This is a genomic window from Petralouisia muris, assembly GCF_004793545.1.
Classification (GTDB): Bacteria; Bacillota; Clostridia; order Lachnospirales; family Lachnospiraceae; genus Petralouisia; species Petralouisia muris.
In genome coordinates, this window is sequence record NZ_SRYA01000018.1 from 1 (window position 1) to 91743 (window position 91743).

The 91743-nt window shown below is 44.6% G+C and carries 104 protein-coding genes, 1 tRNA gene, 1 other RNA gene and 1 pseudogene; 83 read left to right on the plus strand and 24 right to left on the minus strand.

Features of this window, described 5'->3' with window-relative positions; translation table 11 throughout:
* Window positions 1–235 precede the first annotated feature (235 nt).
* From E5329_RS10320 to rsmA, 17 genes are all read left to right on the plus strand, one after another.
* The gene (locus E5329_RS10320) at window positions 236–2587 is read left to right on the plus strand and encodes a glycoside hydrolase family 3 N-terminal domain-containing protein (protein WP_275443188.1); all 2352 of its coding nucleotides are present in this window, start codon (window positions 236–238) and stop codon (window positions 2585–2587) included.
* Window positions 2588–2651: 64 nt separating this feature from the next.
* Window positions 2652–4196 carry an MFS transporter gene (locus E5329_RS10325; protein ID WP_135989469.1) on the plus strand — a complete coding sequence of 515 codons (1545 nt, stop codon included), beginning with the start codon at window positions 2652–2654 and terminating at the stop codon, window positions 4194–4196.
* Window positions 4197–4219: 23 nt separating this feature from the next.
* The gene (locus E5329_RS10330; RefSeq protein WP_135989470.1) at window positions 4220–5548 is read left to right on the plus strand and encodes a patatin-like phospholipase family protein; all 1329 of its coding nucleotides are present in this window, start codon (window positions 4220–4222) and stop codon (window positions 5546–5548) included.
* 135 nt (window positions 5549–5683) lie between these two features.
* Window positions 5684–6388 (plus strand): hypothetical protein, encoded by a 705-nt coding sequence (locus tag E5329_RS10335; RefSeq protein ID WP_275443168.1) that lies wholly within the window; start codon window positions 5684–5686, stop codon window positions 6386–6388.
* 271 nt (window positions 6389–6659) lie between these two features.
* Complete coding sequence (locus E5329_RS10340; protein ID WP_135989471.1) at window positions 6660–7838, plus strand: class I SAM-dependent methyltransferase; 1179 nt, start codon at window positions 6660–6662, stop codon at window positions 7836–7838.
* On the plus strand, window positions 7831–10359 hold the full coding sequence (locus tag E5329_RS10345; protein WP_135989472.1) for a hypothetical protein: 2529 nt from the start codon (window positions 7831–7833) through the stop codon (window positions 10357–10359). Before E5329_RS10340 ends, E5329_RS10345 begins: the two co-directional genes overlap by 8 nt.
* 38 nt (window positions 10360–10397) lie before the next feature.
* Window positions 10398–10751 carry a hypothetical protein gene (locus E5329_RS10350; RefSeq protein WP_135989473.1) on the plus strand — a complete coding sequence of 118 codons (354 nt, stop codon included), beginning with the start codon at window positions 10398–10400 and terminating at the stop codon, window positions 10749–10751.
* Between the two features lie 4 nt (window positions 10752–10755).
* Window positions 10756–12102 (plus strand): MATE family efflux transporter, encoded by a 1347-nt coding sequence (locus E5329_RS10355; protein ID WP_135989474.1) that lies wholly within the window; start codon window positions 10756–10758, stop codon window positions 12100–12102.
* A gap of 64 nt (window positions 12103–12166) precedes the next feature.
* Entirely contained in the window at window positions 12167–14131 is a 1965-nt protein-coding gene (gene metG, locus E5329_RS10360; RefSeq protein ID WP_135989475.1) for a methionine--tRNA ligase, read from the plus strand.
* Between the two features lie 101 nt (window positions 14132–14232).
* Window positions 14233–15858, plus strand: coding sequence for a GGDEF domain-containing protein (locus E5329_RS10365; protein WP_135989476.1), 1626 nt, complete (start codon window positions 14233–14235; stop codon window positions 15856–15858).
* Window positions 15855–16631, plus strand: coding sequence for a TatD family hydrolase (locus tag E5329_RS10370; RefSeq protein WP_135989477.1), 777 nt, complete (start codon window positions 15855–15857; stop codon window positions 16629–16631). The genes E5329_RS10365 and E5329_RS10370 overlap by 4 nt, the downstream gene beginning before the upstream one ends.
* 162 nt (window positions 16632–16793) lie before the next feature.
* Entirely contained in the window at window positions 16794–17669 is an 876-nt protein-coding gene (locus E5329_RS10375; protein ID WP_135989478.1) for an ABC transporter ATP-binding protein, read from the plus strand.
* Between the two features lie 31 nt (window positions 17670–17700).
* Complete coding sequence (locus tag E5329_RS10380) at window positions 17701–18549, plus strand: hypothetical protein (RefSeq protein WP_135989479.1); 849 nt, start codon at window positions 17701–17703, stop codon at window positions 18547–18549.
* Window positions 18550–18561: 12 nt separating this feature from the next.
* A complete protein-coding gene (locus E5329_RS10385) occupies window positions 18562–18936 on the plus strand; it encodes a GntR family transcriptional regulator (protein WP_135989480.1) in 375 nt (124 codons plus the stop codon).
* Between the two features lie 35 nt (window positions 18937–18971).
* Window positions 18972–19892: an ABC transporter ATP-binding protein gene (locus E5329_RS10390; RefSeq protein WP_135989481.1), complete on the plus strand. Its 921-nt coding sequence runs from the start codon at window positions 18972–18974 to the stop codon at window positions 19890–19892.
* A gap of 62 nt (window positions 19893–19954) precedes the next feature.
* Window positions 19955–20545, plus strand: a complete 591-nt coding sequence (locus tag E5329_RS10395) for a hypothetical protein (RefSeq protein ID WP_135989482.1) — start codon at window positions 19955–19957, stop codon at window positions 20543–20545.
* Between the two features lie 358 nt (window positions 20546–20903).
* A complete protein-coding gene (gene rsmA / locus E5329_RS10400) occupies window positions 20904–21797 on the plus strand; it encodes a 16S rRNA (adenine(1518)-N(6)/adenine(1519)-N(6))-dimethyltransferase RsmA (protein ID WP_135989483.1) in 894 nt (297 codons plus the stop codon).
* Between the two features lie 119 nt (window positions 21798–21916).
* On the opposite strand, the gene E5329_RS10405 is transcribed toward rsmA, so the two are convergent.
* The 3 genes from E5329_RS10405 to E5329_RS10415 form a co-directional block, all read right to left on the minus strand.
* Window positions 21917–22705: a TIGR03915 family putative DNA repair protein gene (locus E5329_RS10405; protein ID WP_135989484.1), complete on the minus strand. Its 789-nt coding sequence runs from the start codon at window positions 22703–22705 to the stop codon at window positions 21917–21919.
* 41 nt (window positions 22706–22746) lie between these two features.
* Window positions 22747–24099, minus strand: coding sequence for a putative DNA modification/repair radical SAM protein (locus E5329_RS10410; RefSeq protein ID WP_135989485.1), 1353 nt, complete (start codon window positions 24097–24099; stop codon window positions 22747–22749).
* 279 nt (window positions 24100–24378) lie between these two features.
* The gene (locus E5329_RS10415) at window positions 24379–24957 is read right to left on the minus strand and encodes a tyrosine-type recombinase/integrase (RefSeq protein WP_135989486.1); all 579 of its coding nucleotides are present in this window, start codon (window positions 24955–24957) and stop codon (window positions 24379–24381) included.
* A 139-nt stretch (window positions 24958–25096) separates the two neighbouring features.
* Here E5329_RS10415 and E5329_RS10420 point away from each other — a divergent pair, with 139 nt between their 5' ends.
* The 5 genes from E5329_RS10420 to E5329_RS10440 all read left to right on the plus strand — a co-directional run bounded on the left by E5329_RS10420 (window position 25097) and on the right by E5329_RS10440 (window position 29732).
* Complete coding sequence (locus E5329_RS10420) at window positions 25097–25393, plus strand: carbon storage regulator (RefSeq protein ID WP_135989487.1); 297 nt, start codon at window positions 25097–25099, stop codon at window positions 25391–25393.
* 134 nt (window positions 25394–25527) lie between these two features.
* Window positions 25528–27141, plus strand: a complete 1614-nt coding sequence (locus E5329_RS10425; protein ID WP_135989488.1) for a flagellin N-terminal helical domain-containing protein — start codon at window positions 25528–25530, stop codon at window positions 27139–27141.
* Window positions 27142–27363: 222 nt separating this feature from the next.
* Complete coding sequence (locus E5329_RS10430) at window positions 27364–28314, plus strand: SpoIID/LytB domain-containing protein (RefSeq protein WP_135989489.1); 951 nt, start codon at window positions 27364–27366, stop codon at window positions 28312–28314.
* Between the two features lie 101 nt (window positions 28315–28415).
* The gene (locus tag E5329_RS10435; protein WP_275443169.1) at window positions 28416–29210 is read left to right on the plus strand and encodes a M23 family metallopeptidase; all 795 of its coding nucleotides are present in this window, start codon (window positions 28416–28418) and stop codon (window positions 29208–29210) included.
* A 255-nt stretch (window positions 29211–29465) separates the two neighbouring features.
* Window positions 29466–29732, plus strand: coding sequence for a GIY-YIG nuclease family protein (locus E5329_RS10440; protein WP_135989490.1), 267 nt, complete (start codon window positions 29466–29468; stop codon window positions 29730–29732).
* An 82-nt stretch (window positions 29733–29814) separates the two neighbouring features.
* Here the strand turns inward: E5329_RS10440 and trhA are convergent, their stop codons facing one another.
* Window positions 29815–30480, minus strand: coding sequence for a PAQR family membrane homeostasis protein TrhA (trhA, locus tag E5329_RS10445; protein ID WP_135989491.1), 666 nt, complete (start codon window positions 30478–30480; stop codon window positions 29815–29817).
* Between the two features lie 278 nt (window positions 30481–30758).
* Between trhA and E5329_RS10450 the strand changes: the two genes are divergently transcribed.
* Window positions 30759–32351, plus strand: coding sequence for a DEAD/DEAH box helicase (locus tag E5329_RS10450; protein WP_135989492.1), 1593 nt, complete (start codon window positions 30759–30761; stop codon window positions 32349–32351).
* A gap of 279 nt (window positions 32352–32630) precedes the next feature.
* On the opposite strand, the gene E5329_RS10455 is transcribed toward E5329_RS10450, so the two are convergent.
* The 5 genes from E5329_RS10455 to tadA form a co-directional block, all read right to left on the minus strand.
* Entirely contained in the window at window positions 32631–33173 is a 543-nt protein-coding gene (locus E5329_RS10455) for an NADH peroxidase (protein WP_135989493.1), read from the minus strand.
* 107 nt (window positions 33174–33280) lie between these two features.
* Window positions 33281–33736 (minus strand): Fur family transcriptional regulator, encoded by a 456-nt coding sequence (locus E5329_RS10460; RefSeq protein WP_135989494.1) that lies wholly within the window; start codon window positions 33734–33736, stop codon window positions 33281–33283.
* Between the two features lie 105 nt (window positions 33737–33841).
* Window positions 33842–34291: a hypothetical protein gene (locus tag E5329_RS10465; RefSeq protein ID WP_135989495.1), complete on the minus strand. Its 450-nt coding sequence runs from the start codon at window positions 34289–34291 to the stop codon at window positions 33842–33844.
* Between the two features lie 41 nt (window positions 34292–34332).
* Window positions 34333–34594: signal recognition particle sRNA large type (gene ffs, locus E5329_RS10470), an RNA gene on the minus strand.
* Window positions 34595–34626: 32 nt separating this feature from the next.
* Window positions 34627–35115 (minus strand): tRNA adenosine(34) deaminase TadA, encoded by a 489-nt coding sequence (tadA, locus tag E5329_RS10475; protein ID WP_135989496.1) that lies wholly within the window; start codon window positions 35113–35115, stop codon window positions 34627–34629.
* A 65-nt stretch (window positions 35116–35180) separates the two neighbouring features.
* Between tadA and E5329_RS10480 the strand changes: the two genes are divergently transcribed.
* Window positions 35181–35777 (plus strand): GNAT family N-acetyltransferase, encoded by a 597-nt coding sequence (locus E5329_RS10480; RefSeq protein WP_168356579.1) that lies wholly within the window; start codon window positions 35181–35183, stop codon window positions 35775–35777.
* Here the strand turns inward: E5329_RS10480 and E5329_RS10485 are convergent.
* Together E5329_RS10485 and E5329_RS10490 are read right to left on the minus strand one after the other, a co-directional pair.
* Complete coding sequence (locus tag E5329_RS10485; protein WP_135989498.1) at window positions 35731–37032, minus strand: DUF6128 domain-containing protein; 1302 nt, start codon at window positions 37030–37032, stop codon at window positions 35731–35733. The two genes, E5329_RS10480 and E5329_RS10485, sit on opposite strands and share 47 nt — an antisense overlap.
* Window positions 37033–37097: 65 nt before the next feature.
* On the minus strand, window positions 37098–37736 hold the full coding sequence (locus E5329_RS10490) for a DUF5105 domain-containing protein (protein WP_135989499.1): 639 nt from the start codon (window positions 37734–37736) through the stop codon (window positions 37098–37100).
* 148 nt (window positions 37737–37884) lie between these two features.
* On the opposite strand from E5329_RS10490, the gene E5329_RS10495 reads away from it, so the two are divergent.
* Complete coding sequence (locus tag E5329_RS10495; protein WP_135989500.1) at window positions 37885–38808, plus strand: helix-turn-helix domain-containing protein; 924 nt, start codon at window positions 37885–37887, stop codon at window positions 38806–38808.
* 174 nt (window positions 38809–38982) lie between these two features.
* Here E5329_RS10495 and E5329_RS10500 read toward each other — a convergent pair.
* Window positions 38983–39071, minus strand: a tRNA-Ser gene (locus E5329_RS10500).
* 148 nt (window positions 39072–39219) lie between these two features.
* Here E5329_RS10500 and E5329_RS10505 point away from each other — a divergent pair.
* From E5329_RS10505 to infA, 36 genes are all read left to right on the plus strand, one after another.
* On the plus strand, window positions 39220–40293 hold the full coding sequence (locus tag E5329_RS10505; RefSeq protein ID WP_135989501.1) for a 6-phosphofructokinase: 1074 nt from the start codon (window positions 39220–39222) through the stop codon (window positions 40291–40293).
* Between the two features lie 2 nt (window positions 40294–40295).
* Window positions 40296–41879, plus strand: a complete 1584-nt coding sequence (dnaX, locus tag E5329_RS10510) for a DNA polymerase III subunit gamma/tau (RefSeq protein ID WP_135989502.1) — start codon at window positions 40296–40298, stop codon at window positions 41877–41879.
* 67 nt (window positions 41880–41946) lie between these two features.
* The gene (locus E5329_RS10515) at window positions 41947–42300 is read left to right on the plus strand and encodes a YbaB/EbfC family nucleoid-associated protein (RefSeq protein WP_135989503.1); all 354 of its coding nucleotides are present in this window, start codon (window positions 41947–41949) and stop codon (window positions 42298–42300) included.
* A gap of 15 nt (window positions 42301–42315) precedes the next feature.
* Window positions 42316–42912 (plus strand): recombination mediator RecR, encoded by a 597-nt coding sequence (gene recR / locus E5329_RS10520; protein WP_135989504.1) that lies wholly within the window; start codon window positions 42316–42318, stop codon window positions 42910–42912.
* Window positions 42913–43003: 91 nt separating this feature from the next.
* Window positions 43004–44749, plus strand: coding sequence for a LysM peptidoglycan-binding domain-containing protein (locus E5329_RS10525; protein WP_168356580.1), 1746 nt, complete (start codon window positions 43004–43006; stop codon window positions 44747–44749).
* Between the two features lie 150 nt (window positions 44750–44899).
* Window positions 44900–46102: a DUF5711 family protein gene (locus E5329_RS10530; RefSeq protein ID WP_135989506.1), complete on the plus strand. Its 1203-nt coding sequence runs from the start codon at window positions 44900–44902 to the stop codon at window positions 46100–46102.
* A 58-nt stretch (window positions 46103–46160) separates the two neighbouring features.
* On the plus strand, window positions 46161–46694 hold the full coding sequence (locus E5329_RS10535) for a CvpA family protein (RefSeq protein ID WP_135989507.1): 534 nt from the start codon (window positions 46161–46163) through the stop codon (window positions 46692–46694).
* A gap of 283 nt (window positions 46695–46977) precedes the next feature.
* Complete coding sequence (gene lgt, locus E5329_RS10540; protein WP_135989508.1) at window positions 46978–47751, plus strand: prolipoprotein diacylglyceryl transferase; 774 nt, start codon at window positions 46978–46980, stop codon at window positions 47749–47751.
* The gene (locus tag E5329_RS10545) at window positions 47736–49058 is read left to right on the plus strand and encodes an MATE family efflux transporter (protein ID WP_135989509.1); all 1323 of its coding nucleotides are present in this window, start codon (window positions 47736–47738) and stop codon (window positions 49056–49058) included. Before lgt ends, E5329_RS10545 begins: the two co-directional genes overlap by 16 nt.
* A gap of 78 nt (window positions 49059–49136) precedes the next feature.
* Complete coding sequence (locus E5329_RS10550) at window positions 49137–49811, plus strand: hypothetical protein (RefSeq protein ID WP_135989510.1); 675 nt, start codon at window positions 49137–49139, stop codon at window positions 49809–49811.
* A 295-nt stretch (window positions 49812–50106) separates the two neighbouring features.
* Window positions 50107–50424 carry a 30S ribosomal protein S10 gene (gene rpsJ / locus E5329_RS10555; protein ID WP_004607300.1) on the plus strand — a complete coding sequence of 106 codons (318 nt, stop codon included), beginning with the start codon at window positions 50107–50109 and terminating at the stop codon, window positions 50422–50424.
* Window positions 50425–50543: 119 nt separating this feature from the next.
* Window positions 50544–51221 (plus strand): 50S ribosomal protein L3, encoded by a 678-nt coding sequence (rplC, locus tag E5329_RS10560; RefSeq protein WP_135989511.1) that lies wholly within the window; start codon window positions 50544–50546, stop codon window positions 51219–51221.
* Window positions 51222–51239: 18 nt separating this feature from the next.
* Window positions 51240–51860 (plus strand): 50S ribosomal protein L4, encoded by a 621-nt coding sequence (rplD, locus tag E5329_RS10565; RefSeq protein WP_135989512.1) that lies wholly within the window; start codon window positions 51240–51242, stop codon window positions 51858–51860.
* A complete protein-coding gene (gene rplW, locus E5329_RS10570; protein WP_135989513.1) occupies window positions 51860–52159 on the plus strand; it encodes a 50S ribosomal protein L23 in 300 nt (99 codons plus the stop codon). The genes rplD and rplW overlap by 1 nt, the downstream gene beginning before the upstream one ends.
* Window positions 52160–52173: 14 nt before the next feature.
* Window positions 52174–53019: a 50S ribosomal protein L2 gene (gene rplB, locus E5329_RS10575; RefSeq protein WP_135989514.1), complete on the plus strand. Its 846-nt coding sequence runs from the start codon at window positions 52174–52176 to the stop codon at window positions 53017–53019.
* A 62-nt stretch (window positions 53020–53081) separates the two neighbouring features.
* A complete protein-coding gene (rpsS, locus tag E5329_RS10580) occupies window positions 53082–53363 on the plus strand; it encodes a 30S ribosomal protein S19 (RefSeq protein ID WP_016213333.1) in 282 nt (93 codons plus the stop codon).
* A 32-nt stretch (window positions 53364–53395) separates the two neighbouring features.
* Window positions 53396–53782, plus strand: a complete 387-nt coding sequence (gene rplV / locus E5329_RS10585; protein WP_135989515.1) for a 50S ribosomal protein L22 — start codon at window positions 53396–53398, stop codon at window positions 53780–53782.
* A gap of 10 nt (window positions 53783–53792) precedes the next feature.
* On the plus strand, window positions 53793–54449 hold the full coding sequence (gene rpsC / locus E5329_RS10590) for a 30S ribosomal protein S3 (protein ID WP_135989516.1): 657 nt from the start codon (window positions 53793–53795) through the stop codon (window positions 54447–54449).
* Entirely contained in the window at window positions 54449–54889 is a 441-nt protein-coding gene (gene rplP, locus E5329_RS10595; RefSeq protein ID WP_135989517.1) for a 50S ribosomal protein L16, read from the plus strand. The genes rpsC and rplP overlap by 1 nt, the downstream gene beginning before the upstream one ends.
* Entirely contained in the window at window positions 54876–55091 is a 216-nt protein-coding gene (gene rpmC / locus E5329_RS10600) for a 50S ribosomal protein L29 (protein WP_135989518.1), read from the plus strand. The genes rplP and rpmC overlap by 14 nt, the downstream gene beginning before the upstream one ends.
* Window positions 55092–55107: 16 nt before the next feature.
* Window positions 55108–55365, plus strand: coding sequence for a 30S ribosomal protein S17 (rpsQ, locus tag E5329_RS10605; RefSeq protein WP_135989519.1), 258 nt, complete (start codon window positions 55108–55110; stop codon window positions 55363–55365).
* 14 nt (window positions 55366–55379) lie between these two features.
* Entirely contained in the window at window positions 55380–55748 is a 369-nt protein-coding gene (gene rplN / locus E5329_RS10610) for a 50S ribosomal protein L14 (protein ID WP_135989520.1), read from the plus strand.
* 11 nt (window positions 55749–55759) lie between these two features.
* Window positions 55760–56071, plus strand: coding sequence for a 50S ribosomal protein L24 (rplX, locus tag E5329_RS10615; RefSeq protein WP_135989521.1), 312 nt, complete (start codon window positions 55760–55762; stop codon window positions 56069–56071).
* Window positions 56072–56094: 23 nt separating this feature from the next.
* Window positions 56095–56640, plus strand: a complete 546-nt coding sequence (rplE, locus tag E5329_RS10620; protein ID WP_135989522.1) for a 50S ribosomal protein L5 — start codon at window positions 56095–56097, stop codon at window positions 56638–56640.
* A 13-nt stretch (window positions 56641–56653) separates the two neighbouring features.
* Window positions 56654–56839 (plus strand): type Z 30S ribosomal protein S14, encoded by a 186-nt coding sequence (locus E5329_RS10625; protein WP_005424988.1) that lies wholly within the window; start codon window positions 56654–56656, stop codon window positions 56837–56839.
* A gap of 26 nt (window positions 56840–56865) precedes the next feature.
* The gene (rpsH, locus tag E5329_RS10630) at window positions 56866–57267 is read left to right on the plus strand and encodes a 30S ribosomal protein S8 (protein WP_135989523.1); all 402 of its coding nucleotides are present in this window, start codon (window positions 56866–56868) and stop codon (window positions 57265–57267) included.
* Between the two features lie 12 nt (window positions 57268–57279).
* Window positions 57280–57819, plus strand: coding sequence for a 50S ribosomal protein L6 (rplF, locus tag E5329_RS10635; RefSeq protein WP_135989524.1), 540 nt, complete (start codon window positions 57280–57282; stop codon window positions 57817–57819).
* Window positions 57820–57838: 19 nt separating this feature from the next.
* Window positions 57839–58207 (plus strand): 50S ribosomal protein L18, encoded by a 369-nt coding sequence (gene rplR, locus E5329_RS10640; RefSeq protein ID WP_135989525.1) that lies wholly within the window; start codon window positions 57839–57841, stop codon window positions 58205–58207.
* Window positions 58208–58224: 17 nt separating this feature from the next.
* The gene (gene rpsE, locus E5329_RS10645) at window positions 58225–58734 is read left to right on the plus strand and encodes a 30S ribosomal protein S5 (RefSeq protein WP_135989526.1); all 510 of its coding nucleotides are present in this window, start codon (window positions 58225–58227) and stop codon (window positions 58732–58734) included.
* 14 nt (window positions 58735–58748) lie between these two features.
* On the plus strand, window positions 58749–58931 hold the full coding sequence (gene rpmD, locus E5329_RS10650) for a 50S ribosomal protein L30 (protein ID WP_135989527.1): 183 nt from the start codon (window positions 58749–58751) through the stop codon (window positions 58929–58931).
* 23 nt (window positions 58932–58954) lie between these two features.
* A complete protein-coding gene (gene rplO / locus E5329_RS10655) occupies window positions 58955–59395 on the plus strand; it encodes a 50S ribosomal protein L15 (RefSeq protein WP_135989528.1) in 441 nt (146 codons plus the stop codon).
* Window positions 59395–60717: a preprotein translocase subunit SecY gene (gene secY / locus E5329_RS10660; protein WP_135989529.1), complete on the plus strand. Its 1323-nt coding sequence runs from the start codon at window positions 59395–59397 to the stop codon at window positions 60715–60717. Before rplO ends, secY begins: the two co-directional genes overlap by 1 nt.
* A gap of 189 nt (window positions 60718–60906) precedes the next feature.
* A complete protein-coding gene (locus tag E5329_RS10665) occupies window positions 60907–61551 on the plus strand; it encodes an adenylate kinase (RefSeq protein WP_135989530.1) in 645 nt (214 codons plus the stop codon).
* Window positions 61552–61554: 3 nt separating this feature from the next.
* The gene (gene map / locus E5329_RS10670; RefSeq protein WP_135989531.1) at window positions 61555–62328 is read left to right on the plus strand and encodes a type I methionyl aminopeptidase; all 774 of its coding nucleotides are present in this window, start codon (window positions 61555–61557) and stop codon (window positions 62326–62328) included.
* A gap of 122 nt (window positions 62329–62450) precedes the next feature.
* A complete protein-coding gene (locus tag E5329_RS10675) occupies window positions 62451–62723 on the plus strand; it encodes a KOW domain-containing RNA-binding protein (RefSeq protein WP_135989532.1) in 273 nt (90 codons plus the stop codon).
* Window positions 62724–62741: 18 nt separating this feature from the next.
* Window positions 62742–62960 carry a translation initiation factor IF-1 gene (gene infA, locus E5329_RS10680; RefSeq protein ID WP_016303566.1) on the plus strand — a complete coding sequence of 73 codons (219 nt, stop codon included), beginning with the start codon at window positions 62742–62744 and terminating at the stop codon, window positions 62958–62960.
* 137 nt (window positions 62961–63097) lie between these two features.
* Here the strand turns inward: infA and E5329_RS10685 are convergent, their stop codons facing one another.
* The 3 genes from E5329_RS10685 to E5329_RS31660 form a co-directional block, all read right to left on the minus strand.
* A complete protein-coding gene (locus E5329_RS10685; RefSeq protein WP_135989533.1) occupies window positions 63098–65317 on the minus strand; it encodes a polysaccharide deacetylase family protein in 2220 nt (739 codons plus the stop codon).
* 156 nt (window positions 65318–65473) lie between these two features.
* Complete coding sequence (locus tag E5329_RS31655; protein ID WP_330572089.1) at window positions 65474–65824, minus strand: tyrosine-type recombinase/integrase; 351 nt, start codon at window positions 65822–65824, stop codon at window positions 65474–65476.
* Window positions 65821–66054: a site-specific integrase gene (locus E5329_RS31660; RefSeq protein ID WP_330572090.1), complete on the minus strand. Its 234-nt coding sequence runs from the start codon at window positions 66052–66054 to the stop codon at window positions 65821–65823. Before E5329_RS31660 ends, E5329_RS31655 begins: the two co-directional genes overlap by 4 nt.
* Before the next feature lie 160 nt (window positions 66055–66214).
* Here E5329_RS31660 and E5329_RS10695 point away from each other — a divergent pair, with 160 nt between their 5' ends.
* From E5329_RS10695 to E5329_RS10715, 5 genes are all read left to right on the plus strand, one after another.
* Window positions 66215–68125 (plus strand): hypothetical protein, encoded by a 1911-nt coding sequence (locus tag E5329_RS10695; protein WP_135989534.1) that lies wholly within the window; start codon window positions 66215–66217, stop codon window positions 68123–68125.
* Window positions 68126–68153: 28 nt separating this feature from the next.
* Window positions 68154–69617, plus strand: coding sequence for an MBOAT family O-acyltransferase (locus E5329_RS10700; RefSeq protein ID WP_135989535.1), 1464 nt, complete (start codon window positions 68154–68156; stop codon window positions 69615–69617).
* Window positions 69618–69690: 73 nt separating this feature from the next.
* Entirely contained in the window at window positions 69691–71076 is a 1386-nt protein-coding gene (locus E5329_RS10705) for an alginate O-acetyltransferase AlgX-related protein (protein ID WP_168356581.1), read from the plus strand.
* A gap of 5 nt (window positions 71077–71081) precedes the next feature.
* Entirely contained in the window at window positions 71082–72032 is a 951-nt protein-coding gene (locus E5329_RS10710) for a ubiquitin-like domain-containing protein (protein WP_168356582.1), read from the plus strand.
* A gap of 364 nt (window positions 72033–72396) precedes the next feature.
* The gene (locus tag E5329_RS10715; protein ID WP_135989538.1) at window positions 72397–72744 is read left to right on the plus strand and encodes a hypothetical protein; all 348 of its coding nucleotides are present in this window, start codon (window positions 72397–72399) and stop codon (window positions 72742–72744) included.
* A gap of 357 nt (window positions 72745–73101) precedes the next feature.
* Here the strand turns inward: E5329_RS10715 and E5329_RS10720 are convergent, their stop codons facing one another.
* The 4 genes from E5329_RS10720 to E5329_RS10735 form a co-directional block, all read right to left on the minus strand.
* Window positions 73102–73488 carry a hypothetical protein gene (locus E5329_RS10720; protein ID WP_135989539.1) on the minus strand — a complete coding sequence of 129 codons (387 nt, stop codon included), beginning with the start codon at window positions 73486–73488 and terminating at the stop codon, window positions 73102–73104.
* Window positions 73489–74061: 573 nt separating this feature from the next.
* On the minus strand, window positions 74062–74517 hold the full coding sequence (locus tag E5329_RS10725; protein WP_135989540.1) for a hypothetical protein: 456 nt from the start codon (window positions 74515–74517) through the stop codon (window positions 74062–74064).
* Between the two features lie 145 nt (window positions 74518–74662).
* Window positions 74663–74983: a hypothetical protein gene (locus E5329_RS10730; protein ID WP_135989541.1), complete on the minus strand. Its 321-nt coding sequence runs from the start codon at window positions 74981–74983 to the stop codon at window positions 74663–74665.
* 152 nt (window positions 74984–75135) lie between these two features.
* Window positions 75136–75330, minus strand: coding sequence for a hypothetical protein (locus E5329_RS10735; protein ID WP_135989542.1), 195 nt, complete (start codon window positions 75328–75330; stop codon window positions 75136–75138).
* A 203-nt stretch (window positions 75331–75533) separates the two neighbouring features.
* On the opposite strand from E5329_RS10735, the gene rpmJ reads away from it, so the two are divergent.
* The 13 genes from rpmJ to E5329_RS10795 all read left to right on the plus strand — a co-directional run bounded on the left by rpmJ (window position 75534) and on the right by E5329_RS10795 (window position 83312).
* On the plus strand, window positions 75534–75647 hold the full coding sequence (rpmJ, locus tag E5329_RS10740) for a 50S ribosomal protein L36 (protein WP_073105013.1): 114 nt from the start codon (window positions 75534–75536) through the stop codon (window positions 75645–75647).
* A gap of 375 nt (window positions 75648–76022) precedes the next feature.
* Window positions 76023–76391, plus strand: coding sequence for a 30S ribosomal protein S13 (rpsM, locus tag E5329_RS10745; RefSeq protein WP_135989543.1), 369 nt, complete (start codon window positions 76023–76025; stop codon window positions 76389–76391).
* Window positions 76392–76517: 126 nt separating this feature from the next.
* Window positions 76518–76913, plus strand: a complete 396-nt coding sequence (gene rpsK / locus E5329_RS10750; RefSeq protein ID WP_135989544.1) for a 30S ribosomal protein S11 — start codon at window positions 76518–76520, stop codon at window positions 76911–76913.
* Window positions 76914–76932: 19 nt separating this feature from the next.
* Window positions 76933–77526 (plus strand): 30S ribosomal protein S4, encoded by a 594-nt coding sequence (rpsD, locus tag E5329_RS10755; RefSeq protein ID WP_135989545.1) that lies wholly within the window; start codon window positions 76933–76935, stop codon window positions 77524–77526.
* A 41-nt stretch (window positions 77527–77567) separates the two neighbouring features.
* The gene (locus tag E5329_RS10760) at window positions 77568–78527 is read left to right on the plus strand and encodes a DNA-directed RNA polymerase subunit alpha (protein WP_135989546.1); all 960 of its coding nucleotides are present in this window, start codon (window positions 77568–77570) and stop codon (window positions 78525–78527) included.
* Between the two features lie 141 nt (window positions 78528–78668).
* The gene (locus E5329_RS10765) at window positions 78669–79205 is read left to right on the plus strand and encodes a bL17 family ribosomal protein (RefSeq protein WP_135989547.1); all 537 of its coding nucleotides are present in this window, start codon (window positions 78669–78671) and stop codon (window positions 79203–79205) included.
* Window positions 79206–79397: 192 nt separating this feature from the next.
* Complete coding sequence (locus tag E5329_RS10770) at window positions 79398–80261, plus strand: hypothetical protein (protein WP_135989548.1); 864 nt, start codon at window positions 79398–79400, stop codon at window positions 80259–80261.
* An 89-nt stretch (window positions 80262–80350) separates the two neighbouring features.
* Complete coding sequence (locus E5329_RS10775; protein WP_135989549.1) at window positions 80351–81127, plus strand: IclR family transcriptional regulator; 777 nt, start codon at window positions 80351–80353, stop codon at window positions 81125–81127.
* 200 nt (window positions 81128–81327) lie between these two features.
* Window positions 81328–81570 carry a hypothetical protein gene (locus tag E5329_RS10780; protein WP_135989550.1) on the plus strand — a complete coding sequence of 81 codons (243 nt, stop codon included), beginning with the start codon at window positions 81328–81330 and terminating at the stop codon, window positions 81568–81570.
* 106 nt (window positions 81571–81676) lie between these two features.
* On the plus strand, window positions 81677–81922 hold the full coding sequence (locus E5329_RS10785) for a PfkB family carbohydrate kinase (protein ID WP_135989551.1): 246 nt from the start codon (window positions 81677–81679) through the stop codon (window positions 81920–81922).
* Window positions 81923–81928: 6 nt separating this feature from the next.
* Window positions 81929–82330, plus strand: a complete 402-nt coding sequence (locus tag E5329_RS30595) for a hypothetical protein (protein WP_275443184.1) — start codon at window positions 81929–81931, stop codon at window positions 82328–82330.
* The gene (locus E5329_RS10790; protein ID WP_275443185.1) at window positions 82330–83040 is read left to right on the plus strand and encodes a hypothetical protein; all 711 of its coding nucleotides are present in this window, start codon (window positions 82330–82332) and stop codon (window positions 83038–83040) included. The genes E5329_RS30595 and E5329_RS10790 overlap by 1 nt, the downstream gene beginning before the upstream one ends.
* Window positions 83037–83312, plus strand: a complete 276-nt coding sequence (locus tag E5329_RS10795; RefSeq protein WP_135989552.1) for a hypothetical protein — start codon at window positions 83037–83039, stop codon at window positions 83310–83312. Before E5329_RS10790 ends, E5329_RS10795 begins: the two co-directional genes overlap by 4 nt.
* Here E5329_RS10795 and E5329_RS10800 read toward each other — a convergent pair.
* Window positions 83294–83785: a helix-turn-helix transcriptional regulator gene (locus tag E5329_RS10800; protein WP_168356584.1), complete on the minus strand. Its 492-nt coding sequence runs from the start codon at window positions 83783–83785 to the stop codon at window positions 83294–83296. The genes E5329_RS10795 and E5329_RS10800 overlap by 19 nt on opposite strands.
* 60 nt (window positions 83786–83845) lie before the next feature.
* Between E5329_RS10800 and E5329_RS10805 the strand changes: the two genes are divergently transcribed.
* From E5329_RS10805 to E5329_RS32140, 4 genes and pseudogenes are all read left to right on the plus strand, one after another.
* Window positions 83846–84277, plus strand: coding sequence for an extracellular solute-binding protein (locus E5329_RS10805; RefSeq protein ID WP_275443186.1), 432 nt, complete (start codon window positions 83846–83848; stop codon window positions 84275–84277).
* Between the two features lie 257 nt (window positions 84278–84534).
* Window positions 84535–85134, plus strand: coding sequence for an MATE family efflux transporter (locus E5329_RS10810; RefSeq protein WP_275443189.1), 600 nt, complete (start codon window positions 84535–84537; stop codon window positions 85132–85134).
* A 143-nt stretch (window positions 85135–85277) separates the two neighbouring features.
* On the plus strand, window positions 85278–85871 hold the full coding sequence (locus E5329_RS10815; protein ID WP_135989556.1) for a BadF/BadG/BcrA/BcrD ATPase family protein: 594 nt from the start codon (window positions 85278–85280) through the stop codon (window positions 85869–85871).
* Window positions 85872–85974: 103 nt separating this feature from the next.
* Window positions 85975–86800 (plus strand): annotated as a pseudogene (locus E5329_RS32140) (class II fructose-bisphosphate aldolase).
* Between the two features lie 124 nt (window positions 86801–86924).
* Here the strand turns inward: E5329_RS32140 and E5329_RS10825 are convergent.
* The 4 genes from E5329_RS10825 to E5329_RS30600 all read right to left on the minus strand — a co-directional run.
* The gene (locus E5329_RS10825) at window positions 86925–88346 is read right to left on the minus strand and encodes a sensor histidine kinase (protein WP_135989557.1); all 1422 of its coding nucleotides are present in this window, start codon (window positions 88344–88346) and stop codon (window positions 86925–86927) included.
* Window positions 88343–89044 carry a response regulator transcription factor gene (locus E5329_RS10830; RefSeq protein WP_135989558.1) on the minus strand — a complete coding sequence of 234 codons (702 nt, stop codon included), beginning with the start codon at window positions 89042–89044 and terminating at the stop codon, window positions 88343–88345. The genes E5329_RS10825 and E5329_RS10830 overlap by 4 nt, the downstream gene beginning before the upstream one ends.
* A gap of 128 nt (window positions 89045–89172) precedes the next feature.
* Window positions 89173–91542 carry an endonuclease MutS2 gene (locus E5329_RS10835; protein WP_135989559.1) on the minus strand — a complete coding sequence of 790 codons (2370 nt, stop codon included), beginning with the start codon at window positions 91540–91542 and terminating at the stop codon, window positions 89173–89175.
* A gap of 18 nt (window positions 91543–91560) precedes the next feature.
* Window positions 91561–91743: hypothetical protein (locus E5329_RS30600; protein ID WP_275443187.1), on the minus strand; the 183-nt coding region annotated here is incomplete at its 5' end.

Here is a 91743-nt window from a genome sequence, read left to right on the forward strand (position 1 = left end):
TTGTTTTATCAGTGAAATTGGACAGTTACTTATAAAACAAAGGGCCGTTTTCGCTGGCATTATCAGCGAAAACGGCCGCACATTTCGGGGTATTTGTCAACCTGTTTTTTGAAAAAATAAGAATTATTTTTAGAGAGCAGGAAGTTATATAAAAGCGGAAATGTTACAAAATGAAGGTAAAAAATAGAGGTGAAAATGAGATTTCGGAAATTTCTGAAGCCTTATAAAACAAGGGATTCGAGTTTCCGAGAGTACACTAGATTATAAAGAGGTAAATTACCTTGCTCTGGATGAAAATGAAAAGGAAATGATGGAACATGTTTCTTCAATGAAAAAAAATGGAACCATCAAGAAGATTATTGTCCTGATCAATTCGGCAAATCCGCTGCAGGTGGATTTTCTGAAAGAGAATGACTATGATGTGGACGCCTGCCTGTGGATCGGCGATGTGGGAATTTCCGGAATTGATGCAGTGGGAGAAATTCTTGCCGGAATTGTGACTCCCTCCGGAAGGCTTGTGGATACTTACTGTTACAATAATTTTTCTGCTCCGTCAATGGCGAACTTCACTCCCATTGTCTATGAAGGTTATACAGAAGGGATAATTCCAGATAATGCAAAATCTTACATGACCTATCAGGAAGGGATTTATGTGGGATATAAGTATTATGAAACACGGTACGAAGATTATGTAACCGGAAACGGCAATGCCGGAGATTATGCTTATCAGGATACGGTAGCATATCCCTTTGGATACGGATTAAGCTATACGGATTTTGTTTACAGTGATATGGCTGTCACTTACAGCCAAGAAACAGATCAGTTTGAAGTGTCTGTAACAGTCACCAACGCTGGAGATACTTATTCCGGAAAAGAAACCGTTCAGATTTATGTCCAGTCTCCCTATACGGAATACGACAAAGCCAACGGCGTGGAGAAATCATCGGTTGCATTGTGCGGATTTGGAAAGACAGATGTGTTAGAGCCGGGCGCTTCTGAAACGCTTACGATTTATGTGGACCGCAGGGAATTTGCCTCCTATGACGCATACGGCGCAGGAACCTATATTTTAGACGATGGGGATTATTATCTGACAGCCGCCAAAAATGCACACAACGCCGTGAACAATATTCTTGCCGCAAGGGATTTTACGGCAGAAAATACAGACGGACGCATGGATGATGCGGGGGATAAAGCTTTGACTTATCAGTGGACCAATGATAAATTTGATACAGAAACCTATGCAGTCTCTGAAAACGGCACGGCAATTACCAATCAGCTCTCGGATTCTGATATTAATTTGAGCGAGGATTTAGACGGGGCCCAGGTAACCTATTTGTCCAGAAATGACTGGGAAGGCACCTTCCCCACAGAACCGCTGAAACTTGCTCTGACGGAAAAACTGACGGCAAAGCTGCAGGATGTCCAGTATGATCCGGCAGATTATGAGCCGGTGGATATGCCGACTCTGAATGCGAAAAATGGATTAAAGCTGTATGATATGATAGGTCTGGATTATGAAGATCCCAAGTGGGAAGCGCTGCTGGATCAGATGTCCTTTGATGAAATGGTTTCTCTAATCGGAGACTCCTTCCACTGGACTATGCCGGTGAAATCCATAGAGGCTCCGGCTACCCGTGATGAAAACGGGCCCCAGGGATTGACGGCATCCTTATTTAAAGCAGGAGATAATGAAGGAAAATCTTCGCTGACAGCAACTGCATTTACTTCAGAAGACGTAATGGCGGCTACATTTAATATGGAACTCATGTATGAAATCGGCAAGGTCATTGGAAATAACTGTCTGGCAGCAGATATTGCATGTCTCTACGGCCCGGGAAATAATATTCACAGAACCCCTTACGGCGGCCGGAATTTTGAATATTATTCGGAGGATGCATTCCTTTCCGGAGAAATGTCCAAGGAAGAAATACGTGCTATGGCAGATAAGGGTATTTTTGTGGTAATGAAGCATTTTGCTCTGAATGACTGCGAGCAGGATCGAATCGGCCTTGGAGTATGGCTGAATGAGCAGGCGGCAAGAGAAATTTATTTGAAAGCATTCCAGGCGCCGGTGGAAGAATCAGAAGCCGGACTGATGATCGCTTATACCAGATGGGGCGCAATCTGGTCTGGAGGAAACCGGGGGCTTATGAATCATATTCTCCGTGAGGAATGGGGAAAGAAGGGCCTGATTATTACAGATAATGTGCTGACTACTTATGTAAATGGAGTGGATGGCATGATGGCAGGCGGCATATCCACCTATGACGCTATGCTCCCCCATGTGACGAATCAGCTTCCGAAATACGAGAAAGATCCTGTTATCGTAACGGCTATGCGCAATGCATGCCACCAGAATCTGTATTCTATTGCCAATTCTGCAGGTATGAATGGAGTGGGGCCGGAAACAAAAGTGAAGATCAAGGATATTGCAATTGTCACTTCCTTCCGGACAGGAGCCATTGCCTTCAGTGTGCTGTTCCTCTGGTCGCTGGCGCTGTGGATTGGAAAGAAACGTGATTTTAAGCAGACGGAAGCATATAAAAAATATCAGGATTACAAGGCAAAGCATGCCGGAAAATAAACCTGGCAGGGCGAAACAGTATAAAAATGCTGTTTCGCCCAGGTGAAAGGAAAGGGTGGTTCCTATGAAACAAGAGTCTGGGACTTTGAATACAACAAACCGGGCAAAGCTGTATCAACTGGTGTTATTCCCCATGAATAACGGGGCAACCAATGTATATTATATTCTTACGATGAATTTTATCGCCTACTACGCCAACGGGGTTCTGGGTCTGCTCTTGATGTTTGCCACCACAATGGTAACAGTGATGCGTCTGTTTGACGCAGTGACAGATCCCATCATCGGAGCCCTGATTGACCGGACTTCTACAAAATTCGGAAAATTTCGCCCCTATATGGTGCTGGGAAACGGGATTATGATTCTCTCTTCCCTTCTGCTGTATTTCGGAACCCGGGTGATTTCGGCTGATATGGTGTGGCTGCGTTATGTGTGCTTCGTTCTTTTTTATGCATTATATGTGGTCGGCTACACGTTTCAGACTGCATGCACCCGTTCCGGACAGACTTGTCTGACCAACGATCCCAACCAGCGTCCGCTGTTTACGGTATTTAATACGGTGGCAAGCCTGATCGGCATGGGACTGGTGCAGTTTTTGGCGCCGGTGTTAAGCGAGAAGCTTGGAGGTTATAACAGCGCAGCATTTTTTAATTTTATGATTCCTCTGGCAATCGGAGTATCGGCTGCTCTGACTTTGCTTGCGGTTATCGGAATCTGGGAGAAAGACAGGCCGGAATTTTTCGGTGTGGGAGGAACGCAGGAGAAGGTGCAGTTAAAGGAATATGTGGCTATATTAAAGGCAAACAAAGAGCTGCAGCGGTTAATGGTAGCCGGCGCCGGATGTAAGCTGGCATTTTCTATTGCAACGAATATGACGGTTCTGTGTATGCTGTACGGGGCCATGATGGGCAATTATGGAGGGCTTTATCTGCCTATGATGATTGTAGGTTATGTTTTTTCAGCGCCTTTCTTCCTGCTTACCGTGCGGACCTCTCAGAAGCTGGGGCAAAAGGCATCGTTGGTGCGCTACACGAGGATCGCCCTGGTGATGTATGTGGGGGTTCTGGCATTGCTGCTCCTCTGGAAGCCGGGAGCAGAGGTTTTCCGTCTGAGCCTTATGCCGCTGAATATTTACACGGTGCTGTTTGTTCTCTTTTTCGGCGTCGGATATGGGGCGTATTATGCAACGGCAGATATGCCGATTCCCATGGTGGCCGACTGCTCTGATTATGAAACCTATCGTTCCGGCCGTTATATCCCAGGGATTATGGGAACGCTGTTTTCCCTGGTGGATAAGCTGGTAAGCTCCTTAGGTTCCACAATTGTCGGCATGGCTGTGGCGATGATTGGAATCAGCACCCTGCCGGACGGCAATACGCCGTATGCAGATGGAATGCATATAGTTGTTCTGGTTCTCTTCTGTGTAATCCCCATGCTGGCCTGGATTGCTACTTTAATTGCCATGAAGGGCTACACCCTCACCGGAGCGCGGATGAAAGAAATCCAGGCGGTCAATGCAGTGCGCAAGGATGCTATTGGGAAGGGAATGTCACTTTCTGAGGCAATGGAAAAATGGCAGACCATTGAGCAGGTTCCAAAGGAGTACCAGTAGATTTATCGATAGGAGGAAACTGGATGAAAAGAGCAATTGCGCTTTGCGGCGGAGGCACGAAGGGAGCCTATGAACTGGGTGTATGGAGAGCGTTACGGGAGCTTGGCATAGAATATCATATTGTGACAGGCACCTCAATTGGAGCTATTAACGGGGCATTGATGGCTTCCGGGGATTACGATAAGGCACGTGAACTGTGGAGGACGATTCGGTTAGAGGATGTAATGACAGAAGGATTGAATCTTACCACAACCATTGAGGGAATGTACAATCAGAGAGAGTCCATCCGGCCTTTTTTGAAAAAGTACGTGAAAAATAAAGGGGCGGATATCTCTCCGTTTATTGAATTTATTGACAGGATGGTGGATGAAGAGAAGGTGAGGGCCTCTCGAACGGATTACGGTCTGGTGACGGTTCAGGTGTCTTCCATGAAGGCTCTGGAGCTCCGGAAAAATGAGATTCCTCAGGGAAAATTAAAAGATTTTATCATGGCCTCCGCTTCTATTTTTCCTATTTTTCCCATGCATAAGATTGACGGAGAAACTTATCTGGACGGATGCTATTATGACAATCTTCCCATAGATCTGGCCTTGAAAATGGGAGCGGATGAGGTGATTGCTGTGGATTTACATACTTCTCCCAGCCATCCGGCCTATGTGGGCAAGCCTTATGTTACCTGCGTTATTCCAAGTCGTTCCCTGGGAACGATTCTGAACTTTGACAGAAAGGTGATTGAGGATAATATCCAGCTGGGATATTGGGATGCGCTGAAAGCCTTTGGAAAAATGGCGGGAAAGAATTATACATTTTATCCGGAGGAGCTGCTGGATTATCAGGAAGTGATCCAGGCGTTTGTCAGCAGGGTGGCCAGAACGGAATCCTATTTGACGGAAGGCATTTTCAATCGGTTCGTGAAGCCTTCAGACAGCAAAAAAATTTCCGGAAATATTGAAGAGCATATCAGGAAAAAGCCGGATGCTTATACAAAAGAAGATTATTTTCTCGGTGGAGCGGAAATCTGCGGAAAGATTTTCGGTCTTTCTGAGGAACATCCCTGGCATTTGCCGGAATTTATTGGGGAAATTTTTGGAAGGCTTGAGGGAAAGGAGCCTTATCCGGATATTTCCTTATTCCATGGAAGAAAGGGGCGGGAGCTTACATCCGCGCTGGCGGAGTTAAAGCAGCGGACAGGCAGTGATTCTGTGACGGCCTGCATGTATTATGGGTATCAGGCAGGGGAAATTGATCTCAAGGAGCAGCTGAATCTGCTGGCACGGCAGCCCTATGAATTGACAGCGGCATTGTTTTTGCTTACGGTGAAGGAAAGGGAATCTGGGAGCGGCATAGTCTGAACTGTTTAAAAGGTGTAGCATTACCAATGCAGGGGAAAAGAGAATGGGAACGGCATGGTCTGAACTGTTTAAAAGGTGTAGCATTACCGAAAACAGGGCATATAGTATAGGGAGAGAAAAAATGGGAGTAAAGCAGTGGATTATAAACAGGAAATGTTTTACCGGATGCCGGACCGGAATAGGAACAAAATGCCTTTTTATATGGCGTATCCCATGCAGAACGTATTTCTGGAAGAAATGGAATACGAGCGGGATATGCAGAAATTAAAAGACTTATATCCCAAAGAAGTGAAGTCCATTCAGGCATTGGTGGAAGAAGAATGCGATAAAATGGAATATGAAGGCAGCCTGATGTTTGATGAATATCCCGATAAACTGATGCTGAGACAGATTGTAAACCGTATTTATGACGGTGCAACCGGCGGACAGATGAATATTCAGAGTGTCCAGGGGTTTGAAGCAAGCCCCTATGAAGCAGAGCAGTATGAGCCAAAGCAGTATCAACCGGGGCAGTATGGACAGGAGCAGTATGAGGCTGGATATTCTGAAGAGACAGGAGAAATGGCGGAAGAGCTTCCGAAGGAAGAATCAGGTTTGAGTGCAGAAGAAATTCCATTGGCAGGAAATATGGTTGAACAGAGAAGGCCTCAGGGGCCAGGCTGGGGACCGCCTCCTCCCCCGAAGCCAGGTTGGGGGCCTCCTCCTCCAGGACCAGGTTGGGGGCCTCCTCCAGGAAGCCCCCCTCAGGGCAATGGGCTGCAGAATCTGATTGAGGTGCTTTTGTTTAATGAAATGTATCAGAGAAGATGCCGTCACAAACGCTGCCGCCGCTGGTGGTAACGCAAGATAAAGACTGCCCCAAAGGGGCAGATGTCTGAAGAAAAAGGAACTTCCTGCAAAGCTGGAAAGAAAAAGTTTTGCAGGGGGTTTTTGAATTTTGGATTAATCCGTGAAAGCAAGTGACTTCTTGAATATTTTGTGATAGAATGAGTGGGAAGTTATGTCTTAAGACATATGGAAACTCTAATCGGCATGCTCTGGTACAGTGATTTATTCTGTTGCCATACAGATGGAAAAGATATCCTGTGCCTAAGAAAAGAAAGGCCAGCCTATGAAGGATTTACATCAATTTTTAGATAAATATTTAAATGAGCAGCTTCAGCGCATGATAATCAGCAATCCAAGAAATGGGGAAATCGCCTCCAAAATCATCATACGTCCGGTATTGGTGAAAAGTGCTTTGTCTTTTCAGGCAAGCAAATATTTTGAGAAGAAAGTATTCCACAAAAATTACACAAAAGAAGAAGCGGCGGCAGAGATTGCCAACTGGATGGAAAAATACCGTCAGCTTGAGATTTCCTCCAACCAGGGACAGGCTGTGGTTCTTATCAGCAAGAGGGGCAGAGTTACTATGAAAGAAAAAGCCTGCGCTCCCAGTGTAAAAGACGTGGATTTATCCCATAATAGAAAGAAACGTTATATTTTAGATCCTTCTTTGCCAACGGGTTTTTTGATGGATCTGGGCGTTCAGTCCAGGGATGGGAAAATTATCAACGCGAAATATGACAAATTCCGTCAGATTAATCGGTTTCTGGAATTTATTGAGGATATTCTCCCAGAGCTTCCCAAAGACCGGGAAGTGACAATCTTAGATTTTGGATGCGGCAAATCGTACCTTACCTTTGCCATGTATCATTACCTGAAAGAGTTAAAAGGATATCAGGTGCATATCATTGGTCTGGATTTGAAAGAGGATGTGATCGCAGAATGCAGCAGGCTGGCGGAAAAATACGGATATGACAGACTTGAATTTTATGTAGGAGATATTGCCGGATATGAAGGGGTTCAGCAGGTGGATATGGTGGTGACCCTCCATGCCTGCGATACGGCTACGGACTATGCGCTGGATAAAGCAATCGGCTGGGGCGCAAAAGTAATTTTATCAGTGCCCTGCTGTCAGCATGAGCTGAATGGGCAGATAGAAAATGAACTGCTGTCGCCGGTGCTTGGATATGGATTGATTAAGGAACGGATGGCGGCTCTTTTGACGGATGCGCTGCGGGCGGGAATTCTGGAAAGCAGGGGATATCAGGTGCAGATACTGGAATTTATTGATATGGAGCATACGCCTAAGAATATATTGATCCGTGCAGTGAAAAAGGGCAGAGCGAAAGACAGCCGCAGAATTGAGCAGGTTATGGAATTTCTGCATGTAAGGCCCACGTTGGCTGCGCTGCAGGAAGAAAAGAAGGCGGGGGAATCTGGAAAGGAAGAGAGACAGAATGCGTAAAGGCGTAATAAAGGCAGTTGTGCTGCTGGCTGTTTTTTTGATTACAGTGGCAGCCACCGGACTGTTCAGTTATAAAAATAATACAGATATGACCTCGGAAATGGCTCCGGCTACCCTTCCGGTTGTGTATCTGCAGCAGGGAGACGCCAGAATCAACAGGCTGTATGGCTACACTTCGGAAATGGATGGAACAGGGATGCGTGACACCATTACTCCTCTGGAGAAAGATTTGTCCCTTCCGGTTGTGATAAAAACCTATGAAAATGAAATCGAAGAAGTGAACTATGAAGTGCGTACCATGGATATGGAACGGCTGATTGAAAATGGAAAAGAAGAGGATTTCTCAAAGACGAACGGCGAAGTGGAGTTTACCCTGCAATTTCAGAATATTCTGGAAGAAGAGACAGAATATGTATTGGTGCTTACCGTCCAATATTCTGGCAAGCAGGCTTATTATTATACGAGAATTGCAAGGGAAAGTAATTATTTTGTTGCAGAGTCTCTGGAATTTGTCAGTGATTTTCATGAACAGACCTTTGAGAAGGAGAATTCAGAAAGCCTTGCAACTTATCTGGAACCGGACAATATGAGTGATAACGCCACATTGCAGAAGGTAACCATCCATTCCAGTCTGCGGCAGGTGAACTGGGCAGATTTTGAGGGGGAACGTCTGGAAATGCCGGTGCCCTCGATTAAAGAAATGGGAGACTCCTACAATGCAATTGTGCTCCAGTATGTGCTGACCTCCGCCGGAGAAAACGGTGAGGTGGAATATTACAATGTGGAGGAATACTATCGCGTCCGCTACGATCAGGCAATCGGCCGTATGTATCTGTTAAATTATGAGCGGACCATGAATCAGATTTTCCGGGGAGAAAACGGGACAGTGACCAGAAACCGGCTGATGCTGGGGGTTCGTTCCTCAGATGTGGAATATACGGCAAATGAAAAAGGAAATATCATAGCATTTGTGCAGGAAGGAGAGCTGTGGAGCTATAACAGTGATAATAACCACCTTTCTCAGATATACAGTTTCCGCAGCCCCGAAGGAATATCCGACAGGGAGAATCATATGGGGCATCAGATTCAGATCATGAAAATAGATGAGCCGGGGAGCATGGACTTTGTGGTTTATGGTTACATGAATCGGGGGAATCATGAGGGGCAGACAGGAATCAATGTATTTCACTATGACAGTGTAGGAAATACCATTGAGGAAATATTGTTTATACCTTATGACAAGTCCAGTGAGATGCTGAAAGCGGAGTGGGGGAAGCTGTTTTATGTAAGTGATGGGAATGTCTTTTATCTTCTGGCAGAAGATGTGCTATATCGGATTGATTTGGATGTCAGAGAAACCCAGCGGGTGATTGAAGGGCTGAACCCGGGAAGATTTGCTGTATCAGAGGATGGAAGGTATATTGCGTGGCAGGAAGGAGAGGATGCAGACAGGGCAGAAGCATTGAAAATTATGGATCTGGAAGAGGAGGAGACCCGCACCATAAACGGCGGCGGAGATGAATTTTTAAGACCTATCGGGTTTGTGGAAAGCGATTTTGTCTATGGTTTGGCAAGGGCGGAAGATGTAATAACAGATGCGGCAGGAAATACCAGGTTCCCAATGTACAGAGTGACCATTGTAGACAAGGATTCTCAGGCGGTAAAGGACTACCAGAAAGAGGGTTTTTATGTGTCAAAGGCATATGTGGATCGGGATACGATTTTTCTGGATCGGGAAATCCGAACAGAAGCCGGTTATGAGAGCGTGGAGCAGGATACCATTAAGAACCAGCAGATAGAATCTTCCCGAAAAATAGCAATCGAGACTTCTCAGTCAGAGAAGAAGCAGAGTCAGGTTCAGATTGTTCTGGGAGACGGCAAAATGGAATCTGCAAAGCGGCTGCAGATAACTGTGCCCAAAGAAATCGCTTTAACAGAGAAACGAAATGTGAAATTGGATACAGGGAAAGGACATGAGAATTATTGTGTTTACAGCGGCGGAAGAATACTGCTGTCTACGTCGTCCCTGACTGAAGCTATTGTTCTGGCCGATCAGAATATGGGGGTTGTGATAGGGCAGGAACAAAAATACATCTGGCGCCGGGGCAGAAAGAGCGTTCAGCCCATGATTGGGGCAGGAGAAGTGGATATTGCAGGAGTAAGTGAAAGCTCGGCTTCGCGCTGCCTGACTTATCTGCTGCGGACAGAGGAAATCAATATTGACGTGGATGACCTGATTGCCCGGGGAGAGACGCCCAAACAGATTTTGACGGAAGCGTTAAATGGAAGAAAAGTAATGGATCTGACTGGCTGCAGTGTGGAGCAGGTATTATATTATATCAATCTGAATATGCCGGTATTTGCCATGGTAAATAATGAGGCTTTGCTGATTGTGGGATATGATGAACATAATATTCTGCTTTATCAGCCGGAACTGAATGTGGTGCGGAAAATGGGACGCCAGGACAGCAACGCCATGTTCGAAGAGGCGGGAAACATATTTTTAGGGTATATCGAATAAAGAATTATATGGAACAGCAATGAAAAAGGAGGATTCTTATGCATAGTGATGATATTAAAGCGCAATTAATCAGACAATTTCCGGCGGAGGTGGTGGAGCAGAAAGGTTCCATGAACCAGATGTATTATTCCTGTCCTACCTGCGGCAGGATGGTATCTTTGGGAATGGATAAGTGTGCAGGCTGTAACCAGATTTTAAGCTGGAAAAATATTAATCAGGAGTCTTCTCCCGATGGGAAAAAGAAAGCAATTCTGGAATTTGAAGTGTTAGGAGAGTTTACGATAGGGGATTGCCGGAAGTGCCCGATTTCCTACATAGCTGCTAACGGTTCTGAGAGCTCTTATGAATGTCCGCTGAAAATGAGAGGCTCCTGTAAGATTAAATTGGTGTAAAGGCATGCAGAACCATGAATCTACGCTGCTGACGGAGGGGAGTATCTGGAAAAAGATTATTGCCTTTGCCGTTCCGATTTTTCTGGGGAATTTGTTTCAGCAGTTATATAATACAGCCGATTCCCTGATCGTAGGAAATTTTGTGGGCAGTGACGCCCTTGCGGCAGTCAGCTCTTCCGGCAATCTGATTTTTCTGATGGTAGGATTTTTCAGCGGAATTGCCATGGGCGCCGGAGTTGTAATTGCCCGTTATTATGGAGCCAGAAGTAAGGAAGCGGTTTCCAGGGCGGTGCATACGCTGGTTGCTTTTGGACTTGCAGCGGGCGTGATTCTGACGCTGGCCGGAGTGTTGATTACGCCGCAGATATTGAGATGGATGGGAACGCCGGAAACGGTGTTCCCTAATTCTGTCTTGTATTTCAGGATTTACTTTGCAGGTTCCCTGGGATTTGTGATGTATAATGTGTTTGTAGGGATTCTTCAGTCCGTGGGTGACAGCAGACATCCGCTGATCTATCTGATTATTTCTTCTGTCACAAATGTAATATTGGACTTATTGTTCATTGCCGGGTTGGGAATGGGGGTAGGCGCAGCAGCTTTGGCAACTGCCATTTCACAGCTTGTCAGCGCTTTCTTATGTCTGGCGCGTCTGATGAAAACAGAAGAAGAATACCGGATCGAGCTGAGGAACATCCGGTTTGACCGCAGTATGATGCGCCAGATTATTTCCAACGGCCTGCCGGCGGGAGTGCAAAATTCCATCATTGCCCTGGCAAATGTGGTGGTTCAGTCCAATATCAATGTATTTGGCATGACAGCCGTAGCAGGCTGCGGAGCATATTCCAAAATTGAAGGCTTTGGTTTTCTGCCCATCACCTGTTTTACCCTTGCCATGACCACCTTTATCAGTCAGAATCTGGGAGCCAGAGAGTATGAAAGGGTGAAAAAAGGGGCCAGATTCGGGATTATCTGTTCCATTGTTACGGCGGAACTGGTAGGAATTTTTATTTATATTTTTATTCCGTCTCTGATCCGGGCTTTTGACACGAATCCGGAAGTGGTTCTGTACGGAACCACACAGGCAAGAACAGTGACGCTGTTTTATTTTCTGCTGGCGTTTTCCCATTGTCTGGCAGGAATTTTCCGGGGAGCCGGGAAGTCTATGGTGCCTATGGCAGTCATGCTGGTGTGCTGGTGCATGATCCGGATTAGCTATATTACGGTGGCGGTGAAGATTGTTCCCGTCATCGGCACGGTATTCTGGGCGTATCCGCTGACCTGGAGCCTCAGTTCCATTATTTTTTTCATATATTTTGTAAAAGCAGACTGGATGCATGGATTTGAACGGTAGAAGCTCATTTTTTTTGACTTTCCGGCTTTTCTATGGTAGTCTTTGTTAAAAGGAGGCATAGATTATGTGTACAAAATGCAGTAAAGGAAAATTTTATATGACAACAGCAATTGCCTATACCTCAGGAAAACCTCATATTGGAAATACCTATGAGATTGTATTGGCGGACAGCATTGCCCGATTTAAACGGCAGGAAGGATATGACGTCTATTTTCAGACCGGAACGGACGAGCATGGACAGAAGATTCAGATTAAAGCAGAAGAGGCGGGAATTACTCCCAAAGAATATGTGGACAAGGTTGCCGGGAAAGTGAAGGATATCTGGGATTTGATGAATTCTTCTTATGACAGCTTTGTGCGGACGACAGATAAAGATCATGAAGAACAGGTGGCAAAGATTTTTAAAAAGTTATACGATCAGGGGGATATTTACAAAGGGGCTTATGAAGGACTGTATTGTACGCCCTGTGAATCCTTCTGGACAGAATCTCAATTGGTGGACGGCAAATGTCCTGACTGCGGCGGAGAAGTTCAGCCGGCCAGGGAAGAGGCTTATTTCTTTAAAATGAGCAAATATGCAGAGCGGCTGATTGAGCATATCAACGCCCATCCGGATTTTATTCAGCCGGTATCCCGGAAAAATGAAATGATGAATAATTTTCTGCTGCCGGGGCTTCAGGATCTGTGTGTATCCAGAACCTCATTCAGTTGGGGAATTCCAGTGGATTTCGATCCGAAGCATGTGATATATGTATGGCTGGATGCTTTGAGCAACTATATTACCAAAATCGGGTACGACGCAGAAGGGAATTCCAGTGAATTATTCCAAAAGAACTGGCCGGCAGAATTGCATCTGATTGGAAAAGATATTATCCGGTTCCATACCATTTACTGGCCGATTTTTCTGATGGCTCTTGACCTGCCTTTGCCGAAACAGATTTTTGGACATCCCTGGCTGCTTCAGGGTGACGGCAAAATGAGCAAATCCAAGGGAAATGTGCTGTATGCAGACGAAATGACTGAGGTATTTGGGGTAGACGCCATACGCTATTTCCTGCTTCATGAAATGCCCTTCGAAAATGACGGCGTAATTTCCTGGGAGCTGGTAACAGAACGCCGCAATTCTGATTTGGCTAACACCCTTGGAAATTTGGTGAACCGTACCATTTCCATGAGCAATAAATATTTTGACGGCGTAGTAACCAATGAAAATGTGGCGGAAGATGTGGACGATGACTTAAAGCGTGTGGTGACAGGCACAGTAAAGACCGTATCCGCCAAAATGGATGAGTTTCGGGTAGCGGACGCCCTGACAGAGATCTTTAATCTGTTTAAACGCTGCAATAAATATATTGATGAGACAACGCCATGGATTCTGGCGAAGGAAGAGGCTTCTAAGCCCCGTCTTGCAACCGTTTTGTACAATCTGGTGGAAAGCATTGCTATAGGGGCCAGTCTGTTAAAGAGCTTTATGCCGAAAACTTCGGAGAAAATTCTGTCACAGCTGAATGCATTTGAGGTTCCGTTTGATGAACTGAACAGCTTTGGTCATTACGGAAGCGGGACGAAAGTAACTGCACAGCCGGAAATTCTCTTTGAGCGGATGAAATTAGAGGATGTATTTGCAAAAGTAGAAGAACTGCATCCGGAACCGGAGGAAGAAAATGAGCCGGTGGAAGCAGGGATTGATCTGGAACCGAAAGCAGAGATTGAATATGATGATTTTATGAAAATGCAGTTTCAGGTAGGGGAAATCATTGCCTGTGAAGCCGTTGCCAAATCCAAAAAGCTTCTTTGCTCCCAGGTACGGATTGGAAGCCAAATAAAACAGATTGTGTCGGGAATTCGGAAATACTACACGCCGGAAGAAATGGTAGGAAAAAAGGTGATGGTACTGGTAAATCTAAAACCTGCAAAGCTGGCGGGAGTATTGTCTGAAGGAATGCTCTTATGTGCAGAAGATGAAAACGGTGAACTGGCATTGGTGGCGCCGGAAAAGAATATGCCTTCCGGAGCGGAAATCTGCTGAAAATGTTTTCTGCTGGTCGTATTCCGCAGTTTAGAGGCCGTTTATGCTGAATATAGGGACAGAGGTTTTCGGGAAGAAGGATACAGGGATGGAGGAAAAGAATGGATTTTACAGGTTATGATGGAGAGATCCAGAAACTGGTAAATGAGATTATGGATTGCCGCAGCAAAAGAGATGGGACATATATGGAGAATTGCAGAAGGCTTATCAAGATAGGAAAAGAGAGAGAGGATTCCTATCTTCTGGGCTTTGCCTGTTATTATCTGGCAGAGGGGTATTTCCGTTTGAACGATCATCAGAATATGATTGCCAGCTTAACGGAAGGCATTGTAAACCAACGAGAAGCATCCCAATGGAGAATGCTGGTGAGATCCCATAATCTGATGGGAATTGACGCCGTAAACAGAGGAAATACAGCAGTAGCCCTGGATCAGTACATTACAGCTTTGGCTTATGGGAAAAAATACGATTATCCTTATGAAACAGCCCTTGTAAACAGTAATGTGGGGAGACTGTATATGGCTCTGGGTGAGTATGGCGCGGCGGTTCATTATCTGAAGAAAGCGGCAGATACATTTTGGGATTACAGAGAAGATTACTTTGGCATTGGAAACCTGACCATTGTATACGCTTCTTTAGGAAGATGCAGCCTGTTTCAGAATAATCTGAAACAGGCTATGGAATATGAAGAAAAAATCCGTCAGGCAGGCGCAGGGGAAGCTTCTGATTACTTTATGATTCAGGTACTTTTTGCCAGAATCCGTCAGGAGCAGGAGCGGCAGCAGGAAAGAGATCAGTATCTTGAAAACATTGCACGAAATCTGGAATCCTTTCAGACGTTTTTAGACAGCCGTGAAGAAGTTTTTGATTTTCTGGATTTCCTTTTGGAAATGGGAAAATACCAGGAACTGAAAAAAGTATTTCCGAAGCTGGAGCGCATGACAGAAGAATCTGGAATTACCAATTTAAAGATAGAGCTGCTGCGCCGTCAGGCAGAATATTATCAAGCAGTTCAGGAGAGGGCTCATTATCTGGAAGTCTGCGCGAAGCTTTATGAGGAAGGAAAATGCTTAAAAGAAGAAGGGGTGAGCGTGATTCACCGGGCAACCGAGCTTCGTTTCAGTCTGGAAAGGGCCAAGGAAAAAGAAAAAGAGCTGATAAAAGAGAAAAAAATTTTACAGGAACGTTCCGAGAAAGACGCCTTAACGGGATTGGCGAACCGGTATAAGCTGAATGATTTTGCCGGAAAGATTTTTGATCGGGCAAGAGACCGCGGGGACTTGCTTTCTATTGAGATTTTTGACGTGGATTTTTTTAAAGAATATAATGATACTTACGGGCATCAGGCAGGAGACGACTGCTTAAAGGAGGTTGGGAAAATCCTGAGTGAATTTATGCAGCGGGATGAAAATATTTTTTGCGCCCGGTACGGCGGAGATGAGTTTATCGTAATTTACTATGGGAAAACGGATGAAGAGATTTTAAAGCTGGCTCAGGAGCTCAGGAAGAGAGTTCTGGACTTGAAGCTGGAGAATAAAGGCTCTAAAGTTTCAGAATATGTGACAGTTACCCAGGGAATTCAAAACAGCATTCCCAAACATCAAAACCGTATGTGGGATTATCTTTACGGGGCGGATAAGGCCCTGTATCATGTGAAGAAGAAAAGGAAAAACAGTATCTGTCTGATACATAAAAATGAGGATAGTGCAGAAAGTGTGATATTATGATTTTTGAAAGCCATGCCCACTATGATGACAGAAGGTTTGACAGTGACAGAAAAGAACTGCTGTCCGCCATGCAGGAGCAGGGGATTGAGACGATTGTAAATGTGAGCTCTGATTTGGAGGGAGCAAAAAAAACCATTGCCCTGACAGAAGAGTATGATTTTATTTATGGCGCTGTAGGAATTCATCCCAGTGATATCTCTGATCTGAACGAGGAAGTCTATGAATGGCTGCAGGAAAAAAGCAGGCTGCCCAAAACAGTCGCCATAGGGGAAATCGGTCTGGATTATTACTGGGATAAAGACGAAGAAGTAAAGCGTAGCCAGCGTTACTGGTTTTGCAGACAAATGGAGCTTGCCAGGGAAGAAGGGCTTCCAGTGATTATTCATTCCAGGGATGCAGCAAAGGACACCCTGAAGCTGGTGCAGGGCATCCACGGTGATGAGATTCCGGGAGTGATTCATTGCTTTTCTTATTCCCTGGAAATGGCAGAGGAATATATTAAGATGGGATATTATATTGGAATCGGCGGCGTGGTGACCTTTAAAAATGCCAGGAAATTAAAAGAAGTGGCAGCGCAGATTCCTTTGGAGAGGATTTTGCTGGAAACAGATTGTCCCTATCTGGCGCCGGAGCCGGAACGTGGAAGGCGGAACACGTCTTTGAATCTGCCCTATGTGGCAAAGGAGATTGCAGAACTCAGGGGAATTACCCAGGAGGCGGTGGAAGAAGCTGCCAGAGAAAACGCCAGAAGGTTATTTCAAAAAATAAAATAATAGCTGTGCATGTATCTGGAAGGCGGTATTTCTGAAAAGTTATTTTCTGAAAAGTACTTGACAGACCTGTGTATATACTGTATATATTAATATATACAGTATATACACAGGTCTTTTGCGCGTAAAAGGAAAGTGAATAATGGAAAGGATGCGTGAAAACAGATGAAATGGAAACAGACGGAATCGGAGCAAATTCAGCCGTTGCTGCGGATAGAACATGCAGGAGCGGAACGGGGAAGTACATTTTGGCTGCGGGATGTAAATCTTGAGCTGGAGCCTGGAACCTTTATGGGAGTGATTGGAAGAAACGGGGCAGGCAAGACAACGCTGTTTCATATGCTGTGCGGACTTTCCCGTATCAGCCAGGGAGAGGTATGGCTGGAAGGGATCAGCATGAAAGAGGAACCCGGACGCTGCAGACAGAAGATGGGGCTCATTTTTGATGATGATTATTTTCGGCTGGATCTTTCTGTGAAATACGCAGCCAGAGTATATGGTAAATATTACGAAAATTATTCCCAAAATGATTTTTTATGCTGTTGCAGGAAATTTGAGGTGGATATTCGGCAAAATGTCAGAAAATTATCCAAAGGAAATTACATGAAATTCCAGCTTGCTTTTGCATTGGCGCATCACCCGCGGCTGATTCTAATGGATGAGCCGGAGGCAGGTCTGGATCCGGTGTTTCGCAGAGAATGGATGAATATGCTTTACGATATACTGGATGACGAGTGCAGCATTTTGTTTGCCACACATTTGACGGAAGAACTGGAGCAGTACGCAGATGCAGTAACTTTGCTGTCTCAGGGAAGACAGATATTTTCCCTTACCATGCCTCAGTTGGAGAAACAGTACCGGATTGTAAGAGGAAGCAAAGTCCAGATGGACTATCTGCAGAAGCGTCTGGTTGGCAGACGAAAAATGGAGCATTACGAGGAAGGATTGTTTCAGGAGGATGGCAGGGAATTGTGGGTGGAGGTCAGTGAGTCACGGCCCACATTGGCACAATTGATGGAGTATCTGGATGGAAAATTTTAAATAGGCGGAATGTGAAGGGACGGGGAAGAAAATGGAAGAGAACAGGGTAGAAAGAGAAGAAAAAATAGAAGAGAACAGGATAGAAGGAGAAGAAAAAACAGAAGAGAACAGGGGAGAAAGAGGAGAAAAAGCAGAAGAGAACAGGGTAGAAAGGGAAGAAAACAGAAGGGAAACAAAAGAAAACAGAATCGGAAAGGCCGGGAGCTTTTCAGAATTGAAAAATTTTACCCCGGGAAAATTTCTGAATACCGGACAGGAAATGCTGATAGAGCTGCGGGCGTCCTTTTATACGACCAGGGGAAAGCTTGGACTTTTGTTGTTTCTGATAGGAATCATCTGGGGTTTTGGTGAAGTTACCGGAGAGGAGCCGGAACCATTTGTCCTGGCTGCCGCCTTGATGTGGGTGGCAATGGGACTTGCGATGCTGGTGACTCTGGAAAATAACAAGCTTTTATATCTGCTTCCTGTCACAAGAAAAGAATTTGCCGCCATACAGATACGAAGGATGGCATGGATATTTTTGCTGATTTTGGGAGTGATCACGTTGTTTCTTGCCTGTATGAAGCAGAATCCCGATTTTTTTTGGAGGAATTTCTTTTTAAAAGCAATTCCTTTCAGCGGAGCCATGAGCATTTATGCCATTGCCGCCATTAAGCCGGTAAAAGAGAGCCAGCAGACAGGACACAAGATTTATCAGTTGTCCAATGCGGTCATTCTTCTGGTAGTGGTGGGCTGCTTATTGAATTTTATCGTGTTTTGGGATTCCTGGAATGTGTTAGACTGGATTCTTTCGGCGGCAGATTATGGGGTAAATATATTTACCTTAGGATATCTGTACTGGAAATTTGGGTGTGCAGATGTATATTATGACGAAATTTGAAAGAGGGCGCAGATGAAAATTTTGATTTCTAATACCAGCAATCTTGCCATATATGAGCAGATTATCCGGCAAATAAAGGATGCAGTGATAGCCAGGGAGATACAGGAGGGGGAAATGCTGCCTTCCATACGTTCTCTGGCGAAGGATCTGCAGATCAGCGTGATTACCACAAAACGGGCTTATGAAGAACTGGAGAAAGAAGGCCTGATTTATTCAGTAAAAGGCAAAGGATTCTACGTTACGAAGCAGAATATGAATATGCTAAAAGAAAAAAAGGTGCAGATGCTGGAGGAGGAACTGGGAAAGCTGGCAGCAGAGTGGAAAAAGGCAGGATTGACCAAAGCGGATATGACGGATTATATTGAGGTGCTGTTCGAAGAATTGTAGAAAGAACGATCCGAAAAGAAGGGAGGAAAGGAGTTATGAAACACGCTCAAAGCAGAACAGAGGTAGATGAGGAAATGAGAGCACATGGATTAAAAACGGAAGGGCTTTCAAAAAAATACCGGAATTTTCAGCTGAGTGATATTTCTCTGGAAGTCCCGGCAGGGAGTATTCTGGGGTTGTTAGGCAGAAACGGCGCAGGTAAAACGACTGCGATAAAACTGATATCAGGACATACCAAAAAAAGCGGAGGGAAGATATGGATTGCCCAAAAGGATATGGACAAGGAACCCATAGCCGCCAGAGAGCAGATTGGCCTGATATTGGATGAACCCATGTTTTTTGAAACAAAGAGTTTGTGGGAAAATGGAAAGGCTTTTGGCAGATTTTATTCCGGGTTTCAGGAAGCCTCTTTTCGGAACTGGCTTTCTGTATGCAAACTGAATCGGTCAGATTGGCTGGGAATGTTATCCAAAGGAGACCGGATGAAATTTCAATTCGCCTTTGCTGTATCACATCATCCCAGAGTGCTTTTATTGGATGAACCTACAGGAAATCTAGATCCTGTATTTCGGAAAGAATTTCTGAATATTTTGCAGGAGGTGGTGGAGGAAGAACAGATTGGCGTGTTGTTTTCCTCCCATCTTACATCGGATTTGGAACAGATTGCAGATGTGGTGGCTCTTTTGGAACAGGGAGAGCTGCTTTATGCAGAATCTATGGAAAAACTGAAATCCCGCTATTGTCTGCTGAAAGGGGATCCCCAGACAGGGAAAAAACTGAAAATAAGCGCAGAACCTGGAATTATTGGAATTCAGGTCAGCAGAGTGGGATTTGAGGCCATGGCGGATTTGGAGAATGTTTCAGAAAATCTGCAGAACATGATGGAAACAATCATGCAGGAGGAAATTGATTTGTCAAAGTGGATGTATTACATGACAAAAAGAGCGCGGAAATGAATAAATGAACCTTCAAAGGGGAGAAGATTATATGTATAGTTGGAGAAAGGACGGGAAACAGTATGTGGAAAACAATTATGCAGTTTGATCATCCGAGTGGTCTGGGAGGTATGGTACACTTTCCTTTTTCAAATGTCAAGCAGAGATTTACCGGAGAAGGCACTATGGGCGCCAGAGGGATGCTTCTGTTTCTGGGAAGCAGTATTTATTTTATTATGGCCCTTTGCGGAGACTATGAAGAACCGGTATATATGGCTGATCTGGCGGCAGCAGTCGTAATGTTTCTTATGTTTTTTACTATGGTACAGTTTACCAGAAGGGAGGGGGAATACTGGCGGCCAGTCTACCAAAAAATCAAATATTTTCCGGTGGACAGAAAAAAATACCTGCTGGCCAAGGCAGTGCCTGCCGGGGGCGTGATAGGGATGGCGCTGGGAGTTCAATGTATGGCGTATCTGTGCAGAATGCTTATGCACCAGGGGATTCCTGTTGAGGTTATTACGCTTATCACACTGGGCACGCTGATGAGCGGTATTTGGTATTTTCTTGCCTTTTTGCTCTTGCTGGTATTGGGAGAGAGGGCGTTGAACGTGTTCCCGCTTCCCTTTGGAGCTGGAATTATCATGGTACATCTGCTGTGCCGCATGTGGTAGATGATGACTGTTCGATGAATCATCACGAATTAGATTATCATGGTGCATCTGCTGTGCCGTGTATGACAGGCGGATCATTTGGGAAGCAGAGATGGAAAGAGCGGAAATTTCTGTGCCTGTCTGGAAAATAGATTGCTATCTCGCGAAAAACCATGTATAATCTGTTATACTCGAAAGCAAATGTTTTTGCCAAATGATTTGTGATACCAGTGAGAATCTGTTGGCAAATCATCTGGTTCACGGGTATAGAATATGTTTTAATTTGCATGTAACAGCGGATATGAAACTTCAGGCAGACTGTATTTTATATCCCATGAAACGATATACAATACAGAAAATGCGCAGGATGGAGGAGACTATGGCAGATTTAGGAAAACCGCAGAATACCATAGCAGTATTGCAGAAATATAATTTTAATTTTCAGAAGAAATTCGGACAGAATTTCCTCATCGACCCAAGGGTGCTGGAAAAGATTATCAGCGCCGCAGAGATTGCCAGAGAAGATTTTGTGCTGGAAATCGGGCCGGGAATCGGTACAATGACACAATATCTTTGTGAAAATGCCAGGGAAGTCACTGCAGTGGAAATTGACCGGAACTTAATTCCAATCCTGGAGGATACCCTGCAAGATTATGAGAATGTGGAAGTAATCAATGAAGATATTCTCAAAGTGGATATCAACCGTCTGGCTCAGGAAAAAAATAATGAGAATCCTATTAAAGTAGTGGCAAATCTGCCTTATTACATTACTACTCCAATTATTATGGGACTGTTTGAAAGTCATGTTCCGATTGACAGTATTACCATAATGGTTCAGAAGGAGGTGGCAGCGCGGATGCAGGCGGGACCGGGAAGTAAGGATTACGGCGCATTGTCTTTGGCGGTTCAGTATTATGCCAGACCGGAAATTATTGCCAATGTACCTCCCAACTGCTTTATGCCCAGACCTAAAGTAGGGAGTGCGGTGATTCGTTTGGTAAGGCATGGGCATGCAGCCGTACAGCCGGCAGATGAAAGACAGATGTTTCGCATCATTCGCGCCTCCTTTAACCAGAGGCGTAAGACACTGGTAAACGGATTAAAAAATTCACCGGAAATTTCAGCCTCAAAAGAACAGATTGCAGGCGCATTGGAGGAACTGGGATTAAATCCTGACGTACGGGGAGAGGCTTTAACTTTAGAACAGTTTGCAAAATTAAGCGATGTTCTTGGAACGCAGCAGTCCGGCTATTCCAGTGACTGTTATATATAGATGGCAATTAATATTGCCATCTGCGCCGAGCACGGCCGCTTGCGGCACCTACGTCTTCGTGTGAGTGCGCATCCCCTGGCGGGCTATATAGATGGCAATTTTAAATGCCAGTTATATAGCTATTTGGTAAATTCTATCACATCCTTCTGGAACCGTATCGGGATATTCTGGTTCTGAAGCTTGGGATTGATCCGGGCTTCAATGGCTATGCTGTCAAAGAACCTGCACCATAGCTTCTGATATTCTAATTCTTCTGGGGAAAAGCGGTTCAGCATTTCTTCATTCAGACTGCTGGCGTCTGTCAGAAAGAAGCCCTTTCCTTTGGGATGCAGGGCGGCCTGGCTGTGAGCTTTGTCATATATTATGAAGTTTTCCTGAGGAAGCCGATCGGCAAAGTGTTCCCCAAGGAAAGGAAGTACATAGTTCTTAGGATGGATTCTGGCAAAAAGCAGACCGTTTTCCAACTCCTGGAACCGCAGAAATCCAAGAAGGTGATGGGCTTCATTGCCGGTGCTCCGGGAAAGCTCAAATACCCGGTTGACAAAAGGATCTCCCAGATAATTCAGTACTTTGCTTCCGTCTTTCAGGGATAATGCCAGCACAATGGTATGGTAAAGAGCATCTGCCTTATCCATATATTTTTTTCGTTTGGATGATTCCTCCAGTGCAGATGCAGCCTGACACAATTCAGCATATGTTTCTTCTCCCAGGCGTTGAAGCAGTGTGCGGGCTACTTTTCCGCTCCTTTCATAATCCGTGGAGACGGTAATATATTCGTCAAATAAGGTGTAAGTGTCCGGCGGACAGACAGTAAGGCGGATATTCTTATGTCCGTATTTGCTGGCCCAGGCGTCGTATACTCCGGTAAAAATTCCGTCGATGCTGTTCTCACATACGAATACATACATGGCAATGCACCATTCCTTTCATTCTGTAGAATATGATTCTGTTAAACAGTGACAATCTGCTGGCCTGGCGGAAGAATCCGTGCATCCGTCAGTTGGAAATCCGATTGCATGTCTTTATCAAAAAAGCTGAGCTGTTGGTATCCGCCTTCCCGGATATCCCTTGGAAGCTGAGTCTTATCCCGCATTAAGTTCTGGCAGATATAATCTTCTTCCAGCTTGGTGCGATACATCATTTTGCCGGAGCAGGTAATGAAATACAGGGCGCGTTTCAGAACCACGCCGATTTTCTTGAGATCATCGAAGCTAAGCTGATTCCTTTTCCGGGCCTTCACAATGCGTTCAGCGGATTTGTAGCCGATACCGGGCACCCGCAGAAGTGTCTGATAGGAAGCCTGATTAATTTCCACAGGAAAATATTCCAGATGGCGCAATGCCCAGTCGCACTTGGGGTCCAGAAAGATATTAAAGTCCGGACGATCTTCTGACAGCAGTTCCGAAACCTGAAAATGGTAGTAGCGCAGCAGCCAGTCTGCCTGATACAGACGATGTTCCCGAAGCAGGGGCGGGCCTCCAGGCAGGGCAGGGAGCATAGAATTACCATTTACATTGACGAAAGCGGAATAGAAAACACGCTTAAGCTGGAACTTCTGGTAAAGCCCTTCTGCAACGCTCATAATTTGAAAATCATTCTCCGGAGTGGCTCCGATAATCATCTGAGTGGACTGGCCGGCAGGAACAAACGGAGGAGTTTCCCGATATATCATTAATTCCTGCTTATTGTCTGTGATTCGGTTCTGGATCTGGCGCATAGGCTTTAAAATGGTATTGCGTGACTTGCAGGGAGCAAGCCTGCGCAGTCCTTCAGCAGTAGGAAGCTCCAGATTAATACTCATACGATCCACAAGGAAGCCAGTCTTTTCAATCAGCAGGGGATCGGCGCCTGGAATAGACTTCACATGGATATATCCGCGAAAGTGGTGGATATTCCGAAGCTGATAGATGGTCTGATAAATCAAATCCATGGTATAGTTGGGGCTTATCATAATGCCGGAGCTTAAAAATAATCCTTCAATGTAATTCCGGCGGTAAAATTCCATGGTAAGGGTACAGATTTCTTCCGGAGTAAAAGCGGCGCGGACAACGTCTGTACCGCAATTATTCAGGCAGTAAGCGCAGTTAAAGATACATTCGTTGGTAAATAAGATCTTCAGAAGCGAGATGCATCTTCCATCAGCGGAAAAGCTGTGGCAGATGCCGGGAGCAACGGAATTCCCCATGCCCTTCCCAGTTCCCTTCCGATCTACGCCGCTGGAGGTGCAGGCAACGTCATACTTGGCGGCGTCTGAAAGGATGGTTAATTTGTCCAGTATATTCATGCTTGTCTGTAAATTCATAAGTACACGGCCCCTTTATTCACATATGCGAACTAATGTTCTGAAATAATCATAACACAGACTAAGGGAAAATGCAAGAGAAAAAAGAACATTTGTTTGAAAAATTATTTTGCTTTTCAGGAATTCGTATAATCATTGAATTTTAAGAAATACTTATTAAAAATGCAACCTTTTATTAACAAAGGTTGCATTTTTGTTACACTTTTTATATCGGCGCTGATTGTAAAGACTTTATAGCAAATTGAAAAAAATTTAAAGAACCTGAAAAAAGTTTGTAACTTACAGGACAATGCGGCAGAATACATCGTCTTTATCGTCTTGTTCAATACATAAATATTGTTTGGTAATCTGGTAGGAGGAATGGTTAAAAATATCCATAAGCAGTGCAGGAGGAGTACCATTCTTCCAGGCATGATAACCAAAGGTTTTTCGCAGGGAATGGCAGCTTACATGTTCCGGAAGGCAGGCGTAAGCTGCCGCTTTTTTGATGATCCGGTAGGCCTGGCACCGGCTGATATGGAAGGATTTATTTTTCTGGCTGGCAAAGAGGTAGGCGTCCTGCTGAGGAGTTTGTGCCCGGCGCAGCATTTCCAGGGTAGTTTTTACCGGTTTATTTAAGGCGATTATTGCATCTTTACCGGTTTTTTGCTCTGTCAGATACAGATGGGAACGATACTTTTTGTTTTTAAAGTCATATACCATATCCCAGGTAATATTTAGAATGTCTCCAATGCGCAGAGCAGTGTTAAGGCCAAGGATAATCATGGCGTAGTTGCGCAGATTCGGTTTTTCTGTAAGGTAATATTCCTTAAATTTGGTCAATTGGTTGGTTTTGCGAATTGGTTGTGTTTTGCTCATAGCAGATTTCCTCCTTAATTTTCAAGTGCACCTGGCAGTTTTAAAACCACTGAAAAATGTGCCGGGCTAATGCAACCTTTGTTAATAAAAGGTTGCATGCTCACATCAGGAAAATGAAAGAAAACAGGAGGTTATAAGGATGCTGAAACTAACTGTAAAACCAGGAGAATACGTACTGATTGGAGAAGATATCAAGATTGTATTTACCGGCGGAAGTTCTAATAATCTGAGGATTTTGGTAGATGCGCCCAGGAAGTATAACATTGCCAGAAGCGATGCGCTGGAGCGTTATGGAATGGCAGCGGAGCCTGGGAATGAGGTAAAGCATTACCGGGACAGAGAGCTTTCCCCGGAAGCAAAGGAAAAGATCAGACAGATTCTTATGGCGGAGCGCAGGCAGGCGAGAAAGATGCAGAACAACTCTCAGAATCCATAATTTTTTGTAATGGAACGCAGGCTGCAGAAAAAATGCTGAATCTTTAATGCTTTCGCTTCACAGGAAAAAACAGCATCAGGAAACGGGGCGCAAACGGATTTGCGCAGTACCATGAAAACAAGGAGGAAAACAATATGGTAGTACAACACAATTTACAGGCAATGAACGCCAACAGAATGTTAGGAATCACAACAGGGCAGCAGTCGAAATCTACGGAGAAATTATCATCCGGCTACAAGATTAATCGTGCAGCAGATGATGCAGCAGGTTTGACAATTTCTGAAAAGATGAGAAAACAGATCCGCGGCCTGGATCGGGCGTCTACGAATGCAGAAGATGGTATTTCCTGCGTGCAGACAGCAGAAGGCGCGCTGACAGAAGTGCATTCCATGCTGCAGCGTATGAATGAACTGGCAGTTCAGGCAGCCAACGGAACCATGTCTGAGGATGACAGACAGGCGGTTCAGGATGAAATTGATCAGCTTGTAACAGAGATAGACCGTGTTTCCGAAACGACAAAGTTCAATGAAATTTATCTGTTGAAAGGAAAAGAAGGAACAGAGAAAACAGAAACCATTGTAACCTATAAGTTTGAGCTTACCCAGGCTGCAAAAGATGCTCAGAAAGGTACATTGGGACTGACAACAGCAGGCCAGAATGCTTTGTTTGGCGCAGGCCAGACAACTGCAATAAGCGGAGCCACAGCAGCGGCAGGAGCTTCCATGGCATTGAATGCCACTGCGCTTGGTACGAATAAACTTTTTGTAAGTCCTACTGGCTCAGGTCAGACAGGTACAGACCATGTAGAGGTAACGGATGCAAATTTGGCAACATATTTTGACGTTGCAGATGACGGCACAGTTACAGCGAAAACAGGATTAACCTTTGTAACGGCAGGAAATATTACATTGGCAAATGCAGGCGGCGGAACGACTTCTAACGGTACGGATGTAGTAACGGGCACTCCTGCATCGGCGGCTACAACCAGCGACATTGAAAAATATGTAGAAGTGGCAGAAGACGGAAGCCTGAAATACAAGGATGGTCAGATGCTTTACAGCGTTGCAGCAGATGCAGCAGGTGAATACGGCGATCAGCTGGAAAATACCAAGATTGCAGAAGCAGATTTAAGCACATACATTGAATCAAGCGCAAATCCGCTGGTTGACAGCACCGGAGCCAAAATTGACGATGTTTCAGTGTATTTTGAAAATGGCGTTTATAAAGGCGGAATTTTCAGAAATGATACAAACGGAAACTCTGTTGAAATTGGTGCAGAACAGATCAAAGATTACATTGACGTAAAAGAAAACAAGGTGGAAATCAAGACAGCTGATGCTTTGGAATTTAATCTTCATGTAGGTTCAGAATCTGATACCAGCAATAAGATTAAAGTGGAAATCAAATCTATGTCTGCAGGCAATATCGGCGTTGCAAAATTAAAAGGAACCGGCCTTATGACGGAAGACGATGCTACCAACGCAATTGATACCATTGCGGATGCAATCTCCATGGTTTCAAAACAGCGTTCTGCATTAGGGGCTGTTCAGAACAGACTGGAGCATACCATTGCCAATCTGGATAATGTGGTTGAAAACACCACAGCAGCAGAATCCCGCATCCGTGACGTAGATATGGCAGAGGAGATGGTAGAATACTCCAAGAATAATATACTGGCACAGGCCGGACAGTCTATGCTGGCACAGGCAAATCAGTCTACGCAGGGAGTTCTTTCGTTATTGGGATAATAAAATAATAGTTTGATTGATTTCCCTTATAATTTATAATCAGAGAGCCGGAAAACTGCAGAAACTGCGGATTCCGGTTTTCTGGCATGTGTCTTTTATCATTCATTGACAGATAGAATAATTCAGAGTATATTATTTATAGGAAAGCATTCAAAGGATTTCTCATGAAAATCCGCATATTTCCCCCTTTTCAGGCATAAAGTCAGAGAAGGGGGTGTCTTTTTGAAAGAAAAAATTAAAACATGCCTGGCAGTCTGCATTCTTGTTCTCACCGTGCCCTATGTGGTAACTCTGGTGTTTCAGGGCGGGGAGACAAGCACAGGAACCGAGATAATCCAGGAAGCATTGAAAGAAGGTTCCGCTGAAAACGAGGAAAATTCCGGCAATAAAATAGCGGATACGGAGTTGGATACAGAAGACTATCTTACAGGCGTCTTGGCAAAAGAAATTCCGCTGAGTTATCAGAAAGAAGCAGTCAAAGCCCAGGCAGTGATTGCCAGAACTGCATTGATCCTTGCTCTGGAAACAGAAGATAAGAAGCTTCCCGAATCTATGTCCAGAGAGGAAATGCTGGAATTGTGGGGGCAGGAGGGCTTTGAGAAGAATTATCAGTTATTGGAAGAAGCAGTGGAGGCCACAGAAGGAGAAATTCTGCTCTATGACGGGAAACCCATTCAGGCGGCATTTCACGCTGTCAGTGCCGGGAAAACCAGAAATGCGAAAGAAGCCCTTCAGCGGGAGGATGAGCCGTATCTGGCCGGTGCGGACAGTGAAATGGACATCCCCTCCCCGGATTTTCTAAAAGTTGTTTTTATGGAAAAAGAGGAATTTCTGAATAAATTAAAAGAAATTTCTCCAGAATCGGACATTACGGAAGCAAATCTTCTGGAAACTGTGTCTGTTACGGAACGGGATTCTGCAGACTATGCGGTTCAGGTAAAAGTAGGAGAACAAACCGTGACGGGAGAGGAATTCCGGGACTGCCTGAATCTGAATTCTGCCTGTTTCTATTTCAAGGAAGTGGAAAATAAAATCCGTATTGTTACAAAGGGCCTGGGGCACGGGCTGGGGCTCAGCCAGTATGGAGCCAATGAATTAGCCGCCGGCGGAAAAAACTATAAAGAAATTCTTCAGTATTACTATAAAGATATTACCATTGAAAAAAATAAATAAAATGCAGTGAAAATCTTTGAATTTTATTTCAAACCTGAATAATCCTTGTTTTTCCGGCAAGAATAAGAAGGAAAAAACAAACAGAAATGGAAGGTGACAGGATGAGAAATAAAAAATTTGCGGTATTTTTCAATCGGAAGTCTTATATTGTGGCTGCTGTGATTATGGTAGTGGCAGCCTTTGGTATGCTTGGCCTGTATTATGCCGGACAGGAACGGGAACAGGAAGAGCAGATGGCAAAAGAGCGTCAGCAGCAGATTCAGCAGGCAAGAGAAGAAGACGCCGCACGGGAACAGGCGGCGCAGGAAAAGGCAAAAGCCCAGGCAGCAGCAGAGGCTAAGGCCCGAATTAAGGAACAGGAAAAAGAGGAAGAAGAAACGGAAGAAGTATCCGGCATTATTGAACCGGTGGTGGAAGATGATTTCATGGATGAGCCGGAAGTAGTGGCAGAAACCAGCGCTCCGGTGGAGCCGGAGCTCCATTTTGACGCAGCGGCAGATTTAAGCTGGCCTTTACAGGGAAATGTTATTTTAAACTACAACATGGACCAGACGGTATATTTTGCAACGCTGGATCAGTATAAATATAATCCGGCAGTGATTCTTCAGGCGGCTGTCAATACGCCGGTGAATGCAGTGGCTTCCGGAACAGTGGCTTCCGTCGAAACCAGTGAAGAAACCGGGCTTACTATGACCGTGGATATGGGAGATGGATACAGTGCGCGGTACGGACAGCTGAAAGAGGTTCCCAAAAACCAGGGTGAATATGTGGAAAGCGGAGAAATTATCGGCTATATCAGCGAGCCTACCAAATACTACTCGGTGGAGGGCTCAAACCTTTATTTTCAATTAATGAAGGACGACCAGCCAGTGAATCCAATGGAATATCTGGAGTAGCGGCAGACATGAGAGTCCCGGAAGTGCAAAGAACGCAGTTCCGGGACAATTATTTCGCAGAATATAAAACAGGCACAGACTTTTGCATTTTCCATAATATAGAGTATAAGTAATGTGAAAATTCGCAGCACTGTTTCTCCTACCAGTTTTGGAATGTTGTCAGCTTGTACCCTATTGGAAAAATACCAGTTTTACTGTGCTGCTTTTGCATACAGGAGACTGCTTGCAGTCTCTGTACATAACAGGGGGCGACAGATGAAAAAGAAACAGAATATTACCTACATCCTCCGATGCAGTGACGGAACACTGTACACAGGATGGACCAATAATTTGGACAAACGTCTGAAGGAGCACAATGCAGGCCGAGGAGCCAGGTATACTAAAGGACGCAGGCCGGTGAAGCTGGCGTATCAGGAAATTCACGATACCAAGCAGGAGGCTATGCGGCGGGAAGCCCAGATCAAAAAAATGACCCGAAAAGAAAAAGAGAAGCTAATTGGGGAATATCAAAATAGTTTCTAAACCGTTCTTTAAGAACAGAGAATCAGAAACCGCCTCAACAATAAGCTGCGCATATTTCCAGAGGCGGTTCCAGTATCAGATTTTACATAACGGGCATATTTGCCACAAAACAGTACATCATAATAAAATGGCATACGCTGCCGCCCATCACAAAGAGATGGAAGATTTCATGGGAACCGAAATTCTTATGTCTGGAATTGAATATCGGCAGTTTCAGCGCATAAATAACGCCGCCAACTGTATAGATAATGCCTCCGGCCAGAAGCCATCCGAAGGCCTGAGGCGAAAGGGAATTGATAATCTGCGTAAAAGCCAGAACGCATACCCAGCCCATGGCAATATATAATAAGGAAGAAAACCATTTCGGGCAGGTAATCCAGAAGGCTTTCACCAGAATTCCCGCAAGGGCGATGCCCCAAACCAGAGCCAGAAGACTGTAGCCAGTGCGTCCGCCCAAAACGATCACGCACACTGGCGTGTAAGTGCCGGCAATAAGCACAAAAATCATCATGTGGTCAAGCTTTCTTAAAATCCGGTTGGTCTGTTCGGATAAATCCAGAGCATGATAGGTGGCGCTTGCGCCGTAGAGCAGAATCATGCTGATAATAAAAACCGCCAGAGAAATAATGTGAATGTTATCCGGATTGGTAGAAGCGCGGATCAGCAGCGGCATAGCGGAAAAGAGTGCCATCAGCATTCCAATAAAATGCGTAATAGAGCTTCCGGGATCTTTTAATTTGAATTTCATGGTAATATCTCCTCCTTTGAGTCATTCTTTTCAGTAAGGGTTCTGATGCTCATCCGTTTTACATAGAGGATGAATCCAGCACTAGTAATAGTATATGTAAGAGTAATAAAAATATTAACACATAGTAATTAAAACTATATTAAATGTAATCAAATACTACACCCTGGATGTATAAATGTCAATAGAAATGCAGGAAGTTTTTTGAAAATCGTTTGACAACCCTGTATTTCTCTGTTATGATTAGCAACAGGTTTGCAACAGAAAGTGAAAGGAAATATATGGAAACAGTAAGATTTGATGAATTAGATTTATATCCCCAGATATTGCGGGCAATTCGGGAGATGGGCTTTGAAGAAGCTACTCCTATTCAGAGCAAGGCCATTCCTGTGGTTATGGAAGGGGTAGATGTGATTGGACAGGCACAGACAGGAACCGGGAAAACAGCAGCATTCGGAATCCCGTTGCTGATGAAGGTGGATCCCCATAACAAGAAGACCCAGGCCATTGTACTCTGTCCTACCAGAGAACTTGCCATCCAGGTGGCCGAAGAAGTCCGCTGCCTTGCCAAGTATATGCATGGAGTGAAGGTGCTCCCGGTATACGGCGGACAGGATATTGTGAAACAGATCCGTTCCTTAAAGGGCGGTGCGCAGATTATCATTGGCACGCCGGGACGTGTGATGGATCACTTAAGGAGAAAGACCATTAAGTGTGAAGAAGTAGAGACGATTGTATTGGATGAGGCTGACGAAATGCTGAATATGGGATTTCGGGAAGATATTGAGACAGTGCTGGAGTACATTCCCGAGGAGCGGCAGACGGTATTGTTTTCTGCCACCATGCCCAAGCCGATTCTGGAAATTACCAAGAAATATCAGAAAAACGCCGTCACCATTAAGGTTGTGAAAAAGGAACTGACTGTTCCCAACATCGAACAGTATTATTATGATGTAAAGCGCAAGGATAAGGTGGAAGTGTTAAGCCGTCTTCTGGATGTGTACGATCCCAGGCTTTCTTTGGTGTTCTGCAATACCAAGCGCATGGTGGATGAGCTTACCAATGCACTGCAGGGCAGGGGATATTTTGCCGAGGGGCTTCATGGAGATATGAAGCAGATGCAGCGTGACCGGGTGATGAACCATTTCCGTAATGGAAAAACAGAGATTCTGGTGGCAACTGATGTAGCGGCCCGGGGAATTGATGTGGATGACGTGGAAGCGGTATTTAACTTCGATCTTCCCCAGGATGACGAATATTATGTACACCGCATTGGAAGAACCGGAAGAGCCGGGAGAACCGGACGCTCCTTTACTTTTGTCAAAGGAAAAGAAGTATATAAATTAAAAGATATCCAACGCTACTGCAAGACCAAGATTCTTGCTCAGAAAATACCCAGCATGGAAGATGTGGTGCAGGTAAGGCTGGAGAAAATCATGGATCGCATTGGCACAACTATTGAGGAAGAAGATCTGAGTTCAATGGTAAATATGATTGAGAAACAGGTAAATGAATCCGACTATACCGCCATGGACATTGCAGCAGCATTCTTAAAGCTGGCGCTTTTGGGTGAAGAAGAAAATGCCCAGAAGAGCATGGAGAACTTTGAGTTTGGCGATACAGGCGCAGAGGAAGGTATGGTTCGTCTCTTTATCAATATCGGCAAAAAGCAGCATGTACGGCCAGGAGATATCTTAGGAGCCATAGCCGGAGAGTCCGGGATGTCAGGAGATCTGGTGGGCGCCATTGACATGTATGATAAATATACCTTTGTGGAGGTGCCGCGAGAATACGGCAAGGAAGTGCTGCGGGCTATGAGCCATTCCAAGATCAAAGGGAAAAGCATTAATATAGAGCCTGCAAATCAGAAATAAAGGCGGCTGTCGGGAAATGACAGATTTTCAGCAATATATCTTGTGATTCTTTCGATGTCTCAACCATATATTGTGTATATATTTCATTTCCCGACAGCCCTTTTTTCTTAGAATTAATAACGGAATCAAGATATGTTTGTTTTTGGCGTGCTGCGGTTCACGAGACGGAAAAGTTACACACGAAATTACACAACCACTTAGGCAAAAAATAAGGGTGCATGGACTTTCATCCACACACCCTGAAATTGCTATAAATACTGATTTTATGCTGTTTTCAGCCTATCCAAAGTATCTCTTCAACAGACCTGCAAATGCCTTGCCATGTCTTGCCTCATCCCTTGCCATCTCATGTACGGTATCGTGGATTGCATCCAGGTTTGCAGCTTTCGCACGCTTAGCCAGGTCAGTTTTGCCAGCAGTAGCGCCGTTTTCAGCTTCTACTCTCATTTCCAGATTCTTCTTGGTGCTGTCAGTTACAACTTCACCTAATAATTCAGCAAATTTAGCAGCATGCTCTGCTTCTTCGTAAGCAGCTTTCTCCCAGTATAATCCGATTTCCGGATAGCCTTCTCTGTGAGCAACTCTTGCCATAGCCAGATACATACCAACTTCAGAACATTCTCCGTTGAAATTAGCTCTTAAGTCCTCGATGATATCTTCCGGAACGCCCTGAGCAACGCCAACTACATGTTCAGCAGCCCATGACATTTCTCCAGACTGCTCGGTAAATTTGGAAGCAGGAGCGTTGCACTGTGGACATTTCTCCGGAGCTGCATCTCCTTCATAAACATAACCGCATACATTACATACAAATTTTTTCATAATAGTTTCTTCCTTTCTATGTGTTTTAATTTAAATAAGCTAAGTAAAAATAGTAATTGTTACTGAAATTAAGATAGCATATCTTAGAAAGCCTGTCAAGAGATATTTTATGATTTTTCTGTTTTGGCTTTATGTTCCAGGTTATCGGCAGTTTCTTCCTCCTGGGGATTTGCCTCTTTTGATTCTTTTCCCAGGCAGGCTTTGCAGGTTCCCAGAAAGTATGCAATATGCCCTTCTATCCGGCCGTCAAATTCATTGCCTGCCAGAATATTGATATGATTAATATTTTCCAGCATTAAATCCATAACGCTGCCGCATCCCCTGCATAGTACATGGTAATGGGGGGCGGTGTTCCAGTCAAAACGGTCTGGTCCGATACCGGTGGAAATTTTCTGGATTTCTCCAACCTCCGTCAACAGAGCCAGGTTACGGTATACGGTTCCAAGACTGATATTTGGAAACTCTTTTTTCACATTTGTATAAACCGTTTCGGCAGTCGGATGATCCTGGCGGCCGGAAAGAAATTCCCTGATACACTCCCGTTGGCGGCTGTATTTCATCAATGGTCTTTCCTCCTGTGAATAATGATAATTATTATTGATTTCATTATAAATATAATCCCCAGCCGCAAAAAAGTCAAGGGCTGGGGATTTGTTTCCAAATATTTACTATGAATTTTTCTCATTTTCGGATTCCTCAGAATCAGAACTGCTGGAAAAAATACGGTAGTTTTCTTTTCCGGAAGGCAGGCTGATATATTTCTTGATGGCAAACAGAATTCCGATGCTTATAATGGTAAGAAGGTTTTCAATGACTGTAGTGTGATCCAATATCATATGGCGGGCCACAAGGAAAATTAAAACCTCTAATACTGTATCTGGGCTGGGCTGACAGAGCATCTTCAAAAACTCAATCCCAATCAGGATATTGAATACATAACCTACAAAGGTGAGAAAAGCTTCTTTGGAAAATCTGTCATTCCAATAATCCAGAAAAGAACTGCCGAGAGAGCAGCAGGCAATCAGAATGGCGGCCAGAACAATAAGAGCCATCAGAAGTTCCAGAAAATCACAGGAATCAAATAGGATGTTCCTGGCTTTATGCAGTAACTTTTTCAATGGAAATCTCCTTAACTGTTGCTAATTACGGATATCAAAAACCGAGCGCTTTGCTTTGAATCCTGACCATGGGCGTTACTTTTACAGTTAGCTCGGCCCAGGCACCCTTACGGCACATGAAAGGTTCTGCTTAGTGCTGCTTTGTTCCCAACCTGACACGGTTCACAGAGTTCCATTGCGTAAGACCCAGACGTCATCACCACTTATAAAAGGCAGCCCCACAGGCAAAAACCCGGGGCAAAGCATCACTCCAACTATAGCGGATTGTTGGTACAGGGCACCGCTAACGCCCCAGCTGCTCGGAGACTTAAGTATATCCTTTTTCAGAGGAAAAGTCAACTGTTCCGGAGGTTTTTGTCCGATTTCTTTTTTTGTTCCCGCAGATTTTTGAAGAATTCGCTGAGCATAGTGGAGCATTCCTCTTCTAATACGCCGCTTTCCAGTTCCACCTGATGATTAAAGGCCGGGATCTGCAAAACGTTCAGCACGGAACCGGCGCATCCGGCTTTGGGATTTCTGCTTCCGATGACGACTTTATCCATCCGTGCCTGCACTATGGCGCCGGCGCACATTTGGCAGGGTTCTAAGGTCACATACATGGTGCAGCCCTCCAGCCGCCAGTCCCCCAGCTTTTTGCTGGCTTTTTTGATGGCGGAAAGTTCCGCATGGGCCAGGGTGTTTTTGTCAATGTTTCTTCGGTTATATCCCCGGGCAATGATTTTTCCTTCTGATACGATGACGCATCCGATGGGGACTTCCTGTATTTTTTCTGCTTTTTTCGCTTCCCGGATAGCGGCTTTCATAAATTTTTCTTCCTGATTCATAGGCTCTCCTTCTGGACATCTGATCACTGTAAATGTTATTATATAAAAAAACAGGAGAAGTTACAATGGAAATGGCATATCAGACAGAACGTTTGGAACTCAAGATACTGGACGATACAGCATCCGCCAAGGTTCTTCAGTTTTATCAGGACAATCGGGAGATTATTGAAAAATATGAAACAGACCGGCCTCCGCAGTTTTACACAGATCAATTTCAGAAAATGCTGCTTCAGGGGGAGTATAATTTGGCAGTAAAGCAGAAATCACTTCGGTTTTGGGTTCAGGAACAGGGACAGCCGGATCGGATTGTCGGAACAGTATCTTTTCATAATATTAAGTATGGCTTTTATCAGTGCTGCGAGCTGGGATATAAATTTGACCAGAGATTCTGGGGCAGAGGGTATGCGACAGAAAGTATTTCCAAAGGAATTCAGGTGATATTCGGAGAGTTAAAGCTGCATCGGATAGAAGCCTGCGTGCTGCCTGGAAATACTGCGTCACAGAAGCTTTTGCTGAAGCTGGGATTTGAGTTTGAGGGAATAAAAAAGCAGAGCGTAAAGCTTCATGGAAGATGGAGAGACCATGAGCTGTACGCTCTGCTGTCAGAGGAAGAACCTATTCATTCAGATAGCGGTACCAGTAGCCAAATTCTCCGGTGTTGACAGGAACGGATTTTTCATTGCGGAATTCCGGAAATCCGAATAAAGTTGCCATCACCCGTTCGGGATTCTGGTAAACCCCTGGAATACCGATAAACCAGCGTTTCTTTCCGGCTTTTTCCGTGACGCCAAGAATCAGATAGCGGTAATTGAAAAAGCCGTGAAGGAGAAAACTGTTATTGCCCAGATACCAGTATTGTCTTGGAAGCAGCCGCAGATCTTTTAATTCCCACCGTACGCAGAGTGTCTTGTCATCCTCGGCAAAGGGGGTCATTACAGGATAATTTTCCATGATAAATTCCCATTTCAGATTCCAGTTTTCTGGCAAAGGCTCCAGCTTTGGAATGGATGGCAGGGGAATTCCGTTTTTTCCCTGGAATTTTTCCCGGGAGTTCGGAACAGCTTCTGCGGCGCTGAGATCCGGCGAAGCAGAAGGAGCGGAATTTGCCTGGGAGGAAGAATCCGTTGGTTCAGGCTGAGCGGCAGCCGAATTCCTAGCGGCAGATGCGTTTGCCGAACTTTGAGCGGTAGCGGGATTCTGAGCGGCAGATGCGTTTGCCGAACTTTGAGCGGCAGCGGGATTGTGAGCAACAGCCGGATTCTGAGCGGCAGCCGAACTTTGAGCGGCAGCGGGATTCTGAGCGGCAGATGCGTTTGCCGAACTTTGAGCAGCGGATGAATTAGCTGTATTCTGCTCTGCAGGGGCGTTTACACCGGAATTGGGTGCTGGTGAAGGCGTCGATCTGTGTGCTGTAGATCGATTTGCAGCAGATCCCTGCGGCAAGGAGCCATTTGCGCCAGACGGATGTGCAGATGGTTTTGGAGTTTCGTTTTCTGAGCCCTGGGATCCTGATTCCTTGGATGGATGCTTTGGTTCCACAAAATTCTTCCGGATAAATTCACTGTCATCCCATTGGCTGACAAACATGATTTCTTCAGACAGAGGAATAAAGATTCCCTTAATGTCGTCCAGAGAATACTCGCTGTCTGCCAGGGGTTCTCCTTTTAAAATGGTTTTAAAATCTCCATTGCCCCGGGGAAGCCCCATGGTTCCCAGCAGAATGCCGGGGTGCGTTCCGCGGTTTGAAGCATAGAAATACACCGGAGCAGAGGAAGTGTTGTGTCCGGTGTTTTTCATATGTATTTCAACGAGGCATTGGCCGCCCCGTTTTTCAATTTTGGCAAATCCGACATTGTGGCGTTTATTGCCATGTTCATATAAATAAAGATACGTAATCATTCGATGAAATTCAGACATTTTTGCACTCCCACAAAACTTTTTACATCTTATTCCGGTTCTGGGGAGGTTATGCATGATTTATATTATTTCTGGCCGGTGATCGCAAGAGCCAAATCGGAACCAAAAGAAGACATGTTGGCGGGAACCCAGGTATTATTCTGAATGACACAGTCAACCATAATATCTGTGGTTTTCTCAGAAGGCATTACATTCCGGTAAGCTTCTATCAGATTCTGGGTATAGACGTCCATCAGGAAAATATGCTGTTCTTCTGCAGTGGAAAAATTGCCCTGCTGTGCAGTTTCTTTGGCGTCATAATAAGCGTCTGCGTCCAGATCAAATTCATCAAAATAAGTGGTGTGAACCACAACCGTTGCTTTGCCTTCGGATTCTGAAACAATTTCTGCAGTGGCGCTCATTTTGGAAAGCGCGGTTTTCCTTGCCTCGCAAAGTTCATCTAAACTCTGTTCATCTATTTCCTGTCCGCTGGCGGCAAAGTTGGTGCGGATGGTTTCCTTCAGGGAAGCGTCGTAGGTTTCTCTGGCGGCGTTGATGTCTTCTTCTGTCATTCCCAGGGAGGTGATTCCTGTGGCGTCGCCAAGTATATACAGTTCATAAATTGCCTTGATGGAGTCGGCGGCGTTTTTTTTCGGTCCGCTGCAGCCGGGAAGAAAGGAAATACATAAGCAAATGCATATCAGAATGGAAAAAAATTTTTTCATGGAATAACCCTTTCTTTGATGTAATTAATTTTATTATATAGGCAAATAAAACAAAAGGCAAGAAAAAGAGAATTTAATCGGAGATTTGAGCATTTTTCGGACAGGCTGGAAAAATTGCCCTATAATGTAACAGGGGTGAGAGAAACGAATGGCTGTATACGAAATCGGCAATTATATTCACGATATGAGAGTGGAACGGGGATATTCTCAGGAAGAACTGTGCTTTGGAATCTGCTCCGTCGGCAATTTGTCTAAAATTGAAAATGGAATCCGTATGCCGAACCGGAAAACCGTAGAGGCGTTTACCCAGAGACTTGGCTGTAAGGAGGCATTCTTACAGTACTCCAGCAGAGAGGAAATGCAGCAAGTAGAGCTTTGCGGACAGATTGTGCAGAAAATCACAAACTACGAGTACGAAGGGTTAAAAGAGCTTGTTGATAAATTTGAGCATACCATTGCAGAAGAAGATATTTTGAATTCCCAGTACTGCCGTTTTACCAGAATTATGTTAAAACAGCAGGAAGAGGAAGACTGGGCGCAGGGCGTAAAGGAACTGAAGGATACCCTGCGGATGACCAAGCCGGATGGAATCGGGATGAAAGAGATTCTCAAGGGTCTGCTGACGTATAACGAGATTATAATACTGATTAATATTGCCCGGAATTATGGGAAGCTTGGAAAACGGGAGGAAGCGATAGAAATATTGTGCGGACTGAAGCATTACATGGATACCCATATTATGGATCAGGCCGAGAAGGCGCAGAAATATTTGCTGATTCTGTTTCGGCTTTCCAAACTTTTCCTGGAGAAGAAACAATATGCGGATGTGGTGGATTTGTGCAGTCAGGGAATCACGTTGAGCAGGCAAAACAGCCGTTTCTGCCTGTTTCCAAGATTTCTTATCAACAAGGGGCTGGCGTTGCTGGAGCTTAAGGAGGAAGAACGGGGCAAAGAGTTCTTGCGGAGAGGCTACGGAGCCTTTTACGCTCTGGGCAATGAAATGCAGTGTGAGAAGCTAAAAGCCTTTTTGAAAGAAAGATGGGAACCGGAATTTGGAGAGCATATTCTTTGAAATTTTCCTCAAAGTGCATGGACGGCCGGGACCGGCAGAGGTAAAATAGTATCAGGAGTACTTAATAAGGGGAAACATACTCTCAACAGCTCTGAAAAAAATCTTTGCAGCTGACCGGATATTGCGAGTGTTCACAGTATCCGGCAATGCAGGGATTTTTTTCGCTGTAAAAAACGGAGGAGGGGGGATTTGAACCCCCGCGCCGGGACTACCGACCTACTGGTGTTCGAAGCCAGACCCTTCAGCCGCTTGGGTACTCCTCCATGACGATACAATTATAACAGATTTTTTCAGAAATGCAACCGGAAAAGCAAGAAAAATCTTGTGATAGGGAAAATTATGAGATATAATATTTTCGGTAGGCACAGTTAGATTTCAGATTATTGAATATTGTAAAGGATGTGGAGAACAATGAAAAGAATTGGAATGTTGACAAGCGGTGGCGACTGCCAGGCGCTGAATGCAGCAATGCGCGGTGTAGTAAAAGGATTAAGCAAGAACGTAGAAGATTTGGAAGTATACGGTTTTTATGAAGGCTACAAAGGACTGATATACGGAAATTACCGTCTGCTTACCGGTTCTGATTTTTCTGGAATTCTTACAAAGGGCGGCACGATTCTGGGAACCTCCAGGCAGCCGTTTAAACTGATGCGGGTACCGGACGAGAAGGGTCTTGACAAAGTGGAAGCCATGAAACAGACTTACTACAAGCTGCGCCTGGATTGTCTGGTAATTCTGGGAGGAAATGGAACACAGAAGACAGCGAATCTTCTCAGGGAGGAAGGCCTGAATATCATCCATCTTCCCAAAACAATTGACAATGACATTTATGGTACGGATGTAACCTTTGGGTTCCAGAGTGCGATAGACATCGCCACAGACGCCATTGACTGTATCCATACCACGGCAGCTTCCCACAACCGGGTATTTATTGTGGAGGTTATGGGGCATAAGGTTGGCTGGCTGACCTTGTATGCAGGAATTGCAGGGGGCGCTGACATTATTCTGCTTCCGGAGATTCCCTATGATATTAATAAAGTGGTATCAGCCATTGCAGGAAGAAATAAAGCAGGAAAAGGATTTACCATTCTGGCAGTTGCAGAAGGAGCGATTTCCAAGGAAGATGCGAAGCTGTCCAAGAAAGATTTGAAAGAAAAGATGAAAAACAGGAAATATCCTTCTGTTTCCTATGAGGTGGCGGCAAGGATTGAAGAAAAGATCGGAAGCGAAGTGCGGGTGACCGTTCCCGGCCATACCCAAAGAGGCGGAAGCCCCTGTCCTTACGACCGCGTACTCTGTACCAGGCTGGGAGCGGCAGCGGCAAACCTGATTCTGAAAGAAGACTACGGTTATATGGTAGGCATGGTGAACGGAAATACAAAGAAGGTTCCGTTGGCGGACGTAGCTGGAAAGTTAAAGATGGTAGAGCCTAATTCTAAGATTATCAAAGAAGCAAAATTAATCGGCATCAGCTTTGGTGATTAAATATGTCGTATACTGCGTTATACCGCAAGTTCCGTCCCCGGGAATTTGAGGATGTCCGGGGACAGGAGCATATTGTTACAACATTGAAGAATCAGATTAAGGCAGGCAGAATCGGACATGCCTATCTGTTCTGCGGAACCAGAGGGACCGGAAAGACCACCATAGCCAAAATTTTTGCCCGGGCTGTCAATTGTGAGAATCCCGCAGAGGGAAGCCCCTGCGGCCAATGCGCTTCCTGTAAAGCCATTGCCGCAGGAAATTCCATGAATGTCATTGAGATTGACGCCGCTTCCAATAACGGTGTGGATAATATCCGGGAAATCCGTGAGGAAGTGGCGTATTCTCCGGCAGAAGGCAAATATAAAGTCTATATCATTGATGAAGTTCATATGCTTTCGATAGGGGCTTTCAATGCGCTGCTGAAGACCTTAGAAGAGCCGCCTTCTTATGTGATTTTTATACTGGCTACTACGGAAGCTCATAAGATACCCATTACCATACTTTCCCGCTGCCAGCGGTATGATTTTCGCAGAATTACCATTGACGTTATTTCAGAACGTCTGACAGAATTGATGGAAAAGGAGCAGGTGGAGGTGGAGCCGAAAGCGATCCGATATCTTGCGAAAGCGGCGGACGGCTCCATGCGTGACGCTTTAAGCCTTCTGGATCAGTGCATCGCATTTTATCTGGGGGAAAGCCTGACCTATGACCATGTACTGGAAGTGCTGGGAGCTGTGGATACAGAACTTTTTTCCAGAATGCTGAGGAAGCTTATAGCCAAGGATATTACCGGCGCCATTTCCCTGTTGGAAGAACTGATGATACAGGGGCGGGAACCGGGGCAGTTTGTGACAGATTTTACCTGGTATCTGAGAAATTTGCTTTTACTGCAAAGTTCTGATAATATGGAAGACGTGTTGGATATTTCCAGTGAGAATCTCTTGCTGCTGAAAGAAGAAGCGCAGATGGCAGAAGGAGAGCAGCTGATGCGCTATATCCGGATTTTTTCAGAGCTGTCCAATCAGATACGGTATGCGGTTCAAAAACGCATCATGATAGAAATTGCGCTGATTAAGCTGTGTAAGCCTGAGATGGAGCGGGATTATGGCTCTTTGATTCAAAGGATCTCTCAGTTGGAAGAGAAAATGGAGCAGGGGTATGTTTTGCATCCGCCCCAGGGAAAGGCTGCTGAGCAGACGGTTTATCAGGAGCAGGATACGACAGGACAAGAGCAGAATCAGCAATTGCCCAAAGCAGTTCCAGAGGACGTACGGCAGGTAGTGAAAAACTGGCGTTCCATCATTGAGGACTTGTCCGGAGGACTAAAGAACTATCTGAAATCCGCACATTTGAGCCTGGCGGGAGAGGGTCAGCTTCTGATTGTGTTAGAGGATGAGGTGGCGGAGGCGTTTGTGAATTCCCAGGCTCATATTCGGGAATTGCAGGAAGCCATAGCGGAAAAAACCGGCAAAGAGGTGGAAATTAAAGTCCGGTTCAATGAAACCGGCCAGCCCTTTGAAGCTTCTTATGTAGATCTTGGGAAAATCATAAATATGGAAATAACAATCGAAGATGAGGAAGAATAAAATCAGAAAGAAGTGCCCAGGGGCATACCATTATGTCCACAGAGCAGGACAGTAAGGAGGAAACATCATGGCGAAACGCGGCGGATTTCCGGGAGGAATGCCCGGCAATATGAATAATCTGATGAAGCAGGCACAGAAAATGCAGAAGCAGATGGAAGAAGCCACCAAGGAACTGGAGGAAAAAGAAATCACGGCTTCTGCAGGCGGCGGCGCGGTAGAAGTGACCATTACCGGCAAGAAGGAAGTAACTAAAGTAAAGCTTGCAGAAGAAGTAGTGGATCCGGAGGATATTGAGATGCTGGAAGATTTGATTATGGCGGCAACCAATGAGGCGCTCCGCCAGATTGAGGAAGCGTCCCAGCAGTCCATGTCCAAAATTACCGGAGGACTTGGCGGAATGGGCGGAGGATTCCCATTTTAAACAGGAGGATTCAATGTGGATTATTACAGCAGTCAGATAAGCAAACTGATCGAAGAGTTATCTTCTCTGCCTGGAATTGGAAGCAAGTCGGCACAGCGGCTTGCTTTTCATATTCTGAATATGCCGGTGGAACAGGTGGAGGAGCTGTCCTCTGCCATTATAGAGTCCAGGAAAAAAGTGAAATACTGCAGAACCTGCTTTACCCTGACGGACGAAGAACGGTGTCCTATTTGCAGAAATGAAAACCGGGATCACAAAACCATCATGGTGGTGGAGGACACCAGAGATTTGGCGGCTTATGAGAAGACCAACAAATATGAGGGAGTCTACCATGTGCTCCATGGGGCAATTTCACCGATGCTTGGGATAGGACCTGGAGATATCAGACTCAAGGAGCTGATGCAGCGGCTTCAGGAGGATGTGGAGGAAGTGATTATCGCCACCAATTCCAGCCTGGAGGGGGAAACTACGGCAATGTATATCAGTAAGCTGATTAAACCAACAGGAATCAAGGTATCCAGAATTGCCAGCGGGGTTCCGGTGGGCGGTGATTTGGAATATATTGATGAGATGACGCTGTACCGGGCTCTGGAGGGAAGGACAGAATTGTAGAATTCGGTCGAAATATTTTTTTACAGCATGACAGGGATTTCCAAAAATTGCAGACATCATGTGCTACCATGTGGAAAAAAGAGGTGAAAGCATGATTGAAATTGTTTGCAAAGACAGATTACAGGAAGAGAAAAAAGAAGAAAACATAAATCTGCCCAAGAATATTCGTCAGGTTGGGAGTCCCGGAGGAAGGCATAAAATTTACATAGAAGATTATGTGGATACTTATTTGAAGACCATAGCGGAAAAGAAAGAATCCTGTGCAGCAGTTTTTCTGGGAAAGAGCCAGATGGCCAAGGATATCCGCTATACGTTTATCAACGGCGCTCTCGAGTGCGGCAGCGGAGTGTTCCAGTGGGACAAGATCTGCCTGGACGACAGTTTCTGGAAATCTTTGGAAAAAGAAGAGAAAAAATATTTTCCGGACAGAGAAATTGTAGGATGGTTTTTGGGAAAAGAAGGACAGGCTATGGAACTGTCACCGGCAGTAGAGGCGGCACATCGAAAATATTTTTCCGGCAGGGACAAGGTTTTGATGCTGATGGATGTGTTGGAGGAGGAAGAAATATTTTTCATATATGACCAGGGCTATCTGCAGAAGCGGGAGAGCTATTACATTTATTATGAAAAAAATCTTCCCATGCAGGAATATATGATTCATAAAAGAGACGAAGAGCAGCGGCTGGAGGAGTTTGCGGCTCTAAAAGACAAGGAGCTGGGGATTGCAGGCGTCAGTATTCCGAAACCGGAGATCGGGAATGTTCAGAAAGAAACCAGAAATCTGGATCAAGAGAATATTCAGACAGGAACCGGAAATCTGGAACAAGAAGACATTCAGACAGAAGCAGGACATTTGGAAGAAGAGGATATTCAGACAGAGACAGATCGTTTGGAAAAAAATAGTTTTGGAATAAAAACTCAGAACTCAGAAAGTGAAAATCTTCAGGACGAAATTCACTACCCGGAAAAAGGACATGCCAAGGAAAATATAGAGAATGCAGAAGAGAGCTCTCAGTCAAAGATAGAAGAATTTCGAAAGCTTCACAAAGAACTGGAGACAGACGCTGGCAGCCAGGAGAAGATTTTTGCCAGGAGCAATTTGGAGGAACCGAAAACTCAGGCGGAGGAAGCGCTGGAATCTTATCGCAATATGATGCTTACAAGGCATGGGAAACAGGTGGAGAGGCAGAACCGGAGATTTCTTTATACGGCATCCTCTTTTTTTCTGGTGGCGGTCTGTGTTCTTGGCATCACAACCATTAATAATTACCGGAAAATGCAGGAGGTAGAAGATGTGCTGCATGTAATGCGAAGCGGTGAATCAAGTGAGAAGCGTTCAGAAAATCAGAACGGAGTGGTTGTGGAAAGTGTGGAGTCTCAGGTAACGCCTCTGGAGGAGGGACAGCAGACAGAGACTGGAAAAGAGCCGGAAGCAGGGAATACTCCGTCGGCTCAGGCGGAGGGAACCTCGTCAGAATCCGGCGATGCGCAGTCCGAAGCAGCAGCCCCTGCTTCAAACGATACACAGTCTGAAGATCCTGCGTCAGATCCCAACACCACACAATCTGAAGATCCTGCGTCAGATTCCAACAATGGGCAGTCCGAAGGGAATCCGGCCAATTCAGAGAATCCCCAGCCGGAAGAAGCCGCCCAGGAGCCTGCACAGGAAACTGCAGCGGAACAGCCCCGTTATTATACCGTTCAGCCTGGAGATACTCTGGCCTCTATCTGTATTAATATTTATCATAGCCGGGATATGATGAAAAAGGTATGCGAGGCCAACGGAATTGAAGATGGAGATAAAATTTATGCAGGACAGAAGCTTCTGCTTCCATAAATTTTCCAAAAGGCGTGCAATGTGCATCAGATTATGATATGATAGGAACTGATTTTAGTGGGAGTGAACTTGGGTGCAGCTTTGGCAGAGAAGCATACTTGGTGAATGTATGGAAGGTACTTGGCGGGAGGAGTGCACGGAGGTGTAGTTTTGGCAGATAAAGCATACCGGGTAGTTAAATCGGATGTAGGGGTAAAATCAGATGTTGAGGGAATGCATGAGAAAATCCGCAAGCATCGAAGAAAAATTTTAAGATGGACAGCTTTTATTGTAATTGCAGCATTACTTACCGCGGCAGGGATTTACATTTACCTGCAGACCAGAACATATTCGGAATATGATGTGCTGAATTCTGTGAAGCGGGAGGATTCTCCCGGAACGCAGTATGACATATTTCATGGAAATATTCTGAAATACAGCAGCGACGGCGCCTCTCTTGTGAATGCAAATAATAAGATTATCTGGAATCAGACGTATGAAATGCAGTCGCCAATGACAGACTCCTGTGAAAATTATGTGGTAATTGCAGACAGGAAAGGCGACACCATTTATATTATGGATATTTCCGGACCCTGTGGAGAGATTAAGACCACAATGCCCATTCAGCGGATTCAGGTGGCGAGTCAGGGAACAGTTGCAGTCCTGATGGAACAGGAGGGAACCGGATACATCCAGGTATATGATAAAGCGGGAACTTTTTTGGCGGAAGGGGAAGTACACACAGAAAACAGCGGTTATCCGCTGGATCTTGCTATTTCCAATGATGGAAAGAAGCTGGCGGTTTCCCTGCTGGATGTGAATGAGGGAAATGTGAAAACCACAGTTACTTTTTTTAATTTTGATACGGTAGGGCAGAATGAGATTGATAATATTGTAAGCCAATATTCTTATTCTGATATTGTGGTTCCCAAAGTAGAATTTCTGACAAATGATGTGATGGTTGCATTTGGGAGCAAACAAACGGTGATTTTTGAAGGCGCTCAGAAACCAAAGGTCAAAAAAGAAATGGAAGTGGAAAAGGAGATCCGAAGCATCTTTTATAATGAAGCCTATTTCGGATTTGTCTTTGACAACGAGAATCAGGAACAGTCTTATCAGATGAAAATATATGATTTGCGGGGGGCGGAAGTGCTTACTGAGGAATTCCAGATGGAGTATGAGGAAATCGGATTTCTGGAAAATGACGAGATTTATATTCGAAATAATCTGGAATGCGCCATTTTTACTCTGCGGGGCATTCAGAAATTTCATGCAAATTTCGACCAAAATATCTGGAAAATTATGTCAACCGGCAGAATCCGGGATTATGTTTTTCTGATGGATGGCGAAACCCAGAGGGTCAGGCTGAAGTAGGCGTGATTTGATTGGGCGGGGGAAAACAAAAGAACAGCTTAATAGGAGTACAGGGAACATGGATATATTATTGATAACAGTGCTTGTGATTGTAGGCGGTTTTGGGCTGCATGGTTATATTCGGGGAATGGTAAGGATCATTTTTTCTCTTGCAGCAGTTTTTATCACAATTATTCTGGCGTCTTTTGCCGCGCCTTATGCAGCGGAATTCTTGAAAAATCAGACCCCGTTGTATGAAGTTATCCAGGAAAACAGCGGGTCCTATGAATGGATTGCAGAGCAGGCCGCAGACGCAGTGATTGAGAGAATTGCCTGGATTCTGGCTTTTCTTCTGATCAGTATTCTGTTGGGAATTTTGATTCATACTTTGGATATCATTGCGAAGCTGCCGGGGATTGATACCATCAATCATGCAGGAGGGCTTGCAGTGGGGCTGGTGGAGGGCCTTGTTGTGGTCTGGATTCTGTTTCTGGTAATCACCCTGTGCCAGGGAAGCCAGTGGGGAGGTCAGATGATGGAGGAGATACAGAGTAATCCGTTGTTGGAACTGCTGTATGAAAATAATGTACTGGAGCAAATTTTTGACAAATGATAATATTGTCTATGGGCTTTCATTTTTCAATGGAACTGAACTGTCTGGAAATCAGGAAAGGGCTTTCGGGAAATCTGCCATTTCTCGAAAGCTTTTTCCTGCGCTTTTTTAAAAAAAATTAAATATGATGTCCTTATCCAAAAAAATTTTTCCATAAGTATAGCACAAACTGATTGGAACTGCAAAAATTTCCTGAATATGGTCGATAAAAATGGTTTCAAAGAATGGATAAGTCTGTTACAATAGGATGAAAGAAAATGAAAGAAAGAATTTGGAGGCAGCTATGATAAATGATATTACGATTGGGCCGCTGACCATTCATGTCTATGGAATTATGGTGGCAGTTGGTTATATGAGCGCATTGCTGATTAGTGAAAGACGTGCCAGGAAACAAGGGCTAGATTCTGATATTTTATTTGGTATTTTCTGGTGCGCAGTGCTTGGAGGAGCCGCAGGCAGTAAGCTTCTTTACTATACGGTAAGCTTTAAAGATGTGTTAAGAGATCCTTCTATTTTATTGAATTTTCAGAATGGATGGGTGGTTTATGGCGGGATTTTAGGCGGCGTGGCAGCCGGCTGGGGATACTGCCGGTTCAAGAAGGCAGATTTTCTCACTTATTTGGACTTGGTGCTTCCGGCGGTGGCTTTTGCCCAGGGCTGCGGACGGATCGGATGCTTTTTTGCCGGATGCTGTTATGGAAGGGAGACGGACTCCGTTTTCGGCATTCAATACTGGCAGTCGAATTATGCTCCCAATGGAGTAAAGCTGATTCCCACGCAAATCTATTCTAGTATCGGTGATTTCGCCATGGCATTTGTGCTGATGGCATATGCCAGGAAAGAACCGCAAAAGGGAAGAATTGCGGCAGGTTACTGTATCTTCTATAGTATAGGAAGATTCTTTATTGAAATGCTTCGGAACGATTACCGGGGAGCGTTTGGTTTTCTGTCTACCTCACAGCTCATTTCCATCCTCATTCTGGCAGTTGGGATTGGATTATTTGTATGGGCAGGGAAACAGACAGAGGAGAATAAGGAAACATGGACCGGGATCTGACCAAAGGGCCTGTAATGGCTTCTATGATGCGTTTTGCTGTTCCCATGATTCTGGGAAATTTGCTGCAGCAATGTTATAATATAGCAGATACATTGATTGTAGGAAAATGTTTGGGCAGCCATGCATTGGCGGCTGTGGGCTCGTCTTTTACACTAATGACATTTTTAACCTCAATTTTATTAGGGCTGTGCATGGGAAGCGGGGCTGTTTTTTCCATTCGGTTTGGGCAAAGGGACGAGGAGGGGCTGAAAGAGAGTATCTGCGCCTCCTTTGCGCTGGTGGCGGGCCTGGCAATATTTTTGAATCTTTCCGTATTCCTCTGTCTGGATGGGATCCGTATTCTTTTGCAGGTTCCGGCTGAGGTTTGGGGATTGATGCGGGAATATCTGTTTGTGATTTTCTGCGGGATTTTTGCGTCTTTTCTTTATAATTATTTTGCCGCTTTCCTGCGTGCGGTAGGAAATTCTGTGGCGCCGTTGATTTTTCTGGCGATTTCTGCTGTTATAAATATTTTGCTGGATTTGTGTTTTGTCTTGTGGCTGAAACGGGGCGTGGCCGGGGCGGCAGAGGCAACTGTGATTGCCCAGTATATTTCAGGGGTGGGAATAGCCGGATACACTCTGAGCAAATGTCCCCAGTTTCAGGGGCTTCGAAAATACTGGAGACTCCGTAAAAGCAGCATACAGGAGATTGCAGGCTTTTCCGTTCTGACCTGTGTGCAGCAATCTGTCATGAACCTTGGCATTCTGATGGTGCAGGGCCTGGTGAACAGCTTTGGCCCGGCGATTATGGCAGCATTTGCAGCGGCGGTGAAAATAGACGCTTTTGCCTATATGCCGGTGCAGGATTTTGGCAATGCGTTTTCTACATTTATTGCGCAGAATTACGGCGCGAAAGAAGAGGCAAGGATACGGAGCGGCTTAAAAGGCGCAGTGGCGTGTTCTATGATTTTTTGCATTCTGATATCCGCAGCAGTTTGCATCTTCGCAAGGCCTCTGATGGGAATATTTGTGGATGCCGATGAGGCAGCCATTATTCGAGAAGGAGTCCGGTATCTGCGGATTGAAGGGGCGTTCTATGCAGGGATTGGATGTCTGTTCCTTTTGTACGGCCTGTACCGGGCATTGGGACGGCCTGGAATGTCTGTGGCGCTTACGGTGATTTCCCTGGGGACACGGGTGCTGCTGGCATATCTGCTCTCAGCGCTTCCGGCCATTGGCGTAGTTGGAATCTGGTGGGCGATTCCCATTGGATGGTTTTTGGCGGATGCGGTGGGGATTATTTATTATATCAGGAAGATTGGATGATGTTGGTATCGGAATGTCCCGCGTCTGCCGATATAATTGTCAGAGAACGATTGTATCAGGCAGATGGGAGGAATCAGCATGAATATTATGAATCCGCAAACAGCAGTGACCAAGAGAAAAACGGGAGATCTGACCGTGGATATCACCCAGGTTATCCGGAATATTACTGGCACAGAGACGGACGAAAATAAGAAATCTGTTCTGCAGAAATTGCTGGAGCCGAAAGAAGTGGATAAAAACGAACGGGACGCCAGGAAAATATTGCAGATAGCCAAAAGGATAGCCAGAGGGGAATCGGTTTCGCCGGAAGAAAAAGAGCTGCTTAGGCGGTTGAATCCCCAGCTTGCCCAGATGGCAGAGCTTGCCAGAAAAGAGGGAGAACGGATCAAACATGCCCTGAAGCAGGCTTCTTCCAAGGAAGAGCAGCAGACGATTATCGGGCAGGCGTATCAGCAGGTGGCAGCGGTAATGAAGAAAAATCCTCAGTTCGGAGAACTGTTGGGAGAAGCGGTAAAGGCGGCAATCAAGGATGTGCAGGAAGATCCGGCGGCAATGAATAAGCCAAAGGTCGAGCGCGCAGGGGGCGAAGAGGAATCAGCCAATCAACCAAAGGACCAGACTGTCATGGATGAGGCGCAAGCTATGAATCCCCTGGAAAAAGAGAAATCAGAAGCGGCAGATGACAGACAGGAAGAAATCTTAGAACAGTTTTATCCTGAGGAATGGGTGTCTATGCTGGATTGTAAAGGATGATGGACAGGTAAAAGCATAAAAATTAATTTAATGCTTGCATTATGGACAATTATGTTTTATAATAACAAATGCTGTGGCATGATAGCGATGAAGCGAGAGGTTGCTGCCTGAGTGCAGGCAGGTTTTTCCGTGGAGCGAATGTCAAGTTAGGAAACTGGCGACAAGTCACTGTATCACAACAGGAAATCTGCAAAAAGCAGAAATGCCGTGTGCAATGTCCAGGACACACACGGAGAAGTGTACAGTCACCGCTTGTCGTACTGAAGTAAAGTGCGAAAAGGAGGCGGCTTTTTTTATGGCAAGTCAAGTAATGAGAATCACACTGAAGGCATATGACCATCAGTTAGTGGATGCATCTGCAAAGAAGATTATCGAAACTGTAAAGAAAAATGGATCACAGGTGAGCGGACCGGTTCCACTTCCCACCAAGAAGGAAGTTGTTACAATTTTAAGGGCAGTTCACAAGTACAAGGATTCCAGAGAACAGTTTGAGCAGAGAACTCATAAGAGACTTATTGATATCATTACGCCTACCCAGAAAACGGTAGATGCGTTATCCAGACTGGAAATGCCGGCAGGCGTTTACATTGATATCAAAATGAAGAATAAGTAATGGGTAACAATCCTGAAGGGTTCAATATAGAAGTATTGCAACTGTTCTAGGATGAACGGTTCCGCTGCCCCGGACAGGGTATGAATCGTTCCGCTGTAGAGTAAACAGGAGGGAAAGAAATGAAGAAAGCGATTTTAGCTACAAAAGTCGGAATGACTCAAATCTTCAATACAGACGGCGCTCTGGTGCCGGTTACTGTATTACAGGCTGGTCCATGTGCTGTAACACAGATTAAGACAGTAGAAAACGATGGATACAGCGCAGTGCAGGTTGGTTTTGTTGATAAGAAAGAAAAAATTATTAACAGAGACGCCAACGGAAAAAAAGAAATCAGAAACAGACATGGTCTGACAAAGGCTGAGAAAGGGCACTTCGATAAGGCAGGCGTGTCAGGCAAGAGATTTTTAAAAGAATTTAAATTTGAAAATGCTGCAGATTATAATCTGGCTGATGAAATCAAAGCAGATATTTTTGCAGAAGGCGATAAAGTTGATGCGACTGCAATCTCCAAAGGAAAAGGATTCCAGGGCGCAATCAAGAGACACGGCCAGCACAGAGGGCCTATGGCGCACGGTTCTAAATTCCATCGTCATCAGGGTTCTAACGGTGCATGTTCCAGTCCCAGCAAAGTGTTTAAAGGCAAAGGAATGCCAGGGCATATGGGTGCGGTAAAAGTAACGGTTCAGAATCTTGAGATTGTAAAAGTGGATGCTGAGAAGAATCTGCTTTTGGTAAAGGGCTCTGTTCCGGGACCGAAGAAGTCTCTGGTAACAATCAAAGAGACTGTAAAGCGGTAGTGAAAGGAGGACTTAACGATGGCTAATGTAGCTATTTATAATATGGAAGGCAATGAAGTTGGAAGCCTTGAGCTGAATGATGCAGTGTTCGGCGTTGAAATTAACGAGCATCTTGTGCACATGGCAGTTGTGCAGCAACTTGCAAACAAACGTCAGGGAACACAGAAAGCAAAGACACGTTCTGAAGTTTCCGGCGGCGGAAGAAAACCATGGAGACAAAAAGGAACCGGTCATGCAAGACAGGGCTCCATCCGCGCTCCCCAGTGGAAAGGCGGCGGCGTAGTATTTGCTCCGGTTCCAAGAGATTATTCCTTTAAAATGAACAAGAAGGAAAAAAGGGCAGCGTTAAAGTCTGCGCTGACATCCAGAGTAAATGAAAGCAAATTCATCGTGTTAGAGGATTTAAGCCTGGATGAAATCAAAACAAAGAAATTCAAAGAGGTTTTAAATAACCTGAAAGTAAATAAGGCCCTTGTAGTATTGAAAGAGAGCAATCAGAACGTAGTATTGTCTGCAAGAAATATTCCTGCTGTTAAGACTACAGTAGCTAATTCTCTCAACGTATATGATATTTTGAAATATGACACCGTAGTCATCACAAAAGATGCGGTATCAGCAATCGAGGAGGTGTATGCATAATGGCAAACGTACAATATTATGACGTAATCCTCAAACCAGTAATCACTGAAAAGAGCATGAACCTTATGGGTGAGAAGAAATATACTTTTCTGGTTCATCCGGAAGCGAATAAGACCATGATTAAAGAAGCTGTTGAGAAAATGTTTGAGGGAACCAAGGTAAAGAAAGTGAATACTTTAAACATTGGCGGCAAGAAGAAAAGAAGAGGGATGGTAGTTGGTAAGACTGCCAAGACCAAGAAAGCAATTGTCCAGTTAACAGAGGACAGCAAAGACATTGAAATTTTTGCAGGCTTATAGAAAGGAGAAACATCATGGGAATTAAGACATATAACCCATATACACCTTCCAGAAGGAATATGACCGGTTCTGATTTTTCTGAAATCACAAAGACAGTGCCAGAGAAATCTCTGTTGGTTTCTTTGCAGAAGAATTCCGGCCGTAATAATCAGGGTAAAATTACTGTAAGACACCGTGGCGGTGGCTCCAGAAGAAAATATAGAATTATTGATTTTAAGAGAAACAAAAAGGATGGAATTCCGGCAACAGTCATCGGAATTGAATACGATCCCAACAGAACAGCAAATATTGCTTTAATCTGTTATCAGGACGGAACGAAATCATATATCCTTGCTCCCGACGGACTGACGGACGGCATGAAGGTTATGAACGGACCGGAAGCGGAAGTGAGAGTAGGCAACTGCCTTCCTCTGGAAAATATTCCTGTCGGTACTCAGGTGCATAACATTGAGCTGTATCCGGGAAAAGGCGGCCAGCTTGTCCGTTCTGCAGGAAACAGCGCTCAGCTGATGGCAAAAGAAGGAAAATATGCAACATTAAGACTGCCCTCCGGCGAAATGAGAATGGTGCCGATTATCTGCAGAGCAACTGTCGGAATAGTAGGAAATACAGATCACAACCTTGTAAAAATTGGTAAAGCAGGACGGAAGCGTCACATGGGTATCCGCCCGACAGTACGCGGTTCTGTTATGAATCCCAATGACCATCCGCACGGAGGTGGAGAAGGTAAGACCGGAATCGGACGTCCGGGCCCGTCTACTCCATGGGGCAAGCCTGCATTGGGGCTTAAGACCAGAAAGAAAAACAAAGCAAGCAATAAGCTTATCGTAAGAAGAAGAGACGGTAGAGCTTTGAAATAACAGGGATACCCGCAGGGCAGTTCTGCCCGCAGGCGGGACAATATTTAGGAGGTTGAATTTTTATGGGTCGTTCACTGAAAAAAGGACCATTTGCTGATGCAAGCTTATTGAAAAAAGTAGATGCTATGAACGCAGCAGGTGAGAAGAGCGTGATTAAGACATGGTCTCGCCGTTCTACAATTTTTCCGCAGTTCGTAGGTCATACATTTGCTGTTCATGATGGAAGAAAACATGTGCCGGTTTATGTGACTGAAGATATGGTAGGCCATAAACTGGGTGAGTTCGTTGCAACAAGAACTTATCGTGGACATGGAAAAGATGAGAAGAAATCCAAAGTTCGTTAATCAATAGATATGGGAAAGGAGGTTCCACATCCATGGCAAAGGGACATAGAAGTCAAATTAAAAGAGAAAGAAATGCACAGAAGGATACCAGGCCGTCAGCGAAGTTATCTTATGCCAGAGTATCTGTTCAGAAAGCATGTTTCGTGTTAGATGCAATCCGTGGCAAAGATGTGAAGACTGCGCTGGCAATTCTGGCATATAATCCGAGATACGCATCCAGCGTAATAGAGAAGCTGTTGAAATCTGCGATTGCAAATGCAGAAAACAATAACGGTATGAATACAGACAATCTTTACATTGCAGAATGTTATGCAAATAAAGGACCAACAATGAAAAGAGTCAGACCGAGGGCACAGGGAAGAGCTTACAGAATCGAAAAGAGAATGAGCCACATTACAATTGTGCTTGATGAAAGATAGGAGGGCAAACATGGGACAGAAAGTGAATCCTCATGGTTTAAGAGTTGGAATTATCAAAGATTGGGACTCCAAATGGTATGCGGAAGCAGATTTTGCAGATTTTCTTATAGAAGATTATAACATCAGAACATTTCTGAAAAAGAAATTATACGCATCCGGAGTTTCCAAGATTGAGATTGAAAGAGCTTCTGATCGGGTAAAGGTAATTCTTTATACTGCAAAGCCTGGCGTAGTAATCGGAAAAGGCGGAGCGGAAATTGAGAAAGTAAAAGCAGAGCTTCAGAAATTAACAGATAAAAAACTGGTGGTAGATATCAAAGAGGTAAAGAGACCGGACAAAGATGCACAGCTTGTAGCTGAGAATATTGCATTGCAGTTGGAAAACCGTGTTTCTTTCCGCCGGGCAATGAAATCCTGCATGGGCAGAAGTATGAAAGCAGGAGCTCTTGGAATTAAGAGTTCTGTTTCCGGACGTTTGGGCGGCGCTGATATGGCACGTACAGAATTCTATAGTGAAGGGACGATTCCGCTTCAGACATTAAGAGCAGATATCGATTATGGATTCGCTGAAGCAGATACCACCTACGGAAAAGTAGGAGTAAAAGTATGGATCTACAAAGGCGAGGTACTTCCAACAAAAGAAACAAAGGAAGGGAGCGATAAATAATGTTAATGCCAAAAAGAGTTAAACGCCGTAAACAGTTCCGTGGTTCCATGGCAGGAAAGGCGTTAAGAGGTAATAAAATTACGAATGGTGAATACGGTATTGTGGCTACGGAGCCATGCTGGATCAAATCCAATCAGATTGAGGCAGCCCGTATTGCAATGACACGTTACATTAAGCGTGGCGGTAAAGTATGGATTAAAATTTTTCCTGATAAACCAGTAACTGCAAAACCGGCAGAAACTCGTATGGGTTCCGGAAAAGGAACACTGGAATACTGGGTAGCTGTTGTAAAACCAGGCCGTGTTTTGTTTGAAATCTCCGGCGTTCCGGAAGAAATCGCACGGGAAGCATTGCGTCTTGCTACACATAAGTTACCATGTAAATGTAAAATAGTTTCTCGGGCAGACTTAGAAGGCGGTGAATCAAATGAAAAGCAGTAATTTTGTGAAAGAATTAAGAGAAGAATCCGTAGAAGCATTGCAGGAGCGGTTAGTGGCTGCAAAGAAAGAACTTTTTAATTTAAGATTCCAGAATGCGACCAATCAGCTGGATAATACCGGAAGAATCAAAGAGGTTCGTAAGAATATTGCCAGGATTCAGACAATTATCACTGAAAAGACGCGGGAGACATTGAACGCTTAATGAAAGGAGCAGAATCGTGGAAGAAAGAAATCTTAGAAAAACACGTACTGGTGTTGTTGTAAGCGACAAGATGAATAAAACGATTGTTGTTGCAGTGCGGGATAATGTAAGACATCCTCTTTACAACAAGATCGTAAAAAGAACTTATAAATTGAAAGCTCATGACGAAAACAATGAATGCAAGGTTGGAGATACAGTCAAAGTAATGGAAACAAGACCTTTATCCAAAGACAAGAGATGGAGACTTGTGGAAATCATTGAGAGAGCGAAATAAAGGAGGCTACCGGCATGATTCAACAGGAAAGCAGACTGAAAGTAGCCGATAATACAGGAGCAAAAGAATTACTCTGCATCCGTGTTATGGGCGGTTCTACAAGAAGATATGCGAATATTGGAGATATCATCACTGCTACGGTTAAAGATGCAACACCAGGTGGTGTTGTTAAGAAAGGCGATGTGGTAAAAGCTGTAGTGGTTCGTACAAAAAAAGGCGCCCGTCGGAAAGACGGTTCTTATATTAAATTCGATGAGAATGCGGCTGTCATTATCAAGGATGACAAAACCCCGAGAGGAACCCGTATCTTTGGGCCGGTTGCAAGAGAGCTTCGTGAGAAACAGTTTATGAAAATTGTTTCCCTGGCTCCGGAAGTATTATAGGAGGTGCAAAGATGGCAATGATGAAAATTAAAAAAGGCGATTTGGTAAAGGTGATCGCTGGAAAAGATAAAGACAAAGAAGGCAAAGTTCTTTCTGTCAACAGGAAAAACCATACAGTACTGGTAGAGGGAATCAATATGGCTACCAAGCATACCAAGCCCAGCATGACAAATCAGCAGGGCGGCATTGTGCACCAGGAAGCTCCTCTTGATATTTCCAATGTGATGTATCTGCACAAGGGAAAAGCCACACGTATTGGTTTCAAAATGGACGGAGATAAAAAAGTACGTTTTGCCAAATCTACAGGTGAAATCATTGATTAATTCAGGAGAGGAGGTTCATTCAGTTGAGTAGTAGATTAAAAGAGATTTATCAGAACGAAATCGTAGATGCTCTGATGAAGAAATTTGAATATAAAAATGTCATGCAAGTACCGAAGATTGAAAAGGTAGTCATCAACATGGGCGTTGGTGAAGCGAAAGAAAATGTAAAGCTCCTTGACGCCGCTGTAAGCGATCTGGAAACCATTACCGGCCAGAAAGCAATTATTACAAAAGCAAAGAAGTCTGTGGCTAATTTCAAAATCAGAGAGGGGATGCCCATTGGATGCAAAGTTACATTAAGAGGTGACAAAATGTATGAGTTTGTTGACCGCTTAATCAATCTGGCCCTGCCCCGTGTCCGTGACTTCAGAGGCGTGAATCCTAACGCATTTGACGGAAGAGGAAACTATGCACTTGGAATCAAAGAGCAGTTGATTTTCCCAGAGATTGAGTATGATAAAATTGACAAAGTCCGCGGTATGGATGTTATTTTCGTAACTACAGCAAAAACAGACGAAGAAGGCCGTGAATTGTTGGCGCAGTTCAATATGCCATTTGCAAAACAATAAGGAGGGAATTTCAATGGCAAAAACAGCAATGAAAATTAAACAGCAGCGCAAGCAGAAATTCTCTACCAGAGAATACAGCCGCTGCAGAATTTGCGGACGTCCGCATGCATATTTAAGAAAATACGGAATCTGCAGAATCTGCTTCCGTGAATTAGCTTATAAGGGACAGATTCCAGGTGTTAAAAAGGCGTCTTGGTAAGGGCCGGTAAAGGAGGAAAATATATCATGACAATGAGTGATCCAATCGCAGATATGCTTACAAGAATCCGTAATGCAAATACTGCTAAACATGATACAGTTGATGTTCCGTCTTCCAAAATGAAGATTGCAATTGCCAACATTCTTGTAGATGAAGGATATATTGCAAAGTATGACATTGTAGAAGACGGAAGCTTTAACACAATTCGCATTACCTTAAAATACGGTAGTGACAAAAATGAAAAAATTATCACAGGGCTTAAGAGAATTTCCAAACCGGGACTTCGGGTTTATGCCGGCAAAAATGAAATTCCAAAGGTTCTTGGCGGACTTGGAATTGCAATTATTTCCACCAATCAGGGTGTTGTAACCGATAGAGAAGCAAGAAAATTAGCAGTAGGCGGAGAAGTATTAGCTTATGTATGGTAAGGAGGTACGGGCATGTCACGTATAGGAAGAATGCCAATCGCAGTACCTGCAGGCGTTACTGTAGATATTGCAGAAAATAATCATGTGACAGTGAAGGGTCCCAAGGGAACTCTGGAAAGAACCCTTCCAACAGAAATGGAAATTAAATTAGAAGGTTCTGAAGTAACTGTAACAAGGCCAAATGATTTAAAGAAAATGAAATCACTCCACGGCCTGACCAGAACCCTGATTAACAATATGGTAGTTGGCGTAACCAACGGCTACACCAAGGAACTGGAAGTAAACGGCGTTGGTTACAGGGCATCCAAATCCGGGAAAGACTTAACCTTGAATCTGGGATATTCCCATCCGGTTGTTATGACGGATCCAGAAGGTTTGGAGTCTAAAGTAGAAGGAAATAAAATCATTGTTTCCGGTATTGATAAAGAAAAAGTTGGCCAGTACGCAGCAGAAATCAGAGCTAAGAGAAAACCTGAACCATACAAAGGAAAAGGTATCAAATATGCTGATGAAGTTATCAGGCGTAAAGTTGGTAAGACTGGTAAAAAATAATTAAAGGAGGAACACAAAAATGGTTAATAAGAAATCAAGAACTGAAGTCCGGATGAAAAAGCACAGAAGAATCCGTAATCGTTTCTCCGGTACCGCTGAAAGACCGCGTTTGGCAGTGTTTAGAAGCAATAACCATATGTACGCGCAGATCATTGATGATGATAAGCAGCATACACTTGTTTCCGCATCTACACTTCAGAAGGATGTAAAGGCTGAGCTGGAGAAAACCAATAACGTAGAAGCGGCAGCGCATCTTGGAACAGTAATTGCGAAAAGAGCGCTGGATAAAGGCATTACTACAGTTGTCTTCGACAGAGGCGGATATATCTATCAGGGAAAAGTCAAGGCTTTAGCCGATGCGGCAAGAGAAGCCGGGTTAAACTTTTAATAGGAGGAGACAAACACATGAAACGTACAATCATTGATGCTAGTCAATTGGAATTAACAGAAAAAGTGGTATCAATTAAACGTGTAACGAAAGTTGTAAAGGGCGGACGTAACATGCGTTTTACAGCTTTGGTTGTTGTTGGTGACAGCAATGGTCATGTAGGTGCAGGTTTAGGGAAAGCAACTGAAATTCCTGAAGCAATCCGTAAAGGAAAAGAAGACGCAATCAAGAAGTTGATTTCTGTAAAATTAGATGATAACAGCAGTATTACACATGATATTACCGGCAAGCATACCGGTGCATCCGTATTACTGAAAAGGGCTCCGGAAGGTACTGGCGTAATTGCGGGCGGTCCTGCACGTAGTGTATGTGAGCTTGCAGGCATTAAAAATATCCGTACAAAATCCCTGGGCTCCAATAATAAGCAGAATGTAGTGCTTGCTACAATCAATGCTTTAAGTCAGTTGAAATCTCCAGAAGAGGTAGCAAAACTCCGCGGTAAATCTGTAGAAGAGATACTCGGTTAAGGAGGACATGGAAAATGGCAGAGAAATTAAAAATTACACTTGTAAAATCTACAATCGGCGCTGTGCCTAAGAATCGTAAAACCGTAGAGGCGCTGGGGTTGAGGAAATTAAACCATTCGGTGGAAATGCCGGATAACGCAGCAATCAGAGGTATGGTCAGACAGGTCAGACATTTAGTAAAAGTAGAAGAAATCTAAGAAAAACGTAAGGAGGTGTCAAAATGGACTTATCAAATTTAAAACCGGCAGTGGGCTCTAAACACAGTAATAATTTCAGAAGAGGCCGTGGACATGGTTCCGGAAATGGTAAGACAGCAGGTAAGGGACATAAAGGTCAGAAGGCTCGTTCCGGCGCACCGAGACCTGGTTTCGAGGGCGGCCAGATGCCATTATACAGACGAATTCCAAAGCGTGGATTTACCAACAGGAATTCCAAAGACATTGTAGCAGTCAATGTAAATGTACTGGAAGTATTTGAGAATGATGCAGTTGTAACGGTAGAGACTTTAATAGAGCAGGGAATCATCAAAAATCCAAGAGATGGCATTAAGATTCTCGGAGATGGTGAACTTACCAAGAAACTTACCGTACAGGTAAATGCCTTCAGTGCAGGTGCAAAAGAAAAGATTGAGGCTCTTGGTGGAAAAGCAGAGGTGATCTAATGCTGGAGACACTCCGTAATGCATTTAAAATTAAGGATATCAGGAACCGTATTTTATATACGTTAGTAATGATGGTTGTCATCAGGTTGGGGTCACAGCTGCCTCTTCCCGGTGTCAATTCGGAAGTGATTTCCAACTGGTTTGCCTCAAACCAGGGAGCGGATTCACTGAATTTCTTTAATGCAATCACCGGTGGATCTTTTGAGCAGATGTCAGTGTTTGCATTGAACATTACACCGTATATCACATCCTCCATTATTATGCAGCTTCTTACCATTGCGATTCCTAAGCTGGAAGAGATGCAGAAGGATGGGGAAGACGGAAGAAAGAAAATAGCAGAGATTACCCGTTATGTAACAGTTGCACTGGCATTGATTCAGTCTATTGCTATGGCAATTGGATTTGGCCGGAGCGGCTATTTGGATAAATTTGATGCGCCCCATGTAATTATGATGGTAACAGGGTTGACAGCAGGTTCCGCTGTATTGATGTGGATTGGTGAAAGAATCACAGAATACGGTGTGGGAAATGGTATTTCCATCGTATTGGTAATCAATATTATTTCCCGTATTCCGGAAGATTTGATGACGCTTTACACTCAATTTATCGCAAATGCGCCCAATGTAGGAAATGCAATTATTGCGGCTGCAGTTATCATTGCAGTGATACTGATAACGGTTGTTTTCGTCATTATCCTTCAGGATGGTGAGCGCAGAATTCCGGTACAGTACAGTAAGAAAATTCAGGGACGCAAGCAGGTAGGCGGCCAGTCTACGCATATTCCTCTGAAAGTAAATACAGCAGGCGTGATCCCGATTATTTTTGCCCAGTCAATTATGCAGTTCCCGGTTGTAATTGCAACCATCATGGGGAAGGGCAATGGAACCGGAATTGGAAGCAAGATCCTTCATGGATTATCCCAGTCTTATTGGTGTGATCCGGAGCAGCCCATTTACAGTATTGGTCTGCTGGTATACATCGTACTGGTAATTGCTTTCGCATATTTTTATACCTCCATTACCTTTAATCCGTTGGAAGTTGCCAATAATATGAAGCGGCAGGGCGGATTTATTCCAGGGATCAGACCTGGAAAGCCAACCAGTGATTATTTAACAAAGATCTTGAACTATATTGTATTTATCGGAGCAGTAGGGCTTATGATTGTAGCTGTGATTCCAATTTTCTTTAATGGAGTATTCAGGGCAAATGTATCTTTCGGCGGCACATCTATTATCATTATTGTAGGCGTTGTAATTGAAACTCTGAAGCAGATTGAATCTCAGATGCTGGTACGTTATTATAAAGGATTTTTAAATGATTAAGTAAATGACGCTATGCCGGAGTTGTCTTTTTGCAGGACGCATGGCGGTTATGCAAAAATTAGGAGGTGTCATATGGCATCTCCTATGGTGCATTTGTTTTAGAAAGCAAAGGCCGGCTGTTTCGCTGGCAGAAAACCGGCTGGAAAAAGGAAAGCATTGTTCGCAGCACGAAAAGAAGGAGGAGCTAGTATGAAAATTATTATGTTAGGAGCACCGGGAGCAGGAAAAGGTACACAGGCAAAACAGATTGCAGATAAATATTCTATTCCGCATATTTCCACCGGAGATATTTTCCGGGCAAACTTAAAGGCAGGGACAGAATTGGGAAAGAAAGCCAAAGAATATATGGATCAGGGGCTTTTGGTGCCGGATGAACTGACCTGCGATTTGGTGATGGATCGTATCGGACAGGATGACTGTAAGAATGGATTTGTATTAGACGGATTTCCAAGGACAATTCCTCAGGCAGAAGCATTAGATGCTGCGCTGGCAAAAATCAGCCAGAGCATGGATTATGCCATTGATGTGGATGTTCCGGATGAGAATATTGTCAACAGGATGTCAGGAAGGCGCGCATGCTTAAACTGCGGAGCAACTTATCATATCGTTTCCATTCCGACCAAAGTGGAGGGTGTATGCGACCGCTGCGGCAATCAGGTAGTGCTGCGTGACGATGATCAGCCGGAAACCGTAAAAAAACGTCTGGATGTTTATCATGAGCAGACACAGCCGTTAATCGACTATTATAAAAAACAGAATATATTAAAAACTGTAGATGGGACTCAGCCAATGGAGAAAGTATTTGATGCCATTGTGGAAATTTTAGGAGCGTAGAAAATGTCAGTATCAATTAAATCTGCCAGAGAAATCGAATTAATGCGGGCAGCAGGAAAAATTCTGGAAAAGGTTCACGAAAATCTGGGAAAGGAACTGAAACCCGGAATGTCCACGTTGGATATTGACCGTCTGGGAGAAGAAATTATCAAAAGTTATGGGTGTATCCCTTCTTTTAAAAATTATAACGGATATCCAGCTTCCGTATGTGTGTCAGTCAATGATGAGGTGGTGCACGGCATTCCTACCAAAAAGAGACTGATTCAGGAAGGAGATATTGTGAGTCTTGATATCGGCGTCATTTATAAAGGATACCATTCTGATGCAGCAAGGACCCATGGAATTGGAGAGATTTCCCAGGAGGCCGCATTGTTGATTGAAAGAACCAGGCAGAGTTTTTTTGAAGGCATTAAATATGCGAAAGAAGGAAATCATCTACATGAGATTTCAAATGCAATTGCCGCATATGCGGAAAGCTTCGGATATGGCGTCGTGCGGGATTTGGTTGGGCACGGAGTGGGAAGCCGTCTTCATGAAGATCCCCAGATACCGAATTTCACTCAGAAAAGCAGAGGTATCCGGCTGAAAGCAGGCATGACATTGGCAATTGAACCCATGATTAATGCAGGGCGTTATGATGTAGTATGGCAGGAGGATAACTGGACAGTTGTGACACAGGACGGTTCCTTGTCCGCTCATTACGAAAATACGATTTTGGTGACATCCGGGGAACCGGAAATCTTAACTCTTTCCGGCGACAGCAGCTTCCGGCAATAAAAGAAATGATAGAAACCGAAATATACTCAAGAGCATCTTTTTGAATTAGTGAAAACTTGTCAGCAAATCATTTTGTTCACGGGTATAAGAACGGAAACAGGCAGAATGAAGGAAACAGGCATATGGAGATAAAATTAGCAATTTCCAGATCGGGTCATGACAAAGACAGCATTTATGTAATTGTAAAAGAAGAAGCCAATATGGTTTATCTGGCGGATGGAAATTTAAAGCCATTGGAAAAGCCGAAAAAAAAGAACAGAAAGCATATTCAGATAATAAAAAAGCTTCCGAAAGAAATTACACAAGTCTTTACGCAGGAGAATTTTCGGAATGAAGAGATCAAACGGGCCATTAAGCTTTATCGCAAAAGTATCATGGATACCCGGCAGGTATAAAAATCAGGAGGAAACAAGATGTCAAAAGCAGATGTAATCGAAGTAGAAGGAAAAGTGGTTGAAAAATTACCAAATGCCATGTTTCAGGTAGAACTGGAAAACGGGCACCAGATCCTGGCGCATATCAGCGGAAAGCTGAGGATGAATTTTATCCGTATTCTGCCGGGAGATAAAGTGACGGTTGAAATGTCTCCCTATGATTTGACAAAAGGAAGAATCATCTGGAGAGATAAATAAGCGCTTAGAATCAAAAAGAATTTGAAAAGGGGCTGTCGGGAAATGAAATGAGCACACAATATATGGTTGTGACATTGAAAGAATCACAAGATATATTGTGGAAATCTGTCATTTCCCGACAGCCCCTTTCCGGTTTCTTACCGAAAATACTGGTATACTCCTCCGGCGGTCATTCCGCCTCTGCAGTCTGCAAGTTCGCTTACGGTAATCAACTGATAGCCCCGTCTTACCAGTTCTGGTATAATCACCGAAGAAGCTTCCGCTGTCTGCTGATACAGATCATGCATCAGAACAATATCCCCGTCGCTGATGTGATCCAGCACTGCCGCCTGCGTCCGGGCGGCGTTTCGGGTTTGCCAGTCCCGCGTGTCAATGGACCAGAGAATCAGGGGCATGCCTGCCGTTCCTTCTACTGTTCCATTATGAGCGCCTCCGGGCGGACGCATGACAATCGGGGAGACGCCGATGATATTTCGAACCGCATCATTTGTCATGTTTACCTGGCTCTGAATTTCAGCTATGCTGATTTGTGTCAGTGTCTTGTGACTGTAGGTGTGGTTGCCGATTTCACAGTGTATATTGCAGGCCCGCCGTAAAATGTCAGGATAGCTGTTTACTCTTTGGCCCACAACGAAAAATGTGGCGGCGCTGCCATGCTGTTCCAGCAGATCCAGGATGGCAGGAGTAAACTGAGAAGGCCCGTCGTCATAAGTTAAGGCCACCATCGGCCTGTTTAAATCAATCTGTCTGGTAATAACGCCATCGCCGTTGTAATAGCACATAAAGTGGGAATCCCGAACCCGGCAGCTTGTGATTCTGTTTCCCTCAGCAGTGTACGCCAGAAGTTCACCGTTGATTTCTTTTTCTACCAGTCCCTTTGACGTTACATAAATAAGTTTGTTGGATACCGTCAGGTAAAGCCCCGGGGAGTTCATTTTCACCCCATCCGGGCCAAAATAATAGTTCTTTTTCTTGATGCTTCGTATGTCATTTTTAATCAGGGTCTTACTGTTTTTTCCCAGATCATAAAATTTGCCGGAGGCAGTGTCGTACAGGTGGGTGCATTTACCGGAGCCGTTAAAATAATACTGCTGTTTGCCCACATTTTTCCATACTTTTTTCTGCTTCTGCCATTTTTCGTTGGAATAGCTGTATTGGAAAAATCTCCAGTAACCGCTCTTTTTTTCCATTTTGCAGGTAACATAGCCCTTTTTCCCGATTTGTACATAGAGGGAACCAGAACTCTTCTGCCATCCCTTTTTTGTGGTCCGCACTCCTTTGGAATTAAAATAATACAGTTTTCCATTGGAAAGCCGGCCAATTTCTTTTTTCATAGTTACCATTTTGCCCTTTTGGAGCTTTTTGCACTTTTTGGCGTCCGGGTTATAAATCCTTGTGCATTTACCCGAGCTGTTGAAGTAATACTCTTTGCCATTGACCGTTTTCCACACATCCTTCTGTATGTTCCAGGCAGCAGTCTCAAAATCGTAGTCGTAATAGCGCCAGATATTGCCGGATTTAGACATTTTGGCAACGATATCACCCTGGTCGCCAGTTAGATAAAGCTCAGAGGAAGACAGCTTTTTCCATCCCGGAGCAGTTTGACGGATGCCGTTTTTGTTGAAGTAATAGAGACGGCCGTCGCTTAGGTGATGAACAGATTGTTTTACGGGGAGCATTTGTCTGTTGCTGCGGACAGAAAGCTGCTGGGTCTCTGTGTCATAAATCATGGTGCAGTTTCCGTAGGTATCGAAGTAATATTGTTTTGCCAGAACTGTTTCCCAAAGCTCTGTTTGCTTTGCCCAGAGGGCGGCTTCTGTATCATATTGGAAAAATTGCCAGCCGTCGCCAGATTCTTCCATTTTGGCTGTCACATATCCCTGGCTGTCCACACAGAATTTTCCGGCGGGCAGCTCTTTCCATCCGGGTTCAGTGACAGGTTTTCCTTCTATATACAATATGTAATGGCCGTCCTGCAAGATTAGCCCGTCTGGTATCTCCATCTGCTGGGGGGAAGATTCTCCTTCGGCAGAGGATATTACGTTTTCCGGGTCTGTGGAAAACTCATCTTCCAGTGTGGAATTGGTTTCATTCAATTGCTGCAGAGGAGCGCTGTCTTTCTGAGGAACGGATGGATCCGTCTGCTGTCCTGAATTATCTTCTGGAGAAACAGTGCCGTTCGTCTGCTGTCCTGTGTTTTCTTCAGAAAGAGCAGTCTCCTTTGTCTCACGTTCTGTCTCTGCAGGATTTGCTGTGGCAGCGTGGGCTTTTGCAGGCATGAAAATGCAGAACATGGCAAGTAAAAGCAATAATCCTGTTTTCCCAACATGGCGTTTCTTCTTCTGAGTAAAACTCATAATGTCATCTCCTTGTAAAGTAGTGTTTGGATATATTTTACCGTAAAGTAAAAAATGTAACCTTCTATTGACAAAGGTTACATTCAGACCATACAGTATATATCGGCAATAATTGTTAATATTTTATACCTATGGAAAATTTTGTTGAAAAAGCAGTTAAAGATTAAGCTGGCAAAAAACATGATCCTTATCCTCCTGATCGATGCATAAATAACGTTTGGTAATCTGGTAAGAAGAATGATTAAAAATAGCCATAAGAAGAGCCGGCGAGGTTCCGTTTTTCCATGCATGGTAACCGAAGGTTTTTCTCAGGGAATGGCAGCTGATATGCTCTGTAAGATGGGCATAATCTGCGGCTTTTTTGATAATGCGGTATGCTTGTTGGCGGCTGATAGGGGCAGACTTGTTTTTCTGGCCGGCAAATAAATATAGATTTTCACTGGCCGGCTGCTGACTTTGTCTGAAAGCATCCAGGGCTGTAATGGCTGTATGGTTCAAGGCAATCATTGTCTCTTTATGGGTTTTTGCTCCGTTAAAAGCAAATGGGAGCGGTACTTTTTTCTTTCAAAATCATATACCATCCCCCAGGTAATTTGTAAAATGTCCCCAATGCGCAGCGCAGTATTCAGGCCCAGGGTAATTAGTGTGTAGTTGCGCAGATTGGGGCGTACGGTAAGATAATATTCTTTTAGTTCTTTTAATTGACAGGTTTCCCGGATCGGCTGTGTTTTACTCATAATTCATTTTCTCCTTTGTACGTGTTATTTCTGAACAGTTCCTTACGATGGAAATCAGAGACTTTCATAGCAAATAAGGCTGTCAGATAAAATAATTATGTAAAATGTAACCTTTGTCAATAAAAGGTTACATTTCATAATAAAGTGGGAGGAAAAATTTATGCAGAAAAAGAAAATCGCAGCCCGCATTTGTGCATTTTCGCTGGCAGCAAGCCTTTTTGCCGCTGATACACTGCCTGCTTTCGGGGCAGCGGCGCCGGGAGAACCTGCAGGAGAAACGCAGGAAGCGGAAGAGGAGCCTGCAGAGGAACAAGTGACTTCAGAGGAAAATGCGGAAGAGGGAAACAATGCTGAGTCAGAGAAGAACATGCCGGAAGAAGAGCTGACTAAGCCGGGTGCAGAAGAAGAGTTAGAAAAGCCTGGCGAAACAGAGCCGGAAATTTCGGATGAAATCGAAGAAAAGCCGGAAATTTCGGATGGAACCGAAGAGGAACCGGAAGTCTCGGATGAAACAGAGCCGGGGCAAGTGTTTTTTTCGATTCCGGAACCAAGAGAAGTTCAGGAAACCGAACCAGGTACACAGGAGAACAAAGACGGGCTGATCTATGTGGATGGCGTGCTTTACAGCGGTTATTATATGGATAATACCGGCATTTTATATCTGGTATCCAATGGAACCGCAGAACCGGTAAGTGGAATGGTCAGCGAAGGAACGGAATATTACAGCAGCGTTGATCAGAAGGTAACGAAGCTGTCCGGGCAGACGGTGTTTGTGGAAGGAAAGGCATATACAGGATATTATCAGGAGAATGATATTTTGTACACAGTTTCCAATGGAACAGCAGAAGTAAAAACCGGAACTGTGGGCAAAGGAACCAAATACTATAGCTGTAAGGATCATGGAATCATGGCGCTGCCGGAGCAGACAGTATTTGTGAATGGAAAAGTGTATACGGGGTATTACCTGGACAGCAGAGATAAGATGTACAAGGTAAAAAAGGGAATACGCACCCTTCAGACCGGAATGGTGAAAGCAAAAACCCAGTACTACAGTTATAAGGAAGGAAAAACAAGAAAGATTTCTAAAAAGACACTGTATGTAAAGGGAAAAATCTATACCGGGTATTACATGAACAGTGAAAAGAAACTGTATAAGGCAAAAAAGGGAATCTGCACCCTTCAGACCGGGACAGTGAAGGCCGGAACCAAATATTATAATTATAATACAGGAAAGAAAAAGAAGCTGTCAAAAGATACAGTATATGTGAAAGGGAAGGCGTATACGGGATTCTATCTGGACAGTAAAAAGAGGATGTATCACGTAAAAAAAGGAACCCGCGCCCTTCAGACAGGAATCCTGAATAATGGAACAAAATATTATAACTATCAGAAAAAAAAGACGAAGAAATTGTCAAAAGACACGTTATATGTTCAGGGAAAAATCTATACAGGTTATTATTTGGACAATGGAAATATTATGTACAGCGTAAATAATGGTACATGTACTCCGGTCAATGCAGCCCTGAACGCAGGAACTGGCTATTACAGCTTTCACGAAGGAAAAATGACAGCGCTTTCTAAAACGACTGTATACATAAATGGAAAAGCTATGGAAGGGATGAGTCCGGAATCTCTGGCAACCCTTCAAAGAGCCCAGGCAGTTGTGGCTGGCGTCACAAATGACAGTATGACAAGGGAAGAAAAATTGAGGGTTTGCTTTGATTATGTGAAAGAGGCTTATTCTGAAATCAAACCGAGAATTCCTCATTATCTGGGTATGGACTGGCCGGTAATTTACGCCAATGACATGTTTGTAAATGGAGCTGGAAATTGCTGCAGTTATGCGGCTGCTTTTGCGTATATGGCAAAGGCCATTGGATATGAAGAGGTGTATTGCTGCAACAGCGGCGGCCATGGATGGGCTGAGATTGACGGATTGGTATATGATCCGGAATGGAGCAAGTGGCATCATGTGTATAATTACTATGCCCTCAGCTATGATACTCCCACGGATCAGGACTATAAGGGCGCCATCGGAGCCAGAAAGCCCTGGATGCGCATAAAAATCTGACAGAAGTTTTTGCAGCAAAGGAGAAAAAATGGTTTTCAGTTCATTGGTATTTTTATGCATATTTTTTCCGGTGGTATTTTGTCTGCACAGTGCAATTCCTTCTACAAAAGCAAGAAATGCCCTTCTGATTCTGGCAAGTCTGCTCTTTTATGCTTTTGGGGAACCGGTTTATGTGATTTTGATGGTAATAAGCGCCTTTCTCAATTATCTGTGCGGGCTGCTTATGGGAAAAGTTGGCCAAAAGGCTGCGCTGATAGCAGCAGCGGGAATTAATATCGGTATTTTATGTGTATTTAAGTATACCGGATTTTTTATAACAACAATAAACAGTCTGCTGCGCTTAAACATAAACGTTCCTCAGATTACTTTGCCTGTTGGAATATCTCTTTTCACATTTCAGGCATTGTCTTATGTAATTGACGTCTGCCGGGGACAGGTGGAGGTTCAGAGAAATTTCGGTAAGGTGCTGCTGTATATCTCTTTTTTTCCCCAGTTGATTGCAGGGCCGATTGTAAAATACAGGGATATTGCCCTTGAGATTGACAGCCGAAGCGTGGATCTGCGGGAGGCAGCCTTTGGTCTGAGACGCTTTATCTGCGGTCTGGCCAAAAAGGTATTGATTGCCAATACTATGGCTGTGACTGCGGATCAGGTATTTCAGCAGGGGATGGATTCCTTAAATATCATAAGCTCATGGCTGGGGGCAATTGCCTATGCCATGCAGATTTACTTTGATTTCAGCGGATACAGCGATATGGCAATTGGGTTGGGCTGGATGTTCGGCTTTCATTTCAAAGAAAATTTTGATCACCCCTACGGTTCTCTTACCATTAAGGAATTCTGGCGGCGCTGGCATATTTCTCTGTCTTCCTGGTTTAAGGAATATGTGTATATTCCTCTGGGCGGCAATCGGAATGGAAAAGTCCAAACGGGGCTGAATAAAATGATTGTGTTTTTCCTGACCGGGCTCTGGCATGGCGCCAACTGGACTTTTGTGGTTTGGGGACTGTTCCACGGGGCGTTCAGTTTTTTTGAGGAATTTGTTCCTTCGCTGAAAAAACTGCCCCGTGGTTTGCTGCATGTGTATACCATGCTGGTGGTGACAGTAGGATTTGTTATTTTTCGGTCAGATACCTTAGGGTATGCGCTTCTTTATATTGGAAAAATGTTTACAGGGTTTGAGTTTTCAGCAGCCTCCATGTCTTTTGTGTGCCAAGAGATGACGCCGTTTTTTATTGCCATGTTGGCAGCGGCCGTAATTGGGTGTGCTCCCATCTGCTTTCTTACCGGAAAAATCTATGCTTTATCCGAAAAAGAGGGATCTGGGGCAGACCCAGAGGGAAAGAAGCCTTTTGTAAGATTAAAAGCTCCATTGGAGAGTGACAGCTTTGTGCAGACAGTCTTGTATCTGGCAGCATTTGTTCTGCTTTTGTGGTGTATCCTCAGGCTGTCGGGAGGTTCCTATAATCCTTTTATCTATTTCAGGTTTTAGAATGACAGCAGGTTATTTCTATGACCTGTCTGAAAAAGCGAATGGCTGTCTGTGCACAAAGAGGAGAATATATATGAAAAAACATTTGATATTTATGATCGCCTGCCTTGCGGTCTGTCTGCTGCCCTTTGCAGGGATGGCTGTGCATCCCACCACAATAACCACAGAAAATAAGGCAATGTCTGAGTTTCCGGAACTGAAGACAGAGGAGGGAGTCTGGAATTCAGATTTTTTTCAGGAGTTTGAGGAATATTTTAATGAGCATTTTGCATTCCGCAATGAACTGGTTTATGCTGACGCAAAGATTCAGACTTCTGTGTTTCAGGTTTCCAATGTGGATACCGTGATATATGGAACGGACGGGTGGCTGTATTATACATCCACCCTGGAGGACTATCTGGGAACAGGAAAAATGTCAAATCGGCAAATCTACAATCTTGCCCATAACCTTTCTCTGGTCTGGCAGTATGTAGAGGAAAAGGGGAGTGATTTTCTCCTGGCAGTTCCTCCTAATAAAAATACATTGTATGGAGAACATATGCCTTACTATGATTCTTATATTGTGGATCAAGTACATAATGTGGATTTGCTGGCGCCGAAGCTTGCTGCGATGGGAGTTCCTTATGCAGATTTGACAGAATTGTTCCGGAATGAGGATGAGGTTCTATATTTAAAGCGGGATTCTCATTGGAACGGAAAAGGGGCTGTTTTGGCCTATAACTGCATTATGGATGCTCTGGGATATCTCCATGAGGATTATAAAGACACTTCCGTTACCCGCACGAAAGACGAGGACGGCGACCTGAACCGGATGCTTTATACCTTTTATGGGGAAAAGGAACTGAATGATAACTATGAGATAGAACAGAAGTATTTCTATGTGAATGATGTAAAAAGTGTGGAGGATGTATGGATTGAGACAAAGGGAGGAACGGGGAACGGCACATTGCTGATGTTTCGGGATTCTTTTGGAAATACGCTGATTCCGCTGCTGGCGGATCAGTTCGAAGAGGCCTGGTTTACGAAAGAAGTTCCTTATGGACTGGAAAGCCTGATGGAGCAGTATGATCCAGATACGGTTGTGGTGGAAAAGGTGGAACGGAATCTTTCTGAGTATCTTACTATGCCGCCAATTATTTCTGCCTTGGAAACGGATTTCGCTCAGACAGAGGAAGCTGTGGAATCGGATACGACGGTTTCCATGAAATCCCTGGAGTATGATTTTAATTACTATAAGATCAGCGGGAATGTGGAGGAAGCGCTTTTGAAAGAGGAAACAGACATTCTTGTCAGAATCAATGATGTCTGTTATAAAGCGTATCATACAGATTCAAATGGGTATGAAGTTTACATTAAAAAAAAGGAAATAAAGACCTGGCCGGTGGAGATTAAGGTGCTGACTAAAGATCGGGGAATCAGCAAAGTGGTTCAAACCAGACAGATAGAAGAAGGAGAATGATTACCATGAAAATAATGAAAAAAATAACACTGCTTGGCACATCTGTGTTTTTGGGATTGGGGCTGTGCGCCTGCGGGAAAGCAACAGTGCAGATCAATGACAGCGGCGTCGTTACAGAATTGGAGGTTTCTACGCCATCCACGGTGGAAGAGATTTTGGAAGAAGCGGAAATTGCATGGAAGGATGGGGATGAGGTTAGTCCTGCCCTGGATACTAAGATCACAGAAGCCGGGGAAATTGTGATTTCCAGAAAGAATACAGTGAAGCTGACGGCAGACGGAGAGACAAAAGAGGTTGTTATGGTGGGCGGAACTGTCAGTGACCTTTTAGAGCAGGAGGGCGTTACCCTTGGCGAAAAGCAGCGCGTGAATTATGATTTGGATGAATATTTAAAAGACGGAATGGAAATTAAAATCTCTTATTCCTACAGCGTTGAGGTGACCTGCGATGGAGAAACCTATGCCCGGGAGACGGAAGCCGAGACAGTCAGTGATGTATTGGAGGAATTAAAAATCACATTGGGAGAGGATGACCGCATTACCCCTGCAGTTACAGAGGCAGTTGCGGAAGGCATGAAGATTGTGGTAAACCGGGTGACCTTTGATACAGTTGTGGAAACAGAGACCATTGAGTATGAAACCGTATACGAAGATGACAGCTCCATGTCAAAAGGGCAGGAAGAAGTCAGCAAAGACGGTGAGAATGGGGAAAAACAGGTCACTTATCAGGTTACCTATGTGGATGGAGAAGAGGAATCCAGAGAGGCGGCAGAAGAAACGGTGACGAAAGAACCAGTAAATAAGGTGGTCAGAGTGGGAACTCAGGAGGAATCTTCTCCCAGCAGTTCGGGAAGAAGCGTAGTGTCGAAAAAAGCATTCTATGACTGCAACGGTTCCGGACATGGATATTACGAAATTACTTATTCAGACGGCAGTGTGGAATATGAGGAATTTTAGGGGGTTTTTCAATTCGTTTCGGCTGTAAAATGCTGCAGCGATGAAATTAATTTATTGTTTCTGCTCTGTTAGTCTGATATGACTCTTTAGGAGTTCCATCTTTTGTTCGGGCGATTTCATTGGATTGCCGTCTTTATGAGACGATGCTGCATTTTTTCGATCATCTGCTTACAAGACTACAGATCTGAAAATCTGCTGGCATAAAATCATACACAGGAACGCCCCTCTCATTCGCATTGGCGGCCGTCCACTGCTTCTCGGCGACGGCTGCAAGGTTTGCAAAGAATCTAGCCGTACGCCGGGCGTGAAAAAGCTGTGCCAGGAATCGGAGAACTCTTCAAAACCACAGTTTATGCATGGCCATATGTTTGGCGGAAATTTAAGCAGCCCCTTAAGCCATGCAATCCAGATGATCCGCAATGGGCGCGCCATTGCCCAAACTTTTTCGGAAAATGTTTATTTTGCATTGGATCGGTGTTTTCTCACTGTTCCACTGCTCATGGAACTGAAGAGACTTAATGAATCCGCCGTTTACCGTCTCCATGTCATTGCCAGGGCCAAGGCGAATTGCACTGCCTATGCAAAACCTGAGAAAAAGCCCGATCTGCGCCGTGGCCGTCCCTGTAAGAAAGGGAAATCTATCAAGGCAATGGATCTCTTTGAATCCCGCAAGCATGACTTCATAGCATCCTGCATTTGTAGAAATGATTGAACGGCGCCGTTACCTTCGGATATCTCGCAAAGGCAAGGCGTCCGAGGCAACTGTCATTGATTATCTTAAAAAACATTTTTTCGGCTTTTGTTCCTGAACCGCCATTCACACATAAGTCGATTAATTCTCAGCATGCAGGAACCGGGTTTTGAAGAAGATAAATCGGCATAATCGTTTAAATTTCTCAAAAGCGTTGATTCCTACGTATACGATACATTTCAATGTTCCAATATGCAAGCTCTATTTTAAAATAGGGTCACTTGTCATACAAAAAATTTCTACAAGCAACTATGAAAAGTTTTAACTCTCAAGAAAGAATATATATAGGAAAACAAGTAAAAAAATGACAATCCTTTATTACTGCTTGTTTTCCTTGCCCAAAATGCCAGAAGCAGCTTCCTTTCGCTCACTTTCCACATAAGCACGCATTACCTGTTCTTCATCAAACAATGTCATCATCATGTCAGCAACCTCCTTTTCCCTGCTCGATAAATACTCTTTCAGAACATCCCTGTCTTTGCAGATGTTGATGGTATTGGTAACTGCTTCCCTAGTTCGTCCATATAATTTTACTTGCTCGTCATATACTTTTGTAAAAGCGACATATTGACTAATAATATCGTTGTCCTTGCCAGCGTATATCATTTTCATCTTTACATCAATGGCGCATTTCTCTCCGCCCCAAAATTCTTCTGAAAGGGAAATATATTCTGGTTTGCTTACCCGTTTTCCGGTGAATATCACATATAATTCTGCTTTTGGCAGCTTTACTTTTTTACTGCCGTATAGGTTATCTTGGTTTCATGATACAAAAAACCATCCTATATTCAAAAGTGATTCCTCGCTTGTTCATTAGATGACACTGTTTCCAATCCTGACACATTTTTCATCAATGACACAGCTTCTGACACTAATTTTTTGTAAATTTAGGCTTTTTTATAAGAGAAGATAAAAAGACAGAATGCCGGAAATCCCCAGAAATAGACACTTACGGCACTCTGCATAGACAAATGAAAGCCATGCCATAATAAGTATCGGTAACTATGCGTTTAGAGCTTGCATCGGTTTGGAGAGTATAACTGTAGACAAGAGCAATACAATGTATGACAGTAGGGAGAATTGCAATGCCATTATAGATACGAAAAACGATATCCTTATGTTTGGCTGTAAAAATACAAAGATACCAGATAACATAAAAATTATTGGTGTTCCTTATAATATCCTGATTAGCGGCCACAGACATTTCCTTATCTTAATTCCCGATGATTCCTTTAGAATACATGAAAATGAAATAATCTTCTTCCAGGGATGCCGCGTTCAGCATCCTTTCATTGGTGATTTCCCAAATGCCTGTTCAATGGCGGTGCGCCTTCTCTGCCTGATAATGGCAGAATACAGTAAAAATGCACTGCTGGCAATCACCGACACGCAACCCACCAGGAATATGATAATGACTATGGTCTGCAGGTTGTTCATCTGGGAAGCAAACCGCTCATATCCCTCATCATCAAACGTCACTTCCAGAAGAGAAGACTCTGGAAGTTTGGAGAACTCCTCATAGAAATCATTGATTCCGCCGTTCTCTATCTGGAAAGACGCGTTATAGCCCCGCATGGGACCTATTGCAATGACATTCCTGACCTTTTCTTCTGGAACGGATGCGCTTGGGATGATAATCTCATCCAAAGCAAACTCATCCAGACTCGCGCGCTCACGTGGATTGGACGGAATAAAATCCCTTAATGGTATAATCCGCTTCATAAAACACATCATATTTTCTGCCTTCTGAAGTTAAAATGTCTGTCCGGAACATCCCGGCCACCATACCGTTTATAGATACAACATTCGCAACTGTCGGACATTCATAATCTGTAAAATACATCTGCAGCTTAATGTTTTGCCCTATCTGGAGATTATTTTATTTGGCAAATGTCTGGGAAACCAGACATACCTTGGAACCGCCGCCATATTCTTCCGGGCTGATATCTTTCCCTTCCGCAACAGCCGCCCGGCTGTCATGAAAAGGACTTAAAAGTTCCGTGCTGCCTGTCGGCGTAACAGGCGCCGCCTTATATGACAATTTTTCTATTTCATCAATGAAATTTCTCCACATTTCGCCTATGTCCGTGCTCCAGAAATCCCCATCCATTTCTCCCCAATCAAGCGTCCGATCCTTGCCCAATGATATTGTTATCGGGACATATTCAATGATGCCTATTTCTTTTGAATGCTTATCCATAACATTCCACTTTGAAAAGCAATATACTTTTTTCCAGCTTCTAAAGGCTCTGGATTTTCTTTATAATGCTCACAAAAAGAAACTGTTTTGCCTACCAGAGAAGGATTCTCATCTTCCCAATAAACTTTTTCACTTCTACTTCCACCGGACCGTTAGGAACACAGTCTTCTAATGGGGAAAATTCCATCACCAACAACGTCAAGTTGATTCAATATGTCCGCAGTTCCTATGGCGGTGAAGGTGTCTTTCATCCGGTTGATGGAATCCTGCACGCCCATCCACAGACTGCAGCCCAATGCGAAGAAAACAGTGCCGAGCATAATAATGCAGAAAAATAAAATACTCATCCACTTTTTCCGGAAAAGCTGTTTTATGCTGTTTTTCATACAATTATTTTTTACAGTAGAAAAAAATTTCTTTATTCCCTTGATTTTTCCATACTGAGATGATATAATATCTCGTGAACGCTTTTGGAGCGAGTTGTTTTTGTGTACAAAAACAGAAGGCAGGTTCAATGAAACTGTACAGACAGCAGAAAGGAGGAATTGCTGTGAAGGTAAGATCATCCGTAAAACCTATTTGTGAGAAATGCAAGATTATTAAGAGAAAAGGAAGCGTCCGGGTTATCTGTGAGAATCCAAAGCATAAGCAGAGACAGGGTTAATGCGGCGTGTTTGACAGACGCAGATTTTGCCGGAAGATACCTGGCAGAACATCCTTTTTGAGCAGAGAAACATTTTATTTATGTGCGGCTGTAGTGAAACACCAGGGGCGGTTGTTCTTGAAATCTGTTTCACTATTCATAATAAACAGCGGGTGCGGCTGTTTCCGGGTTTTTTGATACCGAGGGAATTCGGGAGAACGTACAGAACCAAATAGTAAGCAGAGAACAAAGATATACACTCATTTCAGGACGAGCAACCGTAGCTGTATATGTTTGTTTTTCGTGTATAAGGCAGATTTTGTTGCAGGTTTGCCTGAACTATTAATGAGGAATTATTGTAGATTTCAGAAAATTTTATGGAGGTGTACGACATACATGGCTCGTATCGCAGGTGTAGATTTACCAAGAGAAAAACGTGTAGAGATAGGATTGACTTATATTTACGGAATCGGAAGAGCAAGTTCTAACCGCATTCTGGCAGAAGCAAAAGTGAATCCGGATACCCGTGTCAGAGATCTGACAGACGAAGAAGTAAAGAGAATCAGTGAAGTGATTGATGCAACTCAGATGGTGGAAGGTGATTTGAGAAGAGAAATCGCTTTGAATATTAAGAGATTGCAGGAAATCGGATGCTACCGGGGAATCCGTCACAGGAAAGGGCTTCCGGTTCGCGGACAGAAGACAAAGACCAATGCAAGAACCAGAAAAGGTCCGAAGAGAACTGTTGCAAATAAGAAGAAATAAGCGGCGGCCGCTTAGGGAAAGAAGGCGGATAAAGGCAGCCTGAGGTATCAGCAATATCTGTGGTCAGCCGGATATCACCGCTCTGGAACAAGAAAATAAATCATTAGAAAGTAGGTTAGTTTAGATATGGCGAAAAACACTGGAAAAAAAGTGACCAAAAAGCGCGTAAAGAAAAACGTTGAACGTGGACAGGCGCACATTCAGTCATCTTTTAACAATACAATTGTAACAATTACAGATGCTGAAGGAAATGCTTTATCATGGGCAAGTGCAGGCGGTCTTGGTTTTAGAGGTTCAAGGAAATCTACTCCGTATGCTGCACAGATGGCAGCTGAAACAGCGACAAAAGCAGCTCTTATACATGGGTTGAAGACGGTGGATGTTATGGTCAAGGGACCGGGTTCCGGAAGAGAAGCGGCAATCCGTGCCCTTCAGGCATGCGGTCTTGAGGTAACCAGTATCAAAGATGTTACTCCGGTGCCTCACAATGGATGTCGTCCGCCCAAACGTAGAAGAGTCTGATTAGGAGGTATAAAATAAGATGGCAGTAAATAGAGTTCCCGTTCTTAAGAGATGCAGATCTCTTGGTTTAGATCCGATTTATTTAGGAATTGACAAGAAGTCCAACAGGCAGCTGAAGAGAGCAAACAGGAAGGTTTCTGAATACGGACTTCAGTTAAGAGAGAAACAGAAAGCGAAATTCATCTACGGAGTATTGGAAAAGCCTTTCCATAATTACTACCTGAAGGCTGACAGAATGAAAGGCATGACAGGTGAGAACCTGATGACCATTCTGGAAAGCAGACTGGATAACGTAGTATTCCGTTTAGGCCTGGCAAGAACCAGAAAAGAAGCGAGGCAGATTGTTGACCACAAGCATGTAATGGTAAACGGCAAACAGGTAAATATTCCTTCTTATCAGGTAAAAGCAGGAGACACCATCGAAATCAAAGAAAAATGCAAAGGTTCCCAGAGATACAAAGACATCCTTGAAGTCACTGCCGGAAGATTAGTGCCGGAATGGCTGGAGGCAGATCAGGAAAACCTGAAGGGTACTGTAAAAGAATTACCGAACAGAGAAGTTATTGACGTTCCGGTAAACGAAATGCTTATCGTCGAGTTATATTCTAAATAATCATTAACAAGCAACGATACCCGAAAAGGAGGGACTTTGTAGTGTTCGATTTTGAAAAACCAAAAATTGAAATTTCCAAAATTTCAGAAGACAAAAAGTACGGCCGATTTGTTGTAGAACCACTGGAAAGAGGCTATGGTACTACACTTGGTAATTCTTTAAGAAGAATCATGCTTTCTTCATTGCCAGGCGCAGCAGTCAGCCAGGTAAAAATCGAAAGTGTTTTGCATGAATTCAGTTCCATTCCCGGCGTAAAGGAAGATGTGACTGAGATTATTATGAACATCAAGAATCTGGCATTAAAAAACACCAGCCCAACAAACGAGTCTAAAGTTGCTTACATTGAATTTGAAGGTGAAGGCATAGTTACAGCAGCCGATATACAGGTTGACCCTGATATCCAGGTATTGAATCCGGATTTGGTAATCGCCCATCTCAACGGTGGCACAGATTCCAGGTTATATATGGAACTGACAATTACCAAAGGCAGAGGCTACGTAAGTGCTGATAAGAACAAGAGTGAAGATGTGCCAATCGGCGTGATTGCAGTGGATTCTATTTATACGCCAGTAGAACGTGTAAATCTTTCCATTGAAAATACACGTGTGGGACAAATCACAGATTATGATAAGCTTACCCTCGACGTATATACAAACGGAACACTGGAACCGGATGAGGCAGTAAGTCTGGCAGCAAAAGTTTTAAGCGAGCATTTGAATCTGTTCATTGACTTATCTGAGAACGCAAGAACTGCAGAAGTCATGATAGAAAAAGAAGACAATGCAAAAGAAAAAGTTCTTGAAATGAATATTGATGAACTGGAGTTGTCCGTTCGTTCTTATAACTGTCTGAAACGGGCAGGAATTAACACAGTAGAAGAGTTGACTAACAGAACACCGGAAGATATGATGAAAGTTCGTAATCTCGGACGTAAGTCTTTAGAAGAAGTGTTAGCGAAGTTAAAAGAATTGGGCTTGCAGCTGAATCCCGGAGAGGAATAAAATCCCTGAGGGGTGCAACAGAATCAGCAGTCTGGTTCAGATACAGGGTTTGTAAGACCAAAAGGCGAAACCCTGCAAATCACATGTTCGGTAAATAAGACCAAAAGGCATTGCCGGATATTAAAATGGAGGATGATTAAAATGGCTAAATATAGAAAATTAGGCAGAACTTCTGATCAGAGAAAAGCTTTGATTAGAAATCAGGTAACCGCATTGTTATACCATGGCAAAATTGTTACTACTGAAGCAAAGGCAAAAGAAATCCGCAAGGTGGCAGAAGGTTTGATTGCCATGGCAGTTCGGGAGAAAGATAACTTTGAAGAGGTTACGGTAACCGCCAAAGTTCCCCGCAAAGACAAAGACGGTAAGAGAGTAAAAGAAGTAGTGGATGGTAAAAAAGTTACTGTGTACGACGAAGTAGAGAAGAAAATCAAAAAAGACCTTCCTTCCCGTTTGCATGCAAGAAGACAGATGAACAAGGTATTATATTCCGTAACATCTGTTCCTGCAGAAAACGCAGGAAAGAAGAAGAACACCAAGAAAATTGACGTTGCAACCAAATTATTTGACGAAGTTGCTCCAAAATATGTAGGCCGTAACGGTGGATATACCAGAATCGTGAAAATTGGACAGCGTAAAGGTGACGGCGCTTTAGAGGTTCTTCTGGAATTAGTATAGAATCGGAAAATAGATATGCAGAAAGACTGCTGGAAAGAGTATTTGAAATGTATTCTTTCCAGCGGTTTATTTTTTGGGAAAAAGTGACGATGTTATACTCAAGAGTACATTTATGGATATTGCTGCAGAAGCAAATTCAGGCATCAGATAGGGAAAGGATTCCCTAAAGAGAATTTCAGGGAGGGAACAGTTATGAAGGTAACATCGTACAGCGCCGGGGGCGTGGCCGCAGGCGGCATGAAGGGAATCATATCAACCAATAGTGCCAGGAGACGCACAGGAATTCCGAAAAAGAGCAATCAGAATAACGTGAAAAAGAAAAATGTAAATTATAATCCCAGAGAGATTCGTTCAGCATTGAGCCGGGTAAAAAAATCCCAGAGCGCCGGACAGGTGCTGGCACAGGCCAAAGGGAAGCTTGCCAATCTGCTGAAAGCCAAGGGAACAGGCCAATTTAAGGAAGCAGAACTTGCTGCCGCTATTATCCATGCTAAAAGAATGGTGCGCTGCGCCAAGATGAAGACGCAAAATTTAAAGCAGGAGGAACAGCTTCAAAGGAAGCATGAGAAGGAGGCCAAAGCGGAAGAACAGCAGCAGAAAAATGAAATCAAGCTTCGGGTGAAACAAAAAGAGCAGCATCTGAAACAGAAAGCCAAAAGCGAAAAAACGCAAAAGCTTCAAAAACAGAAGCGCCAGCAGATGGAATTGATGCAGAGACGCCGGATTCACCGCAATATGGAGCATGGCAAAATGGAAGAGGCAGATCTGGAATATAAGAAAAATATGAGCAATGCTGCCAGCAGTTCAGAAAGCGTAAACTATGAGCCATCATATATTCCGCTGGAAGGCATAGAAGTTCAGTTGAGCGAGGATGGAATTGAGTTAACAGAGGCCCAGATTGAAGCTCAAATCGAACAGCAGATAGAAATGATGATCGCAGCAGAGCTGGCAGGCAGTGCTGGAATGTCGGATTTGGCCGGAGTGACAATGCCGGATTCGGCAGGAGCTGATATGGGCGGCGGAGATATTCCGGTGATCGATATAGCGATAGGATAAGCCGCAATTTGGTACTGGAACAAGCGGCGGAGTATTCCGGCAATTGATATAGCCATAAGGTAAGTCAAAAGAAGAAAAGGTGGAAACTTATGGGGCAGGGAATTACAATTCAGTCTGTAGAACGTGCATTTCATATTCTGGAATGCTTTACCGGAAGTATTTCGGAATTGGGAATTACAGACATTTCTCGTCAGATGGGACTGGGAAAGAGCACGATTTACGGACTGGTCAATACCCTGGTGCAGGAAGGGTATCTGGAACAGAATCCGGAAAATAAATGTTACCGACTGGGTATCAAGCTATTTGAAATGGGCTGCATTGTCCAGGAGCGGATGGATATCCGGGAGATTGCAAAGCCCTATTTAAAGGAGCTGTCTTCTTGTTTTAAAATGACAGTGCATATGGGGTTGTACAAGGATTATGAAGTGGTTTACATCGACAAAGTGGATGCGCCGGATACCAGAATTGTTTATTTCCAGGTAGGGAAGCGGGCGCCTATGTACTGCACTGGAATCGGAAAGGCAGTTTTGGCAGAACTGGAACAGCGGGAAATTGAATTTTTGCTGGAGGGACAGAAGCGGGAATCCTTCACTCCTCATACGCTTACGGTAAAAGACGACATTATCAGGGAATTAGAAGAAATTCGTCAGAGAGGCTATGCAATAGATAATGAAGAAGTAGAGCTTGGCCTGAAATGTGTGGCTTCTGCCATTTATGATTATCAGGGAAAGCCTGCGGCAGCAATCAGCATTTCCAGTTCTGCAGTTAGAATGACTGAAGAGCAGATTGAAAAGGCTTCGCAAAAGCTGAAAAGGGCTGCGGGAGATATTTCCAGGAAATTAGGATATCGCAGCAGCGCTGAATGAAATTGCAGAACTGAAATCAGGGAAATGCTCTTGAAAAGTTTTCTCTTTTATAATATAATTGCAAATACGAACATGGTTCAATAATATTGAACATCGTAAATTTATGATCGTTCACATCTCCTGCAAAAGATCAGGAAAAATTTTTTCACAATAAGCAGAACAGCGTTCAATATTATAGAATAATAAAGAAAGGAGGAACTATGATTTTGACGGTAACGCTAAATGCGGCAATCGACAAAAGGTATCGAATGAAGAAACTGCGGCTGGGTGAGGTGAACCGCGTTTCTCTGTGTCAATGCAGTGCAGGCGGAAAGGGACTGAATGTGGCCAGAGTTGCGGCAATTGCAGGGGAAAGCGTAACGGCTTTTGGAGTTGATTTGCAGGCGGCCATACGGGAAAACTGCTGGAGGAACTGGCAGGGAAGGATGAAATCAGACAGCTGACAGGCAGGGCAGAGCTTTCCCGAAAAGAACTGCTTCAGGCGGTGGAACAGCTTGGAAAACGAGGAATTCTTATGTTGTAATATCTTTGGGGCAGGAGGGAGCAGTTATGGCCGCATCTTCTGGCATCTATCAGGCGGCCGTTCCAGGGATCGAAGCTGTTAATACCGTAGGCTGCGGGGACGCTATGATGGCTGGCTTTGCAATCGGCCTGAAAAACCATTGGGACCCTTCAGAAATCCTTCGGTATGCCAGGGCATTGGCAGCGGCAAATGCCAGACAAGAGAGAACCGGATATTTTGTAAAAGAAGAATTTGAGGAGCTTTATGATGAAATTCTGGTACAGAAGCTATAAATACAGATGAGCATTTCACGGAGAAAGAAATATCAAGTAGGAAATTTTCGGAATGAAGTACAGAGATATTCAGAAAGCATAGGGAATGGAGGAAATTATGGAGAAAGTAAAAGCGCAATTATCGGGCCGGGAAATATAGGCTCTGACTTAATGTATAAAATAATGCGAAGCGACTGTCTGGAAATGTCTTACATGGTGGGCATTGTGGAATCTGAGGGAATTCGCCGGGCAAGGAAGCTGGGATTTGAGACAACCACAGAAGGGGTGGAGACAATATTGGATAAGGATGAGATTAAGATTGTATGTGACGCCACAGGAGCGAAGGCACATGCCCATCATGCTCCCTTGCTGCGGAAGGCGGGAAAAATTGCCATTGACATGACCCCGGCGGCGGTAGGGGCTATGTAGTGCCTTGTGTAAACCTGGAAAGCCTTTCTGAAGAGATGAATTTTAATATGGTAACCTGCGGCGGTCAGGCCACAGTACCCATTGCGTATGCCATCAATCAGGCGGCAGACAGTGAATATACGGAAATCATTTCCTGTATTTCATCTAATTATGGATTTTCACAAACCTGGGATATGGAACTGATAGAAGAAGCAGTGTCTGTCATCAAACATGCCAGGCTTGGGGCTTTGCTGATTCCGGGTATCGGCACCATTACAGATTTGAAAGAGGCTTACCAGAGAGGTGTCCGGGCGGTACGGATTGTCACCCATGTGACAGAGGCGGACATGTCACTGCAGCATATCAAAGCGGCAAAGGATATGGGCATGTTTACGGCAGGTTTTCTGATGATGGTACATATGGCAGAGCCGGAACAAATCCTGGAGCAGGCCGGGCTTTTTAAAGACGCCGGAGTGGATTATGTGAATCTGGCGGATTCTGCCGGGCATCTGCTGCCGGAAGAGGTGCGGAAAAGAGTCAGCCTTTTGTCAGAAAAGTTAAGCATTCCGGTGGGATTTCACGCCCAAAATAATCTGGGGCTGGCGGCGGCCAATTCTCTGGCGGCTGTGGAGGAAAGAGCTTCCTATATTGACGGCGCCTGTGCCGGGGACTGGGCGCAGGAGCCGGAAACTGCCAGATTGAGGTTTTTGCGGCATTGCTGGAACGTATGAATTGTCAGGCAGGCATTAATCTGGAAAAACTTTTGCAGACGGCAGAGGAACAGGTGGAACCCATTATGCTGCGTCCTCAGACGGTAGACACGGATTCCCTGATGCTGGGATATGCCGGAGTGTATTTCAGCTTTCTGCTCCATGCCAGGTGTGCCGCCAAGCAGTTTGGTCTGAGAACAGGAGATATTTTAAAAGAGCTGGGAAAACGGGGCATGGTAGGCGGCCAGGAGGATATGATTGTGGATGTGGCCTATCAGCTTTCCAAATCCTGATCTGAAAAGATTCCGCTTCTGCGGCGGCAGCTTTTGAGGTAAGCGGTGGGAGTCATGCCGGTATGCTCTTTAAAGACCCGGTTAAAATGAGGAATGTAATTATAACCGCAGGCCACTGCAATATCAATGATCAGTTCTTCCGTATCCTCCAGAAGCTTCCTGGCGTTTTGGATGCGGATTTGATTGATGTAGAGGGAAGGGGGAATGCCGGTTTCCTCTTTGAAGACCCGGCTCAGATAGCTGGGATTTGTATATACAGAAGCGGCAATATCAGAAAGAGACAGAGATTCAGAGTAATTCTGACGAACCAGGCACTTTACCTGTTCCATCAGAATGCTGCGGGAAGAAAAGTCCCGGGAATCCAGTCTCTTTTCCGGTTTTAAAGCAGCCAGAATACGGGCAAAATATAAAAGCATTGCATGAAGAGGCTGACGGTAAATCATCATGGAAGCTGTCAGGGAATCCTTCTGCATGGACAGGCACAGCTTTTGATAAGAAAGCAGAGAATCCATTTGTTCCGGAAGAAGCTTCAGATGATAAAAGGAAGTCTCTTCGGAAAACACACGCCAGATGGTATTGTCGCTGAAATCATAGCCGGATTGCGGCTTACATCAGACAGGAAAAAAGAAAGCAGAGAAATCTGGCAGGCGTTTAATATGCCTGCATGGGTGGAAGGCGCAGCTCCCATCAGCATCGGCACTGGCGGCTGGGGATATATCGTCTCTGAGAAGTGCGCAAACAAAGAAGCAGCCTGGGCCTTTGTGGAATTTATGACATCAGCAGAAGAGACTGGAAAATGGGCCTATGCCACAGGCGCCCTTCCTGCAAGAGTGGATGCGTTGGAAGATCTGGAATACGATCCCAATCAAGGTTCTGTGGACAAGGCAATTTCCATTGCAAAGGATAGTCTTCCTTATGCAGAGGAAGAAGGAAACCAGATGATCGAAGAGAATCTGAACCGGTAAGAGCAGACAATAAGATAAGATATTATAATTGGTGATTTATGAAAAAAAAGATTAATTTGGTGAGGGGAAAGGTAAATGAGACGTTTCTGCAGTATCTTCTTCCAAGCGTATCAGCAACCCTTATGATTTCTTTTAATTATTTTATTGATACGCTGTGTATTAGAAGTTAGGCAGCAGGGCCTTGCAGCCTTAAACCTTGCCTGGCCGGTCACAACGGCTCTGTATGCCTCAGGGCTGCTGGGAACCGGGGCGGAGCGCTGTTCTCTGCCTTCCTGGCGGCAGGCCACATAAAAAGGGCAAGGAGCATCTATACCAAGGCCATGGTGATGTGGCTGATAGTAGCAGCGGCAGTTACCATTTTAGGATTGGCCTGTTTAGATCCTCTGGTAGCGGGATTAGGCGGCGCCGGAGAATTGCAGCAGGGGGTTACCGACTATGTAAAATGGGTGCTGGTTCTGGCTGTTTCCTATATGGGGGAATGCTTTTATGCCTCCATGCTCCGCAATGACAATGCGCCGCGGCTGGCTATGGCAGGAACGCTTCTGTCCTGTTCGCTGAATATTTTTCTGGATGTATTTTTTATTTATGTGCTGGAATGGAAGATGGCAGGAGCGGCTCATGCCACAAGCCTTGCGGTGACCTCCACAGTAATTCTGGGCCTCCTGGCGTCACTCCGGCCCCAATCCAACTTGAAAATATGCCGGCAGGGCGGGCGCATACAGGATATTGTAAGTATTATTAAAGTAGGAATGTCTAATTTCCTGACAGAAATCGACGGCGGGATTGTAACCTTTGCGTACAATACGGTGCTGATCCAAATTGGAGGAGCGAATGCTACTGCTTTAATTGCAGTATAAGGGATTGTGGTAAATATCAATACCATTGTAATGGCAGCCATCAACGGGATTTCCAATGCCGTGCAGCCCTTGGTCAGCGCCAATAGCGGGGCAGGGAAGTCAAAGAGGGTGAACTTCACATAGATATCAAAGCTCTGGAGTCCATGCATCGGTTTGGGGATATTCTGGAGGAGGCTATTCTGGGAATTCAAAGCGAGACTGCAGAATTTCAGGTGATTCGGGATGCCAAAGACTGCATCGGCCCTCACTGGTATGGATTGCGGTGCCGGGTCACCTGCAGGCATTTCCGAACGGGATTTTATCTGCATATCGGGCTGATTTCCAATGATGTGGAAGCGGGATGGGCAGGTTCTCTTGGAATGGAGCCGGGCATCCATCTGGTGTCAGGAACCGGAAGCATTGCCTTTGGTAAAAATAAGGCTGGGAAAAGCAAGAGAAGCGGCAGCTGGTCTGCGTTTTTCGGTGATGAGGGTTCCTGCTGCTGGCTGGGCCGGCGGACCATGGAATTGTTTTCCAAGCAGGCGGACGAAAGAATTCCCGTGGGGCCGCTGTACCATATGATGAGAGAAAGATTTCAGTTAAAACAGGATATGGATTTTATTGCATGTATGGAAGCAGAATATATTCCTGTGCGCAGTAAAACGGCATCCCTGCAAAAACTGCTGCTTGCGCAGCAAAAGAGGGGGATGAATCGGCAAAATCCCTGTATCGGGAATCGGCAGAGGAATTGGGAATGATGGCGGAAAGTATTGCATCAGAGATTTTTCCGGAGGAAAAGGTTGTGGTTTCTTATTCCGGCGGCCTGTTTTATGGAAAGGAAAATTGGTAACGACAAAAGAAATGCTGCTTCACGCTCAGGAAAAACATTACGCGGTGGGTGCATTTAATGTGGAAAATATGGAAATGATCCAGGCGGTGCTTGGGGCGGCAGAAAGGCTTAGGGCTCCTGTGATTATGCAGACCACTCCCTCTGCCCTAAAATATGCCGGTGCAGATTATTTCTATGGAAATGTATTTCGGCCGCCAGGGATTCCTGTGTCCCTATTGCGCTTCATCTGGATCACGGCTCAGATTACAGCCTTGCAGTTCAGGCAGTTCGGGCAGGGTATACTTCGATTATGACAGACGGTTCGAAACTGCCTTTGGAATCTAATATTCAGATGACCAAAAAGGTGGTGGAACTGTGTGACAGAGCCGGAGTGCCGGTGGAAGCGGAACTTGGAAAAGTGGGAGGCAAAGAGGATGATTTGGAAGCCGGGCCAGTAGATGCCTATACAGTCCAAAGGAGGCAGAATTCTTCGTGAAGCAGACTGGAATTTCTTCTCTTGCAGTGGCTATTGGAACGGCCCATGGATTCTATCAGGGAGAGCCTAGGCTGGATCTGCAGAGACTCTCAGAAATCCGGCAGAGAGTTTCTGTTCCGCTGGTGCTTCATGGAGCTTCCGGGGTCCCAGCGGATGCAGTTGCAGAAAGTATCCGCAGAGGAATCTGCAAAGTAAATTACGCCACAGAGCTTCGGGCTGCTTACAGCGCTGCAGCCAGGGAAACCATAAAGCAGCAGCCACAACTGATTGATCCAAAGATATTTGGAAAAGCAGGGCGAGAGCAGGTGATGGAACTGGTAATGGAAAAAATGAAAGTCTGCGGCTGCGTTGGGAAAGCATAGTGCGGTGATTCTATTGTCTGAAAGACGGCTGAGTTCTGCCAGAAGGGAGAACCTTTGAGGCGGTCTGCGTTTTGCCGGAAGGGAGAGCTTTGGGGGCTGAGTTCTGCCGGGAGAAACTGCCGTCTCAGACAATAGCTTCGTTTTTATCTTGTTTTAAAGGCAGGGTGAAGATAAATTCCGTGCCTACCCCTTCTGTACTGATGACATTGATATTTTCGTTATGGGCTGAAATAATTTCCTTTACTATGGCAAGGCCCAGGCCGGTGCCCCGTTTGTCTTTTCCGCGGGATAAGTCAGTCTTGTAGAACCGCTCCCAGATTTTTTTCAGGCTTTCCTTGGGAATTCCGATTCCAGTATCTTTGACAGAAATAAAGACCTTTTCATTTTTTTCGGTGGTTTCAATGGTGATGGTGGAGTCCGGATTGCTGAATTTGATGGCGTTGTCAATGAGATTGTAGAGCACTTGCTGAATTTTGCTCATATCTGCACAGACAAAAGAAGTATGCCCTGTCAGGATCAGTTCAAAAGAAATCTTCTTTTCCTGACAGGTTCCCTCAAAGGACTGGACCACCAGCTTGATGGTGTTGTTAATGTCAAAGCTGCTGATGTCTAACATGGTGCCTTTGGCGCCGTATTTGTTCAGTTCCAGCATGCTCTGTGTCAGCTTGTTGAGCCGTTCTGTCTCAAACAGGATGATATTTAAGTATTTATCCTGCATTTCGTGAGGAATGGTGCCGTCCATAATGGCCTCAATATAGCCTTTGATGGAAGTCAGGGGGGAGCGGAAATCATGGGAGACATTGGCGATAAAATTCCTCTGATCCTCTTCCAGGGTGGAAAGCTCCGTGGCCATATAATTCAGGGAGGCTGCCAGATAGCCGATTTCATCATTGGTGTGAATGTTGATCTGGGCATCAAAATTTCCTTCCGAGTAGTCTCTGGCGGCCCGGGTAATTTTCCGGATCGGGATGTAAACGGTAGCCGTAAATAGCCCCAAAACCACGAAAGCACAGAGAAAGATAATGGCAAGGGTCATATAGGAGATATTGATAAAGCCGTCTTTCAAAGACGCCAGATCCCGCACTGGCTTGTGGATCACTACATATCCTCTGACCTTGTAGTTGATGGTTATGGGCGAGAATACCGATAAGGTTTCTTCGGAAAAAGTATTGAAAAAGGTTCCGGTCTGATAGTAACTGGCGCCGAAGGCAGAAATGTCGAAATGTTCCACGGCGCTGGCAGAGGAATCCGAATTGGAATTAATCAAAATCTGTCCGCCGGGATTTATCACCTGGGTGTCTGCGTCCAGATAGGTGGCGACTGCCTGAAAGTGCGCAGTTACATCTTCTAAGGTCATGGTACCCCGGTAATAATTGGCGGCATAGTTGGCAGCCAGCAAATTGGATTCCCGGTACAGATCAGCGGCGGTATCCTTTTCTATGTAATTCAGGGTCAGCCTGGAGGTAAATGTGGCAATGGTGAGAAAGCCCAGAATGCCAAATGCCGCATAACCTGCCAGGAGCTTCAAATAGAGTGTCCGTTTCACTGTTTCACCTCGAATTTATACCCGATTCCCCAGACGGTTGCAAGACTCCAGGAATTGTGATCCTTGATTTTTTCCCGGAGCCGTTTTACATGGACGTCTACGGTGCGGGTGTCCCCGATATATTCATATCCCCAGATATGATCCAGCAATTGTTCTCTGGTAAATACCTGATTGGGGGAAGAAGCCAGAAAATATAACAGTTCCAGCTCTTTGGGAGGCATATCCACCGGTTTACCATAATAAAGGACGGAATAATTAGTCTGGTTTATCACCAGATCAGGGTACTCTACACATTTAATATTAGGTGCGGCCGCTTCTGTTCTGGCTGGCTGGTAACGGCGAAGCACTGCTTTTACCCGCGCCACCAGCTCTTTGGAGTCAAAGGGTTTCATAATATAATCATCAGCGCCCAGCTCCAGTCCCAGTACCTTGTCGAAAATCTCTCCCTTGGCGGAAAGCATAATAATTGGAAGATTGGATTTGGCCCGTATTTCCCTGCATACCTGATAGCCGTCAATGCCGGGAAGCATTAAATCCAGTAAAATCAGGTTGGGCTGATACTGCTCATAGACGGCCAGGGCTTCTTCTCCGTCATGAACCATTCGTGTGTCATAGCACTCTTTGGTCAGATAGAGGGAAATCAGTTCTGCAATATTTACATCATCGTCTACAATGAGAATTTTCTGTTTTGATACCATGAGGCTCCTTTCTCTGCGAAAAACGGATATCCGTGAGATATATTTTCTTGGAAAATTTTATTTATAAGTTACAATCAGCCGCGCAATACGTTTGGTGTAAGCGTTATCTGGAAGTTTATTTGCTGTTCCTATTTAAAAGTGACAATGGTAACGCCGGAATCCCCTTCGCCAAATTCTCCAAGACGGAAAGAATCCACATATTTTAACCGTTTCAGATGTCCTTGAACAGCTTTGCGCAAAGCGCCGGTGCCTTTTCCGTGAACAACTCTTACCGAAGGCATATGAGCCAGATAAGCGTCGTCTAAATATTTATCCAGCAAAGCGATTGCCTCATCTGTGGTTTTTCCAATCAGGTTGATTTCTGCGGAAATGGAGGCGGATTTGGACATTTTCAGTTTGCCGGCTCCAGTGGATTTCTTTTTATTTCCGAGGGCAGGAGCGTCCTCTAACAGCATAAGATCTTTGATGTTTACCTGTGAGCGCAGGATTCCCATTTGTACATACAAATCACCCTTGTCATTGGGCAGGGTGTGAACGGTTCCTTTTAAGTTCATGCTCAGAACCTTTACCGAGTCACCGATACGCAGATTTTTGGGAATTTTGTGATTGGGGGCTTCCTTTTGCTTTAAGGTCATATTTTTCTCCAGATCATTCATTTTGCCCCGAAGCTTGCTTCGTTCCTGTTCCATTTCTTTCGCGGAAGCATTTCCATGGCCGTATTTGTGGAAGTTTTTGATGGTTTGATCAGCCACTTCTTTGGCTTCCCGGAGAATGGCATGGGCTTCCTCATTGGCCTGGCGGATGATTTTTTCCCGCTGGCTGTCTAACCGTTCCTGCTTTTCTTCCAGCTTGTGCTTCAGCCCTTCAATTTCTTTTTTGTACTGCTCTGCTTCCAACCGCTCCTGTTCTATGGTGATCCGGCTGGCTTCCAAATCAGAAATCAAATCCTCGAAATTCTCGTCCTGTTCTGTCATCCGGCCCCTGGCGTCTTCAATAATATCTTCCGGAAGGCCCAGCTTGCCGGAAATAGCAAAAGCATTGCTCTTGCCTGGAACTCCAATCAGAAGCCGGTAAGTGGGGCTTAATGTTTCTACAGAAAATTCACAGCTTGCGTTTTCCACGCCTGGGGTGGAAAGGGCAAATACTTTCAGTTCACTGTAATGGGTGGTTGCCATGGTACGGACGCCGTAATCATGAAGTCTGGACAGAATGGAAATGGCCAGCGCTGCGCCTTCTGTAGGGTCTGTTCCGGCGCAAAGCTCATCAAAAAGAGCCAGGGAGTTGGCATTTACCTGCTTTAAAATAGAGGTAATATTTGTCATATGTGAAGAAAAGGTACTGAGGTTCTGCTCAATGCTCTGTTCATCTCCGATATCTGCAAAAACTTCCTCAAATACGGAAAGCTCCGAACGGTCATTGGCAGGAATGTGAAGGCCGGCCTGACCCATCAGGGTGAACAGTCCTACGGTTTTTAAGGACACGGTTTTGCCGCCGGTGTTAGGGCCTGTGACAATCAGGAGATCAAAATCTTCTCCCAGGTGAATGTCGATGGGCACAACCTTGTGGCTGTCTAACAGCGGGTGGCGCCCTTTGCGGATTCGAATGCGGTGCTCTTCATTAAAAACCGGCGCAGTTCCATTATATTTCCGGGCCAGAGAGCCTTTGGCAAAAATAAAGTCCAGTTCTGTTAAAATCTCATAGTCATCTTTCAAATAGGGAACGTATTCTCCGGTAAGACTGCTTAAATTGGCCAAAATCACCTCGATTTCTTCCTGTTCCTTCAGATAAAGCTGCTTCAGATCGTTGTTTAATTTTACAATTGCCATAGGCTCAATAAAAAGGGTGGAGCCGGTGGAGGACTGATCGTGAATCATGCCGGGCACCTGTCCTTTGGATTCTGCTTTTACCGGCAGGCAGTAACGTCCGCCCCGCATGGTGATGACGGCATCCTGCAGATGGGTGCGGTTGCTGTTCAGCAGATCGTTCATCTGACTGCGGATTTTTTCATTTGTGTTTTTGATGGAGCGGCGGATGTTTTTTAATGCAGAAGAGGCGTCGTCTGCAATTTCGTCTTCAGATAAAATGCATCGCCTGATTTCTTCCAAAAGAGGAGTCAATGGCTCCAGTCTGGTAAAATAGCCGTCCAGAGAGTCGGCTTTTGTATCTTCCCGTTCGCTGCGTGAGTAAGCTTTGGCCCGTTTGGCCACTTCCAGCAGGGAGGCAATTTTCAGAAATTCTCCGATGCTGAGGGAGCCGCCTACTTCCAGACGTTTCAGGGAAGCTCCTACGTTGTGGGCGCCGGAAAAGGAAAGGGAGCCTTTTTGGTAGATTCTTGTCAGTGCGTCGGAGGTCTGCTGCTGAGCAAGACGGATTTCTGCCAGGTTGACCGAAGGGGTCAGGTTCTGGCAGAGGGCTTTGCCGGAGACAGAGGTTGCGCATTCGGAGAGCATATCTATGATTTTGTGGTATTCTAATGTGTGGAGTGCTTTTTTGTTCATTTATGTGATCCTTTTCTTTTATTGATTTTGATGTTTTATATATGGGTTGAATTTGAGGGTGTGTGGGTTGTGGTACGGACCCTCAGGGCTCCTCCCAGCATGCTGCATTGTGAATGTGGAGAGTTTTTGTGCTGGGTCCCTCCTCAGGGTAAATGCTGGGTCCCTCCTCAGGGTAAATGCTGGGTCCCTCCTCAGGGTAAA

What these genes read in the sequence shown, in the direction of transcription:
- E5329_RS10730 (WP_135989541.1), bottom strand. Translation starts at nt 74,983, where the DNA reads ATGGATAAGCATTCAAAAGAAATAGGCATCATTGAATATGTCCCGATA.
- E5329_RS10450 (WP_135989492.1), top strand. Translation starts at nt 30,759, where the DNA reads ATGGAAACAGTAAGATTTGATGAATTAGATTTATATCCCCAGATATTG.
- rpmC (WP_135989518.1), top strand. Translation starts at nt 54,876, where the DNA reads ATGAAAAGCAGTAATTTTGTGAAAGAATTAAGAGAAGAATCCGTAGAA.
- rplB (WP_135989514.1), top strand. Translation starts at nt 52,174, where the DNA reads ATGGGAATTAAGACATATAACCCATATACACCTTCCAGAAGGAATATG.
- E5329_RS10665 (WP_135989530.1), top strand. Translation starts at nt 60,907, where the DNA reads ATGAAAATTATTATGTTAGGAGCACCGGGAGCAGGAAAAGGTACACAG.
- E5329_RS10780 (WP_135989550.1), top strand. Translation starts at nt 81,328, where the DNA reads ATGATTTTGACGGTAACGCTAAATGCGGCAATCGACAAAAGGTATCGA.
- rpsE (WP_135989526.1), top strand. Translation starts at nt 58,225, where the DNA reads ATGAAACGTACAATCATTGATGCTAGTCAATTGGAATTAACAGAAAAA.
- rplX (WP_135989521.1), top strand. Translation starts at nt 55,760, where the DNA reads ATGGCAATGATGAAAATTAAAAAAGGCGATTTGGTAAAGGTGATCGCT.
- E5329_RS10395 (WP_135989482.1), top strand. Translation starts at nt 19,955, where the DNA reads ATGTGGAAAACAATTATGCAGTTTGATCATCCGAGTGGTCTGGGAGGT.
- E5329_RS10370 (WP_135989477.1), top strand. Translation starts at nt 15,855, where the DNA reads ATGATTTTTGAAAGCCATGCCCACTATGATGACAGAAGGTTTGACAGT.
- rpsM (WP_135989543.1), top strand. Translation starts at nt 76,023, where the DNA reads ATGGCTCGTATCGCAGGTGTAGATTTACCAAGAGAAAAACGTGTAGAG.
- E5329_RS10770 (WP_135989548.1), top strand. Translation starts at nt 79,398, where the DNA reads ATGAAGGTAACATCGTACAGCGCCGGGGGCGTGGCCGCAGGCGGCATG.
- E5329_RS10525 (WP_168356580.1), top strand. Translation starts at nt 43,004, where the DNA reads ATGATTGAAATTGTTTGCAAAGACAGATTACAGGAAGAGAAAAAAGAA.
- E5329_RS10485 (WP_135989498.1), bottom strand. Translation starts at nt 37,032, where the DNA reads ATGTCTGAATTTCATCGAATGATTACGTATCTTTATTTATATGAACAT.
- E5329_RS10345 (WP_135989472.1), top strand. Translation starts at nt 7,831, where the DNA reads ATGCGTAAAGGCGTAATAAAGGCAGTTGTGCTGCTGGCTGTTTTTTTG.
- secY (WP_135989529.1), top strand. Translation starts at nt 59,395, where the DNA reads ATGCTGGAGACACTCCGTAATGCATTTAAAATTAAGGATATCAGGAAC.
- rpmD (WP_135989527.1), top strand. Translation starts at nt 58,749, where the DNA reads ATGGCAGAGAAATTAAAAATTACACTTGTAAAATCTACAATCGGCGCT.
- E5329_RS10805 (WP_275443186.1), top strand. Translation starts at nt 83,846, where the DNA reads ATGATAAAAGGAAGTCTCTTCGGAAAACACACGCCAGATGGTATTGTC.
- E5329_RS10775 (WP_135989549.1), top strand. Translation starts at nt 80,351, where the DNA reads ATGGGGCAGGGAATTACAATTCAGTCTGTAGAACGTGCATTTCATATT.
- rplO (WP_135989528.1), top strand. Translation starts at nt 58,955, where the DNA reads ATGGACTTATCAAATTTAAAACCGGCAGTGGGCTCTAAACACAGTAAT.
- E5329_RS10675 (WP_135989532.1), top strand. Translation starts at nt 62,451, where the DNA reads ATGGAGATAAAATTAGCAATTTCCAGATCGGGTCATGACAAAGACAGC.
- rpsK (WP_135989544.1), top strand. Translation starts at nt 76,518, where the DNA reads ATGGCGAAAAACACTGGAAAAAAAGTGACCAAAAAGCGCGTAAAGAAA.
- rplR (WP_135989525.1), top strand. Translation starts at nt 57,839, where the DNA reads ATGGTTAATAAGAAATCAAGAACTGAAGTCCGGATGAAAAAGCACAGA.
- rplW (WP_135989513.1), top strand. Translation starts at nt 51,860, where the DNA reads ATGGCAAACGTACAATATTATGACGTAATCCTCAAACCAGTAATCACT.
- E5329_RS10365 (WP_135989476.1), top strand. Translation starts at nt 14,233, where the DNA reads ATGGATTTTACAGGTTATGATGGAGAGATCCAGAAACTGGTAAATGAG.
- E5329_RS10440 (WP_135989490.1), top strand. Translation starts at nt 29,466, where the DNA reads ATGAAAAAGAAACAGAATATTACCTACATCCTCCGATGCAGTGACGGA.
- rpsS (WP_016213333.1), top strand. Translation starts at nt 53,082, where the DNA reads ATGGGTCGTTCACTGAAAAAAGGACCATTTGCTGATGCAAGCTTATTG.
- E5329_RS10815 (WP_135989556.1), top strand. Translation starts at nt 85,278, where the DNA reads ATGCATCGGTTTGGGGATATTCTGGAGGAGGCTATTCTGGGAATTCAA.
- E5329_RS10405 (WP_135989484.1), bottom strand. Translation starts at nt 22,705, where the DNA reads ATGTATGTATTCGTATGTGAGAACAGCATCGACGGAATTTTTACCGGA.
- E5329_RS10425 (WP_135989488.1), top strand. Translation starts at nt 25,528, where the DNA reads ATGGTAGTACAACACAATTTACAGGCAATGAACGCCAACAGAATGTTA.
- E5329_RS10835 (WP_135989559.1), bottom strand. Translation starts at nt 91,542, where the DNA reads ATGAACAAAAAAGCACTCCACACATTAGAATACCACAAAATCATAGAT.
- E5329_RS10535 (WP_135989507.1), top strand. Translation starts at nt 46,161, where the DNA reads ATGGATATATTATTGATAACAGTGCTTGTGATTGTAGGCGGTTTTGGG.
- rplD (WP_135989512.1), top strand. Translation starts at nt 51,240, where the DNA reads ATGGCTAATGTAGCTATTTATAATATGGAAGGCAATGAAGTTGGAAGC.
- rpsD (WP_135989545.1), top strand. Translation starts at nt 76,933, where the DNA reads ATGGCAGTAAATAGAGTTCCCGTTCTTAAGAGATGCAGATCTCTTGGT.
- trhA (WP_135989491.1), bottom strand. Translation starts at nt 30,480, where the DNA reads ATGAAATTCAAATTAAAAGATCCCGGAAGCTCTATTACGCATTTTATT.
- E5329_RS10695 (WP_135989534.1), top strand. Translation starts at nt 66,215, where the DNA reads ATGCAGAAAAAGAAAATCGCAGCCCGCATTTGTGCATTTTCGCTGGCA.
- metG (WP_135989475.1), top strand. Translation starts at nt 12,167, where the DNA reads ATGTGTACAAAATGCAGTAAAGGAAAATTTTATATGACAACAGCAATT.
- E5329_RS10700 (WP_135989535.1), top strand. Translation starts at nt 68,154, where the DNA reads ATGGTTTTCAGTTCATTGGTATTTTTATGCATATTTTTTCCGGTGGTA.
- E5329_RS10505 (WP_135989501.1), top strand. Translation starts at nt 39,220, where the DNA reads ATGAAAAGAATTGGAATGTTGACAAGCGGTGGCGACTGCCAGGCGCTG.
- E5329_RS10515 (WP_135989503.1), top strand. Translation starts at nt 41,947, where the DNA reads ATGGCGAAACGCGGCGGATTTCCGGGAGGAATGCCCGGCAATATGAAT.
- E5329_RS10355 (WP_135989474.1), top strand. Translation starts at nt 10,756, where the DNA reads ATGCAGAACCATGAATCTACGCTGCTGACGGAGGGGAGTATCTGGAAA.
- lgt (WP_135989508.1), top strand. Translation starts at nt 46,978, where the DNA reads ATGATAAATGATATTACGATTGGGCCGCTGACCATTCATGTCTATGGA.
- E5329_RS10350 (WP_135989473.1), top strand. Translation starts at nt 10,398, where the DNA reads ATGCATAGTGATGATATTAAAGCGCAATTAATCAGACAATTTCCGGCG.
- E5329_RS10710 (WP_168356582.1), top strand. Translation starts at nt 71,082, where the DNA reads ATGAAAATAATGAAAAAAATAACACTGCTTGGCACATCTGTGTTTTTG.
- rpsJ (WP_004607300.1), top strand. Translation starts at nt 50,107, where the DNA reads ATGGCAAGTCAAGTAATGAGAATCACACTGAAGGCATATGACCATCAG.
- rplP (WP_135989517.1), top strand. Translation starts at nt 54,449, where the DNA reads ATGTTAATGCCAAAAAGAGTTAAACGCCGTAAACAGTTCCGTGGTTCC.
- E5329_RS10330 (WP_135989470.1), top strand. Translation starts at nt 4,220, where the DNA reads ATGAAAAGAGCAATTGCGCTTTGCGGCGGAGGCACGAAGGGAGCCTAT.
- tadA (WP_135989496.1), bottom strand. Translation starts at nt 35,115, where the DNA reads ATGAATCAGGAAGAAAAATTTATGAAAGCCGCTATCCGGGAAGCGAAA.
- E5329_RS10705 (WP_168356581.1), top strand. Translation starts at nt 69,691, where the DNA reads ATGAAAAAACATTTGATATTTATGATCGCCTGCCTTGCGGTCTGTCTG.
- rplF (WP_135989524.1), top strand. Translation starts at nt 57,280, where the DNA reads ATGTCACGTATAGGAAGAATGCCAATCGCAGTACCTGCAGGCGTTACT.
- infA (WP_016303566.1), top strand. Translation starts at nt 62,742, where the DNA reads ATGTCAAAAGCAGATGTAATCGAAGTAGAAGGAAAAGTGGTTGAAAAA.
- E5329_RS10625 (WP_005424988.1), top strand. Translation starts at nt 56,654, where the DNA reads ATGGCAAAAACAGCAATGAAAATTAAACAGCAGCGCAAGCAGAAATTC.
- E5329_RS10800 (WP_168356584.1), bottom strand. Translation starts at nt 83,785, where the DNA reads ATGCAGAAGGATTCCCTGACAGCTTCCATGATGATTTACCGTCAGCCT.
- E5329_RS10785 (WP_135989551.1), top strand. Translation starts at nt 81,677, where the DNA reads ATGGCCGCATCTTCTGGCATCTATCAGGCGGCCGTTCCAGGGATCGAA.
- rpsC (WP_135989516.1), top strand. Translation starts at nt 53,793, where the DNA reads ATGGGACAGAAAGTGAATCCTCATGGTTTAAGAGTTGGAATTATCAAA.
- E5329_RS10390 (WP_135989481.1), top strand. Translation starts at nt 18,972, where the DNA reads ATGAAACACGCTCAAAGCAGAACAGAGGTAGATGAGGAAATGAGAGCA.
- rplV (WP_135989515.1), top strand. Translation starts at nt 53,396, where the DNA reads ATGGCAAAGGGACATAGAAGTCAAATTAAAAGAGAAAGAAATGCACAG.
- E5329_RS10545 (WP_135989509.1), top strand. Translation starts at nt 47,736, where the DNA reads ATGGACCGGGATCTGACCAAAGGGCCTGTAATGGCTTCTATGATGCGT.
- E5329_RS10490 (WP_135989499.1), bottom strand. Translation starts at nt 37,736, where the DNA reads ATGAAAAAATTTTTTTCCATTCTGATATGCATTTGCTTATGTATTTCC.
- E5329_RS10550 (WP_135989510.1), top strand. Translation starts at nt 49,137, where the DNA reads ATGAATATTATGAATCCGCAAACAGCAGTGACCAAGAGAAAAACGGGA.
- E5329_RS10455 (WP_135989493.1), bottom strand. Translation starts at nt 33,173, where the DNA reads ATGAAAAAATTTGTATGTAATGTATGCGGTTATGTTTATGAAGGAGAT.
- rplN (WP_135989520.1), top strand. Translation starts at nt 55,380, where the DNA reads ATGATTCAACAGGAAAGCAGACTGAAAGTAGCCGATAATACAGGAGCA.
- map (WP_135989531.1), top strand. Translation starts at nt 61,555, where the DNA reads ATGTCAGTATCAATTAAATCTGCCAGAGAAATCGAATTAATGCGGGCA.
- rpsH (WP_135989523.1), top strand. Translation starts at nt 56,866, where the DNA reads ATGACAATGAGTGATCCAATCGCAGATATGCTTACAAGAATCCGTAAT.
- E5329_RS10385 (WP_135989480.1), top strand. Translation starts at nt 18,562, where the DNA reads ATGAAAATTTTGATTTCTAATACCAGCAATCTTGCCATATATGAGCAG.
- E5329_RS10725 (WP_135989540.1), bottom strand. Translation starts at nt 74,517, where the DNA reads ATGATGTGTTTTATGAAGCGGATTATACCATTAAGGGATTTTATTCCG.
- E5329_RS10715 (WP_135989538.1), top strand. Translation starts at nt 72,397, where the DNA reads ATGTTTGGCGGAAATTTAAGCAGCCCCTTAAGCCATGCAATCCAGATG.
- E5329_RS10830 (WP_135989558.1), bottom strand. Translation starts at nt 89,044, where the DNA reads ATGGTATCAAAACAGAAAATTCTCATTGTAGACGATGATGTAAATATT.
- E5329_RS10435 (WP_275443169.1), top strand. Translation starts at nt 28,416, where the DNA reads ATGAGAAATAAAAAATTTGCGGTATTTTTCAATCGGAAGTCTTATATT.
- E5329_RS31655 (WP_330572089.1), bottom strand. Translation starts at nt 65,824, where the DNA reads ATGATTGCCTTGAACCATACAGCCATTACAGCCCTGGATGCTTTCAGA.
- E5329_RS30595 (WP_275443184.1), top strand. Translation starts at nt 81,929, where the DNA reads ATGAGCATTTCACGGAGAAAGAAATATCAAGTAGGAAATTTTCGGAAT.
- E5329_RS10495 (WP_135989500.1), top strand. Translation starts at nt 37,885, where the DNA reads ATGGCTGTATACGAAATCGGCAATTATATTCACGATATGAGAGTGGAA.
- E5329_RS10765 (WP_135989547.1), top strand. Translation starts at nt 78,669, where the DNA reads ATGGCTAAATATAGAAAATTAGGCAGAACTTCTGATCAGAGAAAAGCT.
- E5329_RS10325 (WP_135989469.1), top strand. Translation starts at nt 2,652, where the DNA reads ATGAAACAAGAGTCTGGGACTTTGAATACAACAAACCGGGCAAAGCTG.
- E5329_RS10375 (WP_135989478.1), top strand. Translation starts at nt 16,794, where the DNA reads ATGAAATGGAAACAGACGGAATCGGAGCAAATTCAGCCGTTGCTGCGG.
- E5329_RS10480 (WP_168356579.1), top strand. Translation starts at nt 35,181, where the DNA reads ATGGAAATGGCATATCAGACAGAACGTTTGGAACTCAAGATACTGGAC.
- E5329_RS10735 (WP_135989542.1), bottom strand. Translation starts at nt 75,330, where the DNA reads ATGAGTATTTTATTTTTCTGCATTATTATGCTCGGCACTGTTTTCTTC.
- E5329_RS31660 (WP_330572090.1), bottom strand. Translation starts at nt 66,054, where the DNA reads ATGAGTAAAACACAGCCGATCCGGGAAACCTGTCAATTAAAAGAACTA.
- rsmA (WP_135989483.1), top strand. Translation starts at nt 20,904, where the DNA reads ATGGCAGATTTAGGAAAACCGCAGAATACCATAGCAGTATTGCAGAAA.
- E5329_RS10410 (WP_135989485.1), bottom strand. Translation starts at nt 24,099, where the DNA reads ATGAATTTACAGACAAGCATGAATATACTGGACAAATTAACCATCCTT.
- dnaX (WP_135989502.1), top strand. Translation starts at nt 40,296, where the DNA reads ATGTCGTATACTGCGTTATACCGCAAGTTCCGTCCCCGGGAATTTGAG.
- E5329_RS10685 (WP_135989533.1), bottom strand. Translation starts at nt 65,317, where the DNA reads ATGAGTTTTACTCAGAAGAAGAAACGCCATGTTGGGAAAACAGGATTA.
- E5329_RS10795 (WP_135989552.1), top strand. Translation starts at nt 83,037, where the DNA reads ATGAATTGTCAGGCAGGCATTAATCTGGAAAAACTTTTGCAGACGGCA.
- rplC (WP_135989511.1), top strand. Translation starts at nt 50,544, where the DNA reads ATGAAGAAAGCGATTTTAGCTACAAAAGTCGGAATGACTCAAATCTTC.
- E5329_RS10340 (WP_135989471.1), top strand. Translation starts at nt 6,660, where the DNA reads ATGAAGGATTTACATCAATTTTTAGATAAATATTTAAATGAGCAGCTT.
- E5329_RS10415 (WP_135989486.1), bottom strand. Translation starts at nt 24,957, where the DNA reads ATGAGCAAAACACAACCAATTCGCAAAACCAACCAATTGACCAAATTT.
- E5329_RS10380 (WP_135989479.1), top strand. Translation starts at nt 17,701, where the DNA reads ATGGAAGAGAACAGGGTAGAAAGAGAAGAAAAAATAGAAGAGAACAGG.
- E5329_RS10420 (WP_135989487.1), top strand. Translation starts at nt 25,097, where the DNA reads ATGCTGAAACTAACTGTAAAACCAGGAGAATACGTACTGATTGGAGAA.